Below are 115,078 nucleotides of genomic sequence, written 5' to 3' on the forward strand. Positions count from 1 at the left end.
CCATCACCTTGACGGCGACGGTCTTGTGCAGCCGGAGGTCCGTGGCGGCGTAGACGGTGGACATGCCGCCGCGGGCGAGCCGCTCCTCGAGGCGGTAGCGCCCCTCGAGAACGAGCCCGACCACGGGGTCGCTCACGGCAGTGTCCACACCGACCGAGTGTAGGAGGGGCGGTGCCCGGCGGCCCCCTCCGACGCGGCGCGGGGGACCGCCGTGACCTGTGGTGCGGATGAACCCTCGGCGGCGCCCACCGCTCAGCCCAGGTCGAGGCCCGGGTAGAGCGGGGAGGCGGCCAGCAGCTCCGCCGCCGCCGAGCGGGTCCGGTCCGCCACGCCGTCGGCGATCGTGTACTTCGCCTGCGACGGCGCGCCCGCGGAGGTGGTCGTCGGGGTGGTGGCGCCGAGGACGTCGGCGATCAGCCCGGCCACCCGGTCGAACTCGTCGGCACCGAAGCCGCGGGTCGTCAGCGCCGGGGTGCCGATCCGGACGCCGGAGGTGTACCAGGCGCCGTTCGGGTCGGCCGGCACGGCGTTGCGGTTGGTCACGATGCCGGCGTCGAGCAGGGCGGACTCCGCCTGGCGGCCGGTGAGGCCGAAGCCGCTGACGTCCATGAGCACCAGGTGGTTGTCGGTGCCGCCGGTGACCAGGTCCACGCCCCGCCGGGCCAGCCCCTCGGCGAGGGAGGTGGCGTTGTCGGCCACGGCCTGCGCGTAGTCGGCGAACGCCGGCTGCCGGGCCTCGGCGAAGGCCACGGCCTTGGCCGCCATGACCTGGGGGAGCGGGCCGCCCAGCACCATCGGGCAGCCGCGGTCGACGGCGTCGGCGAACTCGGGCTGGGCCAGCACGAAGCCACCGCGCGGCCCGCGCAGCGACTTGTGGCTGGTGCTGGTGACGACGTGGGCGTGCGGCACCGGGTCGAAGTCGCCGGTGAACACCTTGCCCGCGACCAGGCCCGCGAAGTGCGCCATGTCCACGACCAGCGTGGCGCCCACCTCGTCGGCGATCTCCCGCATCGTCGCGAAGTCCACCCGGCGCGGGTAGGCCGAGTAGCCGGCCATGAGGATCAGCGGCCTGAACTCCCGGGCCCGGGCCCGGACGGCGTCGTAGTCGAGCAGGCCGGTCGCGGGGTCGGTGCCGTAGGAGGACTGCTCGAACATCTTCCCGCTGATGTTCGGGCGGAAGCCGTGGGTGAGGTGACCGCCGGCGTCCAGCGACATGCCGAGCATCCGCTGGTCGCCCAGCGCGCGGCGCAGGGTCGCCCAGTCGGCGTCGGTCAGGTCGTTGACGTGCCGCACGCCGGCCTTCTCCAGCGCCGGCAGCTCGACACGCTGCGCCAGCACGGCCCAGAAGGCGACGAGGTTGGCGTCGATGCCCGAGTGCGGCTGGACGTAGGCGTAGGGCGCACCGAACAGCTCGCGGGCGTGCTCGGCGGCCAGCGCCTCGACGGTGTCGACGTTCTGGCAGCCGGCGTAGAAGCGGTGCCCGACCGTGCCCTCGGCGTACTTGTCGCTGAACCAGTTGCCCATCGTGAGCAGCACCGCGGGGCTGGCGTAGTTCTCGCTGGCGATGAGCTTCAGCGATGCCCGCTGGTCGGCCAGCTCCGCGCTGATGGCGTCGGCCACCCGCGGCTCGACGGCCCCGATCACCTGCAGGGCGTTGCGGTAGGCGGCCGAGGCGGCAGTGGCGTCGAAGGGCCGGGCGTCGAAGGGCCGGGCGTCGAAGGGTCTGGTCATGAGGGCTCCTGCGCGAGACGAACGGTAGGTGCCCAGGCGCACGGCGACGGTGGTGCGGGCCGCTCCCCGGTGGTGGCCCACCTCGACGCGCCAGTCACGGCCTGGGGTGAGGCTATCGCGGCGTGGTGACCGAGTCGCGGGGCACCGACCGGACGTCGTCCAGGCCGCACAGCGCCATGGTGTGCGCGAGTTCCTCGCCGAGCGCGGTCAGCACCCGTGCCACCCCCTCGGCGCCGGCGTCCGCGAGTCCCCAGATGGTGGGCCGGCCCAGGAAGACCGCGGTCGCGCCCAGCGCCAGGGCGGTCAGCGCGTCCGACCCGGTGCGGATGCCGCCGTCGGCGTAGACCTCGACGTCCCGCCCCACGGCGTCGACCACCTCCGGCAGGGCGTGGGCGCTGGCCACGGCCGGGTCGACCTGACGCCCGCCGTGCGTCGACACCCAGACGGCCGCCGCGCCGGCGTCCACGCACCGCACGGCGTCGTCGCCGCGGAGCACCCCCTTGACGACCACCGGGAGACCGGAGAGGGCGCCGAAGCGGGGGATGTCGTCGAAGGTCCAGGTGGCGGTCGCCAGGTCGTCGAGCGTGGGACGGTCGTCGCCGGGGTGGTTGGCCATGCGCAGTCCGGCCGGCAGGGCGAAGTCGTGGCGCAGGTCGCGGTGCCGGCGTGCCAGCAGGGGGAGGTCGACGGTGAGGACGAGGGCCCGGTAGCCGGCCTGGCCGGCGCGCCGGGCCAGGTCGTCGGTGTGCGCCGCGGAGTGCAGCCGGTAGAGCTGGAACCACGCCGGTGACCCGTCGGTGGCGGCGGCGACCTCCTCCAGGGACCGCGTCGCGCTGGTCGAGGCGGTCATCAGTGCCCCGGCGGCCGCCGCGCCACGGGCGGTCGCCAGCTCGCCGTCGGGGTGGGCCATGCCCTGGTAGGCCCAGGGCGCCACGCCGATCGGGGTGGCGACCGGGCTGCCGAGGAGCTCGGTGCCCAGCCGCACCGTCGAGACCCCGCGCAGGACGCGGGGGCGCAGCCGCCACGACCGCCAGGCGTCCGGTGCCTCCCGCAGCGTCGTCTCGGTCTCGGCGCCGCCGGCGTAGTAGTCGTAGACGTCGGCGGGCAGCCGGTCGCGGGCGCGGGCCTCGAGGCGGTCGAGGTCGAGGAACGGCGGCTCCCTGCCCGGCTCCTCGGGGGACGCGGTCGCCGACGTGGTCTCCCCGGGGGCGCGCCGTCGCTGGCCGGGCAACCGGCTGTCGGTTCCTCGATCGCTCGCCATAGGCTGGCACCCTATGGACACGCTCACCCCTGCGGAGGTCGCCCAGCTCCTGGGTACCTCGCCGAACCGGGTCCGCCAGCTCCTGCGCGACCGCAAGCTCATGGCCGTCCCGGGCAGCGGCAACGGCAAGATCCCGGCCGACTTCGTCCAGGACGGCGTGGTCCTCAAGCACCTCCCCGGTCTGCTCACCGTCCTGCACGACGGCGGGTTCAGCGACGAGGAGGCCTTCGACTGGCTGTTCCGGGAGGACGACTCGCTCCCCGGCACCCCGGTGCAGGCGTTGCGCGACAACCGGCACACCGAGGTCACCCGCCGCGCGCAGGCCCTGGCCCTCTAGGCCCGGGGCGGCGCGATGGAGCGGTTCACCTACCTCGGGCTGCTCGTCGGCTGCCTGGTGGTGACCGCGCCGCTGGAACTGCTCCTGCGGGTGCGCGTGTACGCCCGGTGGCGGCGGCTGCTGCTGGCGGTCCTGCCGGAGTTCGTCGTCTTCGTCGCCTGGGTGCTGTACGCGATCGCGCAGGGGCACTGGGACTACTCGGCCACCCGGACCCTCGGCCTCCGGCTGCCCGGCGGCATCCCGGTCGAGGAGGTGCTGTTCTTCCTCGTCGTCCCGCTGTGCTCGGTGCTCGCCCTGGAGGCGGTGCGCCGGGTGACCGGGTGGGACGCGGGATACCCGGCGGACGAGCCGTGAGCTACTCGACCCTGGCCGTGGTGGCCGTCGTCGCCGTCCTGGGAGTGGACCTGGCCGTCTACCGGACGCGGATGGTGACCCGGAAGGCCTTCTGGACGGCGTACGCGATCGTGGTGACCTTCCAGCTGCTGATGAACGGCGTGCTCACCGGCCTGGACGTCGTCGTCTACGACGAGCGGACCATCTGGGGGCCGCGGATCGCCTACGCGCCGGTGGAGGACCTGCTCTTCGGGTTCGCGATGGTCACCCTGACCCTGGCCAGCTGGGCGGCGGTCAACCGGCGGGCGAACACCGCCAGGCGGCGCGGCTTGGACACCGACACCCGCCGGTCGAGCACCCGGTAGTCGGCCTTCTCGATCTCGGTGAGGATGCCGCCGTACAGGTCGGTGGCCGCCCGGACGCAGTCCCGCGACTCCGGGGCGAGCATCGGGGTGCCGGGGGCGGCGTCGTCGTAACGGCGGCGGACGATCGCGACCATCTCCCGCATCAGCGCCGCGAACCGGGCGTCGTGCCGCTTCTCCGCCAGCTGCTCGCGGGGAACCCCGTGCGCGGCCATGAGGTCGGCCGGCAGGTACACCCGGCCGCGGTCGACGTCCTCGCCGACGTCGCGGAGGAAGTTGGTCAGCTGGAACGCCTCGCCCAGGGCGATCGCGTGCGGTGCGGCCTCCTCGCGGGCGACCCCGGGCGCGGTGCCCAGCACCGGCAGCACCTGCAGCCCGATGACCGAGGCCGAGCCCCACATGTACCGGTCGAGGGCGTCCATCGTGGGATAGCCGTCGACCGTCAGGTCGCTGGTCATGGCGGCCAGGAAGTCGACGAGGTGCTCCAGCGGGATGTCGTACCGCCGGTAGGTGTGCACCAGCGCCAGCCGCACCGGGTCCTCGGACCAGCCTTCCTCGAGCTCGGCCAGCAGCGCGCGCGACCAGGTGGCGAGATCGCCGGCCGGGTCCGCGCCGGGGTGGTCGACGAGGTCGTCGGCGACCCGGGCGGCGGCGTAGAGGGCGTGCACCGCGGGCCGGCGGTCGGCGGTGAGCAGCCGGGTGGCGAGGTGGTAGCTCTTCCCGTGCTCGGCCGCGATCGCCGCGCAGTGGCGGTAGGCGGCGGTGAGCCGGGCCTGCCGGTCCTCGACGGCGGTCATCCGGTGATCCTCTCGGCGGCGAGCCGGCCGCTGATCAGCACCATGGGCACGCCGACGCCGGGCTGCACCGAGGAGCCGGCCAGGACGACGTTCTCCGGGCCGCCGCGGGGCAGGGTCGACGGCCGGAAGGGGCCGGTCTGGCCGAACGTGTGCGCCAGGGCGAACGGGGTGCCGGCGGCCATGCCCTGGGCGGCCCAGGTGCGGGGCGTGTCCATGTGCTCGACCTGGATGCTGCCGCTGACACCGGTGAAGCCCCTCGCCTCCAGGGTGGCCAGCAGCTCCTCCCGGTAGCGGGGCGCCAGCTCGTCCCAGTCGAGGTCGGGGTTCCCGCCGCTGCGCCGATCGAGGTTCGGGGTGGGCGCGACGACGCTGACCACCTGCCCGCCCTCGGGAGCCAGCGACCGGTCGGTGACCGACGGCATGCTGATCAGCAGGCTCGGGTCGCTCATGGGACGGCCGTCCCTCGTCAGCTCGTCGAACACCCCGCGCCAGGAGTGACCGAAGCTGATGGTGTGGTGCGCCTGCCCGGGCAGCTCGTTCCGCACGCCGACGTGCAGGGCCACGCAGGAGGGGGAGTAGACGGGCCGGCGCGGGCCTCGCAGCCCAGGCACCAGCCGGTGCGGTGCGTCGGTGGTGACGACGACGGCGTCCGCGGGCAGTCGCTCGCCGCCGTCCAGCGCGACCTCGGTGACCCGGTCACCGGAGCTGTGGAGCCCGGCGACGCCCGTGTCGTAGCGGAACTCCACCCCGGCGTCGGCCGCCGCGGCGGCCAGCGCCTGCGGCACGGCCCCGATACCGCCGACCGGGTGCCAGACGCCGGCGCCGATGTCGAGCTGGGCGATCACGGCGTAGGCGGCGAGGGCGCGGAAGGGGGAGACGCCCGCATACAGCGCCTGGAAGCTGAACAGCCGGCGCAGCCGGTCGTCGGCGAACGCGCGGTCGACGTGCGAGGACAGCCGGCGGAACCCGCCGCGGCGGGCCAGCTGCACGAGCGGGGCGCCCAGCAGGTCCAGCGGGGAGTCCAGGTTGCGGTCGATGAAGGTGTCCAGCTGCAGCCGGTACAGGTCGGCGAGGTCGGCCAGGTAGGCGCGCAGGGCAGCCGCCTCCACGGGCCCGCACAGCGCGGCGACCTCGTCGGCGAAGGCCGAGGGGTCGGCGTGCACGTCCAGGTGCGTGCCGTCGGCGAACTGGGCCCGGTAGGAGGTCTCCAGCGGGCGCAGCTCCAGCCGGTCCTCCAGCTTCTCGCCGACCGCGGCGAGGGTGTCGGCCACGATCTCCGGGGCGGTGAACACCGACGGGCCGGTGTCCAGCGCGAAGCCGTCCCGCTCGATCCGCCCGGCACGGCCTCCCGGGCCGGCGGCGCGCTCGACGACGGTGACCTCGCGGCCGGCACCGCGCAGCCGCAGCGCGGTGGCCAGACCGGCCAGCCCCGCGCCGACGACGACGACGCGGTCGGTGCGACCGGGAACGGTGCGGACCATCAGGCGGCGCGCGTGGTGGCGGCGACGGCGAGGGCGTCGAGGGCGGCTTTGGCGTCGTCGGCGATCGGCGCCTCGGCGATGGCCGCGCGCGCCTCCGCGGTGCGGCGGGTGATCCGCTCCTCGACCCGGTCCCGCGCGCCGGTGTCGACCAGCAGCGCGCGGAGGGCGTCGAACTCCTCCGCGCCGGCGTCGGGGTTGCCGAGCAGGGTGCCGAGCAGCCGACGGCCGGCGTCGTCCGTGGCCTCCTCCGCGAGGGCGATGAGCAGGGTCTGCTTGCCCTCCCGCAGGTCCTCGTCGGCGGACTTGCCGGTCACCGAGGGGTTGCCGAAGACGCCGAGGACGTCGTCGCGCAGCTGGAACGCCTCGCCCAGGGGCAGGCCGATGGCGCTGCACGCCTCGACGACCGCCGGGCCGCCGCCGGCGATGGCGACCCCGAGCTGGAGCGGGCGCTGCACGGTGTAGCCGGCGCTCTTGTAGCGGGCCACGGTCAGCGCGCCGTCCGGGCCGGGGAACCCACCGGCGGCACGCAGCAGGTCCAGGTACTGGCCGGCGGTGACCTCGGTGCGCATGGTGTCCCACACCGGGCGGGCCCGGCCGAGCGCGGCCTCGGAGATGCCCGAGCAGCGCAGCAGCTCGTCGGACCAGACGAGGGCGAGGTCGCCGACGAGGATCGCCGCGCCGGTGCCGAACAGCTCGCGGTCACCGTCGAGCCCCTCGGCGGCGTGCTTGTCGGCGAAGCCCACGTGGGTGGTGCGCCGACCGCGCCGGGTTCCCGCCGCGTCCATCACGTCGTCGTGGACCAGCGCGCTGGCGTGCACGAACTCCAGTGCCGCGACCGCGCGCAGCACCGCGTCGTCGTCCTCGCCGCTGCCCTGGCCCTGGGTGCGGGCGCCGCGCCAGCCCCAGTAGGCGAAGGAGGGACGGAGCTTCTTGCCGCCCTCGGCGAGCGCGCACACCTCGTCGGCCACGGGGGCCAGCCGCGGGTCCATCCCGGAGAGGGTGGCGCGCTGCTGGTCGAGGAAGCCGGTGAGCGCCTCGGCGACCGCGGCGCGGACCCGATCGAGATCGGCAGCGGCCAGGGAGGGGGCGGGGCGGGAGGACTTGCGCTGCTGCGCCCCGGCGATCATGCGGTCAGTATCGCCCAACCCGGTGGTGAACGACCCCACCTGCGGGGAGAGCGCTGTGCTCCGGTCCATCGCCGTCCTCCTGTGCCTGCTCGAGGTGCTCCGTCCAGGTCCCTTCCGCCGGAGCGGGCCGTCCGGATGCACCGGTGCCGGAGGGGGCGCCCAGCCGCCGCCCGTACCCTTCGATGCCGTGACCCCGACCGTGCGCGAGCTGCTGGCCACCGAGCGGCCGACGTGGTCCTTCGAGTTCTTCCCGGCCAAGACGCCGGAGGGCGAGGTCCAGCTGTGGCAGGCGCTGCGCGAGCTGGAGCGGCTGCAGCCGTCGTTCGTCTCGGTCACCTACGGGGCCGGCGGATCCACCCGCGAGGGGACGCTGGCGGTCACGGAGCGGATCGCCACCGAGACGACGATGACGCCGTTGGCGCACCTGACAGCGGTCGATCACAGCGTCGCCGAGCTGCGGCACATCGTGAGCCGGCTGGCGGCGGCCGGCGTGCGCAACGTGCTGGCCCTGCGCGGCGACCCACCCGGCGCCGATCCGCAGGCCGAGTGGATCGCCCATCCCGAGGGCTTGCAGTACGCCGCGGAGCTGGTGGAGCTCATCCGGTCCATCGGCGACTTCTCCGTCGGCGTGGCGGCCTTCCCCGAGCAGCACCCGCGCTCGCCGGACCCGGACTCCGACGTCGAGCAGTTCGTGGCGAAGTGCCGGGCCGGGGCGGACTTCGCGATCACCCAGATGTTCTTCCGGGCCGAGGACTACCTGCGGTTGCGCGACCGGGTCGCCGCGCGCGGGTGCGAGGTGCCGATCCTGGCCGGCGTGATGCCGGTGACCAACGTCCGGCAGATCACCCGCATCGTGGAGCTGTCCGGTCAGGCGTTCCCCGCCGATCTGGTGGAGCGGTTCGCGGCCCTGGACGGCGACCGCTCGGAGGACAAGGCGGCGGTGCGCGACCTCGGCGTCGAGGTGGCCACGGACCTGTGCCGGACGCTGCTGGACGAGGGCGTGCCGGGGATCCACTTCATCACCATGAACCGCTCGACGGCGACCCGTGAGGTGTTCACCAACCTCGTCGGTGGGGGGCCCTCGGTCACGCCGTGACGGTGTCGCCGAGCAGGTCGGCGGTGCGTGCCGCGGCGCGGCGCAGGCCCTCGCGCTCGGCCAGGTAGCCGCCTGCGACGCCGACGACCGGCAGGTTCGACAGCGCGCGAGCAGCCAGGCGGCCCTTGGGACGCACGTCGAGGGCGTCGTCGATGCGGTTGAGCAGCCGGGCGGCGCGCCACAGCGTGCGGGCGGCGCCGGACACGCCGCTGCGCTCCTCGCGCGGGCCGAGGGTTCCCTCGAGGTAGGCGCCCTTGGTGCGGGTGAGCAGTGGTGCCACGCGATCGGCCGGCAGGTCGCGGTCGAGCAGCACCCGGGCCAGCAGGGAGACCCGCTCCGCGGGCGCCTCCACCCCGTGCTCACCGGCGACGCCGAGGACGACGAGGGATTGGACCGCCGTGCCCACGGTGTTCTGCAGCGGCAGGAGGTCGGCCAGCTTGCCGGCGAAGCGGGGCGCGGCGGAGACGCCGGCGGCGATTCGCGAGACCTCGTCGGCCCACCAGCGGTCGCGCTCCTCCCGCGGCAGGGCCGGCGGGCGGCCGAGGCGGGTCGCCAGCGGGGTGAGCAGCCGGTCGACCCGGCGGAGGACGTCGACGACCACGGCATCGGAGAGCGGAGCAGCCATGCCGCCTCCTTGCCCCGATCGCGACGATCCGACGCACGGTCGACCCGGCCGGGTCAGTAGGGCGGAGGTGCCGAGGTGGCGACGAGCCCGCTCGGCGTGGTGACGGTCAGCGTGCCGTCGGCCGAGAGGTCGTGCCGCCAGCCCAGCGCCTGGTGCTTGCCCCGGTGGTGGCCGGTGCAGTAGCCGGCGAGGTTGGCGGCGCTCGTCGGTCCGTCCGGGTAGGGGCGGTGGTGGTCCAGCTCGCCGCCGCGGGGCACGCGGCGGCGGCATCCGGGGAACCGGCAGCGGCGGTCACGGGCGCGGACCCAGCGGTCCAGCTCCCGGCCGGGGCGGTACCCGGCGGAGGGACCGGGTGGCCCGAGGGTGGGGCGCTCGGACAGGTCGTGGGAGCACGAGGAAGGGTGGCGCCGGCAGGCCCGACGGCCGCAGGTGCCCGCGCGGCGGAGACCGGGGAGATCGGTCAGGGCGAGCAACGAACCGGAGAGGGCATCGGTGAGGGCGATCCGCGGCCGCTCCACGAGTCCGCCACCGGCCGTGGCCGAGAGCAGGTCGGCCAGCCACTCGCGTTGCTCGTCGCTCGCTTCCCGGAGTGCGGAGAGCGCGTCCTCGGCCTCGGAGACCCGTCCGGGTGGACCCCCTCTCCAGGCGGCCTCGTCGGCGGCGTCGGCCCGGATCGCCGCCCGCACGAGACGGCGGGCGCGCGTCAGCTCTCCTCCGGCCCGGAAGAGGGCGAGCCCCGCGGCCTCCACCGCGTCGTCGGCGTCCGACCACCACCGATCGGGCACCCGTGCGTCAGGCGGAGCGACTGGGTCCGTGCGGCCGGTCGTGCCCACCGGGGCGTCACCGCCGAGGGCCTGGGGGTGTTCGAGGTCGTCGAGGCCGGCGAGGTCCTCCACGAGGTCGCCCCAGCCGTCCGGGTCGGGGTCGACCAGTTCGCCGCTGAGCAGCCGGCGCTCGGTCTCGGCCCACCAGGCCTCCAGCTCGGCCTGCTCAGCCGCCTGCCAGCAGAGCTGCCCGGGTGGCTCCGGATCCGTCCGTGCGTCGGCCGCCTGCCGAGGTGCTGCGGTCGAGGCGTCGGGCGCCGGGTGCTCGGGCGCCGGGTGTTCGGGTGCCGGGCGTTCGGGTGCCGGGTGCATGCCGGCGAGCGAGGCCAGCAGGTGGCGGACCATCTCCGCGGGCACGAGCTGCCCGTCGACCTCTCCGGGCTCGTCGCCACCGGCGAGCGTGGCGAGCGAGGCGACGACCGTGAGCAGCACCTGCACCGGCGGCACGTCGGTCTCGCCCGGCCGGAGCACCAGGTCGAGCAGGCAGTCGACCATCTTCTGCCCACGCGTCCGGGTGTCGGTCTCGTCCTCGGCGAGGGCCTCCGCACAGCCGCTCAGCGCCCGGTACAGCGCCTGGGCCTCGGGCATGGTCGCGACCACGGTCACCGAGGCCATGCCGTCGACCACGTCGGGGCGGAGGTGGACGCCGCGCCGCGCCATGGCCCGCGTGAGGTCGCGGGCCGCGGAACGGACATCGCGCCGGGCGACCTCCCGCCGGACCTTGGCGTTGAGCTGCGCCGGCGTCACCACCCGCCCGGCGGCCCAGCGGAGGATCTCCGCCTCGACCTCGGCCCGGACCCGGTCGTCGGTGATGGGCGCGACGCGCTCGAGCATCGACCACAGGTGCCCCGGATGCAGGGCCCCGGCCTCCAGTGCCGCCAACGTTCCGGGGAGCCGCTGGACGAGCGTGATCGACCTGGTCAGCAGCGCCTCGGCGGCTTGGGTGGAGATCGACAGCGCAACGGTGAGCTCGTGCGCCGCCCACTCGCTGACCCCGCGCAGGACCTCGGGACGAGCTGCCCATCGCTCGGCGCTCATCGCGCCGGGCTCGCCCTGCGCACGGTCTGCGGAGGCCGGGCGGTCCGTGGCGAAGGCGGCGACGGCGCGAGCTCGACGCGCGGTCTGCCGGGCGATCTCGCGGTCGGCGGCCTGCACGGCACCGAGGGGGCCCGAGGCCAGTCCGACCGGAGGAGCGAGTTCCGGCCACGCGGTGGACGCCTCGGCCGAACGCCGGCGACGGCCGGCCGCCACCGCCCGGGAGCGGGCAGCGACGTACCACCCGTCCACCACACCGGCCTGCTGCATACATCGAACATACGTTCGAACACGCGGTTTCGCAAGTCGTACTCGTGTCGCACCCGGGATCGACCGCCACCCGGTGCGTAGTGCGTCCGGGGGGCAGGGTGGCCGGCGCCGGCGGCGGAGCCGGCCCGGTCCCTTCCGCGGACGTCCAGGCGGGGCGGTCCGATGAAGCGGTCGTACCGTGGGCTGCCGTGACGGCCGGATCGCGGGCAGCGGTGCTGCGCTGGGCCGCGGTGGCCGCGCTGGTGCTCGTGCTCGCCACCCTGCCGGCGGCCCTGGCCACCCGGTCCGCCGACGACTCACCCGTCTCCGCCGCCGACCTCCGGCAGGCCGTCCTGGCCAGCGGGTCGGTGCCGTTCTCCGGCGTCGCCCAGTCCGCCGGCGGTCTCGCCCTCCCGGTGAGCGACCAGCTGACCTCGGTCGCCGACCTCTTCAGCGACCGGACCACGATGCGGGTCTGGTGGCGGGGCCCGCAGGAGTCGAGGGTCGACGTCGTCACGCCGGCGGGCGAGACCGGCACCTACCTGGACGCGACCGGCACGTGGACCTGGGAGTTCGAGTCCGCGACCGCGACCCGCGCGGCCCGGACGCCCTTCGCCCTGCCCGCCCCGCCGGACCTGCTGCCCGGGCCACTGGCCCGGCGACTGCTCTCCGAGGCGGCCGACGAGGAGCTGAGCCGCTCCGGAGCGCGGCGCGTCGCCGGCCGGGACGCGCTGGGACTGCGGCTCACCCCCTCCTCGGCGGCGGCCTCCGTGGAGCACGTGGACGTGTGGGTCGACGCCGACACCGGACTGCCCCTCGAGGTCCAGGTGGTGGGCCCCGACGGGCCACCGGCGCTCGACAGCCGCATGCTCGAGGTCGACCTCACCGCACCCTCCGCCGACGTCGTCGCCTTCACGCCACCCGTCGGTGCCACCGTGCGCGAGGGGAGGGAGGCCGAGGCCGTGCTGCAGGAGGGGAGCCGGATCCGTCCCGTCCCGCTGCCCGTCGTCCTGGCCGACCTGCCGCGCCGGTCGCTGGACGGGGCGCCGTCGGGCATCGGCCTGTACGGCAGCGGCGTCACGCTGCTCGCCGTCGCGCCCGTTCCCGAGCGGCTGGCCGGCGCGTTGCGCGACCTCCTCCGGGCCAGCCCGGGTGCCGTCGTCGACGAGGCCGGGGTGCGGACGGCCGCCGGTCCCGTCGGCCTCATGCTGGTGGAGCTGCCCGGCCGCCGGCCCTACGTGCTGACCGGCACGGTCACGGTGGACGCCCTCGCGCGGGCCGCCGCCCAGCTGCCCGGTGCGGGGGAGGGCCGGTGAGCGCCGTCATCGCCACCCGGGCCCTGGTCAAGCGGTTCGGGAGGCTGCGTGCCGTCGACGGCATCGACCTCGACGTCCGCGCGGGCGACGTCTACGGCTTCCTCGGTGCCAACGGCTCGGGCAAGACGACGACCGTGCGGATGCTGCTCGGGCTCGTGCTGCCCACCAGCGGCGAGGTGGAGCTGCTGGGGGAGCGGATGCCGCGGGCCGGCCGGCGGGTGCTGCCGCGGGTCGGCGCGCTGATCGAGTCCCCGGCGCACTACGGGCACCTCTCGGGCGCCGAGAACCTGAAACTGCTCGATGCCGCGGGGCCGGGTGGGTCCTGGCGCACCCGCGGACGGCGGGTCGCCGAGGTGCTCGAGCAGGTGGGTCTGGGTGGCGTCGGCCGCCGTCCGGTCACGGCCTACTCGCTGGGCATGCGCCAGCGACTCGGCCTGGCCGGCGCCCTGCTCCGCCGGCCCGACCTGCTCGTGCTCGACGAGCCGACCAACGGTCTGGACCCGCAGGGCATCGCCGAGATCCGGGAGCTGCTGCTGGAGCTGCACCGGGGAGGGACGACGGTGTTCCTCTCCAGCCACCTGCTGGCCGAGGTCGAGCAGCTCTGCTCCCGGGTGGGCGTCCTCGACCGCGGGCGGCTGGTCCTCCAGGACGACCTGGCGACCCTGACCGCACCCACCGGCGCCACCGTCGTCCGCACCCCCGAACCGGACCGGGTGCGCGCGCTCCTCGACGCCCGGGTGATCGCGGTCGACGGCGACCGGCTGGTCGTGCGCGGTCCGGACCCGGCCGCGGTGAACGCCCTGCTGGTCGGCGCCGGCATCCCGGTCACCGCGCTGGCGCTGGACCGCCCCTCCCTCGAGGAGGTCGTGCTGGCCGCCGCGGCGACCAGCGCCGACCGGGTGGAGGCCGTGCGGTGATCCTGGTCGAGCTGCGCAAGCTGTTCCGCCGGCCCCGGACCTGGGCGACCGTCGCCGTGCTCAACGCCCTCCCGGTCCTGGTCGCCGTCCTGCTGGTGCTCACCGACCTCGCGCCCCGGCCCGGGGAGGGGCCGCCGTTCCTCTCCGCCGTGCTGTCCAACGGGGCGCTGTACCCCCTCGCGGCGCTGGCCATCGTGCTGCCCCTGTTCCTGCCGATCGCCGTCGCGGTCGTGGCGGGCGACGCCGTGGCCGGCGAGGCCCAGGCCGGCACGCTCCGCTACCTGCTGGCGCGGCCGGCCGGTCGAACACGGCTGCTGGTGGCCAAGCTGGTCGCGGTCCTCGCGTTCGTCCTGCTCGCGGTGGTGGTCGTCGCGGCGGTCGGCTACGTCGTGGGGATCAGCCTCTTCGACGCCCAGCCGGTCGCCGGCACCACCTCGGTGTCGGGCACCTCGCTCAGCTCGGGGGAGATCGCGGGCCGCACGGCGATGGCGATCGGCTACGTCGGGGTCTCCATGCTCGGGGTGGCGGCCTTCGCGCTCTTCTTCTCCACGCTCACCGACTCCCCGCTCGGGGCGACCATGGGTGCCCTCGCCGTCCTGGTGGCCTCCTCGCTGCTGTTCACCCTCGACGCGGCGTCGCCGATCGCGCCCTACCTGCCGACCCGGTACTGGCTGGCCTTCGTCGACCTCTTCCGCGACCCGATCCTCTGGCGCGACCTGACCCGGGGACTGGCGCTGCAGGGTGTCTACGTGGGCGTGCTGCTCGCGGCCGCATGGGCGAACTTCACCACCAAGGACATCACCAGCTAGCCGCCCAGCCGGGCGCAGTCCTCCGGGCCGAGATCGACGAGCGGGGCGTCGCCGAGCTCCTCGGCCGCCATCGCCACCACCAGCGGGCTGTGCGGCAGCTGCGCGTGGGTGAGCTGCGCCCCCGGGCACACGGACTGGACCGGGATGTTCAGCGCGCCGTCGAGCCGCGCGGACTCCGGCGGGGTCACCGTCTGGTCCTGGGTCGTCCAGATGGAGACCCAGTCCGTGCCCTCGGGTGTCTCGTCGCCGTCGTTCAGCTCCGCGAGCAGGGAGCTGCCGGGGTCCATCTGCTGGCAGCCGACGGGGCACCGCGACGGCAGGAACCCGCCGGCGAGCGCGGCGAGGTCGGTCCCGTGGTGCGGCGAGCCGAGCGTGACCACCCGCCGGGCCAGCTCCGCGCCGTCGCCGTCGACCCAGATGCGGGCGACCAGCCCACCCGCGGAGTACCCGACCACGTCCACGCTCTCGGCGTCGGTGCGGTCGAGCGCTTCGCGGGCGGCGACGTCGAGCTGCTCGGCCACGTCCCGGAGGTCGCCGGTACCCGGGCCCGGCCACTCCACGACGGTGGCGTCCCGCCCGTCGGCGCGGAAGCGCGCCGCCAGCTCCCGCATGCCCGCCGGGTCGCCGCCGTAGCCGGGCACCAGCAGGACCGGCCCGGGACGACGCTCGGCCGCCGGAGGCCCCGCGGTGGGAGCGGCACCGCCGCTGCGCACCACCACGACGGTGAGGACGGCGGCGGCGACGACGACGAGTGCGAGGAGCAGGAGGACGACGCGACGGCGGGCGGGGGCGAGTCCGGCGAGCACGCCCCTACTGTCCCTGGTGGCGCGTCGTTCCGGCGCACCGCGTCGCACGGGGGAGGAGCCGCAGTGCTCGACCGGGACGAGTACCTCGCCGCGTGGTCCCGCTGGCACGGGGGCGCCGACACCAGCGCACCCCTGGTCCGGGGATGGCTGACCCTCGCCCACACCCTGGCGCGGCCGCTGGCCGTGCTCCCTCCGCTGGCGGCGACCGTCGCCGGGGTGGTCGTGGCGGCGGGCGCCGTGCCGCCGTCGGCGTCCGGCGGTGCGTGGCTGGTGGCGGCCGGGATCCTGATCGGGCTCTCGGGACTGCTGGACAGCCTCGACGGCGCGCTCGCCATCGGCACCGGACGGGCGTCGCGGCGCGGCTACGTCCTGGACTCCGTCGTCGACCGGCTGACCGAGGTCGCCTACTCCGCCGCGCTGTGGGTCGCCGGCGCCCCGGGCTGGCTGGCGGTCGGCTTCGGTGCGCTGTGCTGGCTGCCCGACTACCTGCGTGCCCGCGCCGGGCAGGCAGGGGTCCGCCGGACCGGGCCCATCTCGCTGTGGGAGCGCCCCACCCGGGTGGCGATGACCGGTTTCACGCTCGGCGGCGCCGGCGTCGTCTCCGGCGTGGACGTCGCGGGCCTGGACCCCGTCCGGCTCGTGGTCACCGCCGGTACGGCGGCCGGGGTGCTGCTGGGCGTCGTCGGCACCGTGCAGCTCGGACGGTGGCTGCGCACGGAGCTCTCCGGTCCGGACGACGACGCGGCGCCGCCGCCCTGATCGCCCACCTCGGACCAGCGACCCGGGACGGCGGCTCCTAAGGTGTGCCTTGCCCCGACCCGCTTCCAGGCCCTCGCAGCCGGCCCGTGTGCCGCCGACGCCGGCCCACCCCCCAGGAGTGCCTCCCGTGCCCGTCGTCGTCACCGGATCCATCGCCACCGACCACCTGATGACCTTCCCGGGACTGTTCACCGAGCAGTTCGTGGAGGGTCAGATGGAGAACGTGTCGCTCTCCTTCCTGGTCGACGACCTGGTGCAGCACCGCGGGGGCGCCGGCGCGAACATGGCCTACGGCCTGGGCCTGCTCGGTCTGCGGCCGGTGCTGGTCGGCGCGGTGGGCAGCGACTTCGCCGACTACGAGGCATGGCTGAGCCGGCACGGCGTCGACACCGGCAGCGTGCACCGGTCCGAGCTCAAGCACACGGCCCGGTTCGTCTGCACCACCGACGAGGCGAACAACCAGATCGCGTCGTTCTACTCGGGTGCCATGGCCGAGGCGTCCCAGATCGAGCTGGCGCCGGTCGTGGACCGGGTGGGCAGCGCCGACCTCGTCGTCGTCGGCCCGAACGACCCGACCGCGATGGTGCGGCACACGCAGGAGTGCCGGGGCCGCGGCTACCCCTTCGCCGCCGACCCCAGCCAGCAGCTCGCCTGGGCCGACGGCGAGATGATCCGCGAGCTGGTGCACGGTGCCGAGGTGCTGTTCAGCAACGAGTACGAGGCGGCGCTGCTGCTGCAGAAGACGGGCTGGAGCGCCGAGGAGGTGCTCGACCGCGTCGGCTGCTGGGTCACCACGCGGGCGGCCGACGGCGTGCTCGTCCGCCGGGCCGGCGAGCAGCCGATCGAGGTCATCGCCGTACCGGAGACCAAGCCGGTCGAGCCCACCGGCGGCGGCGACGCGCTGCGCGCCGGCTTCATCGCCGGCCGGGCGTGGGGGCTGTCCCTGGAGCGGGCGACCCAGCTGGGTTCGGCCGTCGCCACCGCCGCGGTCGAGGTGATCGGCACGCAGGAGTACGACCTGCCGCGGCAGAGCTTCCTCGCCCGCTTCGCCGAGGCCTTCGGCGCCGAGGCGGCCGACGAGGTGGCCCAGCACCTGCCGGGCTAGTCGCCCCGGAGGCGCTCGCCGATCGAGGGATCGGCGGCCCAGGTGCGGTACGGGATGCGCGGGATCTCGCGCACCTCGCCGATGGTCGACCACTCGTTGCCGCCGAGCCGGGCCAGCGGGCGGAGGTGCTCGATCCGCGGCCGCCCGTCGCGCACCGCCTCGGCCCACGCGCTCACGTGGACGACCCGCCCGAACACCACGGTGCTGTCGCCGAGCCGGAGCGCCGAGTGCAGGGCGCACTCCAGCGTCACGGGGGAGTCGGCGACCCGCATCGCGCCCACCTTCTCCGCGGGCTCCAGCCGGACGCCGGCGGCCTCGGCCTCGCTCTGGTCGGCCGGGAAGTCGGTTCCGGTGGCGTTGATCTGCTCGAACAGCGCCTCCGGCGTGAGGCTCACGGTGAACTCCCCGGTCGCCTCCACGTTGCGCAGCGAGTCCTTCCGGCCCACCGACGTGAACTGCACGATCGGCGGGTCGACGCAGGCCACCGTGTAGAAGGAGTGCGGGGCCAGGTTGTGCACGCCTTCGGCGGAGCGGCTGCACACCCAGGCGATCGGCCGGGGGACGACGACGGAGTTCAGCACGCGGTAGAAGGCGCCGACCTCCATCGCGGCGGGGTCGAACGAGGTGCGCGGCCGGGACGCGTCGGGGGAGGTCACCGGCCCATCGTCGCCGAGGGGTCGGCGCCCGGCGCGGGCAGGGCCGCCGGCCGGGTGAGCCACCAGGCCGCGACCGCGAACCCCACGGCGACCGCCAGCTGCCACTGCCACGGTGCGGCGCCCGGCGAGGTGACCTGGCACCAGTCGTCGAGGGCGTGCAGCAGCACCAGGGGCCAGACGGAGACGACGTGCAGCCGCAGCGCCGCGAACCCGGCGCCGAACGCCGTCGTCGACACCACCTGGGCGACGGTGTCGTCCAGCGGCCGCCCGAACACCGCCGCCGACAGCGCGTGTCCGAGGCCGAAGAGGACGCCGACCCAGAGCACCCGGGTGCGCGGTCGGATCGGGTGGAGCACCTGCTGGACGACGCCGCGGCTGAGCAGCTCCTCGCTGAGCCCGACGGCGAGGAACAGCGCGGCGGCCGAGAGCAGGGAGGTCGTCGACCCCTGGATCCCCGGCAGCGCGTAGCTCAGCGCGACCAGGCCGACCGGCACGAGCAGCAGGGGCCGCCGGGGGCGCAGCGAGCGCAGCCAGGGGCGCCGCCACCAGCCCGACCGGGCGACGACCGCGAGCGGGACCAGCAGCGCCGCGAGGTTCACGACGGTCGCGCCCAGGTCGGGGAACCAGCCCGGCGCCAGCGGGGGCAGGCCGAAGGCCGCCGCGAACAGGACGGCGTGCCAGGCCAGGGTGAGCAGCGCGGCCTGCACCAGTGCCTGCCTCCGCCGCGCCACCGACCCGGACTACAGGGTGCGGCCGCGCCAGCGCAAGGTGCCGGCCCGCCGGCCGCGGACCGAGCGCAGCACCAGCACGTCGAGCACCGCGATCGAGACCGGATGCGCCAGCGCGTCCGGCCAGGCGCGGCTGCCGCTGGCCCGGGCACTGAGCAGCCGTCCGAGCACCCCCGACAGATAGCCGGCCAGTCCGGCGCGGGAGCCGCCCAGCGCCGCCACCGGGGGGACCACGTAGACGAGGGTGAGCGCCGCGGCGGCCAGCACGGCGGCCTCCGGGTGGCCGCCGACCGTGGCCCACAGCGATTTCGCGTAGCCGTCCCGCACCTGCGGCCAGCCCGCGTACATCCGGCAGGCGGCCAGCCGCGAGCCGTCGACCGGCCCGCCGCGGCCGCCGGCGCGCTTGACCGCGCGCAGCAGGGCGATGTCCTCCAGCACCTCGCCCCGCACCGTGCCGTGGCCGCCGGCCCGCTCGTAGGCTGCGCGCGCGACGACGAGGAACTGGCCGTTGGCGGCGGCGAGCGAGGGGCGCGGCGAGCGTTCGGCCACGCGCAGCGGCAGCGTCGTCGTCCAGAGCCACGGAGCCAGCGGCTGCACCAGCCGCTCCGCCGCGCCGTCGGCCAGCGGCCGCGGCCACGGGGAGACCAGGTCCAGACCGCTGCTCTCCAGCAGCGCGACGGCGGCGGCGAGCGCGTCGGGGAAGAGCCGGACGTCGGCGTCGACGAAGGCCAGCACCTCGCCCTCGCGCGGCTCGGTGGCGGCGACGCCGGTCGCGCACGCGTGCGGCTTGCCGAGCCAACCGGCCGGCAGCGGGGGAGCGGTGACCAACCGAACCCGGTGGTCGTGGACCCCGCGCACGACGTCGGCGGTGCCGTCGGTCGATCCGTCGTCGACGACGACGATCCGCACCCGTTCGACCCCGCGCTGGTCCAGCAGGGCGGCCAGGCAGTCGGCCACCTGGTGCGCCTCGTCGCGCACCGGCAGCACGACGGTGACCGGCCGGGCGGTGCTCGGCGGGTCGGCGGGCGGGCGGCGCAGGAGCGCGGTGTTCACCGCGGCGTGCGCGGCGCCCAGGCCGGCGAGCGCGGCCAGTCCGCGGACGAGCCGGCTCATCGGCGGTGCCGGGCGGCGAGGGTGACCAGCACCGCGGCACCCAGCGCCGCGCCCCAGGCGGCGGAGCCGGGGAGGTCCAGCCAGCCGGCGTGGGCCAGCGCGCCGCCGAGGGTCATCCAGGCCAGGGCGAGCAGCGGTGCGGCCGGGCCGATCCGGGGCGGTTCCTCCCCGGTGCGCCGCACCAGCAGCTCGAGCAGCGTCATGAGCACCGTGCCCGCGAGCAGCCAGCCGGCGAGGTTGGTGAGGGGCACGGAGTCGATCCCCGGCAGCCCCGGTGCCGGGTGCGCCCACGTCCAGTAGCCGGCCTGGACCATCTGCGGGTCCAGCACCACGTCCCAGGCCGCGAAGACCGCCGCCGCCCAGGCGATCCGCGCCGGCCGCCGGTCCGCCAGGTACCCGGCGAGCAGCCAGCTCGGCCAGGCCATCATCAGCCAGGCCAGCGGGACGAGGAACGGGACGCCGAGCAGCGTCGGGCCCAGGGCGTCGCTGTAGGTGTAGCTGCCGTACGGGTAGCCGGTGGCCAGGCCGACGGACTCGAACGCCACGGCGACGGCTGCGACGAGCCCGAGGACCCCTGCGCCGGTGCGCGGGCCCCGGCTGATCGCGGCGTGCGCGACCGAGAGGGTGGCGCCCAGCAGCACGACCGTCCAGGAGACGGCGTCGCGCGCCGCCCCGTCGGTCAGCGGGTAGGCGATCGCGGTGAGCACCAGCGCGGCGGCCAGCACCACCGGCACGACCCGGCCGGCGGTCGACGCCCGGTGGACCGTGGTCGTCATCCGCGTGCGGCCCGCAGCCGGCGCAGCGCGCCGCCGGTGACGCGGCGCAGCCCCTTCCGGTCGGCGAGCAGCACGCGGGCCGCTGACCGGCCCGAGTTGCCCGAGACACCGCCGCCGGGGTGGGTGGAGGCGCCGGCCAGGTAGAGCCCCGGCAACCCCGGGACCCGGTAACCGGACAGGCCCGGAGCCGGCCGGAACATGAACATGCTGGCCAGACCCATCTCCACGTGCATGACGTTGCCACGGGGCAGGGACAGCTCGCGCTCCAGCGCCAGCGGCGTCTGCACGTAGGTCTCCCGGACCGATGCCGCGAAGCCCGGCGCGTAGCGGTCGACGGCGTCGATCAGCCGACGGGCCTCGGCGTCGGCGATCGCGTCCCAGTCGCCGCCGTCGGCCAGCGCGTAGGGGTACCACTGCCCCCAGATCGTGACGACGTGCCGCCCGGGCGGCGCCAGCGTCGGATCGCTCGCGGAGAACGACATCGCCAGCGGCACCGGCTCGCGCGGCACCCGCCCCGCCCCCCAGTCGCCGTGCGCGGCGGCCAGCTGCCCGCGGTCGGTGCAGAGCAGCTGGAGCCCCTGCAGCGCCAGCTCCGGGTCGACGCCGGGGTAGGCCGGCAGGGCGTCGGTGAGCGCCCGCACGACCAGGCCGAAGCCGTTGCCGATCGGGGGTGCGGCGCCGGCGAGCACCGGCGGGGCGTCGTCCCCGGCGAGCCGGCGGGTGACGTCGATGTGGCAGGCGGCGACCACCGCCCCGGCGCGCACCGTGCGCCCGGACCGGGTGCGGACGCCGACCACCCGCCCGTCCTCGACCAGCAGCCGCTCCGCACCGTCGCCGAGGACGACCCGCCCGCCGTCGGACTCCAGCCGGCGGCGCAGGGCGCGGGTCAGCCCGCCCGAGCCGCCGACCGGGTGCCCGGGCGGCACGTCGTGCAGCAGCGCCACCCAGGCGACCATCGCCGCGGTCCCGGGCTCGGACATCGGTGGCCCGGACTGCGCGCCGAACCAGGCGAGGGCCGCCTTGAGCCGCTCGCTGGTGAACCACCGGTCCAGCAGCGCGTCGCCGGAGCCGAGGAAGTCGACCGCCAGCTCGCCACCGGGGGTGCGCCGGCGGCCTTCGGCGGGTGCGCCGAGCGGCCAGAACGACCCGAGGAGCCCCCGGGCGTCCGGGGTGCGGCCGAAGGAGGCGACGACGGCGCGGCTGCGCGGTCCCCAGACCTGCACGAAGCGGCGGTAGGCGGCGGCGTCGCCGGCGCCGCAGGCCGCCTCGATCGAGGCGCACGTGGCGTCCAGGTCGACGGAGAACACCAGCGGTCGTCCGTCGGGGCCCGGGGCGCCGGGGGAGGGGGCGGGTGCGAAGCCCCACGGGTCGCAGTCGATGTACTCCAGGCCGTGCGCGGCCAGGTCGAGCTCCTCGACGATGCCGCTGTGCCGCACGATGACGTGCGCGCTGGAACCGCGGTCCACCTGCACGCCGGGCCAGCGCTCCACCGTGGAGACCGCGCCCCCGAGCACGTGGTCGGACTCCACGACCTCGACGGTCAGGCCCTCCCGGGCCAGGTAGCAGGCGGCCACCATCCCGTTGTGGCCGGAGCCGATGACGACGACGTCGGCCGTGTCCGTTGCGGTGCTCACGCCCTGGGGTTCGCCGGGGAGCCGTCGCGCGGATGCAGCGGCAGGCGGGCGCCGAGGATCGCGAAGGGCCGGCTGTCGCCCGGGAAGTGGTAGTTGCGGGCCAGGTCGACGAAGCCGTCGGCCTGGTACAGCCGGAAGGCCTTGGTGTCGGTGTCGGGTGTGGAGAGCAGCGCGACCGGGTGCGGCACCTCGACGAGGGCGTGCAGCAGCTGCCGGCCCAGACCCTGGCTCTGGTGGTCGGGGAGCACGTGCAGCTCGCAGACCTCGAAGGCGCCGGGCAGCCACTTCTTCGCCGTCCGCCGGTCCAGGGCGGCGCGCACCTGGTCGTGCCACCACTGGCCCGGAGCGACGAGGTAGCCGTAGCCGAAGCCGACCAGCCGCTCGCCGGCGGTGGTCTGCGCGAAGGCGCCGACGGCGCGGAAGCCGGGCCGCTCGGTGTGCTGGATGGCGTAGCCGTAGCGGCCGGCGACGATGCCGGAGTCGTAGCCCATTGCCAGCCCGTAGATGGCCAGGACCTCGTGCATGTGCTCGCGCATCCACGGCGGGGGGAGCTCGACGATCCGGGTGGCCGGGCGGGTGCCCGTCACGGGGCGACCACCTCCGGGAGCTGGGCGGACACCTCGACGGCGGTTCCCGCGGTGAGGCGGAGCAGCTCGTCGTAGCTGGTGGGGAACACGGCGGCGGGGTGCCCGGCGGCGGCCCACACCCGGTCGTAGCGGGCGAGCTCGACGTCGACCAGGGTGCCCAGCGGCGCGGGGTGGCCCACGGGCGCGACGCCGCCGATCACCTGGCCGGTGTGCCGGCGGACCTCCGCCGCGGGCGCGGGGACCAGCTCGCGCACGCCGAGGAGGTGGGCGACCTGCGCGACGTCGACCCGGTGCGCGCCGCTGGTGAGGATCAGGAGGGGGGAGCCGTCGGCCAGGAACACCAGGCTGTTGACGATCGCGCCCACCGGCACGTCGAGCGCCGCGGCGGCCGCAGCGGCGGTGCGGACCTCGGCCGGCAGGACGCGCACCTCACCCCCGGCACCGGCCTCGGCGAGGAGGTGGGCGACGGCGGCCACCCGGGGGTGCGGTGGTCGGGTCATGCGTCGATCCTGCCACCGGCCCCCGCGCGGCGCGCCCGGCCGTGCCACGGCTTGACGGCGACGGGGCGCTCCGGTCTACTGGACTTCGTTCGAACACGCGTTCGAACGAGGTCCGGCCCGATCCACCCGGCTCTTCCCCGCCGGCGGGGGCCGGGCCGGCGTACGCGCGGGGCGAGGCGTGGGGAGGCAGTCATGAGCCGGGTGCTCGGTGAGGTCGTCGGTCGGACCGGCGAGGAGGTGCAGGTCGAGCGCGGGCCGCTCGGTCCGGTCCAGTTCTGGCGCGGGCAGTCCCGCTACGTCGTGGGCGAGCTGCTCGACTCCTGGGTCGAGACGGCCCCGTGGTGGCTGCGGGGTGACGAGGCCGCAGGCGGTGCATCGGCCGAGCTGGTGGCGCCCCGCGAGGTCTGGCGGGTCGAGGCGGTCCGGGCCGGGCGGTCGCGGATGAGCTTCGCCGGGGTCTTCGACCTGTCGTGGGACGCGTCGGGCAACCGCTGGTGGCTCGTCCGGGTGCACGACTGATGGGCGCCGCACGAGCCGTGCCGGCCGACCAGCTGCCGCTGCCCCCCGCGCTGCCCGCCGCGGCGACCACGCTGCTCGGCCAGGCGCACCGCGGCCTGGCAGAGGCCGGCGCCGCCACCGACCCCCGGGAGCGGTACGCCACCGCGCACCTGGCCGCCCTGCGTGCCGCCGCAGCGGTGCTGGCCGCCCGCACCCGGCCCGAGGGCGGTCGTCGCCGGCCACGCAGCGCCTGGGTCCTGCTCGGGCAGGTGGCCCCGGAGCTGGGGGAGTGGGCAACCTTCTTCGCCGCGGGCGCCGGCAAGCGCGCTGCTGCCGAGGCGGGGCTGTCCCGGGCGGTCACCGAGCGCGAGGCCGACGACCTGGTCCGCGACGTGCACACCTTCCTCACCGTCGTCGAGAACGGTCTCGGCGCCCTGCCGGAGCCGCCGCGCTACCCGCGGCCCTACGTGGTCTCCCCCCGGCGGTGAGCGACCCCTTCGTCCACCTGCACGTCGCATCCGGCTACTCCATGCGGTACGGGGCCAACCACCCCGCCGATCTGGTCGCCCGTGCCGCCGAGCACGGCATGTCGGCGCTGGCCCTCACCGACCGGGACGGGCTCTACGGTGCGGTGAAGTTCGCGCTGGCCTGCCGGTCGGCCGGGATCCGGCCGATCTTCGGCGTGGACCTGGCGGTGGCACCCACGGTCGAGACCACCGTCCCGCCGTCGCGGGCCCGCGCGCTGGACGGCTCGGTGCAGACGCCGCGGTCCCGGGCCACCGGACCGGCTCCCCGCCGGGCTCCCGTCCGGGGCGGTGCCAGCGTCGACCCCCGGCTGCCGCGGGTCACCTTCCTGGCCCGGAACGGCGCCGGGTGGCGGTCGCTGTGCCGGCTCACCAGTGCCACCCACCTGCGGGGGGCCCGCGGCGAGCCGGTGAGCTCGCTGGCCCTCGCCGCCGAGCACGCCGAGGGGCTGACCCCGCTGCTGGGCCCCGGGTCACCGGTGGGCCGGGCGCTGGCCGCCGGGCGGGCCGACCTCGCCGCCGGGGTGCTCGACGCGTGGCGAGCCGTCTTCGGACCGGGGCTGGCGATGGAGGTGGTGCACCACCGCGGCCGGGGCGACCGGCAGCGCGCGCAGGCGGTGCTGCGGTTCGCCGCCGAGCACCAGGTGCCGGTGGTCCTCAGCAACGCGGTCCGCTACGTCGACGCCCTCGACGCACCGACCGCCGACGTGCTGGACGCGGCTCGCCGGCTGGTCCCGCTCGGGCCGCGGAACGTCGACCGCACGACGGCCGAGGGGTACCTGAAGTCGGGCAAGGAGATGACCGAGGTCGCCGAGGACCTGATGGGTCCCGACCGGGGGGCCGCCCTGCGGCTGCTCGAGCGCACGGCCCGGCTGGCCGAGCAGTGCGCGGTCGACGTCGCCGGGGACCTCGGCGTCGGCAGCGTCCGCTACCCCGAGCTCGACGTCGTCACCACCCCCGCCGAGCGGGGGATGAGCTCTGCCCAGGTGCTGCGGGCGCGGTGCGAGGCGGGCCTGGGCCGCCGGGGGATGGCGCCCACCGCGCGGGTGCGGCAGCGGCTGGACGAGGAGCTCGGGGTGATCGAGAGCCTCGGCTACCCCTCGTACTTCCTCACCGTGGCCGACGTGGTCGACCTCATCGCGAGCTTGAGGGTCCGGGCCGCGGCGCGCGGTTCGGGCGCCGGCAGCCTGGTCACCTACCTGCTGGGCATCTCCGACGTCGACCCGCTGCGCTACGGGCTGCTCATGGAGCGCTTCCTCTCCCCGCTGCGCCACCAGCTGCCCGACATCGACATCGACGTGGAGTCCGCGCGGCGGATGGAGGTCTACGACGCGGTCATCGACCGCTTCGGCGCCGACCGGGTCAGCTGCATCTCGATGATGGACACCTACCGGGTGCGGCACGCCATCCGCGACGTCGGGGCCGCCCTGGGGCTGCCGCCGGCGGAGATCGACGCCGTCGCCAAGGCCTTCCCGCACATCCGCGCCAACCAGGTGCACGCCGCCCTCAAGGACCTGCCCGAGCTGCGGGCCGGCCGGTACGGGTCCCGCCGGGCGGGCGGCACGGGGGATCTCGACCTGCTGTTCGACCTGGTCTCCCGGCTCGACGGGCTGCCCCGGCACATCGCGCTGCACCCGTGCGGCGTGCTGCTGTCCGACGCCACGCTGCTCGACCGCACGCCGGTGGAGAGCAGCTACCTGGGCTACCCGATGAGCCAGTTCGACAAGGACGACGTCGAGGAGCTGGGGCTGCTCAAGCTCGACCTGCTAGGCATCCGGATGCAGTCGGCGATCGCCCACGCCCTCGACGAGGTGGCCCGGGTGGACCACGAGCAGGTCGACATCGACGCGGTCCCGCGCGACGACCCGACGACCTTCGAGCTGATCCGCTCGACCCGCACGCTCGGGATGTTCCAGATCGAGTCCCCGGGGCAGCGCGAGCTGGTCGGCAAGTTCGGGCCGCAGACCTTCGAGGACATCATCATCGACATCTCGCTGTTCCGGCCCGGACCGGTGAAGAGCGACATGGTCACCCCGTTCCTCATGGCGCGGAACGGCTGGAAGGACGCCGAGTACCCGCACCCCGACCTCGAGTTCGCGCTCGCCGAGACCGCCGGGGTGGTGGTCTTCCACGAGCAGGTGCTGCAGGTGGTGGCCCGGATGGCCGGCTGCACGCTGGCCGAGGCCGACGAGGTGCGCCGCGCGCTGGGGGAGAAGGACGCCCACCCGGAGGTGCGGGCCTGGTTCGTGCCGCGGGCGCTGGCCGCCGGTTACCCGGTCGAGGTGGCCGAGCGGGTGTGGGAGGTGCTGGCGTCCTTCGGGTCGTTCGGCTTCTGCAAGGCGCACGCAGCGGCGTTCGCACTGCCCACCTACCAGTCGGCATGGCTGAAGACCCACCACCCGGCGGCATTCCTGGCCGGGGTGCTCACCCACGATCCCGGCATGTACCCGAAGCGGCTGATCCTCGACGACGCCCGCAACTTCGGGATCCGCGTGCTCGGGCTGGACGTCAACGCCTCGGCGGCGACCTACCGGGTGGAGCGTCTCGCGAGCGACCTCGAGGCTGAGTCTGAGTCTGGGGCTGAAGCTGAGGGTGGGGGTTGGCGCCGTCCGGAGTGGATGCCGGCGGCGATGCCCGACCCGTCGCGGTACGGCATCCGGCTGTCGCTGGCCGACGTCAAGGGCATCTCCGACGAGGAGGTGGCCCGGGTCGTGTCCGGGCAGCCCTACCGGTCGCTGACCGATTTCTGGTCGCGGGCGTCGGTGTCCCGGCCGGTGGTGGAGCGTCTCGTGCTGGCCGGGGGGTTCGACTCGCTGTACGGCTTCGGGATGCGTGACCGCGAGGCCGGCCGGCCGACGCGTCGGCGCCACCAGGTGACCCGTCGGGACCTCCTGCTGCAGATCAGCGAGCTGGAGCGGCTGCGCCGCAGCGGCGCGCGGGCGGCCTCGGACGGGCAGCTCTCGCTCGACCTGATGGGCCTGGAGGAGGCCGCGCCGGATCCCGAGGGGCCCGGCCCTGACCGGGCCGCGGGCAGCGGGCTGCCCGAGTTCACCGACGCGGAGCTGGTGCGCGCGGAGCTGGAGGTGCTGGGGCTGGACGCCAGCCGGCACGTCATCGACTTCTACCGGCCGTTCCTCTCCGCGCTGGGGGCGGTGCCGGCCGGTGAGCTGCTGAACTGCCGCAGCGGCTCGGAGGTGCTGGTCGCGGGGGTGAAGGTGGCCACCCAGACCCCACCGATCCGGTCGGGGCGGCGGGTGGTGTTCGTGACCCTCGACGACGGCAGCGGCTGCACCGACTCGACCTTCTTCGAGGACGCGCAGGGGCCCTACGCCGCGACGGTCTTCCACTCGTGGCTGCTGGTGATCCGCGGGGTGCTGCGCCGGACCGGGCCGCGCGGGGTGTCGCTGCGGGCGACCGGTGCCTGGGAGCTGCCGGCGCTGCACGAGGCGTGGGAGACCGGTGGGCCCGCCTCGGTGGTCGAGCTGATGGCGGCGCCGGGGGAGTACACCGAGGAGGCGATCGCGGGAGCGGCGGCCTCGCGGAACTCCCGGCCGGTGATGGTGCGGCCGGTGCTGGTGCACCCGACCGGTTTCCGGATGTCGCCGTACGCCGACATCAAGCCGGCCGGGGACGACGCGGCGACGGCGGCCCGCCGGGCGGCCTCCGGTCCGCCGCGGAAGCTCTGGCACTCCAGCCCGGGCAGCTCGGGGCACTGACGGCGGACCCGGCTGCTGGTGGTCCGACGACGGGGCTCCCCCGGGAGCAGCCGGCTACCCGGCGCTTCGTCGACCTCGTGTGGTCGGCGTGACAGCGCGGGCCCGACCACCGATGAGTTCTCGGGCCCGCCGTGGTCTCACCCTCGACGCCCCATCTGATCCGCACCCCCGCGAAGGAGCTCCCACGATGCCCAAGCAGATCCCCTGCATCTGGATGGACGGCACGGCCGAGGAGGCCGCCGCGCACTACACCTCGATCTTCCCGAACTCCTCCGTCGGCGAGGTGACCCGCTACGGGCCCGGCCAGCCGATGCCCGAGGGGACCGCCATGACCGTGAGCTTCACGCTGGACGGCCAGGAGTACGTGGCGCTCAACGGCGGGCCGCAGTTCCCGCACAGCGAGGCGATCAGCTTCCAGATCATGTGCGCCGACCAGGAGGAGGCCGACCACTACTGGGACCGGCTCACCGACGGCGGCGAGGAGAGCATGTGCGGCTGGCTCAAGGACCGCTTCGGCGTCTCCTGGCAGGTCATCCCGACCGAGCTCATGAGCCTGCTCGGTGACCCCGACCCGGGCCGGGCGCAGCGGGCCGCCCAGGCGATGTTCCAGATGCGCCGCATCGACATCGCCGGGATCAGGCGGGCCGCGGACAGCGTCCCCGCCTGAGGGCGGCGGCCGCGCACCCGCCGCTAGGCTCCGGTGGGTGCCGACCGTTCCCTCCTCGCCGACCGCGGCGCAGCTGCCCGCCCGCACCGCCGCCGTGTGGGCCGCGCTCGACCCGCTCGTGGGCGCCGGCACCCCGCTGCGCGTCCTCGACGTCGGCGGTGGCAGCGGGATGTTCGCCGTTCCCCTGGCCCGGTTGGGGCACACCGTCACCGTCGTCGACCCCAGCGCCGACGCCCTCGCCACCCTCTCCCGCCGCGCGCGTACCGACGGCGTGGGGGAGCGGGTGGTGGGCGTGCAGGGCGACGGCGACCTGCTGCACGAGGTCCTCGCCGGCGACGGCGGCTACGACCTGGCCCTGTGCCACTCCGTCCTCGAGGTCGTCGACGACCCGGCCGGAACGCTGCGCGAGGTCGCGGGTGCGCTGCGCCCTGGCGGCACGGTGAGCCTCGCCGTCGCCAACCGGGCCGGGGCCGTCCTCGCCCGTGCCGTGGCCGGCCACCCGGTGGAGGCGCTCGGCGTGCTCCGCGACCAGGAGGTCGTGCCCGGGCGCGCCGGCCGCCGGCGCTTCACCCACGGCGATCTGCTCGTCCTCGTCGACGGAGCCGGGCTCACCGCCGGGGACTGGCGCGGGGTCTCCGTCGTCGCCGACCTGCTCGAGGCGGCCTCCGGCGCCGACCCGGCCGCCGTCCGCGACCTGGAGCTGGCGCTGTCCGGCAGCTCGCCCTACCGGGAGGTCGCTGCCGGCCTGCACCTGCTGGCCACCCGCCCGTGACCCTCCCGGCCGACCTGCAGCGGCCGGCCTACGGCTCCGCCGGCCTCGGCGACGTCCTGCCCGGGGTCTCCGCCGCACTCGGCGCGCCGGTGCCGCGGGGGGAGCTGCCCGCCGATCCGCTCGGCCTCACCGGTGCGCTGCAGGGAGCGCGCCGGGTCGCGGTGCTGCTGGTCGACGGCCTCGGGGCGGACCTGGTGCGCGACCACGCCGACCTCGCGCCCACCCTGGCCGCGCTGAGCAGCCCCGCCGGCGACCTCGCCGCCCCGTGCCCCAGCACCACCCCGGTCAGCCTCACCACCCTGGCCACCGGCCTCCCGCCCGGCAGCCACGGCGTCCTCGGCTTCGTGACCGACGTGCCGGGGGAGGATCGCACGCTCAACCACACCCAGTGGGCCGACGACCCCGACCCGGCCGAGTGGATGGCGCAGCCGACCGTCTTCCAGCGCGCCGCCGCCGAGGGTGTCGCCGTCACCGCGGTCGGACCGTGGGCCTACGCCGGGTCCGGGCTCACCGAGGCGGCCTACCGCGGCGGCGGCTACACCGGCAGCGTGGGCCCCGGCGACCTCACCGCCCTGATGCGCACCGCCCTGGACGCCGGACCGAGAGCGCTGGTCTACGGATACCTGGCCGAGCTCGACCTCGCCGGGCACGTCCGCGGCGTGGACTCGCCGAGCTGGCGCGCGCAGCTCCGTCAGGTCGATGCCCTGGTCGCGCAGCTCGTCGACGGCCTGCCCCACGACGGAGCGCTGCTCGTCACCGCCGACCACGGGATGCTCGACGTCCCGGCGCACACCCGGCTGGACCTCGACGAGGAGCCCGACCTCGCCGACGGCGTCCGGCTGCTGGCCGGCGAGCCCCGCGCCCGCTACGTGCACGCCGAGCCGGGCGCCGAGGCCGACCTGCTCGACCGGTGGCGCGGCGTCCTCGGCGACCGCGCCTGGGTGGTGGGCCGCGACGAGGCGATCGCCAGCGGGGTCTTCGGTCCGGTGGACGACCGGCTGGCCGCCCGCATCGGCGACGTCGTCGCGCTGGCCCGGGGCACGTGGGCGCTGGTGAGCCCGCGGCTGGAGCCCGGCCCGAGCCGGCTGGCCGCCTACCACGGGTCGCTGACCGCCACCGAGCTGGCGATCCCGCTGCTGCTCGCCCGCGGGCGCGGACTGGCCTGAGTCAGCCCGCAGGCGTCAGGGGGCGGGTGGCCAGCGACAGGTGGTGCCAGGTGCGCATCCGTCCGGGCCGTGCCGCCTGGCAGGTGAGGCGCACGGTCTCCGGCGACGGCCGGCTCTCCACCGTGACGACCACGGCATCGGCGGGGCCGGCGAGCGTGACCTCCCAGCGCTCGACCTCGGCCGCGGGGGAGTCCAGGGCGGTGACCGCGAGCGGCGCGAGGTCGTCGACGCCGAGCAGCCCGAGCTCCTCGCGTGCGTAGTGCTGGGCGGCCTGGGCCGGTGCGGCGACGCCCGCGCGGCCGCGCAGCCAGGGCAGCGCCACCTGGCCCGCGCCGTGCGCCGCCACGACCAGCGACCCGTCGCCGGGCACCTGGCCGTAGTAGAAGCCGTGCGGGAGGACCACGAGGTTGGCCGCGAACCGGTCGCCCCCGAGGTGGCTGCACTCCCACACCTGGTCCGTGCCCGACGCCGGCAGGGTCCGGGCCAGCGGCCGCCCGCGCAGCGCGCAGCAGGCGTCGTGGCCGCCGTGCGTGCACACCAGCCAGGTCCTGCCGGATGCGGGCTCACCCACCGAGCCGTCCCAGGGAGCTGTGAGCAGGTCGGAGTCCGAGGCGCGCACCGACCACCACAGACCTTCACGCCCGGGGCGGCTGTCGGCGTACGCCCAGCGGCGCCCCGAGTCGGCCAGCCGGTCGCCGGGCCGGCGCACCAGCAGCACGCGCACACCCTCGCGGGCGGCGCGCTCGGCCAGCAGCGGGGCGACCCGGGCGTCGAACCGGGACTGCAGCAGCGCCTGCCGCCCCCAGGGCCCGGGCTGCTCGATCAGCAGCCAGCGGTCCACGGGCGCGGCGGTGGCGATCCCGGAGTCGCCGCGGGCCAGTGCCTGCACCGAGCAGCGGCCCTCGTCCAGGCGGCCGATCGGCCCGGCCGGCAGATCGGTGCGGCAGAAGTCGTCGGCCGCCGAGCCGGTGGTCACGGCTCGGGCTGCAGGCCGGGCAGCTGCGCGTCGGGCACCGTCGCGATCGACTCGGTGACCAGCCGGCGGGCGAGCGCGAGCCGGCCGGCGGGCTCCAGGCCCGGCAGGTCACCGACCTTCAGCTCGCCGACGGTGAGCAGCTCGTGCAGCGCCTGCAGCTCGCCCTCCGGGAAGGAGAGCGAGCGCCGTCCGGCGATGAGCGTGACCGCGCCGTCGCCGGTGTTCCGCAGCGAGCAGCGCAGCCGGGACCGCAACCGCAGCACGGTGTCCTCGTTCAACGCCGCCGCGGCCATCGACTGGGCCAGCGGGGCCACCGGCTCGGGGCGCACCTGCGCCCACGTGCGGGCCCGCAGCCGGTCGGCCACCGCGGTCGGGTCGACCTTCGCCAGCCACTCCTGCAGGCCGGCGATCACCCCGGCGACGTCGGCGCGGATCGAGTCGGGGCGGGTGAGGTCCAGACCGAGCGGCAGGGAGCCGCGCAGCTCCGGGTCCTCGGCGGCCAGCGTGCGCACCAGGTCCAGCGCCGACTCCGCGGCAGCCCAGCGGGTGACCGGGTGGATGCCGATGGTCAGGTGCGCGCTGATCTCGCCGAGCGCCCGGGCCGAGTGGAGGTAGCCGCGGGGCAGGTAGAGGGCGTCGCCGGGACGCAGCACGGCGTCGATGACCGGCTCGCGCTCCGCGGCGGCAGCCACCTCGTCGGCCCGGTCGTTCCACGGCTGGGTGCGCAACGGGTCGGGCAGCACCGGCTCGTGGATCGTCCAGTGCTTCTCACCGGCCACCTGCAGCACGAACACGTCGTGCACGTCGTAGTGGGGGCTGAAGCCGCGCGAGGACGGCGGCGTGACGTAGGCGTTCACCTGCGTCGGGTGGCCCAGGTCCGCGGCGAGGGAGTCGGCGAACTCGATCAGCGGCGGCCACAGCCGGTGCAGGCCCTGCAGCACGACGGTGCTCCCGTCGGCGAACAGGCGCAGCACGGCGTCGGAGCTCACCTGGTCGGCGATCTCGGCGCCGGCGCCACCGGAGGTGGTGAAGCGCTTCGCGTCGACGACGGCGCCGTCCTTGGCGATCCGCAGGAACGGCGTGCGCAGACCGCGACGGGAGAGCAGCTCGTCGATCGCCGGCAGGTCGAGCAGATCGGTGAAGGAGTCACCGGTCTCCTGGGCCCGGGTCAGCAGCGGCCGCTGCGCCCAGTACTTCGCGCCGAACTCCTCCGGCGTCATGTTGGTGCACCGCCGCAGGGCGGGGCGGAGCGGCTGCTCCGCCCCGCCCTGCGGGGTCGGGCTCTCGCTCAGGCCGAACCGTCCGCGCCGCCGTCCGCGCCGCCGTCCGCGCCGCCGTCCGCGCCGCCGTCCGCGCCGCCGTCCGCGCCACCGTCGGCACCGCCGTCGGCACCGCCGTCCGCGCCGCCGTCCGCGCCACCGTCGGCACCGCCGTCCGCGCCGCCGTCGGCCGGGCCGTGCGCGCCGCCGTCCGCGCCGCCGTCGGCGCCACCGTCGTGGACGCCGGGCGTGCCCGCCGCCCCGGCGTCGGCCGGGCCCTCAGTGGTCATGTCGTCGTCCAGAGCCATGGCTCCTCCGTCACATCGGTGCGGGCCGCCGGTCGGCGACCCCTGCGGGCTGCTTACCTCGGTGATCATGGCCTCACACCTGCCGGGCGACCAGCGCGGGGAGGGTGTCCGACACGGTCGCCGCGGCGGAGCCGGGCGGGAGCCCCCCGGGTCGCTATCCTGTCGAACACGTGTTCGACGGAAGAGGTGGGCGGTGGCGGGGGACCGAGCGGGCGGGTGCACCGTCCTGCACGTCGACATGGACGCCTTCTTCGCCAGCGTCGAGGTGCGGCGACGGCCGGAGCTGGCCGGCACGCCGGTGATCGTGGGCGGAGCGGGCAACCGCGGCGTGGTCACCTCGGCCACCTACGAGGCCCGCCGGTACGGCGTGCACGCGGCGATGCCCACCGCCCGGGCGTTGCGGCTGTGCCCGACGGCGACCGTCCTGCCGGGAGACATGGCGCTCTACACCGAGGTGTCCCGCTCGGTCATGGCGCTGTTCCGGTCGATCACCCCGCTGGTCGAGCCGCTCTCCCTGGACGAGGCGTTCCTCGACGTCTCCGGAGCCGGGCGCCGGTTGGGCGACGCCGCGGAGATCGGCGAGTACATCCGCGCCCGGGTCTTCGACGAGCAGGGCATCACCTGCTCGGTCGGGGTCGCCGGCACCAAGTTCGTGGCGAAGCTGGCCTCCACCCGGGCCAAGCCCGACGGGATGCTCGTCGTCCGCCCGGCCGAGGTCATGGGCTTCCTGCACCCGCTGCCGGTGGGCTCGCTGTGGGGGGTGGGCCCGAAGACCGAGGAGACGCTGCTGCGGCTGGGTCTGCGCACCGTCGGCGACCTGGCCCACGTCCCCGCGCGCACTCTCCAGCGGGCGCTCGGCCACGCGGCCGGCGGCCACCTGCACGAGCTGGCATGGGGGCGCGACCCGCGACGGGTGGTGCCCGACGAACCGGAGCGGTCCACCGGCGCGGAGGAGACCTTCTCCACCGACGTCGACGACCCCGCCGTCATCCACCGGGAGCTGCTGCACCTCGCCGAGCGCACCGCCGGCCGCCTCCGCTCGATCGGCTGCCTGGCCCGCACGGTCAGCATCAAGGTGCGGTTCGCCGACTTCGCCACGATCACCCGGAGCCGGACCCTCGGCGCGCCCACCGACGTCGGCAAGGACCTCTACGACACGGCCCGGGCACTCTTCGACGCCCTGGCGCTCGACCGGGCGCGGATCCGGCTGGTCGGGGTGCGGGCCGAGCGCCTCGTCGACGCCGCCGAGGCGCCCCAGCAGCTCGAGCTCGGCGCCCGCGAGCACGGTCGCCGGGAGGCCGAGCTCGCCGCCGACCGCGCCGCCCGCCGGTTCGGGGCCGGGGCGGTCCGGCCGGCCACCCTGCTGCACCGTTCGGGGCGCCCCGGATCCCCAGGGCGCTGACCAGCACGGACGCCACCCGGGCGGGTGACCGGTGGCAGCGCGCGACAGGTCAGCGGACCGTCGCCTTTCGCACCCCGCAATCGGCTCGTATCCTCGGGGACACCGTCGGAGGGAGCCTTCGACGGAACTGGCATTGGGAGGTCGACGTGCCGCTCTCCGAGCACGAGCAGCGTCTGCTGGAGCAGATCGAGCGCGCCCTCGTCGATGACGATCCCAAGTTCGCTTCCTCGGTCCGCACCGGTGACCGCCGCCTGAAGGCCCGCCGCAAGCTGCAGCTCGGCGCCCTGCTGGTCGTCATCGGCCTCGCGGTCCTCGTGGCCGGTCCCGCCACCGGGTCGGTCCCCCTGGGCGTGCTGGGCTTCCTCGTCGCCTTCGGCGGCGTGACGCTCGGGGTGCTGAACTACCGCGCCGCGACCGGCGCCGTCGAGGCCGGGCCGGCCGGCCCCCGGGGCTCCGGCGCAGCCGGCCGCGGTGGCCGCACCCGCGGTCGCCAGCCGATGAAGAACCGCCTCGAAGAGCGCTTCCGCCGCCGCTACGACCAGTAGCCCGCAGCCCCTCCGTTCCCGGCCGTCGTCCTCACCGGACGGCGGCCGGTGACGTTCCCGGCCGGCGGAGCCCGCCGCGGAGGGCATCGACCAGCGAGGCCGGCCAGATCACTGCGGCCGCTCGGCGGTGCCACGGCCGCGATGCAGCCAGCCCCCGTCGGGCGGTCCGCAGCAGACCGGCCAGCGCCGGGTCCGGCGAGCGGTCCCCGGGGCGGCCGTAGGTCGCCGCCTCCTCGGCCATCGCCAGGGCGGTGAGCGCCTCGGCGAACCCGGCCTGCGGGCCGGCGGCCGCGGCGAGGGCCTCGGCCGTGCGGCGCGGGGTCCGTGCGGCGTCCAGCGGGATCCCCAGGTCGGTCGCGCTCGCCAGCAGCTCGTCCCACAGCCCGGACGCGGTGCCTCGGGCCAGTCGGCGCCGCCGCTGGACGGCCCGCAGGCCGGCCGGCAGGGCCACCAGCAGGCCCAGGCCGAGCACCGCCCCGGCGGTGAGCGCGACGGGGCGCACCCACGACGTGTCCTCCTGCGCCGTCCGGGCCTGCGGAACGGCGTCGGGCACCCGGTCCTCGCGAGGCGCCTCGGTCGCCGGCGCCCCGGTCGGCGCGGCCGTGGTCGGCGTCTCCGCGACCTCCTCCTGCCGGTCGGAGGCGCGCGGCGACCAGGGGAGGGCCACCCGGCGGTCGACGGCGATCGGCGTCGGGTCGAACGGCACCCAGCCGTAGCCCTGGAAGAACACCTCCACCCAGGCGTGGGCGTCCTTGCTGGTGACCAGCCGGCTGCCGTCGCGCTGCACCGAACCCGGGGTGTAGCCGAGCGCCACCCGGGACGGCAGGCCGGCCTGGCGGACCAGCACGGCCATGGCCCCCGCGTACTGCTCGCAGTAGCCGCGCTTGAGCCGGAGGAAGTCGACCAGGTCGTCGCCGGTGGTGCCCGGGCTCGTCGACAGGCTGTACGCGAAGCCGTTGCCCCGGTCGGTGAGGTACTCCTGGATCCGCCGGACCCGCTGGTAGGGGCTGGTGGCGCCCGCGGTGAGCTCTGCGGTCAGCCGGCCGATCTCGGGGTCCAGCTCGGGCAGCGCACCGAAGCGCTGCTGCAGCCCGTCGCCGGCGGGCAGCGGCGCGGCGCGGTCCAGCAGATCGGGGGAGGGCCGGGGCTCGGCGGCCGTCACCCGGTAGCGGCTGCCCGCGCTGGTCACGTCGCGGCCGAACACCGTGCCGGTCGCGGCATCGAAGCGCCAGCCGCCCTCGTCGCCGTCCACCCGGACCGTCAGGGGCGAGGAGGGCACCGGAAGGAACCGGTCGTCGTGCTCCAGCACCTCGACGTCGACGCCCACCTGGCGGCTGGGCTGGCGGGGCGGGAGAGGGGCCAGCCGGTCCTCGTCGGCCACCGCCGTCTCGCCGTCGAGGTTGCTGAGGGTCCAGCCGTCCTCGGCGTCGTAGTCGTCCAGGGTCACCGCGCGCAGGTAGCCGAGGTCCTCGACGGAGGAGTCCACGCGGAGCAGTTCGATCGGCTGCGGCCGGCTCAGCTGGCCGCGCATCTCCGCCACCGGGTCCAGTGCCGTGCCGGTCGCGCCCACGACGCCGCCGCCGAGGCCCGTGCCGAAGGATCCCTCGGCCGCGGTCGGCACGAACGGGGCCAGCCCGATCCCGGCCGCGAGGGCGAGCACACCGATGCGCAGTGCGCCGGCGCCCCCACCGGCCCAGCCGTGCAGCCCGGTGAGCACGCGTTGCTGGTCGGCCCACAGCAGCAGCGCGAAGCCGGCGGCCGGGGCCACGAGGGCGGGCAGCCCCACCGATCCGGTGACCGTGCCGACCGGCACGCAGAAGAGCACCAGGAGCGCGAGCCCGGCCACCGCAGCCCGCTGCGCCGCCACCGCGAGCAGGTCGACCACCACGGCGACGAGCCCGACGAAGAGCGCGGTGAGCGCGAGCAGCCCGGTCAGCGCCAGCGCCGGTGTGGCCTGCTCGCGCACCTCGGCGGCGCCGTCGGCCAGCACGTCGCCCAGCCGGCCCAGGCTGGTGGGCGTGGGGACCAGGCCGAGCAGCGCGCGGTCCGGGGCGTAGAGGGCGGTGAGGACGACGACGAGCAGCGCCAGCTGGGCGATCGGGACCAGGAGCGCCGGGGCCCCGGCCCTCCGCGTCAGCAGGCCGCCGGCCAGGACGGCGAGGACGGCCCCGAGGACCGGGGGGAACCAGCCGGCCGAGCTGAAGACCGGCGCGAGCGCCACCGAGCCCAGGAGCGTGGCCAGGGTGGCGGCACCGGCGGTGCGGGGGTCGGGGTCGATCACGCGGGCACCCCGGTGGCGCTGCCGGCCACCGCGGCCCATGCGTCGGCCACCCCCTGGTCGGCGCGGGCGACCGTGACCTGCCAGCCGGCGGCCACGAGCAGGGCCGCGGCGTCCTCGCGCTGGGCGGCCAGCGCGTCCCGGGCGGGAGCGGCACGGCGGCCGCGACCCGGGAGGACGGCCCAGCCGGTCACGTCCAGCAGGACGGCGACGTCCGTGCCCGCGCCCGGTCGCAGCGTGGCGAGGGCCGCCACGTCGTCGGGGCCGACCGCACCGAGCAGGCAGATGAGCGGACCGTCCGCCGCCGCCCGGCAGGCGGCCTCGATCCCGCCCTCGAGGTCCGGCAGGCGGGACGGCCGCACCGCGGCCAGCCGGTCGAGGAGCTCCGCGGTGCCCAGCCCGGAGCGTCCGGCGGCGGGCGAGAGCTCCCCGGCCTCGGTGAGCACGCGGACCGCCGACCCGCGGCCGGTGAGCGCCGCCCCGATGCTCGCGGCCGCCTCGACCAGCCACTCCAGGCTGTCCGGGGGCGGGCAGTCGTCGCCGGCCGGTCCGGGGACCGCGGCCTGGCCGTGGGCGGGGGCCACGAGGTGCGCCCTCGCGCGGGTGTCCAGGAACAGGGTGCCCTGGGGCCGCCAGGGGCGTTCCTCCGTGCGCACCATCAGCTCGCCGGTGCGGGCGGTCGCCCGCCAGTGCACCTTGCGCAGGTCGTCGCCGCGCCGGTACTCCCGCACGCTCACGTCGTCCTCGCCGTGCGCGGCGACGGACCGGCGTGCGCCCTCGCCGCCCCGGCCGAGCGCCGCACCCGGGCCGCCCGGGCCCAGCGGCCGCACCCGGGGGACGACGACGAGCGGCGCCGTGCCCGTGCCGGCGGCCGTCCGCTCCACCAGCCCGAACGGATCCACCATGCGCAGCTGCAGCGGTCCGAGTTCGTGGCGGCCCCGGTGCCGGCCGACGACGGCGTAGCGCAGCGCCGTGGTCGCACCGGGGAGGAGGCCGGAGACGGTGTACCGGGGTGAGGAGCCGAGCGCCGCGGGGAGCTGCTCGGTGAGCAGCCACAGGCCGCCACGGCGGGTGTCGGTGCTGCGCAGCTCGAGGAGCACCTCGGCCGGGGTGCCCCGGGGGACCCGTGCGGGGCTCGTCGTCCGCCGGGTGGTCACGCGGAACCGTCCCCGGGCGACGGACAGCGCCGCGAGCACCGGGAGCGCCAGGACGACCAGGCCCAGCTGCACGAGCGACCGTTCGCCGAGGACGACGCCGGCCAGCGCGAGGGCGAGCCCGCCGCCGATCAGGCAGCGGCCACGCCCGGTGAGCGCGGACAGCGCCCGCCCGGGGACCCTCCGCACGGCGGTCAGCGCCCGCGCGGGACGGGCACCGTCGCGAGGAGGTGGGCCACCACCTGCTCGGGCGTGCGCCGACCGGCAGCCGCCTCGCTGCTCAGCAGCAGCCGGTGGGCCAGCACCGGGACGGCGAGGGTCTGCACGTCGTCGGGCAGGACGTGGTCCCGCCCCTCGAGTGCGGCCGACGCCCGGGCGGCCCGCAGCAGCTGCAGGCCGGCCCGCGGCGAGGCGCCCAGGCGCAGCTCGGGGGAGCGGCGGGTGGCCTCCACCAGGGCCACGACGTACCGGCGCACCGCGTCCGAGACGTGCAACCGTGCGACCGCGGCCACCAGCGAGCGCACGAGCGCGGCGTCGGCCACCGGTCGCACCTGGGCGAGCGGATCGGTGGTCGCGCGGTCGTCGAGCATGGCGAGCTCGGCGGCCGGGTCGGGGTAGCCCATCGAGACGCGCGCGGTGAAGCGGTCGCGCTGGGCCTCGGGGAGGGGATAGGTGCCCTCCATCTCCAGCGGGTTCTGGGTGGCCATCACCAGGAACGGGCGGGCCAGCTCGTAGCTGACGCCGTCGACGGTGACCTGGCGCTCCTCCATGCACTCCAGCAGCGCCGACTGGGTCTTGGGCGAGGCGCGGTTGATCTCGTCGGCGACGACGACGTTGGCGAAGACCGCGCCCGGCTTGAACTCGAACTCGCGGGTCTCCTGGTCGTAGACCGCGACCCCGGTGACGTCGCTGGGCAGCAGGTCCGGGGTGAACTGGATGCGCCGCACGCTCGCGTCGACGGAGGCGGCCAGTGCCTTGGCCAGGGTCGTCTTGCCCACGCCGGGCACGTCCTCGATGAGCAGGTGGCCCTCGGCCAGCAGGACGACGAGGGCCAGCCGCACCACCGCGTCCTTGCCCTGGACGACGCGGCCGATGTTCGCCGCGATCCGTGCTCCCTCGGCGGCGACGTCGACCGACGGATCGGCCGTCCCGTCCGCGGCCCGTGTCGCCTCCGTCACGCCGTCCACCGTACGTCGCGGGAGCGGCCGGGGGAGCCGTTGCTGATCTCCCCGGTCCGCCGGTCGCGGCGGGGGACGGGCCGGAGTGGGGCCGGTGGGTCACGACACGGCCTCGGGTGGTGTCCAGTGGGGGCTAGTGGGTTACTGTGTCGGCCGGTGGGGAGGCAGGGTCCGTCCGGGGACCCGGCAGGGCCCATGGGAGGACAGATGCAGGGGGTGATCCGGTGTTCGTCGGCAGCTACCCGTTGCGCCTCGACGAGAAGGGCCGGCTCGCCCTCCCCGTCCGCTTCCGCGACCAGGTGGCCGACGGCATGGTGATCAAGAAGGGCCAGGAGCGCTGCATCTACGGCCTCACCATGGCCCGGGTCGCCGAGCAGAGCGCCGCCATGGCCGCCATGGCGCCGTCGGACACCGCCCGGGCGCGCATGGCCGCCCGCATGAGCTTCGGGTCGATGGTGGAGCTGGAGCCGGACAAGACCGGCCGCATCACCATCCCGGCGAGCCTGCGCGAGTACGCCGGGCTGGACCGCGACGTCGTCGTGGTCGGCGTCGACACCCGCTTCGAGATCTGGGACGCCGGCAACTGGGAGGCCTACGTGGCCGAGCTGGAAGCCGCCTACGCCGACATGGAGAGCGAGGGGATGCCGACGCTGTCGTGATCCCGGGAACGCCCCACCCGCCCCCACCGGCCCCCGCGCAGACCCGAACGAGCCGCCTTCCCCGCGGCTCGACCGGACCCGGGCCCCAGCCGCCTTCCCCGCGGCTCGGTCCCACCGCACGGAGCGCCGCCAGGACGACGGGTACCGCCGGCCCCGACCGGCGTGGGTGACCCACCGGCCCCGCGGGGCGCCACCTGACGCTCTTCCCCGACGCCAGGCGGACCCCCGCGGGGCCGGATCCCGTCTCGGACCGACCTCCCGCGCCCCACTCCGCTCCACCGTCCCCACCCGGCCCCACGGCCCCCCTGCGCCCCACCCGCCCGATCCCGCACAGCGCGCCCCGGTGGTTCCCCCTGCTCCACCACCGCGAGCGGCACCATCGCGGGAACCGCCCGGACCACGAGAGGCAGCAGACGATGACCAGCACCGGCCCCGCCGCGGCGGGCTCGCCGCCGCCGGTGCACGTGTCGGTCCTCCTCGACCGCGTGGTCGAGCTGCTGGGCCCCGCCTGCTCGGCCGACGGCGCCGTCCTGGTCGACGCGACCCTCGGCCTGGCCGGCCACACCCTGGCCATGCTCGACGCCCACCCGGGCCTCCGGGTGATCGGCCTGGACCGCGATCCCGATGCCCGGGCCGAGGCCGCCCGCCGCATCGAGGCCGCCGGCCACGCCGACCGCGCCACCCTCGTCCCCGCCGTCTTCGACGAGCTGCCCGACGTCCTCGACCGCCTGGGCGTCGACGAGGTCCACGGGGTGCTGTTCGACCTCGGCGTCTCCTCGCTGCAGCTGGACCGCCCCGACCGCGGCTTCAGCTACTCCACGGACGCGCCGCTGGACATGCGCATGGACCCCACCGTCGGCCGCACGGCCGCCGAGGTGGTCAACACCTATCCGGCCAAGGACCTCGCCCGCGTGCTGCGCGTGTACGGCGAGGAGCGCTTCGCCTCCCGGATCGCCTCGGCCATCGAGCGCGAGCGCGCCCGCGAGCCGTTCGCCGGGACCGCGCGGCTGGCCGAGCTGGTCCGGGAGTCCATCCCCGCCGCCACGCGCCGCACCGGTGGGCACCCCGCCAAGCGCACGTTCCAGGCCCTGCGCATCGAGGTCAACGACGAGCTCGGCGCGCTGGAGCGCGCCCTCCCCGCGGCGATCGACGCCCTGGCCGTGGGTGGCCGGATCGCCGTCATCACCTTCCACTCCTTGGAGGACCGGATCGTGAAGCAGACCCTCGCCGCCGGAGCCCTGGACCGGACGCCGCCGGACCTGCCCGTGCCCCTGCCCGAGTACGGGCCGACCCTGAAGCTGCTGACCCGCGGGGGAGAGGCGCCCGGCGAGGACGAGGTCGCCGCGAACTCGCGGGCCGCCTCCGCGCGGGTCCGGGCCGCCGAGCGCATCCGGCGGACGGCATGAGCCGCACCGCCGCCGTCCGCGCCACGCCGCTGCGCGCGCCGGCTCCCCGCACGGGCCCGACCGGCTCCGCCCGCGCCGGCTCCGCGCGTGCTGCCCGGCCCACCGCCCGACCGGAGCTGCGGCTGGTGCCCACCGGCACCTCCTCCCGGACCCGACGGCGGACCGGGCGCGCCCTGCTGTCGCGCAAGGCCTCCTTCGTCCTGCTCGTCGTGGCCCTCCTCAGCCTGACCACCGTCGGGCTGCTGGTGCTCAACACGGCCATCGCCGTCGACTCGCTGGAAGCCAGCTCGCGCCGCCAGGACAACGCGGCCAGGGCCCAGGAGATCCAGCGGCTCGAGCAGCAGGTCGTCTCGGGCCGGACGCCGGCAGAGGTGGCCCGCGCCGCGCAGGAGATCGGGCTGGTCCCCGCGGGGGCGGCCGGCTACCTGGTGCTGGGCCCGGGATCGACCGCGATGCGCGGCACCCCCGAACCGGCGCCCGCCCCTGCCACCGCACCCGCCCCTGCTCCCGCGCCGAGCCCCGCGGCCGAGCCGGAACCTGCCCCGGCGGCCGTCCCGAACGGGGACTGAGCCGTGCCGAACAGCGTCCGCGGACCCGGAGCGGGGCCCTTCCAGAGCCGCCGCGCACCGGGCACCCGCCGCACCCGGGGCGCCGGTCTCACCGTCGACCAGCGGGGCCGCCGCAACCGGTTCGGCCTGGTGTTCCTCATCGCGCTGCTGGTCCTGGTGGTCGGCCGGCTCGTGGTGCTCCAGGGCATCGACGGCGCCGCCTACGCCAACGCCGCCGAGCAGGACCGGCTGCGCAGCTACCCGATCGCGGCGCTGCGCGGGCAGGTCCTGGACCGGAACGGCAACCCGCTGGCCTACACCGTCGACGCCTCCCGCGTGGTCGCCGACCCGACCGTCGTCAAGGACCCCCGCCGCACCGCCCTGGCGCTCACCACGCTGCTCGGCGTCCCGGTCCCCGAGCTCACCGAGAAGCTCTCCGGGACCAGCCGGTACGTCGTCCTGGCCACCGAGGTGCCGACCGAGGTGAGCGACGCCGTCGACGACCTGGAGCTGCCGGGCATCGTCCTGGAGGACGACCCCGTGCGGCTGTACCCCGCGGGCGTGGTCGGTGGGCAGGTCGTCGGCTTCGTGGGCCGTGACGGGACCGGCCTGGCCGGTATCGAGCAGACCTTCGAGGACGAGCTCTCGGGTACCGACGGCGAGCGCACCGTCGAGGTGGGCAGCGGCGGCCACCCGATCCCGTCCGGGATCGACGAGTCCACGCCGGCCACCGACGGCGACGACGTCACCCTCACCCTCGACCAGGACCTGCAGTACGTCACCGACCAGCGCCTCGGCCAGGCCTGCGCCGACGGTGCCACCACCCGGGCCTCCGCCGTCGTCCTGGACGTGCGGACGGCGCAGGTCGTGGCGATGGGCTCCTGCCCGGGCTACGACCCCGGCGCCTACTCGAGGACCGACCCGGACCTGCTGGGCAACCCCGTCGTCTCCGACGTGTTCGAGCCCGGCTCGGTGATGAAGGCGGTCACGCTGGCCGCCGCCGTCGAGGAGGGCAAGGCGACCCCCGACCGGGTGCTGTCGGTCAACGGGCACATCCAGGCCGGTGACCGCGTCGTGACCGACGCCCACGACCACGCCCCGGTCGACTGGACCGTCACCGGCATCCTCGCCAAGTCCAGCAACGTCGGCACGATCATGCTGGCCCGCGAGGTGGGCGACGCGACCCTGGAGAAGTACCTGCGCGCGTTCGGCCTGGGCTCCACCACCGGCATCGAACTGCCCGGCGAGAGCCGGGGCATCCTCCAGGACTCCGACGAGTGGACCGCCAGCCGCGCCGCCAACGTGCCCATCGGCCAGGGCGTCTCGGTCACCACGCTGCAGATGGCCTCCATCTACCAGGCCATCGCCAACGGCGGGGTGCGGGTCGAGCCGCGGATCGTGCGCTCGGTGACCACGCCCGGCGGCAAGGTCCTCCCCTCGCCGGAGCCGGAGAGCACCCGGGTCGTCAGCGAGTCCACCGCCGACCAGCTCGCCTACATGCTCGAGGCCGTCGTCGGCCCGGGGGGGACCGCGCCGCTAGCCCAGATCGAGGGCTTCCGCGTCGCTGGCAAGACCGGTACCGCGCAGCGGGCCAACCCCGAGACCGGCAGCTACGCCGGCGGCGGGTACGTGACGACCTTCGTCGGCTTCGCCCCGGCCGACGACCCGCAGTACGTCGTCGCCGTCGACCTGGAGCGCCCGACCAGCTCCGCCGAGGGCGGGCAGGTCGCCGCCCCGGTGTTCGCCGACATCATGAAGGCGGCCCTCACCGGCAGCGGCGTCGTCCCCTCCGGCACGCCGCGACCCGAGTTCCGTCTCACCGGCGCCCCCTGACCAGCACGTCCGGCCCGCCGCGGGACGCGCGGGCCGGACGCACGCATGCCGGTCGGGCGAGCCACCGCCGGTAGATTGGAGTCCCGTGACCCCGACCGACGACGGGGCGACCCCGCCGCGCGCGGGGAACCGCCCCCTGCAGCTCTCCGCCCTGGCCGATCTGGTCGGCGACCCGGTCGGTCCGGCCGGCGCCGGCGACCCGGCGATCACCGGGGTCACGCTGGCCTCGTCCGAGGTGCGCCCCGGTGACCTGTACGCCGCCCTGCCCGGCGCGCGCACCCACGGGGCCCGGTACGCCGCGGACGCGGCGACCCGCGGTGCGCTCGCCCTCCTGACCGACCCGACCGGCCGGGAGGAGGCGCTCGCGACGGGGCTGCCCGTCTGCGTGGTCGAGGACCCGCGCGCCGTCCTGGGCGCCGTGGCCGACCGGGTCTCGGGGGCGCCGAGCAGCCGGCTCACGGTCCTCGGGATCACCGGGACCAACGGCAAGACCACCACGAGCTACCTCGTGGAGGCCGGGCTGGCCGCAGCCGGCCGCACCACCGGGCTCATCGGCACGGTGCAGACCCGCACCCGCGGCGCCGACGGCTCGGTGACCGCGCTGCCCAGCGTGCGCACCACCCCGGAGGCGCCCGCGCTGCACGCGCTGCTCGCCGGCATGGCCGACGCCGGGGTGTCGTCGGTCGTCATGGAGGTCTCCAGCCACGCCCTCGTGCAGGGCCGGGTCGGCGGGGTGCGCTTCGCCGCGGCCGGCTTCACGAACCTGGGCCGCGACCACCTGGACTTCCACGCCGACATGGAGGACTACTTCCGGGCCAAGGCGCTGCTGTTCGACGGGCGGGCCGCCGTCGAGGTGGTCGATGTCGACGACGCGTACGGCCGCCGGCTGGCCGAGCGGCCCGGGCGGCGCCCGGTGACCGTCGCCTCCACCGAGGGAGCCACCGCGGACTGGACGGCGACCGACGTGGCCCCCGCGCCGGCCGGCGGGTCGACCTTCACGCTGCACGGCCCCGGCGGGCGCAGCTGGCCGGCGCGGGTGCGGCTGCCCGGGCGGTTCAACGTCGCCAACGCCGTCCTCGCCGTCGCGCTGCTCGACGCCGTCGGGGTGGCGGTCGAGGACGCGCTGACCGGCGTCGCCGGGACCGTGGTGCCCGGCCGCATGGAGCCGGTGGACGCCGGCCAGCCGTTCGTCGCCGTCGTCGACTACGCGCACACCCCGGACGCCGTCGCCACCGCGCTCGGCGCGCTCCGCCCGGCCACCGCCGGCCGGCTGGTCACGGTGCTCGGCTGCGGCGGCGACCGGGACGCGGGCAAACGCGCCGCGATGGGCGCCGCGGCCGCCGAGGGCGGCGACGTCCTCGTGGTCACCGACGACAACCCGCGGTCGGAGGACCCCGCCGCGATCCGCGCAGCGATGCTCGCCGGGGCCGCCGAGGTGCCGGCGGAGCGCCGGGCGGAGATCATCGAGGTCGCCGGACGCCGGGAGGCCCTCGCCGCGGCCGTGCGCCTGGCCCGGGCCGGGGACACCCTGCTGGTGGCCGGCAAGGGGCACGAGACCGGTCAGGAGGTCGCGGGCACGGTGCATCCGTTCGACGACCGCGTCATCCTGCGCGAGCTGCTCTCGGAGGCCGCGTCGTGATCGCGCTGACCCTCGCCGAGGTCGCCGACGCCACCGGCGGGCGCCTGCAGGGCGATCCGGGCACCGTCGTGACCGGGCAGGTCACCCTCGACTCCCGCGCCGTCGGCGCCGGCGACCTGTTCGTCGCGGTGCGCGGCGAGCGCGTGGACGGGCACGACTTCCTCCCGGCGGCCGCGACGGCCGGTGCAGCGGGCGCCCTGGTCACCCGTGCCGACGCAGCCCTGCCGTGCGTCGTCGTCGAGGACACCGTGGTCGCCCTCGGCCGCCTCGCCTCGGTCGTGCACGCCCGGCTCACCGCCGCCGGGCTCCGGACCCTGGCGATCACCGGGTCGTCGGGCAAGACCTCCACCAAGGACCTGCTCGGTCAGGTGCTGGCGGCGGCGGGGCAGACCGTGAGCCCGCCCGGTTCCTACAACAACGACATCGGCCTGCCGCTGACCGTGCTCTCCGCCGACGAGGACACCGCCTACCTGGTGCTCGAGATGGGCGCGCGCGGCGTGGGCCACATCGCCCGGCTGTGCCGGGTCGCCCGCCCGCAGATCGGCGTCGTCCTCAACGTCGGGTCCGCCCACCTCGGCGAGTTCGGCTCCGCCGACGGCATCGCCCTGGCCAAGGGCGAGCTGGTCGAGGCACTGCCGGAGGACGGCACCGCGGTGCTCAACGTCGACGACGCCCGGGTCATCGGGATGGCGCCGCGCACCCGCGCGCGGGTGCTCGGCACCGGCCGCGGCGCCGACGCCGACGTGCGCGCCACCGGCGTCGCGCTCGACGACAGCGCCCGGCCCCGGTTCACGCTCGTCGCCGGGGGAGAGGAGCACCCGGTGGCGCTGCAGGTGGTGGGCGAGCACCAGGTGGCCAACGCCCTGTCCGCCGCCGGTGCGGCGCTGGCCGCGGGCATGACCCCGGCCGACGTCGCCGCCGCCCTGTCCACCGCCGGTCCGCGCAGCCGCTGGCGGATGGAGGTCAGCCGCCGGGACGACGGCGTGACCGTCGTCAACGACGCGTACAACGCCAACCCCGAGTCGATGCGGGCCGCCCTGGCCGCGCTCGCCGGCCTGCCCGGCGAGCGCCGGATCGCCGTGCTCGGCGGCATGGCCGAGCTCGGTCCCGACGCCGCCGAGGAGCACGAGCGGCTCGGGCGGGACGCCGTCGGGGCCGGGGTCGACGTGGTCATCGCGGTCGGCGCCGATGCGGTAGGCATAGCCGGAGGTGCGACCGCCGCGGGGCGGCGCGCAGGAGAGGAGTCGGTGCACGTGCCGGACCGGGCCGCTGCCCTCGCGCTGCTGGAGGAGGTGCTGCGCCCCGGCGACGTCGTGCTCGTCAAGGCCAGCCGCTCCTACGGCCTGGAGCTGCTCGCGGCCGACCTGCTGGGCGGTGCCGCCTCGTGAGGAGCGTCCTCATCGCCGCGGCGGTCGGGCTGATCGTCTCGATCCTGCTCACGCCGCTGGCCATCCGCGCCTTCCGCCGCCAGGGGCTGGGGCAGGAGATCCGTGACGACGGTCCCGAGAGCCACCTGTCGAAGAAGGGCACGCCCACGATGGGCGGCACCGTCATCGTCGGGGCCACGGTGCTCGGCTACGTCGTCGCGCACCTGGTCTTCGTGGGCCAGTCGGGCTGGGGCTTCACCGCCACCGGGCTGCTGCTGCTCTTCCTCATGGTCGGCATGGGGACCGTCGGGTTCCTCGACGACTACCTCAAGATCCGGCACCGGCGCAGCCTCGGCCTGAACAAGACCGCCAAGCTCGTCGGCCAGCTGCTCGTCGGCGTCACCTTCGCGGTGCTGGCCATCAACTTCCCGCACGACGGGGTCACGCCGGCGTCGACCGTCGTCTCCTACGTGCGCGACATCGCGCCCCTGGCGCTGGGGCCGATCGCGTTCGTGATCCTCGCGTACCTCTTCATCGCCGGGTTCTCCAACGCGGTCAACCTGACCGACGGGCTCGACGGCCTCGCCGCGGGCTCCTCGGCGATGGTGCTGGCGTCCTACGTGGTCATCTCCTTCTGGCAGTTCACCCACGACTGCGCCAACGAGCTCATCGAGGGCTGCTACACCGTGCGCGACCCGCTCGACATCACGCTCATCGCCGCCTCCGGCATGGGGGCGTGCCTGGGCTTCCTGTGGTGGAACACCAGCCCGGCCCGGATCTTCATGGGCGACACCGGTTCGCTGGCCCTCGGCGGGCTGCTCTCCGGCCTGGCCATCGTCACCCGCACCGAGCTGCTGCTCGTCGTCCTCGGCGGGCTGTTCGTGGCCGTGACGCTCTCGGTGATCATCCAGGTGGCGTTCTTCCGGGCCACCCGGCGCCGGGTCTTCCGCATGGCACCGCTGCACCACCACTTCGAGCTGGCCGGGTGGACGGAGAGCACGGTCATCGTCCGGTTCTGGCTGGTCACGGGCATGGCGGTCGCCTTCGGGCTGGGGCTGTTCTACGCCGACTGGCTCGGCTTCGTGGGCCTGTGAGCGGACAGGCGCGTGAGCATCGCAGCGAGGAACGAGCGAGGAGCGGAGCGCGACGCGGGAGCGAACCAGAGGGCGCTGTGAGCGGGCAGCTGCACTCCTTCGCCGGCCGCACCGTCCTCGTCGCGGGGCTCGGCGTGTCCGGGGTGGCCTCGGCCCGCGTGCTGCTCGACCTGGGCGCCCGCGTGCTGCTCACCGACGCCGCCCAGGTGCCCGCGGTCGCCGAGCTGACCGCAGCGGGCGCCACCTGGCTGGGCGCGCTCGACACGGTTCCCGCCGCAGCGGACCTCGTGGTCACGTCGCCGGGCTGGCGGCCGGACAACCCCCTCCTGGCCGACGCCGCGGCGCGCGGCATCGAGGTCGTGGGCGAGCCGGAGCTCGCCTGGCGGCTGCGCGTCTCGGGCCCCGACGGCACCCCTGCGCCGTGGCTCGCCGTCACCGGCACGAACGGCAAGACGACGACCGTGACGATGCTGGAGGCGATCCTCCTGGCGGCCGGTCGGCGTGCGGTCGCGGCCGGGAACGTCGGCCGCCCGCTGGTCGAGGTGGTCACCGCCCGCGCCGAGGACGGGACGCCCGCCTACGACGCGGTGGCCGTGGAGCTCTCCAGCTTCCAGCTGCACTGGTCCTCGACGCTGGCCCCGGCCGCCGCGGCGGTGCTGAACGTCGCCGACGACCACACCGACTGGCACGGCTCCTTCGCCGCCTACCGCGACGCCAAGGCCCGCATCATCGAGCGGTCGCCCGTGGCGGTGGCCGACGCGGGGGACCCCGTGGCCGCGCGCCTGGTCCAGGGGCATCCCCGTCCGGTGACGGTGACCCTCGGCGAGCCCGCTCCCGGTCAGCTCGGCGTCCGCGCCGGCGTCCTGGTGGACCGGGCGTTCGCCGAGGACCCGGCCGGCGAGGTCCTGCTGGAGCGATCGGAGCTACCGGTCCCCGGGCCGCACAACACCGTCAACGCCCTCGCCGCGGCGGCCCTCGCCCGCGCGGTCGGGGTGCCGGCGGAGGCGGTGGCCCGCGGCCTGGCCGGGTTCCGCGGCGGAGCACACCGGAACGTCCTCGTCGCCACCGTCGACGGCGTGGACTACGTCGACGACAGCAAGGCCACCAACCCGCACGCGGCCGGCGCCTCGCTGGCCGCCTACCCGCGGGTGGTCTGGATCGCCGGTGGCCTGCTCAAGGGTGCCGACGTCGACCCGCTCGTCGCCGCCGTGGGGCCGCGCCTGGCCGGTGTGGTGCTGCTCGGCCGCGACCGCGCCGAGATCGCCCGCTCGCTGGCGCGACACGCCCCCTCGGTGCCGGTGGTCGAGATCCCCAGCGGCGACGATGGGTGGATGGATCCGAGCCGGCCGGACGCCGCGGCGACGATGACCCGCGTCGTCACCGCGGCCGCCGGGCTGGCCCGGCCCGGTGACACGGTGCTGCTCGCGCCGGCCGCGGCGTCCATGGACGTGTTCCGCGACTACGGCCACCGCGGCCAGGCGTTCGCCGACGCGGTGCGGGCCCTGGTGACCGACCGATGACGAGCACCCAGACCCGGCCGCGTCCGCAGCGCACCGACCGCGCCCGCCGGACCGAGCGGCCGAGCCGGCCCGCGCGCCGGTTCACCCCGCCCGCCTGGCTGGACGGCCCGATGACCAGCCTCCACCTGGTGCTCGGCTCGGCCGGCCTGCTGCTGCTCATCGGCCTGGTCATGGTCTTCTCCGCCTCCTCCATCGAGGCGGCGCTCGACGACCAGCCCGCATGGGCGCCCGGCGTGAAGCAGCTGGTGCTGGCGTGTGTCGGCCTGGCGGCGATGGTGGTGGCGATGCGGCTGCCCGTCGGGCTGGTCCGCCGGCACGCGCCGAAGGCCCTGGTCGTGGTCTTCGCCCTGCTGCTGCTCGTGCTGATCCCCGGCCTCGGGATCGAGCGCAACGGTGCCCGGCAGTGGATCCCGCTCGGGTTCACCGACTTCCAGCCCTCGGAGCTCGGCAAGCTGGTGTTCGCGCTCTGGGGCGCGCACATGCTGGCCCTGCGCGAGCGCTACCTGACCACCCGGTCGCTGCTGGTGCCGGTGCTCCCGGTCTTCGGCGTCCTCTCCCTGCTGCTCATCGTCGAGCCGGACTTCGGTGGCGTGGTCAGCCTGGCCCTGGTGCTGGTCGGCCTGCTCTGGGCCGGGGGCCTGCCGCTGCGCTGGTTCGGCGCCTTCGCCGGTGCGGGGGCGGTGCTGCTCGGCGTCATGGTCCTGGTCGCGCCCTACCGGATGGAGCGCGTCACGGCCTTCATGGACCCGTTCGCCGACCCGACCAACACCGGCTTCCAGGCCATCCGCGGCATGTACGCGCTGGCCACCGGCGGGCTGTGGGGCGTGGGCCTGGGCAACAGCGCGATGAAGTGGAACATCCTCCCGGAGGCGGAGTCGGACTACATCTTCGCGATCATCGGCGAGGAGCTCGGTTTCCTCGGCTGCCTGGTGGTCGTCACCCTGTACGGCGTGCTCGCCTACGCCGGCTTCCGGATCGCCCGCCGCTCCGCCGACCGGTTCGTCCAGCTGGCCAGCGTCGCCATCACCGTGTGGCTGATCGGTCAGGCCACGATGAACATGGGGTACGTGGTGGGCATGCTCCCGGTGACCGGTGTGACGCTCCCGCTGATCTCGGCGGGCGGCACGTCGCTGATCCTCACGCTGTTCATCGTCGGTCTGCTCGCCCGCTTCGCCTGCTCCGAGCCGGCCGCCGTCGAGCACCTGCGCACCGCCGACCGCAGCCGGCTCGCCCGGTTGCTCCTGCCGGCGCCGGCGCACGCGGTCGACCCGGTGCGCCTGCACCGGTTCCCGGACGAGCCGGTGGAGGGCAGGCCGGCGGTCGCCGGGACCCGCACCCTGCTGCACCCGCGGGGGACGGCGGCGCGGCGCACCCCAGCGCCCCGCGGTGCCGACCTGCGCCGACGCGAGCCCGCCGTCCGGCGCCGGCCCGGGGGCGACCGATGAGCGCCCCGCGCTCGGTGGTCCTCGCCGGCGGCGGGACCGGCGGCCACATCGAGCCGATGCTCTCCCTGGCCGACGCCCTGCGCCGGCGCGGCGGCCCCGACCTGCGCATCACCTGCCTGGGCACCGCGCGCGGCATGGAGACCCGGCTCGTCCCCGCCCGCGGCTACGACCTGCGGCTCATCCCGCCGGTGCCGCTCCCGCGCAAGCCGACGCCGGACCTGCTCCGCGTGCCGGGGCGGGTCCGGCGTTCGGTCGCCGAGACCCGGGCCGTCCTGGACGAGGTCGCCGCCGACGTGGTCGTCGGGTTCGGCGGCTACGTGGCGCTGCCGGCCTACCTGGCCGCCCGCCGGGCGAAGGTGCCGGTGGTGGTGCACGAGCAGAACGCGCTGCCGGGGCTGGCGAACCGGGTCGGCGCCCGCATCGCCGCGCGGGTGGCGGTGACCGTGCCGGGCACCCCGCTGCGCGGCGGGGAGCACGTCGGCATGCCGCTGCGGCGCAGCATCTCCACCCTCGACCGGGCGGCGTTGCGGGCCGAGGCGCGCGAGACCTTCGGTCTGGACGCCGACCGCCCCACGCTGCTGGTCTTCGGCGGCTCGCAGGGCGCCCAGTCGCTCAACCGGGCCGCGGTGGCCGCCGCGGCCGCCCTGACCGACGCCGGCGTGCAGGTGCTGCACGCCCGGGGGCCGAAGAACACCGGGGTGGTGGTGCCCGAGCGGCCCGCCGGCCGGGCGCCCTACGTGCTGGTCGACTACCTCGACCGGATGGACCTCGCCTACGCCGCGGCCGATCTGGCGCTGTGCCGCTCGGGCGCGGTGACGGTCGCCGAGCTGTCGGCGGTGGGCCTGCCCGCGGCCTTCGTGCCGCTGCCGATCGGTAACGGCGAGCAGCGTCGCAACGCCCTCCCGGTCATCGACGCCGGCGGCGGCCTCCTCGTGGAGGATGCCGCACTGACCCCCGAGTGGATCACCGGCACCCTGCTGCCGCTGCTCACGAACCCGGCCGCGCTGGCGGACCTCGCCCGGAACGCGGCCGCCGCGGGCGTGCCCGACGCCGACGAGCGGCTGGCCGACATCGTCTGCGAGGTGGCTGCGCGATGAGCGCGTCCGACGTCGCCGCCTGGACCGGACCGGTGCCCTCCGTGCCGGAGCTCGGCGCGGTGCACTTCATCGGCATCGGTGGTGCGGGCATGAGCGGGATCGCCCGCATCCTGCTGGCCCGCGGCGTGCGCGTCTCGGGCACCGACCGCCGCGACAGCCCCACGCTCCTGGCGCTGCGGGCGCTCGGCGCCCGGGTGGAGCTCGGTCACGCCGGCGAGCACGTCGGGGACGCCGACACCGTCGTCGTCTCGACCGCGATCCGCGCCGACAACCCGGAGCTCGTCGCCGCCCGGGAACGGGGTCTGCGCGTCCTGCCGCGTGCGGTGGCGCTCGCCGCGGTGATGGCCGGCCGGCGCAGCATCGCCGTCGCCGGCACCCACGGGAAGACCTCGACGACCTCGATGCTCACGGTCGCGGTGCAGGCGTGCGGCGTGGACCCGTCCTTCGCGATCGGCGGCACGCTCAACGAGTCGGGCAGCAACGCGCACGCCGGTGAGGGCGACGTGTTCGTGGCCGAGGCCGACGAGAGCGACCGTTCGTTCCTGCTGCTCTCGCCCTTCGGCGCGATCGTCACCAACGTCGAGGCCGACCACCTGGACAACTACGGCGACCTGGCCGCGGTCGAGGCGGCGTTCGACCGGTTCCTGCAGACCGTCGACCCCGCGGGTTTCGTGGTCGTCTGCGCCGACGACCCGGGAGCGGCCCGGTTGAGCGGCGTGCCCACGCCGGCACGGCTGCGCACCTACGGCACGGCGGAGGACGCCGACCTGCGGCTGACCGACCTGACCGTCGCGGCCGAGGGCACCAGCTACACCGCCGTGCTCGACGGTGCCGAGCTCGGCCGCGTGCGCATCCAGGTGCCCGGCGAGCACATGGCGCGCAACAGCGCGGCCGCGCTGCTGGCCGGGCTGGAGCTCGGGCTGCCCGCCGACGCGCTCGTCGAGGGGCTCGGTCGCTTCGGCGGCGTGCACCGGCGGTTCGAGCTCAAGGGTGTCGCCGGCGGCGTCCGCGTGTACGACGACTACGCCCACCACCCGACCGAGGTCGCCGCGCAGCTGCGGGCCGCGCGCGCGGTCGCGGGGGAGGGGCGCCTGGTGGTGGCGTTCCAGCCGCACCTCTACAGCCGCACGCAGGAGTTCGCCGAAGGGTTCGGTGCCGCCCTGGGGCTGGCCGACGAGGTCGTCGTGATGGACGTCTACGGCGCGCGGGAGGACCCGGTGCCCGGCGTGACCGGGGCGATGGTCGCCGACGCCGTGCCGCTGCCGGCCGAGCGCGTGGTCTTCGAGCCCTCGTGGTCGGCCGCCGGTCCGGCGCTCGCCGCCCGCGCCCGGCCCGGCGACCTGGTCATGACCATGGGCGCCGGCGACGTCTCGATGGTCGGGCCGGAGGTGCTCGACGCGCTCCGTGCCGCCGCACCGGCAGGGGAGGACGACGCGCCGGACGCCGGCCGGTGACCCGGTCGGGGAGCACCACGCGGGACCGCACCGGGCGGACGCGCCGCCCCGCCGGCCGGCGGGGCGGGGGTGCCACGCCGCTGCCGAACCGCCGTCGCCCGCTGCGGCCGCGCCAGCGCCGGGCGCTGCAGGGCGCGACCCTCGTCACCGTGCTGGCGGTGCTCGGCTGGCTGCTGTGGCTGGGGCCGGTGCTGGCGGTGCGCACGGTGCAGGTCGACGGGCTGGACGCCCTGGCCGCCGACGAGGTGCGCGCGGCCGCCCAGGTCCCCGACGGCGTGCCGCTGCTGCGGGTCGACATCGGCGCGGTCGAGGACCGGGTCGCGAGGATGCCGCAGGTCCGGTCGGTCCAGGCGGCACGCGGCTGGCCCGACCGGATCGTCATCACCGTCGCGGAGCGCATCCCGGTCGCCGTGGTGGGGGAACGGGGCCGGCGCTCGCTGGTCGATGCCGACGGCGTGCTCTTCGACACCCTGACCGGTGACGCGCCGCGCGGGGTGGTGCCGCTCGAGGTCGCCGACCCGGGCACCGACGACCCGGCCACGCGGGCCGGCATCGCGGCCATCCGCGCGCTGCCGGCGTCCTTCCGGGACGACGTCGAGCGCGTCGCCGTGCCCGACCCGGAGGCGATCGAGCTGACGATGCGCGACGGCACCGCGGTCCGGTGGGGGAGCGCGGAGCAGTCGGCGGCCAAGAGCCAGATCGTGGTCGCCCTGCTGGGCCGGATCGGTGACGGCGAGCTCGACCCGGCCGCGGTGATCGACGTCAGCGCGCCCGACGCGGTCGTCCTGCGCTGACCTCGGGCAGGGCTGAGCCGAGCGCCGTGGCAGAGCGTTGCCGGACGCCTCCGCTGGGGTCCTGACCAGCGCGTCCGCCGACACGCCGGACCGCGCGACACGCCCGACACGCGGCGGCCTGCCCGATGTTTCTCGTCTCGCGCGTGCGCCGTCCCTGAAGGCTCGCATGAGACGGTTCCGGGGCGAGTCGTCACACCTCGTGATGCACATGTGACCACTGGGTCGCCAGCGTTTGGTGCGATCCGTGCCCACCGACACGCCGACCCCGACGGGGTGCTTGTGAGGCCTCTCCGGACCCACCTAACTTCATCCACGTCGACCGAGTTGACATAACTGTAAGGCTGAACTTGAGGATGAGGGTCCAGTTGGGGAGCGCCGCATGACACCTCCGCACAACTATCTAGCGGTCATCAAGGTCGTCGGCATCGGCGGCGGCGGGGTGAACGCGGTCAACCGCATGATCGAAGTCGGCCTCAAGGGGGTCGAGTTCATCGCGATCAACACCGACGCCCAGGCGCTGCTCATGAGCGACGCCGACGTGAAGCTCGATGTCGGCCGCGAGCTGACCCGTGGGCTGGGCGCCGGCGCACAGCCCGACGTGGGCCGCCAGGCCGCCGAGGACCACCGCGAGGAGATCGAGGAGGTCCTCAAGGGGGCCGACATGGTCTTCGTGACCGCGGGCGAGGGCGGTGGCACCGGTACCGGTGGTGCCCCCGTGGTGGCCTCGATCGCGCGCAAGCTCGGTGCGCTGACCATCGGCGTCGTCACCCGCCCGTTCGCCTTCGAGGGCAAGCGGCGCGCGGTGCAGGCCGAGTCGGGCATCGACGAGCTGCGCAACGAGTGCGACACGCTGATCGTGATCCCGAACGACCGGCTGCTGCAGCTGGGCGACCGGAACGTGAGCGTCATGGACGCCTTCCGCACCGCCGACCAGGTGCTGCTGTCCGGTGTCCAGGGCATCACCGACCTGATCACCACGCCGGGCCTGATCAACCTGGACTTCGCCGACGTCAAGTCGGTCATGTCCGGGGCGGGGTCGGCCCTGATGGGCATCGGCAGCGCGCGCGGCGACAACCGCGCGCTGCTGGCCGCCGAGCAGGCGATCGCCAGCCCGCTCCTGGAGGCCTCGATGGAGGGCGCTCACGGCGTCCTGCTGTCGATCTCCGGTGGCTCGGACCTGGGGCTGTTCGAGATCAACGAGGCCGCCTCGCTGGTCTCCGACGCCGCGCACCCGGACGCCAACATCATCTTCGGTGCCGTCATCGACGACGCCCTGGGTGACGAGGTCCGGGTGACCGTCATCGCCGCCGGCTTCGACGGCGGTCGGCCCAACGTCCGCAAGGACGGGCTGGCCACCACCGGGGCGCCCGGTGGCGCGTCCGCGGGCTCGGCGTCGCCGTTCGCGACGCACCGTCGTTCGGTGGCCGCCCCGCCGGTGGCGACCACCCCGCCGCCCGCGCCGGCCCCCGCCGCCGCGCCGTCGGCGGCCCAGCCCGCCCCGGCGACCGGCGAGCGTCTGGCGCCGGCACCGCAGGGTGGGGCCACGCCGCCGCGCCCGGCGGCCGGGGGCGGCATCACGGTGCCGCCGCTGCCGCCGATCCAGGGTGCCAACGCCAACGGCCGCCGGCCGCTGTCGAACGAGGACTTCGAGGAGGAGCTCGACATCCCGGAGTTCCTGAAGGGGTAAGGACCCCCTCGCCCCCCACGCCTCGCTGTCGCTCGGCGTGGGCCCCTGCGAGAGGGCCGTTCCATCCCCGTACCTCGTAGGCTTCGCCTACATGAGCACCAACACGGCCGCCTCGTCGGCGGTGCGACCCCGCAGGGTCGTCACCGACCGGCGGGGCGGCCGCTCGCGTTCCCCGTACGACTCCTTCAACCTGGGCGACCACGTCGGCGACGACCCGGCCGACGTCGCCGCCAACCGGGCCCGCGTCGCGCGCGAGCTCGGGGTGGGGGAGGACCGCCTGGTCTGGATGTCGCAGGTCCACGGTGCCGGTGTGGCCGTGGTCGACGGTCCGCAGGACGGGCCCGTGCCCGGGACCGACGCGCTGGTGACCGCCACCCGTGGCCTCGTCCTCGGGGTGCTGGCGGCCGACTGCGTGCCGGTGCTGCTCGCCGACCACGAGACCGGCGTGGTGGCCGCCGTGCACGCCGGCCGGGAAGGCGTGCGGAAGGGCGTGGTCCCGGCGACCCTGTCGGCGATGGCGAGCCTCGGGGCCCGCGCGCGGCACGTGACCGCGCTGCTGGGGCCCGCGGTCTGCGGCGAGTGCTACGAGGTGCCGGCGGAGATGCAGGCCGAGGTGGCCGCCGTCGCACCGGCCGCCGCGGTGCGGACCCGCACCGGTACGCCCGGGCTGGACCTGCGGGCGGGTGTGGCGGAGATCCTGCGCCGCGCCGGCATCCCCGAGGTCGTCCAGGACCCGCGCTGCACCGTGGAGGACCCCATGCTCTTCTCCCACCGCCGGGAGGGCGTCACCGGCCGCCAGGCAGGGCTCGTCTGGCTCTCCTAGGGCCCGTGCCGCGGTTGGCAGGATGGGCGCCATGACCCTCGAGCAGAACCTGCGCGCGGTCCGGTCCCGGATCGACGCCGCGGCGAGCGCGGCCGGTCGCGACCCGGCCGACGTGGGGCTGCTCGCGGTCAGCAAGACCTGGCCCGCCGCCGACGTCCGGGCGCTGGCCGCGGCGGGCCAGCACGACTTCGGCGAGAACCGGGTCCAGGAGCTGCTCGGCAAGGCGGCGCAGCTGGACGGCGTCCCGCTGCGCTGGCACTTCGTGGGCCAGCTGCAGCGGAACAAGGCCGCGGCCGTCGCCCGCACCGGCGCCGTCGTCCACTCGGTGGACCGCCCGGCGCTCGCGGCCACCCTCGACCGCGCCGGCGAGGCGATGGGCCGCCCCGTGGAGGTGTTCGTCCAGGTCGACCTCGGCGGCCCGGAGGGCGAGGCGGCCGCGCGTGGCGGCGCGGCGCCCGCCGACGTGCCGGCCCTGTGCGACGCCGTCGCCGGGGCCGCCGGTCTCCGGTTGCGCGGGCTGATGGCGGTCGCGCCCCGGAACGCAGACCCGGGGCCCGCCTTCGCCCGCCTGGCGGCCCTGGCGGAGCGGGTGCGTGCCGACCATCCCGACGCGGCCGAGCTCTCCGCCGGCATGAGCGGCGACCTCGAGGCGGCCGTCGCAGCGGGCGCCACGCTGGTGCGTGTCGGTACCGCGTTGTTCGGCGCGCGCCCCCTACCCTGCGGAGAGTTCGAGGAACACCAGCCACGCGAGTCACACGAGTAACACCGGCCGCAGCAGGCGCGAACCGGTGGGGCCGGTGTGACGACGACCGTGCAGATGCTGAGGACGCCAGCAGCAGAGGGGGAGGTCCGATGGCTGGAGCCATGCGGAGGATGGGGATCTACCTGGGTCTCGTCGAGGACGAGGACACCCGGGGCTACGGCCGGTACGACTCCCGGACGTCCGACGACCTGGACCACGACCGCCGGTACGCCCGGTACGGCGAGGATCGCTACGACGACGACTACGCCGACCCGGGCTACGCCGACGACGGCTACGCACGTGCCGGCTACGACGAGGAGCCGGCCCTGGCCGAGCCCCCCGTGCGCGACCCCGAGCCGCTGTCGGTCCGCCGGGTGGCCCCGCGGACCCTGGGTCTCGCGCCCACCGCGTCGGGCTCCTCGGCCGCCCGCCTGGGTGGCGTCTCGCACGGCTCCGGTCCGGTGCACAGCTCCGGCCCGGTGAGCGCGGCCGCCGCCCTGGTGCGCGAGCCGGTCGTCGTCCCCGAGCCCGAGCCGGCCCCGGCTCCCGCGCCCGCGGCGAAGTCCTACCGGATCACCACGCTGCACCCGCAGACCTACAACGAGGCGCGCACCATCGGTGAGCGCTTCCGCGACGGCATGCCGGTCATCATGAACCTCACGGAGATGGACGACGCCGACGCGAAGCGGCTCGTCGACTTCGCCGCGGGTCTCAGCTTCGGTCTGCGCGGTAGTATCGAGCGCGTCACGGCGAAGGTGTTCCTGCTCAGCCCGCAGGACGTCTCCGTCACCGCCGAGGACAAGGCGAAGATCCGCGAGGGCGGGTTCTCCGACAAGTCCTGAGCGGTGGCTCAGCGGTGACACCGGTGGAGGCGGCACCCGAGGTGCCCTGAACGAACGAGGACCGTGTCTCTCTTCTGGCAGATCGTCTCCTCGGTGCTGCTCGTCTTCCTCGTGCTGCTCTTCGCGCGGTTCGTCGTGGACTGGGTGATGGTGCTGGCGCGCAGCTGGCGCCCCACCGGCCTGGTCGCGGCCGGGCTGGAGGTCGTCTACTCCACCACCGACCCGCCGCTCAAGGCGGTGCGCAAGGTCATCCCCCCGCTGAACCTCGGGTCCATCCGACTGGACCTCGGGTTTATGGTGCTGCTGATCGCCGTGGTGATCCTGCGGAGCATCGCGGGATCGCTGGCCTACTCGTGATCGCTGAATCCCCCGGGACCAGGACCGGGCGCAGAACGGGGTACGTCCCCACCTGTCCGCTGTCCTTGCTCCCGCCGTCCGACCCGAGGTGACCCCGATGCCACTCACGCCTGCCGACGTGCACAACGTCGTCTTCAAGAAGCCGCCCATCGGCAAGCGGGGCTACGACGAGGACGAGGTCGACGCCTTCCTCGACGTCGTGGAGACCGAACTGGCCCGCTTGATCGAGGAGAACAACGAGCTGCGCGCCGGTGCCGGTCGCGCTGCTGCTCCCCGCGTCGAGGAGCGGCCCGAGCCGGTCGCCGCACCGGCTCCGGTCCCTGCGCCCCAGCCGGTCCAGCAGAGCCGCGAGGACGACAGCGCTCGCGCCTCGCGGATGCTGGCCCTGGCCACCGAGACGGCCGACCGGTACGTCAACGAGGCCAAGGCGCAGGCCGAGCAGATGCTGGGCAGCGCCAAGACCAACAGCGACCGCATGGTGACCGAGGCCCGCGCGAAGAGCGAGCAGATGGTCGCCGAGGCCAAGCACCGGGCCGACTCGATGATCGGCGACGCCCGCACCCGCGCCGAGACGATGGAGCGCGAGGCCCGCGCCAAGGCCGCCGCCCTGGAGCAGGACGCGGAGCGCCGGCACGTCGAGGCCATGGGGTCGCTGGAGGAGAAGCGCGCCAGCCTGGAGCGCAAGATCGAGGAGCTGCGCACCATGGAGCGGGAGTACCGCACCCGGCTGCGGTCCTTCCTCGAGTCGCACCTCCGCGACCTGGACAGCCGCAGCTCGGCCGAGCCGGCGTCCGTGGGGCGGCAGAACCAGCACGCCCCCGCCTGAGCACCACCCGATGAGGGCCCCCGGAGACGTCTCCGGGGGCCCTCTCGCGTGCTGAGCACGAGCGGCGACGGTCCGCGCGAGGTGTGCACCCCGGCCGGTCCTTCTAAGGTGCAGGCGTGATCCTCGGTGCCGCGCTGCTCGTGCTCCTCGGCCTCGGGCTGTTCGTGGCCGGGCTCTCCACGGGCATCGACGTCCTCTACTGGCTGTGCGTGGCGGCCTGCGTTGCTGCCGCGGTGCTGCTCGTGCTGGCCCGGCGCACCATCGCCGCGCGGGAGTCGGCGCAGAAGAAGGCCCTGGCGTCGGCACAGGTGCCGGTGGCAGCCGGTGCTCCCACGGCCACCCCCGCGGCGGCTGCCGAGCCCGTCGCCGCCGCGCCGGAGGTCCCGCTGGAGCAGGCGGACCCGCCGGTCGAGGAGGTCGAGGTCACCGACCTGCTGCTGGTCGTCGACCTCACCGACGAGGTGCTCGTCGTCGACGAGCACCCCCGCTACCACGTGGCCGGCTGCTCCTGGGTGGGCAGCCGCGACACGATCCCGCTGCCGCTGAACGAGGCCCGCACCGACGGTTTCACGCCGTGCGGCACGTGCCGGCCCGACCGGACGCTGGCCGGCCGGGCCCGCGCCGCACGCAACGGGGCCTGAGGCTCAGGCCTTCGTCACCCAGAACCGGGAGCCCTCGGGACCCTCGACGCCGTCGCCCTCGCCCGCCGCACCGGCGTGGACGGTGACCGCGAGCACCTCCCCGGCCAGCTGCTCGGCGTGCTCCTCGAGCGCCTGCGCCAGCACGCCGTCGGCCGTCCACCGCAGCTCGATGCGGTCGCTCACCTCCAGGCCGGAGGCCTTGCGGGCCTCCTGCACCAGGCGGACCACCTCGCGGACCAGACCGGCCCGCTCCAGCTCCGGGGTGAGCTCGAGGTCGAGGGCGACGGTGAGCCCGCCGGCGCTGGCCACCGTCCAGCCCTCGCGCGGGGTCTCGGTGACGATCAGGTCCCCGTCCTCCAACGGAACCGGTGCGCCCTCGACCTCGACGGTCGCCGTCCCGGCCCGGTAGGCCGCCACCAGAGCGGCGGCGTCGGTCGCGGCGACGGCCTTCGCCACCGCCTGCACCTGCTTGCCCATCCGGCGGCCGACCGCACGGAAGTCGATCTTCACGCTGACGTCGACCAGGTCCCCGCCGACCGCGGCGAGCTCGAGGACCTCGGCCACGTTGAGCTCGTCGGCCACCTCGGCCACCAGGTCGCGGGGGAGGGAGGCCCAGCCCGGTGCGGCGACGACGGCGCGCGCCAGCGGCTGCCGGGTGCGCACCTTGGCCGAGGTGCGGGCGGAGCGGCCCAGCTCGACGAGGCGGCGGACCAGGTCCATCTGCGCGACGAGGGTGTCGTCGAGGGCATCGGCGTCCACCTCCGGCCAGGAGGCCAGGTGCACGGAGTCGACCGCGTCCGCCTTGCCCGGGACCACGGCGCGCACCCACACCTCGTCGGTGACGAACGGCGTGAACGGGGCCATGAGGCGGGTCAGACCGTCGAGCACCTCGTGCAGCGTGGCCAGCGCCGAGGCGTCGCCGTCCCAGAAGCGGCGGCGCGAGCGCCGGACGTACCAGTTGGACAGGTCGTCGACGAACTGCGCGAGCAGCCGGCCGGCGCCCTGGGTGTCGAAGGCCTCCAGCGCGGCGGTGACGTCACGGGTGACGGCGGCCAGCTCGGCCAGCGCCCAGCGGTCCAGCAGCGGCCGCTCCGCCCGGGCCGGAGCGGGGGAGGCTCCGTCGCCACCCGGCCCACCCCAGCCGTTGGTCTCGGCGTACAGCGTGAAGAAGCTCGCGGCGTTCCAGTAGGTGAGCAGGACCTTGCGGACCACCTCGGACAGCGTCTCGTGGCCCACCCGGCGGGCCGACCACGGCGAACCGCCGGCCAGCATGAACCAGCGGACGGCGTCGGCGCCGTGCCGGTCCATCAGCGGGATCGGCTCGAGGATGTTGCCGAGGTGCTTGCTCATCTTCCGGCCGTCCTCGGCCAGGATGTGGCCCAGGCACAGCACGTTCTCGTAGGAGCTCTTCTCGAAGACGAGGGTGCCGACCGCCATCAGCGAGTAGAACCAGCCGCGGGTCTGGTCGATCGCCTCGGCGATGAAGTGCGCCGGGTAGGCGGCCTCGAACTGCTCCTGGTTGCGGTAGGGAGCGCCCCACTGGGCGAAGGGCATCGAGCCCGAGTCGTACCAGGCGTCGATGACCTGCGGCACCCGCCGGTAGGTGCCCTCCTCGCCGTCGACGGTGAAGGTCACCTCGTCGATGAACGGGCGGTGCGGGTCGAGGTCGGAGAGGTCGCGGCCGGTCAGCTCCGACAGCTCGGCGAGCGAGCCGACGACGACCATGCGGGCGGGGTCGGCGTCGTTGCGCCAGACCGGCAGCGGCGTGCCCCAGTACCGGTCGCGGGAGAGCGCCCAGTCGACGTTGTTGTCCAGCCAGTCGCCGTAGCGGCCGGTCTTGATGTTCTCCGGGAACCAGTTCGTCTTCTCGTTCTCGGCGAGCAGCTCGCTCTTGATGGCGCTGGTCCGGATGTACCAGGACGGCTGCGCGTAGTACATGAGCGGCGTGTGGCAGCGCCAGCAGTGCGGATAGCTGTGCTCGTACCGGATCTCGCGGAACAGCACACCGCGCGCCTTCAGGTCCTCGACCAGGCCTGCGTCGGCAGCCTTGAAGAAGTGCCCGCCCACGAGCGGCATGTCGGCAAGGAAGTGGCCGGTCGCGTCGATCGGGTTCACCACGGGCAGGCCGTAGCCGCGGCAGACGGCGAGGTCGTCGGCGCCGAAGGCGGGGGACTGGTGGACCAGCCCGGTGCCGTCGTCGGTGGTGACGTACTCGGCGAGGACGACGAAGTGGGCATCCCCCTCGGGGAACTCCACCAGCTCGAAGGGCCGCCGGTAGTGCGTGCGCTCCCACTCGCGACCCGGCGCCCGGCCCAGCACCTCGGCGTCCTCGCCCAGGACGGCGGCCAGCAGCGGCTCGGCCACGACCACGGGCACGTCGTCGGTGCCGGCGGCACGGGCCACCACGTAGGTCACCTCGGGGTGCACGGCGACCGCGGTGTTGCTCGGCAGCGTCCACGGCGTCGTCGTCCAGACCAGCAGGTCGGCCTTGCCGGCCCACTCGCCGTCGAGGACCGGCATGCGGACGTACACCGAGGGGTCGGTGATCGTCTCGTACCCCTGGGCGACCTCGTGGTCGGACAGCCCCGTCCCGCAGCGCGGGCAGTAGGGGGCGACGCGGTGGTCCTCGACCAGCAGACCCTTGCCGTGGATCTGCTTGAGCGACCACCACACGCTCTCGATGTAGCTGGGGTTCATCGTCCAGTAGGCCTGGGAGAAGTCGACCCAGTAGCCCATGCGGCGGGTGAGGTCGGCGAAGTCCGCGACGTGCTTCTCCACCGACTCGCGGCAGCGGGCGTTGAACTCGGCGATGCCGTAGCGCTCGATGTCGGGCTTGCCGGCGAAACCCAGCTGCTGCTCGACCGCGATCTCCACGGGCAGGCCGTGGCAGTCCCAGCCGGCGCGGCGGGGCACGTGCCAGCCCTGCATCGTCTTGAACCGGGGGAAGACGTCCTTGAAGGCGCGGGCCTCGATGTGGTGGGTGCCGGGGCGGCCGTTGGCGGTCGGCGGACCCTCGTAGACGTTCCACTGCGGGCGACCCCGCGAGGCCTCCAGCGACCGGTCGAAGACCTTCTCGCTCTCCCAGCGCTCGAGGATGGCGTGCTCGAGGGCGGGCAGGTCGACCTGCGGGGGCAGCGCGGCGAAGGGACCGGTGGGAGCGCTCACGTCTCCATTCTCCCCGAACCGGCAAACGGGTTCGCCGGTGCGTCCCGGCGCGCCCGCGAGCCGGTACGGGAGACTGCCCCCATGAGGGGGGCTCGGTGAACACCACGGTCACGGTCGCCCTCGCCGTCGGCGCGGTCGTGGTGCTGCTGGCCGCCGTCGCGCTGCGCCTGGCCGACCGGCTGGGCCTGCCCAGCCTGCTGCTCTACCTGGCCATCGGCGTGGCCCTGGGGGAGAGCGGGCTCGGGGTCCAGTTCGAGGACTACTCGCTCACCCAGACCCTCGGCGTCGCCGCGCTGCTGGTGATCCTCGCCGAGGGCGGGCTGACCACCCGGTGGGCCGACGTCCGGCGGGCGCTCGGGCCGGGGCTCAGCCTGGCCACGGTCGGCGTGATGGTCAGCATCGGCGTCACCGGTGCGGTGAGCGTGTGGCTGCTCGGGTGGTCGTGGGGCTTCGCGCTCCTGGTCGCGGCGGTGATCAGCTCGACCGACGCCGCCGCCGTGTTCGCCACCCTGCGCCGCCTGCCGCTGCCGAGGCGGCTGGCGGCGTCGCTGGAGACCGAGAGCGGCCTCAACGACGCCCCGGTGATCCTGCTGGTCGTCGTCCTCTCCGACGTGCTGACCGAGGGCACCTCCGGTCCGTGGTGGCAGGTGCCGGTGGTCGTCGTCGCCGAACTGGCCGGGGGAGCGGCGCTGGGGCTGCTCGTCGGGTTCGGCGGGGCGGAGCTGCTGCGCCGGGTCGCCTTGCCGCTGTCGGGCTTCTACCCGCTGGCCACCCTCGCGCTGTGCGTGCTGGCCTTCGCCGGCGCCTCGCTGCTGCACACCTCGGGCTTCGTCGCCGTCTACCTGTGCGGGCTGGTGCTGGGCAACGCCACGCTGCCGCACCGCTCGGCGAGCATCGGCTTCGCGGAGGGCATGGCGTCCCTGGCGCAGATCGGGCTGTTCGTGATGCTGGGGCTGCTGGTCTCGCCGGCGCGGTTGCCCGACGCGGTGGGCCCGGCGCTGGTGGTCGGTGGTGCGCTGCTGCTGCTCGCCCGGCCGCTGTCGGTGCTGGCCAGCCTGGTCTGGTTCCGCTTCCCGCCCCGGCAGCAGGCGTTCATCGCGTGGGCCGGGCTGCGCGGGGCGGTGCCGATCGTCGTCGCCACCTTCCCGCTCACCGCGCAGGTACCGGGGGCGACGACGGTCTTCGACACCGTGTTCGTGCTCGTCGTCGTCTTCACCCTGGTGCAGGGCTGGTCGCTGCCCTGGGTCGCGCGGCGGCTGGGCATCGGTGCGCCGCTGACGCCGCGGGAGATCCAGGTGGAGGCCGCGCCCCTGGAGGAGCTGGACGCCGAGCTGATGCAGATGACCGTGCCCAGCGGCTCGCGGTTGCACGGCGTCTACCTGCCGGAGCTCCGGCTGCCCGAGGACGCCGCGGTGGTGCTGATCGTCCGGCAGGGGCGGTCGTTCGTGCCCGACGAGACGACGCGGCTGATGCGCGGGGACCAGGCGCTGCTGGTGTCGGCGCGGCGGTCGCGGGCCGAGGCGGAGCGCCGGCTGCGAGCGGTCAGCCGGGCCGGCCGGCTGGCCATGTGGCGCGGCGAGTCCGGCCGCCCCGACGAGACCGACTGAGCGCTCCCCGCCGCAGGCCATGGCCCCCTGCCGGACGTTCCGTCGGCCGAGATGTCCTGCCGTGGGGCAACGCCTGGCGGGCCGTCCGGACACGGTGGGCTAGAAATCTCTCGTGCCTGCGTCGTCGGACCGATCCCTGTTCGTCTGGCTCGCGCTGGCCGGCTGTCTCGCCGGGCTGGGCGCCGCCACCGTGTCAGCTCTCGATGAGTCGTCCGCATCCGTTGCGGTCTCGAACGAGGACGGGGAGTGGGAGATCACCTCGCTGGTCTGCGACGAGGCGATCAGCCGCGTGGAGGTGCAGCAGGTCGACGCGCCCTCGGGCGGCGGGACCGGCCCGGTCCTGTGGCGGGTCGAGTCGGATTCGTCCTCGACGGAGACGTCGGTCCGGGTCGGTGAGGCCCCCCGCGGCTTCGAGGTCGTCGTCCCGCTGGAAGAGCCCCTGCCCCGCGACCGGACGCTGCGCGTCGCCGTCTCCGCCGGGGAGGACGAGTCCGTCGTCGACTGCGACTGGCGGACGTGCCGTCGGGCACTGTGTGGGTCGACGGCGAGGCGGTCACTCGCGCCGACTTCCAGACCGACCACGCGGGCTGACGGCTGCCGGAAGCCGAAGGTGAGCATCGATCAACCGCTGGCGATGTGGCGCGGGGAGTCCGGCCGCCCCGACGAGACCGACCGGAGGCGCGGAACGCTCCGGGCTCGTTAGTAACGATCTGGACACGCGTTGTAACAATGCCCGTCGCCTGCGTCGTTGACCTGCGATCTTTCGCGGCAGTCGCTTGCGTGCACCGCGCAAGCATCGGGTTGGGGGACGTCGCGTGCAGGTTCGTCATGGGTTTCGGCGGGTTCCGCGTTGGCATGCGCGTGCCGCTGTCGGGGTGATCCTCGCGGCCGCGCTGAGCGTCAGCGTGCTGGAGGTGGTTCCCGCTCAGGCTGCTCCGGAGAGCACCACCCTCCCGGACGCTGCGTTCGAGGGAGTGCCCGAGGCGGCCGTGCCGGTACCGGCGGCCGATGCAGCCGTGTCCCCGGCTCCCGGACTGCCGACCGAGTTGCTGTCGAACCCGGCGTTCATGGCTGAAGGGCGGCTCGCGGACGAGCCCGCTGACACCGGCCCCGTACCCAAGCCTGGAGGGCTTCTCGACACGACGGATCTTCCGGATTCGGCGTTCGACAAGGCGTTCACCAAGGCAAAGGCCAGCGGTCGACCGGTCGAACTGGCGGCCGAGACCACCGAGACGACGATCGCTTTCGTCCAGCCTGATGGCTCCGTCCGCGTTCAGGCGGCAGCCGGGCCGGTGCGTACCGATGTCGACGGCAAGTGGGTCGACGTCGACACGACGCTGAAAGTGACCACGAAGGGCGTGCGGCCGGCCGCCGTGACCGGGGACATCACGTTCTCCGCAGGTGGCGACACGTCGATGGTGTCGTTGGGTGACGGCGACGGAACTCGGATCTCTCTCGACTGGCAAGGAAAGCTGCCGAAGCCTCGGCTGTCCGGGGATACGGCGACGTACCGCGACGTGCTGCCGGGCGTGGACCTGATCCTCGTCGCGACGAGGCAGGGCTTCCAGCAACACCTGGTGGTGAAGAAGCGTCCGACCCCCACGACTCTCGACGAGCTCACGCGTCTCGAGTTCCCGATGACCACGGACGGCGCAACCGTCGACGAGGCTGCCGGCGATCAGCTGCGCGTGACCAAGTCCGGTGCCGTCGTGGGCAGCGCTGCTCCGCCTGTCATGTGGGACGCGCGGACCGATCCGGTGACCGGTGGGCCGGCTGTCGTGACGGCCATCGGCCTGGACCTGGCTGACCCGACCAGGACCGGCACCGATGCGACGCTCGTCCTGCACCCGCCGAGCCGCGTCCTGACCGACCCAGCCACCGTGTACCCCGTCACCATCGACCCGGGCCCGACCCTGGGGTGGCTGGGCAGTGCCTTCGTGCAGTCCAACATCGCCAACACCCCCCAGGGCGGTTCCACGGAGTTGCGCATCGGGAGCTACGACGGCGGGACGACGCGCGCGCTGTCGCTGTTGCGCTTCGACGTCTCGACTGCGGTCAACCGACAGGTGCAGTCGGCCACGTTGCGGTTGTTCGAGACCTGGGCGCCCTCGTGCTCGCCCAGGTGGATGGACATTCGAAAGGCGGCAGACTTCGACCCGTACGGGGTCACCTGGAACAGCCGCCCGTGGGTCGACTGGTCCACCTCGGGAATCCTCGCCAACGCCAACGTCGCCTACGGGTACGGCGGATGCCCCGCGAACTGGGTCAACTTCTCGATGACTGACTGGCTCCGCCGTTACGCCAACCTGGACAACGACATGGGCGACGTCATGCCGCTTGCTGTGACTGCGGGCAGCGACACCGACTCCATGGCATGGAAGAAGTTCAACTCCGGGAACGCCTCGAGCAACGTACCGACTCTGGAGTTCACCTACGACGGGTCCTGCGACCAGTACTACGGCAACGTCATCTGCGGTGAGATCCGCCAGAAGTGGCAATCGCAGGGTGGCGCAAACGGCTGGCTGGGATTACCGGTGACCACAAATGCGCTCACTCCCAACGGGCGGGGCTACTACAACGAGTTCGAGCACGGCTCCATCTACTGGACCCCGGCGACCGGTGCCCGCTTCATCAGGGGCGAGATCCGGGACAAGTGGGTCGAGCTCGGCGCCGAGAACGGTCGACTTGGTTTTCCGATCTCCGACGAGTCGTGCACCCTGCGGGACGGGGGCTGCTACATCTCCATGGAGGGAGGCTCGATCCACTGGTCACCCACGACCGGCGCCCATGTGACGTGGGGAGAGATCCGGTCCAAGTGGGCCCAGCTGGGCTGGGAGACCTCGCATCTCGGCTACCCCACCAGCGATGAGATCTGCGCCGACAATGGCTGCCACAACGACTTCGAACGGGGCGCCATCTACTGGAGTGCGGGGACTGGAGCGCACAACGTCCAGGGTGAGATCTACAAGAGGTGGGCTTCGATCGGGCTGAGCAAGTCCTATCTCGGCTTCCCGCAGGCGGACGAGAGTTGTGGCCAGAGCAGTTGCTCCGTCGTCTTTCAGAACGGGGCGATCCACTGGTCCCAGGCGTCAGGCGCGTTCGACATCACCGGCGCGATCCGGAGTCGCTGGACGGAGCTTGGTGGTGAACCGAGCTGGCTGGGCATGCCGACGAGCGGACCCATCCCGGTCGCCGGAGGGGCGCGTCAGGAGTTCCAGGGCGGGAACATCGTCTTCGATCAGCGCACCGGCACGACTGTCGTGGGCGCTGGCTCGCTGAAGTACCCCACCCAGTTCCAGCGGGTGACGCAGGCACGTACGCAGCTGCAGGCCTCGGCCAAGGTTCGGCCTGGCGGCGACTCCTACGACGCCGTTCGCTTCGAGTGGCGCCCGTACAGCCTGTCGCCGACCGAGAACTGGGCTCGTGTCGAGCCGTCGAAGCTCGCGCTCCAGGACGGCGGCGCCGTGGCGGACGAGTGGTTGCCGGTTACCGACCAGGAGGGCGGAAGCAAGACCTCCACTCTGTACACGTGGAATGCCACGTCCTCGATCACGACGGACGGACTCGCCCAGGTCCGCGCCTGCTTCCGCCTGGCCGGCAAGACCGACGAGCGGTGCACCGGCGTCACCCAGATCACCGTCGACCGCGCGGGTCTCACCGGCGCGAACGCGACGTCGAACCTCGGGCCTGGCACGGTCGGGCTGCTGACCGGTGCGTATGCGGTCGTCGGCAGGGACGCCGAGTTTACCGCGCCGCACGGGGGTCTGGCTGCGACCCGGAGCTTCGCTAGCAACGATCCGGGTCGGGTCGGCCCGCTCGGTCCCGGGTGGCGTATGTCGCTGGCCGTGGACGAGGCGGGTGCCGACTACCTGTCGCTCGCCGACCGCGGCGAGACCGCGCTCATCACTCGCGGAGACGGCACGCAGATGACGTTCGTACGCAAGTCGTCTGCTGCTGCCGACGTGGACAACTACGTCGCGGAGGGTGAGTCCGGCACCGAAGGCGCCACGCTGACCTTCGCCGCGGGAACGTCTCCGGTGGCCAGCTCCTACGTGCTGACCGACCTGGACGGCGACAAGGTCACCTTCCGGCGGGCTGACGGGGGAAACGGTCACACCGACGGCGCCGTGTTCCGCGTGGAAAAGGTCGAGGCCATCCGCGGCAAGGCGGGCACGTCCGAGCTCAGTCCTGCCGTCACGAACGTCAGTTACACGGCTGCGGGTAACCCGAGGCTCCTCCTTGCGCCGACCGACGCGGGGGTGGCCTGCCCCGATCCCGTGACGACAGCGCAGCCCGTCGGGTGCCGGGCACTCGAGTTCGTCTACGCCGGGACCGGTGCAGGGGAGAAGCTCACGGAGGTGCGGCTGTGGGCGCACGGAGCCGCGGCCACAGCCGGCGGGCTGGTCACCGGGGACACCCCCGTCCAGGCTCGGACCATCGTGGTGGCGACGTACGCCTACGACGCGGACGGCCGACTGGCGTCGGTCACCGACCCTCGGACGTCGATGACGGTGCGCTACACGTATCGCGCCGACGGGCGGTTGGCTTCCATCACGCCCGTGGGCGGCAAGGCCACCTGGAACCTGGGATACGACGACCGGCAGCCTCCCCGCCTGGTTCAGGCGACGCTGGACGACGGGCCCGACGGACTGGCTCCACAGCGCACGAGCGTCCGGTACGACGTGCCTCTCGACGGCAGCAACGCGGCGCTGCCCACCCTGACGTCGTCGGAGATCGGCCGCTGGGGGCAGACCTCGCGCCCGACGGACATGACCGCGGTCTTCGGTCCGGACGTCGTGCCGGATGGTGAGCCCTCGTCCGCCCAGTGGCGAGCCGCCCAGCTGCTCGCGCTGGACGTCAACGGGCGCGTGGTGAACACCGCCGGGTTCGGCGGCACGATCGACCAGGACACCGGCAGGACTCAGGACCCTGCCTGGCGGATCAGCACGACCGAGTACGACGCCGAGGGCCGCGGCAACGTCGTCCGCCAGCTGACCGCGGGCAACCGTGACCGCGCGTTGGCGGTCGACGGTGATGCCGCCGCTGAGGCCGCTCAGGCAAAGCTGCTCGACACCGTCAACGTCTACTCGACCGACGGCGTGGACCTGCTCCGTAGCTACCAGCCGGCTCGACCGGTGGTCACTGCCGATGGCACCCGCACGGTGTCCGCGCGGAGCAGGACCGTCACCGACTACGACAAGGGCACCGAGGCGGGGCACCCGACACCCGGTGCCACCCGCCACCTCCCCGTCCGCACAACGGTCGACGCGGTGGAGATCAGCACCTCCCTGCCGGCGGGTTCGACGGGTACCGAGCCCGCGCTTCTCTCGCTCGAGGGGCGTTCGCGAGTGACGACCCTGGAGTACGACTCGCCGAATGCCTGGAAGTTCGGCACGGCCACCGTCACGCGCACCGATCCCGGTGGCGGCGCCGCACAGGTCGTCACCCGCCAGGAGATCGACGAGCAGGGGCGGACGGTCGCCAGCACCCTCCCCTCCGGCGGCAGCAGCACGTCGACCGCCGCGACGACGGTCAAGGTGTACTACTCGGCCACCAACGCCGATTCGGGCTGTGTCAGCGCGGCGTGGGCCGGCTGGCTGTGCAAGAGCCGTCCTGGCGGCACGCCGAGCGCCGGCGCGGCCCTCCCGACCACGCACGTCACCGGTTACGACGTGTACGGCAACGTCACCCGCACCGTGGAGACCGGCCAGGGAGTCGCGCGAACGACGTCCTCCTCGCTGGATGCCGCGGGTCGAGTGCGCACCTCTGGCAGCACGGGTACGGGGGCGGAGGTCGGACAGCAGCGCTCGCGGGTGGAGACCGTCTACGACGAGACCGGTCTGGTGAAGGCCACCCGACTCGTAACGGACGCGGGTGCGGCGGCCGGTGACCCGGCCGCAGGCACCGGACCGATCAGTCGCGACTACGACCCCTACGGCCGGATGACCAGCTACACCGACGGCAGCGGGCTGGTCACGACGCAGTCCTACGACGCGGTGGGGCGCCTCTCGAAGGTCGAGAACGAGCACGGCACCCGCACGATCGGCTATGACGGCGGTGGGGAGAAGGGAAGCCTGCCGACCAGTCTCGAGGTCTCCGGCGTGGGCACGTTCACTGCCCAGTACGGGGCCGACGGCAGCATCGTGCGGGAGGAGCTGCCCGGTGGGCTGTCGGCGACCACCGTGCGCGACGCCGCCGGAAGCGCGGTGAGCCTGACGTACCGGAAGAAGGCCGCCGATGGCAGCGTGGACGAGTGGTTGCGGTCGACGGCGACGATGTCACCGTTCGGCCAGGTGGACGCCTATCAGACGGTGACGGTGAACGGTCTGAAGCGGACGAACCGGTACGGGTACGACAACGTGGGGCGGCTGGTGTCGGCCACCGACTGGGCTGCCATGGATGCGGGTGGCCAGCCCTCGGGTGCCTCCTGCACCCGCCGGTACAGCTTCGACGTGAACAGCAACCGGACGGCGCTGGCCCAGGCTGCCTCGGCCGGGGCGACGGGGGACGTCTGCCCGACGAGCGTTCCGGCGGCGGACTCCTATGCCTACGACAGCGCGGATCGTCTGCTGCCGGGGAGCGGCGCCCGGGGGGCGTTGCGTTACGACGCAATCGGTCGTACCCGCGTGCTGCCCTCGGTGGACACCGTCGACGGGGGCGGGGACGTGGCGCTGGACTACTACGTCGATGACCTGGTGGCGAGCATGAGCCAGGGCGGTCGGACGACGACGTTCGCCCTCGATGCCGCCAGTCGTCGGGTGGTTCGCACCGACACGGACGTCGCGGTCCCCGGTGCGCGCCGGACGGTCAGCTTCTACAGCGGGGACGACGACAACCCGGACGTGGTGAAGGAGCCGGACAACAGCTACACGCGCAACATCGCGTCGTTCGGCGGTCTCGCGGCAGTGCAGACGCTGAGCGGTACGAGCGGGGCGAAGCTGACCCTGCAACTGGCCAACCTGCACGGCGACGTGATCGCCACCGTGCCCGCCGAGTCGGCGAACCCCGGCGACATGACGGTCACCGAGACCACCGAGTACGGCCTCCCGCGCGTCAAGCCGGCTACCGGCAGCACCCAGGCCCGCTACGGCTGGCTGGGCACCCACCAACGAGACGCCAGCACCATCGGCGGCCTCACCCTCATGGGCGTCCGGCTATACGCACCCACCCTCGGCCGCTTTCTCAGCCTGGACCCGATTCCGGGTGGCAATGCCAATCCCTATGTCTACCCTAGCGATCCCAACGGGGTCTTCGACCTCGACGGCAAAATGGCGGTTGCGGCCCTAGCTGGATTAGCAGGCCTTCCCCTCTCGGCCGCCATTGCAGTCCTTGGAATCGCGGTTTTGGGGACGCTTGCGGTATACGCTTTCTGGCACGGCGCCCGTGCGGCGGCAAATCTGCTCAAGCAGATGTTTGCAAAGGAGAGCAAAAAGTCGGACGCGGCGAAGAAGAATGATAAGCCTAGCTGGGTAAAGATTAAAGGGCAGGGTGAAACGCTCGATCAGGCTACCGCTGACACCTTCGTCAAGAACGGTAAGCCAGTTCCTCCTCCAAAGGATAAGGCTTCCCGGGGTGCAAGATCCGAGTGGAGTCAGATTAAGAAGTGGCTGTCTGCGACCGGAGGGTGGAAGATCTGATCGAGTCCAGGGCCAGATCGAGGGGCGGTTCGGAGCAGTGCGCGTTTATCTTCTATGGCATATGAGGCCCGTCGAGAACGTGGAAGGGGTAGACCGAGATATGGTCTATATCGAGACTGAAGATAAGCTCTGTGGCGTCTTTAGCACTAAGGAGGTCGCAGAGTCAGCTCGTGCGAACTTGATTCGTCAGCCCGGTTTTAGAGACTATCCGGACGATTTTGAAATTAACGCTTATGAGCTGGACAAAATCCACTGGGAGGACGGATTCGTGACAGAGGAATGGTAATCCGGGGTTGGTAGAGCAGGCGGCGGCCTCGGTGACGCGATCAGTGGTCGCTTTCGGGCGGCCACTGATCTCCGACCACACGTCGGCGCGCTGTGCTCGGGGTTCGGCGGTGGCATCGTGCGCCCACCGGCGGCGGTTGCCCGCGCCGGGCTGCCTCAGCGCACGCGACGCGGCGCCTCTCTTGGCCACCGGCTAGCCATCGAACAGGTCGAAGGTGGCAACTCGCGCGCGTACGTCTACCCAGCAGACCCTGTAGGACTGCTGGATCTTGATGGACGTATGGCCGCAATAGTATTGGTCGGACTAGCGTTCGGCGGCACAGTGTCATTGCCAGCAGTCATCCTCGCCATTGGTGTGGCGGCGGTGGGATCACTCCTCGTATACGGACTCTGGCATGGCACACGAGCCGCAATTAACAAGCTGCAGCAAGTGGGCTAAGGCAACAAGGAAGTCCGGCAAGGAGAAGGCAAATGATGTTCCGACTTATGTCAAGGGTGAACGCAATTGCGCAGGAGAGACCCGTGAGCGGGCCTTCGACAGGAGTGGTGCAACGGAATGTTCGGGAGATCTTGCACTACGTAGATCCGCGTGTGCGCGTCCATTGAAGCGAGGCGCGTAGGCGATCGAGGCGGGCGTGCAGGCTCCGCGCCCTGTCGGCGGGCGACGCCTACGCAACTTTGGGCAGGCCGCTGAAGCCTGCGGACGGCGTCGGCGCGTGGCATCGTGAGCGCACCGGCACCGGGCGGCGGTCGCCGCGCCGGGACCCCACGGAGTACGCGATGCGGTACCTCTTCCGGCCACCGGCCACGGACGCGACGGGTCTGCTGACCCTGCCGTGGCACCAGCCGCTGGAGGAGTGGGACTCCGAGCTGCTGCTCGACGTCCCGTCCCGCGGCATCAGCCGGCACGTGGTCCGCTTCGTGGCCATCGAGGGCCGGGTCTACGCGCTCAAGGAGATCGACGAGCGCCTCGCCCGGCACGAGTACGCGCTGCTGGCCCAGTTCGAGGGGGAGGGCCTGCCCTCGGTCTCCGTGCTCGGCATCTGCGTCGACCGCCCCGACGAGCAGCCGGCGGTGCTGGTCACCCGCTACCTCGAGTACTCGATGTCCTACCGCTGGCTGTTCTCCCGCCCGCGCGGGCACCAGTCGCCCGACCAGCTGCTCGACACGATGGTCGTGCTGCTCGTCCGCCTGCACCTGGCCGGTGTCTTCTGGGGCGACTGCTCGCTGTCCAACACCCTGTTCCGGCTCGACGCCGGCACCTTCGCCGCCTACCTCGTCGACGCCGAGACCGCCGAGCGCTACCCGTCGCTTTCACCGGGGCAGCGCAACTACGACGTGGACCTGGCCCGCGAGCGGGTGGGCGCGGAGCTGATGGACCTGCAGTTCGGTGGCCTGCTGCCCGACGACATCGACCCCATCGAGATCGCCGACAGCCTGCCGCCGCGGTACGAGTCGCTGTGGGACGAGGTGACGCGCGAGGAGGTCTTCCGCACCGATGAGCAGCGCTACCGGGTGGCCGAGCGGCTCCAGCGGCTGAACGAGCTCGGCTTCGACGTCGGCGAGGTGGAGCTGAGGACCACCGACGGCGGCACCCGGCTGCGGGTGGAGACACGGGTCGCCGAGCCGGGGCACAACCGCCGCGAGCTGTTCCGGCTCACCGGCCTCGAGGTCCAGGAACGCCAGGCCCAGCGGCTGCTCAACGACGTCCGTGCCTTCCGCGCCTACCTCGAGCAGAAGTCGGGCTACCCGGTGCCCGACACGATCGCCGGTCACCGCTGGCTGGCCGAGGTCTACCAGCCCGTCGTCGACGCCGTTCCCGAGCACCTGCGCGGCCGGCTGGAACCGGCGGAGGTCTTCCACGAGGTCCTCGAGCACCGCTGGTTCCTGTCCGAGAAGGCCGGCCGGGACGTCGGGACGACGAAGGCGGCGCGCTCCTACTTCGACACCGTCCTCCCGCGGACGCCGGAGGAGCTCACCACCCCGTCGGTCATCGCCGGACGCAGCTGAGCGGTTGCGGACCCGCGGGGTCCGCGCAGGTCGGCGCTCCGGTGACGACGGGGTCACGGCCGGGTTGCGTTCCGTTTGACAGTCCCTGTGAGCGGTACCACGCTCCGAGAACGCCGAGATCATCGCGGCTCACCGGACGCCAACGGAGGCGATGCGTGTGACTGAGGTCCCCGGCCACCACCCGCCGCACCGGCGGGCGACGGCCTCTCGAACCGCACGGGCCCGGGTGCCTCGGCGACTGGCCGGCGCCGCCGCCGGCGTCGTCCTGGCCTCGTCCCTGGCCGCCTGCGGGAGCGGTGACGGCGGGGGAACGCCCACCCTCACCTGGTACACCAACCCCGACGCCGGCGGGCAGGCGGAGATCGCCTCCCGATGCACCGACGCCGCGGGCGGGAAGTACCGCATCACCCCGGCCGTGCTGCCCCGCGACGCCGCCGGCCAGCGCGAGCAGCTGATCCGACGGCTCGCGGCCGAGGACTCCTCGATCGACATCATGAGCCTGGACCCGATCTTCGTCCCCGAGTTCGCCCAGGCCGGCTTCCTCGCGCCGGTCCCCGAGGACCTGGCCGACCAGGTCACCGAGGGCGTGGTGCCCCCGTCGGTGGAGAGCTCGACGTGGAACGACGAGCTGGTCGCCGTCCCCTTCTGGGCCAACACCCAGGTGCTCTGGTACCGGAAGTCGGTCGCCGAGGCCGCCGGGCTGGACATGTCGCAGCCCGTGACCTGGGACCAGCTCATCCAGGCCGCCCAGGACCAGGACGTGCTGATCGGCGCCCAGGGCGCCCGCGCGGAGTCCCTCACCGTCTGGGTCAACGCGCTCATCGAGTCCGCCGGCGGGCACATCATCGAGGAGAACGCCGACGACCCCGAGGACATCACCCTCGGCCTGGACTCCGAGGCCGGCCGCCGCGCCGTCGAGGTCATGCGCGCGGTCGCCGACTCCGGCCAGGTCAGCGCCGCCTTCTCCACGGAGAACGAGGACGCCTCGGCGACCGGCTTCGAGAGCGACCGCGGCGGATTCCAGGTCAACTACCCGTTCGTCTACGCCCGCGGACTGGGTGCCGTCGAGGCGGGCAGCCTGGACCAGTCGGTGGTCGACGACTACGCCGCCGCGGTCTACCCGCGGGTCGACGAGGACACCCCGGCGGCGCCGCCGTTCGGCGGGATCAACCTCGGGATCGGCGCCTACAGCGAGCACACCGACCTCGCCTACGACGCCGCCGCATGCATCGTCAGCGAGGAGAACCAGGCGTACTACTTCGTGCACGACGGCAACCCGGCGTCGAAGGCGTCGGTCTTCGACGACCCGGAGGTGCTGGAGGAGTTCCCGCAGGCACCGGTGATCCGGGAGTCGCTCGAGCTGGCCGCGCCACGGCCCCAGACGCCGTACTACAGCGAGGTCTCCGGCGGCATCCAGCGCGAGTACCACCCGCCCGCGTCGGTGGACCCGGAGACGACCCCGAAGTCGGCGACCGAGTTCATCACCGCCGTCCTGGCAGGAGACCAGCTGCTATGACCCAGACGACGCTCCCACCGGTGGAGAAGACCCAACCGGTCTCGGCCCCGCACGGCACGATCAGCGACCGGTCCAAGGCCGAGCGCAAGCTCGGCTGGCTGCTGGCCGGCCCGGCGTTCTTCGTGATGCTGGCGGTCACCGCCTACCCGATCCTGCAGGCGGCCTACGAGTCGCTGTTCTCCTACCGGCTCACCGACCCGGACAACCGGTCGTTCACCGGGCTGACGAACTACTGGGTGATCCTCACCGACTCGCTGTGGTGGAAGTCCCTCGGCGTCACGATGCTGATCACCGTCGTCACCGTGCTGGTGGAGCTGGTCCTCGGCTTCGCCCTGGCGATGGTCATGGCCAAGGCGCTGCGATCTCTTCGGCCCATCATCCGCGCGGCGATCCTGATCCCGTACGCCGTCATCACCGTCGTCTCGGCGTTCGCCTGGCAGTTCGCCTTCGACATCAACACCGGCTTCGTGAACACGTGGTTCGACTGGATCCCGGGGATCTCCGCCGACACAGACTGGTTCGGCGGGACCGGCACCTCGCTGCTGGTGATCTGCCTGGCCGAGATCTGGAAGACGACGCCGTTCATCTCGCTGCTCCTGCTCGCCGGTCTGGCGCAGGTGCCCGAGGTGCTGCAGGAGGCGGCGAAGGTCGACGGCGCGACGTGGTGGCAGCGGCTCTGGCGGGTGACCCTGCCGAACATGAAGGCGGCGATCATGGTCGCGCTGCTGTTCCGCACCCTCGACGCCTTCCGGGTCTTCGACACGATCTTCGTGATGACCAACGGCGCGAACAACACCGAGACGGTGTCCTTCCTGGCCTACCGGCAGACCATCTCGCGGCTGGAGATCGGCCTGGGGTCGGCCGTCTCGGTGCTCTTGTTCCTCTGCGTCGTGCTGCTCGCGGCGCTGTTCATCAAGGGCTTCAAGGTCGACCTGGCCCAGGCGAGGGGTGAGTGATGTCCCGCAAGGAGAAGATCTGGTGGTGGATCGGTGGGGCCGCGATCCTCGTCTACTGCCTGTTCCCGATCGCATGGATCATCTCGGTCTCCTTCAAGAAGCCGTCGGACCTGGCGAACAAGCAGTTCCTGCCGGACGGCCCCACCTGGGAGAACTACAAGGGCATCTTCACCGGCAGCGGCGGTGACCTGTTCCTGCCGGCCCTGCGCAACAGCTTCGGCATCTGCCTGATCGCGACGGCGATCTCGTGCCTGCTGTCGATGTTCGCCGCCTACGCGATCGCCCGGCTGGACTTCCCGGGCAAGAAGCTGATCCTCTCGACGGCGCTGGTGGTGGCCATCTTCCCGGTCATCTCGATCGTGACGCCGCTGTTCAACGTGTGGCGGCAGATCGGCCTCTACGACACCTGGTTGGGGCTGATCATCCCGTACCTGTCGCTCACACTGCCGATCTCCATCTGGACCATGTCGGCCTTCTTCCGGGAGATCCCGTGGGAGATGGAGCAGGCGGCCCAGGTCGACGGCGCCACCACGTGGCAGGCGTTCCGCAAGGTGATCGTGCCGCTGGCCGCACCGGGCGTCTTCACCACGGCGATCATCGCGTTCTTCATCGCCTGGAACGACTTCGTCTACGGCATCTCGCTGACCTCGACGTCGGCGGCCCGACCGGTTCCCGCCGCGCTCGGCCTGTTCTCCGGCGCCTCGCAGTTCGAGGACCCGACCGGTGCGATCGCCGCCGCCGCGGTGATCGTCACGATCCCGGTCGTCGCCCTGGTCCTGCTCTTCCAGCGGCGCATCGTCGCCGGCCTCACCAACGGCGCGGTCAAGGGCTGACCTGCGATGAGCGCCGGCACCCGACTCAGCACCGCTCCGACCTCCCGAGGGGACGACTCCTGATGGCCTCCATCGAGATGAAGAACATCGTCAAGCAGTACGGCGACGGCTACCCGGCCGTCAACGACGTCAGCCTCGACATCGCCGACGGCGAGTTCATGATCCTGGTCGGCCCGTCCGGCTGCGGGAAGTCCACGCTGCTGCGGATGATCGTCGGGCTGGAGGACATCACCAGCGGTGACATGGTCATCGGCGGCACCCGGGTCAACGACAAGGCCCCCCGCGACCGCAACCTGTCGATGGTCTTCCAGAACTACGCGCTCTACCCGCACATGACGGTGTACGAGAACATCGCCTTCCCGCTGCGCCTGGCCAAGATGGACGACGAGGAGGTGCGCCGGCGGGTCACCGAGGCCTCCGACGTCCTCGAGCTCAAGGACCACCTCGACCGGAAGCCGGCCAACCTCTCCGGCGGTCAGCGGCAGCGCGTCGCCATGGGCCGGGCCATCGTCCGCCAGGCCGAGGCGTTCCTCTTCGACGAGCCGCTGTCCAACCTCGACGCCAAGCTCCGCGGCCAGATGCGCACCGAGATCTCCCGCCTGCAGCGCCGACTGGGCATCACCACCGTCTACGTCACCCACGACCAGACCGAGGCCATGACCCTCGGCGACCGGGTCTGCGTGCTGCGCAAGGGTCGGATCCAGCAGGTCGCCTCGCCGCGCGAGCTCTACGAGCAGCCGGTCAACCTCTTCGTCGCCGGCTTCATCGGCTCGCCGCCCATGAACTTCCTCCCGGCGACCGTCGAGGGCAACCGCCTGGTGACGCCGTTCGGCCCGATCGAGCTGGACGAGAAGCGGGCGGCCAAGGTCGCCGGCCACGAGCTGCTGCTGGTCGGCATCCGGCCGGAGTACTTCGAGGACGCGTCGCTGGTGGACGAGGCGAAGCGGCCGGTCGGCACCGTGTTCCGCGCGAAGGTCGACGTGACCGAGTGGCTGGGCGACTCGCAGTACGCCTACATCCCCTACGACGCGCCGGACACCATCCGCACCCAGCTGCGCGAGCTCTCCCGCGAGCTGGACTCCGAGGAGCTGCGCACCCAGGCGATCGTGTCGATCGACTCCACGAGCCGGATCCGGGAGGGGCGTGAGGCGGAGTTCTGGCTGGACACCCGCAAGATCCACGTGTTCGACCCGCATTCGGGGGAGAACCTGACCCGCGACGCCGAGGCCGGAGCGGAGCTGACCCGGCTGGCCACGGAGGACCGGCTCGAGCACGCCGAGGCCACGCGCGGTGGGGAGTCCGACGCGCGGGGTGGCGCGACCGCCGTGGGCGTCGGCTGACCGGGGGCGCAGCTATCGTCGTCGGCACCGGCGGCCAGCCGCCGCCGGTGCACCGACGTCCGAGGAGCCCCACCTGACCGAGCACGCCGAGCCGGGCGCCGGCTCTCCCGGCGCGTCCGCAGTCGCCGCCGCGCCGCGCCGTCCGCGCACGCGGCTGCTGCTGGCGCTGGCCGTCGGGATCCTGCTGGCCGACCTGGTCACCAAGCTCGTCGTCGTCGCGACCATCGAGCCGGGTGAGGACATCCGCACGCTCGGCGGGGCGCTGTACCTGACCCACCTGCGCAACACCGGCGCCGCGTTCTCCCTCGCCGAGGGCTTCACGATCCTGTTCACGCTGATCGCGGTGGCTGTCGCCGTCGTGATCGTCCGCAGCGCGCGCCGGCTGTTCTCCACCGGGTGGGCGGTCTCCCTGGGGCTGGTCCTCGGCGGAGCGGTCGGCAACCTGATCGACCGGATCTTCCGCGACCCCGGCTTCCTGCGTGGAGGCGTCGTCGACTTCCTGTCGGTGTTCGGGCCCGACGGCCAGGTGTGGCCGGTGTTCAACGTGGCCGACTCCGCCATCGTCTGCGGCGGGGTCCTGGGCGCGTGGCTGGCCCTCCGCGGTGTCGAGTTCGACGGCACGCGGGCGACCAGGGACGACGCCCCGTAACGACGGCTGCGACGTCCCGCCGGAGCGGACCCGCACAATGGGTCCCGTGATCAGCACTCCCGGCCAGCACCGGGCCCTTCCGGTGCCCGACGGGCTGGAGGGGCAGCGGGTGGACCAGGCGCTGTGCCGTCTCTTCGGGCTGTCGCGCAGCACGGCGGCCGAGGTGGCCGACGCAGGCCACGTGGTCGTCGACGGCCGGGTCCGCGGCAAGGGTGACCGGCTCACCGGCGGCAGCTGGCTGGAGGTCGAGCTGCCTCCTCCGCCCGGCGAGCCGGCGGCGCCGAAGCCGGTCGAGGGCATGACGATCCTCCACGACGACGACGACCTGGTCGTGGTGGACAAGCCCGTCGGCGTCGCCGCCCACCCGAGCCCGGGCTGGGACGGCCCCACCGTGATCGGTGGGCTCGCCGCGGCCGGGTACCGCATCTCCACCTCCGGCGCGGCCGAGCGCCAGGGTGTCGTGCACCGGCTCGACGCGGCCACCACCGGCGTCATGGTGGTGGCGAAGAGCGAGCGCGCCTACACCGCGCTCAAGGCCGCCTTCAAGGAGCGCACGGTCGAGAAGGGCTACAACGCCCTCGTGCAGGGCCATCCCGACCCTTCCCGCGGCACCATCGACGCGCCGATCGACCGGCACCCCAGGCACGACTGGCGCTTCGCCGTCGTCCAGGGCGGCCGGCCCTCGGTCACGCACTACGAGGTCATCGAGGCCTTCGCCGCCGCCAGTCTGGTCGACATCAAGCTCGAGACCGGCCGCACCCACCAGATCCGCGTGCACTTCTCCGCGCTGCGCCACCCCTGCGTCGGCGACATGACCTACGGCGCCGACCCCACGCTCGCCGCCCGGCTCGGGGTGTCGCGCCAGTGGCTGCACGCCGTCCGGCTGGGCTTCTCCCACCCGGCCGACGGGCGGTGGGTCGAGTTCACCAGCGAGTACCCGCCCGACCTCGCCGGCGCGCTGGCCGTCCTGCGCGCCGAGACCTGACCCACCTGCGGTGACCGGTCTGCCGGCCTCCCTCGCCGACTTCGGCCCCGCCGCCCTGTCGGCGGTCGTGGTCGCGGCCTACCTGGTCGTGGGGGAGCCGGTGGCCGGGCACGTGCTGCACCGGCGGTTCGAGGGACGGCTGCGCACCGATGCGGACGCGCGCCGGTCGTTCTACCGCCGGCTGCTGCTGCTCGAGTGGGGCCTCGCGGTGCTCGCGTTCGTCATCTGGCTGTTCGCGACCGACGTCCCCGCCGGTGCCGTCGGGCTGCGTTGGCCGCAGGAGCTGCCCGGCCCGCTGACGGCGGTCGTCGTCGTGGTGGTGCTGCTGCTCGTGGTCGCCTCCACCCGGCAGCTGCGGGCCGGGGCGCTGCTGGAGATGGCGCGCCCGGCCCGCCGCCCGGGAGAGGGCCGGCACGCGGAACCGCCGGGCCTCTCGACGCTGGCCCTGCTCCCGCGCACCGAGGGCGAGCGCCGGCTGTTCACCGTCGTCGGTGTCACCGCGGGCGTGTGCGAGGAGTGGCTCTACCGCGGCTTCTTCCTCGCCGTGGTGACGGCGGTCGTCGGGGGAGTGCCGGCGTTCGTGCTGGTGCTGGTCGCAGCGGTCGCCTTCGGGCTGGCGCACGCCTACCAGGGGCGCGCCGGGATCGTGACCACCGGCGTCCTGGGCGGGGTGATGGCCGCGCTCTACCTGGACACCGGCTCGCTGCTGCTCCCGGTGCTGCTGCACGCCCTCATCGACCTCCGCTTCCTGCTGGTCCCGGCCAGCGCCCTGCCCACCGAGGAGACCGCGTGACCCACCCGACCGCCGCCGTCGCCACCGCCGAGGAGTGGCTCGAGGTGGCTGCGCTGCGCACCCGGGTCTTCGTCGAGGAGCAGGGAGTGCCGGCCGAGATCGAGCAGGACGACGCCGACGCCACCGCCGTGCACGTGCTGAGCCGGGACTCCTCGGGGCAGGTCGTCGCCACCGGGCGGCTGCTGCTGGACGGGCCGGTCGCCCGGATCGGGCGGATGGCCGCCGACGCCGGGGTGCGCGGCCGCGGCCACGGCGCGGCGGTGCTCGCCGAGCTCCACCGCCAGGCGGCGGCCCACGGTGCCCGGGAGGTCGAGCTGCACGCCCAGCTGCCGGCCCGCCGCTTCTACGAGCGCGAGGGGTACGCGGCCGTGGGCGAGGTGTACGAGGAGGCGGGCATCGCGCACGTGACGATGCGGCGCGCGCTGCCCTGAGCAGCACGCAGGCGGCTCTGGTGCCAGGGGCGGCGGATGTGAGAAGACACGTTCTGTCAGACCCTCGAACTAGACAGGTGCCAGTGCGAGGATCGACCCACCGGCCCGCCGGTGCGCGCCGTCGCCGCACGCACTGCCGGTCTTCCCCGCCGGTCGCCCGCCGCACGACGCCGGCCGGGCACGCACGACCCGTGAGGAGCACAGAACCACTGTGAGCAGCCCGTCCGATTCGTTCGTGCACCTGCACGTGCACACCGAGTACTCGATGCTCGACGGCGCCGCCAAGCTTCCCGAGGTCACCAAGGCCGCCGCCGAGCAGGGGATGCCGGCACTGGCGATGACCGACCACGGCAACGTGTTCGGCGCCTACGACTTCTACAAGCAGGCCAACAACGCCGGCGTGAAGCCGATCATCGGCATGGAGGGCTACTACACCCCGGGCTCGCGCTTCGACCGGGCGCCGTTCGACTTCGGCGACAACCTCATCGACGAGGAGGGCGACGGCGGCTCCAACCGGGGCAAGGCGGCCTACACCCACATGACGCTGCTGGCCCGCACCACGGAGGGGATGCACAACCTCTTCCGCATCTCCTCGCTGGCCAGCCTCGAGGGCCAGTACCGCAAGCCGCGCTTCGACCGCGACCTGCTGGAGCGCTACGGCGCGGGCCTGATCGCCACCACCGGCTGCCCCTCGGGCGAGGTGAACATGTGGCTGCGCGCCGGCAAGGAGGACAAGGCACGCCAGGCCGCGGCGGACTTCCAGGACATCTTCGGGCGGGAGAACTTCTACGCCGAGCTGATGGACCACGGGCTGTCCATCGAGAAGAAGACCCGCCCGGCGCTCATGGCGATCGCCAAGGACCTCGGCATCCCGCTGCTGGCCACGAACGACCTCCACTACACGCACAAGGAGGACGCCGAGGCCCACGACGCGCTGCTGTGCATCCAGACCGGCTCGCGGCTGAACGAGCCCAACCGCTTCAAGTTCAACGGGAACGGCTACTACCTGAAGTCCGCCGCCGAGATGCGCGCCCTGTTCACCGGTGACCTGGCCTCGGCCTGCGACAACACGCTGCTCGTCGCCGAGCAGTGCGAGGTCTCCTTCACCGAGGGCGCCGACCTCATGCCGCGGTTCCCGCTGCCGCCCGGCGAGGACGAGACCTCCTGGTTCATCAAGGAGGTCGAGCGCGGCCTGCACAAGCGGTACCCGAACGGGATCCCCGACCACGTGCGCAAGCAGGCCGACTACGAGACCGGGATCATCTGCCAGATGGGCTTCCCGGGGTACTTCCTCGTGGTCGCCGACTTCATCAACTGGGCCAAGGACAACGGCATCCGCGTCGGCCCGGGCCGTGGTTCGGCCGCCGGCTCGCTCGCCGCCTACGCGATGGGCATCACCGACCTCGACCCGCTGCAGCACGGGCTGATCTTCGAGCGGTTCCTCAACCCCGAGCGCGTCTCGATGCCCGACGTCGACATCGACTTCGACGACCGCCGCCGCGGCGAGGTCATCCAGTACGTCTCGCAGAAGTACGGCGAGGAGCGGGTCAGCCAGATCGTCACCTACGGCACGATCAAGGCGAAGGCCGCGATCAAGGACGCCGCACGCGTGCTCGACCGGCCCTACTCGGTGGGTGACGAGCTGACCAAGCTCATGCCGCCGGACGTCATGGGCAAGGGCATCCCGCTGTCGGGCGTCTTCGACCCGGCGCACCCGCGCTACAAGGAGGCCGCGGAGTTCCGCGCCCGCTACGAGTCCGACCCCGGCGCGGCCGAGGTGGTCGACCAGGCGAAGAAGCTCGAGGGCCTGAAGCGTCAGTGGGGCGTGCACGCCGCCGGCGTCATCATCGGCCGCTACCCGCTGATCGACTCGATCCCGATCATGCGGCGCGAGGCCGACGGCGCCATCATCACGCAGTTCGACTACCCGACCTGCGAGACGCTCGGCTTGCTGAAGATGGACTTCCTGGGCCTGCGCAACCTCACGGTCATCGACGACGCGCTGCGCAACATCGTGATCAACGGCAAGCCGCCGGTGGATCTCGACGAGATCAGCAAGGACCTCACCGACCCGAACACCTACGCCCTCCTCTCCCGGGGCGACACCCTCGGGGTCTTCCAGTTCGACGGCGGCCCGATGCGGTCGCTGCTGCGGCTGATGCGTCCTGACAACTTCGAGGACATCTCCGCCGTCGGCGCGCTCTACCGGCCGGGTCCGATGGGTGCGAACTCGCACACGAACTACGCGCTGCGCAAGAACGGCCAGCAGGAGATCACGCCGATCCACCCCGAGCTGGCCGAGCCGCTCGAGGAGATCCTGGGCGGCACCTACGGCCTGATCGTGTACCAGGAGCAGGTCATGGCGATCGCGCAGAAGGTCGCCGGGTACTCCCTCGGCAAGGCCGACCTGCTGCGCCGCGCGATGGGCAAGAAGAAGAAGTCGGTCCTCGACGCCGAGTTCGTCGGCTTCGAGGCCGGCATGAAGGCCAACGGCTTCTCCAGCGCCGCGATCAAGACGCTGTGGGACATCCTCGTCCCGTTCGCCGACTACGCGTTCAACAAGGCGCACTCCGCCGCCTACGGCCTGGTCTCCTACTGGACGGCGTACCTCAAGGCGAACTACCCGGCCGAGTACATGGCCGGGCTGCTCACCAGCGTCCAGGACGACAAGGACCGCCGGCCGATCTACCTCGCCGAGTGCCGCCGGATGGGCATCAAGGTGCTCCCGCCGGACGTGAACGAGTCCTCCTGGGACTTCACCGCCGTCGGCGGCGACATCCGGTTCGGCCTGGCGTCGGTGCGCAACGTGGGCACCAACGTCGTGGAGTCGATCGTGAAGGCGCGCGAGGAGAAGGGCGCGTTCAAGGACTTCGCCGACTTCATGCGCAAGATCGACACCGTGGCCTGCAACAAGAAGGTCATCGAGTCCCTCGCCAAGGCCGGCGCCTTCGACTCCCTCGGGCACTCCCGGCAGGGCATCGTGGCGATCCACGCGCAGGCGGTGGAGTCGGCCATGGGGCTCAAGCGCAAGGAGGCCGAGGGCCAGTTCGACCTGTTCGGCAGCTTCGGCGCCGACGGTGGCGACGACGACCCGTTTGGCGGCGCCCTGGAGATCACCATCCCCACGGCCGACTGGTCCAAGAGCGAGCGGCTGATGTTCGAGCGCGACATGCTCGGCCTCTACGTCTCCGACCACCCGCTGCACGGCGTCGAGCACGTGCTCACCTCCCACGCCGACACCCCGATCGCCGAGATCAACGCCGGGGGAGTGGAGGACGGCGCCAACGTCACCATCGCCGGCATCCTCACCTCGGTCTCCCCGCGGACCAACAAGCAGGGCGCGCCGTGGGCGATCGCGACGGTGGAGGACCTCGAGTCCGGCATCGAGGTGCTGTTCTTCCCCAAGACCTGGGTCGAGGTGTCGGAGAAGGTCGTCCGCGACCAGATCGTCGTCGTCAAGGGCCGGATCAGCCGTCGCGACGACCAGCCCTCGCTGTTCGGCTCCGAGGTCACCATCCCCGAGCTCACCGAGGGCCCGCGCGGTCCGGTGCTGGTCTCGATGGCGGCCGCCCGCTGCACCCCGCCGGTCGTCGAGCGGCTCCGCGAGGTGCTCGGCAGCCACCCGGGCACCACCGAGGTCCAGCTCAAGCTGGTCAACGGCAGCCGCGAGACCGTGCTGCGTCTCGACCAGGGCCTCCGCGTCCGCCCCAGCACCGCGCTCATGGGTGACATCAAGGCGCTGCTCGGCCCGACCAGCGTGGCCCTGCTCTGACCGGCGGCGCACCGTCGTCAGAGACGGGGTTCACTGGTCCGGTGAGCATCCCGCCGACGCCGGCCCCGCCGCTGCCCGCCCCGCCGGCCCCTGCGGCCCGCCCGCAGGCCTTCTGGCAGGGCTGGCCGGAGGTCCGGCAGGACCTCCGCCGTGGGCTGGGCCTGCTGCTGGGCTTCGCCGTGGCCGGCGCGCCGGCCGGGCTGCTCTGGTGGCTGCTCGCGCCCAAGGCGGAGTACCGCATCACCGACGCCGGCCCGGTGGCCGTCGGCCCGCCCGCGGCAGAGCTCCAGGTCGGTGACGACGCCGTCCTGCTGCTGGTGCTGCTCGGGCTCGGGCTGGGCGTCGGGTTCGCCGCGTGGTTGCGACGTCGCGGACGGGGGGTGGGCACCCTGCTGGTGCTGGCCGTCGGCGGATCGCTGGCCTCGGGCGTGGCCTGGCAGCTGGGGGAGCTGCTCCGCCGTCCGCCCACCGAGGCGCAGATCGCCGACGTCGGGGCGTCGGTCACCACCGGGCTGACCCTCGGGTCGCTGCCCGTGCTGGCCGCGACGCCGTTCGCCGCGCTGCTCGCCTACCTGTGCTGCGCGATGGTGGCGCCGCACGACGGCCTCGGCCGCACCTGACCCCGCCGGCTCGGCGTCAGTTCACCGTCATCGGGGTGGTGAACTGCTGCAGCGGGGCCGGGACGGCGCCCAGCTCCTGCAGCAGCGTCAGCTCCCGGCGCAGCAGGCGTGACTCGGCGGCCAGTCGGCGCCGCGTCGCCGACTCCGCCAGCAGCGCCTGCCGGTCCTCGGTGGTCAGCAGCGCCGAGGAGGCCACCAGCCAGGACAGCGCGGTCGGGTCGTCGGCCGCGGCGGCCAGCCGGATCGCGGCCTCCACGGCGTCGCCCTGCGCACCCGCGCCGAGGGCCGCCACCTCGGCCACGTACTGGGTGAACAGCTCACCGACGCCGCGCGCCAGCAGCTCCATCGATCCCTGGGCGACCGACGCGGCCACCTCGTCCGTGCCGACGAGCGGCCCGCCGTCGGCGACCGACTCGGCGTCGCCCGCCGCCTCCTCGGCGGCCTCCTCGTCGGCGAGCCACTCCACCTCGGCCTGCAGGTAGGGCGGGTCCTCACCGACGATCACGTCGAGCAGGCGGAACCGCTCCCCGCCCACCGTGACGATGCGGAAGCCGCCGTCCGGCTGCGGCTGCACCCGCCGCAGGCGCGCGGTGCACCCGATGTCGTAGAGCGCCGCGGCCGGCGCGACCCGCTCGACCTCCCAGCCCTGCCGGATGGCGACGACGCCGAAGAACCGGTGGTCGTCGTGCTCGGGGAGGGCCAGCAGATCGTGCATGAGCCGCCGGTAGCGGGGCTCGAAGATCTGCAGCGGCAGCACCACCCCGGGGAACAGTGGCCGTCCCAGGGGGAACAGCGGGATCAGCTCACCCATCCGGGCAAGCGTACGGGTCCCCGGCTGCCCGGCCGGTCCGGCGCCCGGAGCGCCCGGGGCCGCTGGCTACCCTGAGGGCCCCGGCATCCCCTGCCCAGACCACGGAGGCACCCCGTGCTCGCACGCATCGACCTGCGCGGAAACGCCCTGCCCGGCGTCCGGGAGCTCGCCGGGCTGCTGCCCCGCGCGACCACCGACATCGACTCGGTGCTGGCGACCGTCCGCCCGCTGTGCGAGGACGTCCGCGTGCGCGGCGCCCAGGCCGTCCGCGAGATCACCGCGCGCATCGACGGCGTCGACGCCGAGGACTTCGCCGTTCCGCAGGAGGCGCTCGACCGCGCCCTGGCCGAGTGCGACCCGACGCTGCGGGCGGCGCTCGAGGAGGCCATCTCCCGGGTCCGCCGTGTCCACACCGACCAGCGGCGCACCGACGTCACCACCCAGGTCGTCCCCGGCGGCACCGTCATGGAGCGCTGGCTCCCGGTCCGCCGGGTCGGCCTCTACGTGCCCGGCGGTCTGGCCCCGCTGCTGTCCAGCGTGGTGATGAACGTGGTGCCCGCGCAGATCGCCGGCGTGGAGTCGATCGCCGTCGCCTCGCCCCCGCAGCGGGACAACGGCGGCCTGCCCGACCCCGGGGTGCTGGCCGCCTGCGCGCTGCTGGGCGTGACGGAGGTGTACGCCGTCGGCGGGGCGCAGGCCGTCGCCGTGTTCGGCTACGGCGCCGGCTCCTGCGAGCCGGTCGACATGGTCACCGGCCCCGGCAACATCTACGTGACCGCGGCCAAGCGCCTGCTGCGTGGCCTCATCGGCATCGACTCCGAGGCCGGACCGACCGAGGTGGCGATCCTGGCCGACGACACCGCCGACCCGGCGCACGTGGCCGCCGACCTGATCAGCCAGGCCGAGCACGACCCGCTGGCCGGCGCGGTGCTGGTCACGACGAGCGAGGAGCTCGCCGACGCCGTCCTGGCGCTCGTCCCGGGCCAGGTCGCCGCGACCAAGCACTCCGACCGGATCACCACGGCGCTCGACGGCACCCAGTCCGGGATCGTCCTGGTCGACGACCTGGCGGCCGGGCTGCGCGTCGTCGACGCCTACGCCGCCGAGCACCTGGAGATCCAGACGCGGGACGCCCGCGAGGTGGCGATGCGGGTGCGCAACGCCGGCGCCATCTTCGTGGGGGCCTGGTCGCCGGTGTCGCTGGGCGACTACGCGGCCGGCTCCAACCACGTGCTGCCCACCGGCGGCTGCGCGCGGCACCAGAGCGGGCTGTCGGTGCAGTCGTTCCTGCGCGGCATCCACGTCGTCGAGTACGACGAGCAGGCCCTCGCCGAGGTGGCGCCGCACATCGACGCCCTCGCCGGTGCCGAGGACCTGCCCGCGCACGCGGCCGCCGTCCGGATCCGGCAGCGGTCGTGACCTCGCTGGACGAGCTCCCGCTGCGGCCGGAGCTGCGGGGACGCACGCCCTACGGCGCCCCGCAGGTGCCGGCCCGGTACCGGCTCAACACCAACGAGAACCCGCACCCGCTGCCCGACGAGCTGCTCGCCGACCTCGGTGCCGCGCTCGGCTCCGCGGCGCTGGAGCTCAACCGGTACCCCGACCGGGACGCCGTCGCGCTGCGGGCGGACCTCGCCGCCTACCTGACCCGGACCGGCGGGACGGCGATCGAGCCGGCGCAGGTGTGGGCGGCCAACGGGTCCAACGAGGTGCTGCAGCAGATCCTGCAGGCCTTCGGTGGCTCCGGGCGCACGGCGCTGGGCTTCACGCCGTCCTACTCGATGCACCCGATCATCTCCGCGGGCACCGGCACCGGCTGGGTCGACGGCCACCGGGCCGCGGACTTCACGATCGACACCGAGGCCGCGGTGGCGCAGGTGCGGGAGGTGGCTCCCGACGTCGTCTTCGTGACGAGCCCGAACAACCCGACCGGCACCGCGGTGGACCTGGACACGATCACCGCGCTGTACGACGCCACCTCGGGCGTGGTCGTGGTCGACGAGGCGTACGCGGAGTTCGCCCGCACCGGGACGCCCTCGGCGCTGACCCTGCTGGCGGGACGGCCGCGGCTGATCGTGAGCCGCACGATGAGCAAGGCGTTCGGCATGGCGGGTCTGCGGCTGGGCTACCTGGCCGCCGACCCCGCGGTGGTGGACGCGATCCAGCTCGTGCGACTGCCCTACCACCTGAGCTCGCTGACCCAGGCCGCCGCGCGGGCGGCACTGGCGCACACCGACGAGCTGCTCGCCACCGTCGACGCGGTCAAGGAGCAGCGGGACCGGGTCGTCGCCGCCCTGACCGCTCTCGGGCTGACCAGCGTGCCCAGCGACGCCAACTTCGTGCTCTTCGGCCGGTTCGCCGACGCTCCGAAGGCCTGGCAGGCGCTGCTGGACCGTGGCGTCCTGGTGCGCGACGTCGGGCTGCCCGGCTGGCTGCGGGTGACCGCCGGCACCGCCGAGGAGACCGACGCCTTCCTCACCGCGCTGGGTGAGATCGCGCCGGACCACCGCACGACTCTGGGAGACTGACGCACATGACCCGCACCGCACGCGTCGAGCGACAGACCAGCGAGACCAAGCTCGTCGTCGAACTCGACCTCGACGGCACCGGCACCAGCTCGATCAGCACCGGCGTGGGCTTCTACGACCACATGCTCACCGCGCTGTCCAAGCACAGCGGGATCGACCTGACCGTGCAGGCCGACGGTGACCTGCACATCGACGCGCACCACACCGTCGAGGACGTCGCGATCGCGCTGGGCCAGGCCTTCGCCGAGGCGCTGGGCGACAAGCGCGGCATCACCCGGTACGGCGACGCGACGATCCCGATGGACGAGGTGCTGGCGCAGGCTGCCGTGGACCTCTCCGGCCGGCCGTACTTCGTGCACTCCGAGCCGGAGAACATGACGCCGATGATCGGGCCGGACTACCCGACGTCGCTGACCAAGCACGTGCTCGAGTCGTTCGCGTTCAACGCGCGGATCAGCCTGCACGTGCGGGTGCTCTACGCCGGCCGGGACGCCCACCACATCGTCGAGGGGCAGTTCAAGGCCCTGGCCCGGGCGCTGCGCGCCGCGGTCGCGATCGACCCCCGCGTCACCGACGTCCCCTCGACCAAGGGTGCGCTGTAACCGGTGAACTTCGGTCTGGCCCTGCTCCTGCTGGGCGGGTTCCTGCTGGGTGGCGCGTGGAGCATCTGGCGCGCGGACTCCGACACCGATGGCCGTACCGGCCCGCAGATCGTGTTCGCCGTGATCCTGCTGGCCGCGGCCCTGCTGGCCAGCGCGTCGGGCATCCTGCGGCTGGTCTGATCCAGGCGTGCGCACGGCCGACGAGGAGCGCTTCCTCGCGATCGTGACCGCGGACCCGACGGTGCGCGCGGTGCTGGACCGAGCCCCGGCGCTGGGCCTGCACGACTGGTGGCTCACCGCCGGAGTGCTGTTCCAGACGGCGTGGAACTCCCTCACCGGTCGGCCGGCGGGGACCGGCATCCGGGACGCGGACTTCTTCTACTTCGACGCCGACGACACGTCGTGGGAGGCGGAGGACGCCGCCATCCGGGCCGGCGCCGAGCTCTTCGGTGATCTGCCGATCCCGGTGGAGATCCGCAACGAGGCGCGGGTGCACCTCTGGTACGAGCAGAAGTTCGGGGTGCCGGCCGAGCCGTTCCGCGACTGCGCGGACGCCATCGACCACTTCGCCGCCGTGTGCTGCTGCTACGGGATCAGGGTCGACGCGGCCGGGGAGGTCCAGGTGTACGCCCCGCACGGCTTCGGCGACCTCTTCGGGCTGGTGGTCCGCCCGAACCTCCGGCTCGCACCCCGGCACGTCTACGAGGCCAAGACCGCGCGCTGGCAGCAGCAGTGGCCGGAGCTCACCGTCGTTCCTTGGGACGACGCGTCCGCTTCCTGAGTGCAGGCAGGTCTCAGCCCGCGCACCGGCCTTGACGGCGGGTTGGTCAGGCCTCGGATCGGTCGCTGCGCTGCGCCTTCGAGGCGCGGCGGCTGCTCACCGCCAGGCGACCGACGCGCCGGCCCCGACGAGCGGCAGGAACCCGCGGCCGGACCATCCGGCCGTGCAAGCGATCACGGCGACCACGAGGCAGACGACCGCCCACGCGGTCCAGGCGATCCAGTGCGGGACTCGGGCTGCGGGGCGGGGGACCGGGTCACGCTGCGGAGACCAGGCCCGGACGGGAACACCGGGTGGCCCTCCTGCGCTGGTCGGTAGCGTGGCAGGCGTGAAGAAGGTGGCGGTCCTCGACTACGGCTCGGGCAACCTGCGCTCCGCGGAGCGTGCGCTCCAGCGGGTGGGCGCCGACGTCACGGTGACCTCCGACATGGGCACCGCGCTCGAGGCCGACGGTCTCGTCGTGCCCGGGGTCGGTGCCTTCGCCGCCTGCATGACCGGCCTGGACGCCGTCCAGGGGCGCCGGATCATCGGCCGTCGCCTGGCCGGGGGCCGGCCCGTGCTCGGGATCTGCGTCGGCATGCAGATCCTCTTCGAGCGCGGCGTGGAGCACGGCGTCGATGCCGAGGGCTGCGGCGAGTGGCCCGGCGTCGTCGAGGAGCTCCAGGCACCGGTGCTCCCGCACATGGGCTGGAACACGGTGCAGGCAGCCCCGGGCAGCACCTTGTTCGCCGGGCTCGAGGACGAGCGCTTCTACTTCGTGCACTCCTACGGTGTCCGCGAGTTCCCCCTGGCCGAGGACGGCGCCACGGGCCCGCTCGCCCCGCCGAAGGTGACCTGGGCGGAGCACGGCGATCGCTTCGTCGCCGGCGTGGAGAACGGGGCCCTCTCGGCCACCCAGTTCCACCCGGAGAAGAGTGGCGACGCCGGTGCCCAGCTGCTCACCAACTGGCTGGACACGCTCGACTGACGCCGAGCGTCCGCCCCGGGGACAGCTCGGGGCCGCAGGCCGTCTGCCCCTGCGTCACAACACCCGGGCCCACGCGCTGACCGAGCGCGGGCTCGCCCTGCGCGAGGCGATCGTCGCGCTCGGGCGCTGGGATGCGGAGGAGCCGTGATCATCACGGCCATGCCTCCCCGCACCGATCGCCTCCCTCACCTAGGGTTCCGGCGTCCTGTCCCGGTGTGATCTCGGAGGTCGGCGTGCCCGCTTCTCGTCGTGCGACGGGCGAGGGCCGCCCCGGGCGCCTCGCCGGCCTGCTCACCGCTCTGGCCCTCGTCGCCCTGACCGTCTGGACGGTCCTCGCCCTGCAGCCGCCGGACCCGCGGCCGGCCGGCGCACCGGCCACGGAGTTCAGCGCCGAGCGCGCCTTCGCCCAGGTCGAGCGGATCGCCGCCGAGGTGCACGTCGCCGGCAGCGCCGAGGACGCCGAGGTGGTCGACGACCTAGTCGCGACGCTCACCGACCTCGGGCTGGACGCCGAGGTGCAGAACGCCGTCGGTACGCGCCCCGGCCGCGCGGGGGAGACCTCCATGGCGCGGGTGCGCAACGTCGTCGCCGTCCTGCCCGGGACCGACCCCACCGGACGCCTGTACCTGATGGCCCACCACGACTCGGTCGAGGGCGGGCCCGGCGCGGCCGACGACGCCACCGGCGTCGCCGCCCTCCTGGAGTCGCTCCGGGCACTGACCGCCGGGCCGGCCCCGCGCAACGACGTCGTCGTCGTGTTCACCGACGCCGAGGAGGCCTGCCTGTGCGGGGCCGAGGCGTTCGCCGCGTCGCACCCGCTGGCCGGTGGCGGCGTGGTGCTCAACTTCGAGGCCCGCGGGACCAGCGGCCCGCCGATCATGTTCGAGACGTCGCTGGGCAACGCCGGGCTGGCCGACGCCTTCGCCCAGGCCGCCCCGCACCCGGTGGCGTCGAGCTTCGCCGTCGAGGTCTACCGGGCGCTGCCCAACGACACCGACTTCAGCGTCCTCCTCGACGACGGGGACTTCACCGGCATGAACACGGCGTTCATCGACGGCGCCGCCGGCTACCACTCGCCGCAGGACGTGCCCGAGCGCCTCGACCGCGGCACCCTGCAGGCGATGGGCGACAACGCCCTGGCCCTCACCCGCGACCTGGCCGACCGCGACCTCACCGACCTCGCGGAGCCCGCCGCGGAGGACGCCACCTACTTCCCGGTGCCGGGCCGGCTGGTCAGCTACCCGGGATCCGTCGTCTGGCCACTGGCCGGGACTGCGCTCGCCGCCGTCGCCGGGCTCGCCCTGGCCCTGCGGGTGCGCGGTACCAGCTCCCTGCGCCGCACCGCCGGGGCCACGCTGCTCGCGCTGCTGCCGCTCGCGCTCGCCCCGCTGGCGGCGCAGGGGCTGTGGTGGCTGCTCGTCGCCGTGCGCCCCGGCTACGCCTCGATGCTCGACCCGTGGCGGCCCGGCTGGTTCCGGGTCGCCGTCGTGGGCGTCGTCCTGTTCGTGGTGCTGCTCTGGTACGCCCTGCTGCGCCGCCGGGTGGGCGCCGCCCCGCTGGCCGCGGGCGCCCTGGTCTGGCTCGCCGCCGTCGCCGCGGTGCTCGCGTCGGTGGCGCCGGGTGGCTCGTACCTGGCGGCGTGGCCGGCCGTGGTCGGTGGGGTCACCGGCATCGTCGCCGCGCTCAGCGCCTCCCGCGTCGTGCGGGTGCTCGCGGCGCTGCTCACCGGGGCGGCGGCGCTGCTCGTGCTCGCGCCCACCGCGGCGCTGTTCCTCCCCGCGCTCGGGCTCTCGCAGGCAGGTGCGCCCTCGGTCGTCGTCGTCCTCGCCGCGTTCGCCCTGCTGCCGGCGCTGGAGCTGCTCTTCCCCGACCCGGAGACGGCCGACCGGCCCGCCCGGCTCGCCGCGGCCGTCGTTCCGGCCGGGGCGCTGGTGCTCGCCGTCTTCTGCGCCGGCACGGGGCTGTCGGTGGACCGGTTCGACGCCGCCCACCCGGTGCCCAGCAGGCTGGGCTACCTGCTCGACAGCGACTCGGGCGAGGCCCGGTGGGTGACCACCGAGACCGCGCCGGGGGAGTGGACCGGGCGGTTCGTCGACGGTTCCGGCACCCTCGACGCGGACTACCCGTACCTGGCCGGCCGCGACGTGCAGACCGGCCCGGCAGAGGCCGCGGACCTGCCGGCGCCCGAGGTCGCCCTCGTCTCCGACGAGGTCGTCGGCGCGCGGCGGGAGATCTCCGTGCGGGTCACGCCCCGGCGGGACGACGTCCGCCTGATCGACCTCGCGCTCGAGGTCGACGGCGGCACCGTCGCCCGGGCGCGGGCCGGCGGTCGTGCGGTGCCCGAGGACGCCCTGGGGAAGGACTCCCTGCGGATCACCTTCCACGCGCCGCCGGCCGGCGGGCTGCAGGCCTCGTTCTCCGTCGCCGGCGACGGTCCGGTGCGGCTGCGCGCCACCGACGCGAGCGAGGGGCTCGAGGACCTGCCCGGCTACCAGCCGCGGCCGGACGGCGTGGACGTCGCCGGCACCCACGGCGCGGACCTGGTGCTGGTCACGGCGGTCACCGAGCTCGGCTGAGTGCTCACCACCGCCCGCGGTGGACGACCTCCTCGACACCCCTGCGGCCCCGCTTCAGCGAGGGCGATCGACGGTCCTCCGCCCCCGGGTAGCCGATCGAGACGCAGCCCACCGGCCGGTACTCCGCCGGGATGCCGAACGCCGCGCGGAACCCGTCGACCTTGTCGGCCGGGACACCGAAGAAGCAGGCGCCCAGCCCCTCGTCGACGGCGGTGAGCAGCATCAGCAGCGAGGCCATCCCGGCGTCGACGTCCCAGTACGGCACCGGCCAGCGGTTCTCGTCGCGGTCGGTCCAGCCCTTGTCCGGCTCGGCGTACCGGTCCAGGTAGGCGGACTTGTTGGCCAGCGGCACCACCAGCAGGGGAGCGCGCCTCATCCGGATCAGCCAGCCGTCCGGGGCGCCGTCACCGGTCGTCGCGGCCCAGAACCGGTCCCGCTCCGCCGCCGTCTCCAGCACCAGGAACGCCCAGCCCTGGCTGAACCCCGCGGACGGTGCGCGGATGGCGTGCTCGAGCAGGCGCTCGCGCACCTCGGCAGGGACCGGGCGGTCGGGGTCGTAGTCGCGCACCATGCGGCGACGGCGGACGACGTCGGCGAACTCCACGCCGCCCACCCTGTCATCCGCGTGCCGGTCAGACCGCCCGGCCGAGGCGGGCCAGCGCGCGTGTGGCGCGGTCCGCGCCGGGCGGGACCTCCACCGGGGGCCGGCAGATCCCGTCCATGTACAGGGTGTCGCCGAAGCTGTCGGCGCCGGCCTCCATCCGGTCGAGCTCCTCGTCGGTCAGCCCGGGGTCGGCGCCGACGGCCCGGGCGACGTCCCAGCGGTGCACCTGCATGTCCCACACGTAGAACTGCTCGAAGGTCTCGCCGATCGTCGTCGGCCCGAAGAAGCCGTCGAACGCCAGCGCGGGCACCGCGTCGTCGGCGAGCACCTCGGCGACCCGCCGGGCGTGCGCGCGCCAGGCGGCGGCCGGGTCCCCGGCGACGTCGAGGGCGGGGCCGACGTCCACGCCGTGCCTGCCGAAGAAGTCCCGCTGGGTGTCGATCAGGTGGCCGACGACGTCGGCCGCGGTCCAGCCCTCGCAGGGCGACGGGCTCGACCAGGCCGCCGAGGGCACGGCGTCCAGGAGCTCGGTGAGCGGACGGTCGGCGGCGGCGAACTGCATGGCGGTGTCGTTCATGCGTGGCAACCTAGGAACGTGCAGCAGGCTGGGTCTTGATGAAACCCGACAGCGCCGAGGCGATGGACGTCGTCGAGCGGGCCCACCTCAAGGAGCCGGACGACGCCTCGCACGTCATGTACCGGTACGCCGCTCCGGCCGAGCTCGCCGGCCTCCTGCAGCGCTTCTGGATCCCGGTGTGGTCGGTGCCGCCCGGCCGGGAGGCACCGCAGCGCGTGCTGCAGTACCCGGTGGCCCTGGTCGTCGTGGCGCAGGACTACGCCCGCTTCCACGGGGTCGTCTCCGGGCTGTCGACGACGACGCTGACCGGGAGCGGCTGGGCGTTCGGCGTCCTGTGCGCGCCGGCGGCCGGGGCCCTGATCGCGGGCCGGTCGATGAGTGCCTTCACCGACCGGCACGAGGACCTGACCGAGGTCCTGGGCGATCGGGGCGAGCAGCTGACCGCCCGGGTGCGCGCAGCGATGACGCGCGACCCGCACGCCCCGGAGGCGCACGCCGCGGCGATGGCGGCCTTCGGCGACGCGGTGCGGCGGCACCTGCCGGTCGACGACGACGGTCGGCTGATCAACGAGATCGTCGCCTTCGTGGAGGGTGAACGCGAGGTCACGCGGGTGGCCCAGGTCTGCCAGCGGTTCGGTCTCTCCGAACGGGCGCTGCAGCGGCTGGTCCACCGCCGGGTGGGTCTGACGCCCAAGTGGCTGATCCAGCGGCGGCGGCTGCAGGAGGCCGCCGAGCGGCTGCGCCGCACCTCGGACGGGCTGGGCGAGGTGGCGGCGGTGCTGGGCTACGCCGACCAGGCGCACTTCACCCGCGACTTCTCGCGGGTCACGGCGATGACGCCAGGGGAGTTCGCCGCACGTCAGCGGCGGTACACGTAGGGCTTCAGCGGCGGCTCCGCCGGGACGTCCGGCGCGTTGCCGGCGGGGTTGCCGGCGTAGGCGACCATGGCCGCGAAGTCGCTCGCCGCCGTCGCCGGGTCGACCCCGGGCTGGAACGGCTGGAGGCAGACCGTCCGGGAGATGCGGGAGAGGTCGGCCGGGCCGTCGTGGTCCAGCGCGTCGACGACGAGCGCGTAGCCGACGGCGTCGGAGCTGCCGATCGCGAAGTGGTCGGCCACGTGGCCGGGGCAGACCTCCTGCAGGGCGATGTTCGCGACCGTGCCCGCCCCCGTGCGCAGCGCGGAGCTCGGCGCCGGCCCGGTGTTGGGCGCCACGACCTCGTCGGTGAACGTGTAGGCCACCGTGTAGTCGATCCCGGCGAAGGTCTCCGCGCCGCTGTTGAGCGCCCGCAGGAACTGCGACTGCGAGGCCTGCTGGTGGAAGGAGGGGTTGCACGGTCGCCGGCAGGTGACGTCGGAGACCACCGTGCCGTGGTTGGAGGGGCTCAGGCCGATGACGTCGTCGACCAGGTCGCGGGTGTCGGGCCAGAAGCGCAGCGCCCAGCGCGGCACCATCCCGCCCTGGCTGTACCCGACGACGTCGACGTCGCGGTGCGCGGCCCTGCTCATCGTCCGCAGCGCGTGCACGACGTACTCACCGGCGACCTGGATGTCACCGGTGGCGTCCAGCGGCAGCGTGACGGTGCACCACCGGCGGCCGTCCCGGTCGAAGGCCCGCAGGTAGTTCCAGCCGAAGTTCACCTCCGGCGTCAGGGTCGTGCCCGGCACGAGCAGCACCGGGTCGTGCGAGAGCCTGGTCAGCGGGCCGTTGCAGTGCAGCGAGGCCTGCAGGTCCCTCGCCGGCACGGACAGGCGCGGCCCGCGCTGGTCGACGGGCGCGAACTCACCGGTGTCGGGCCCGCGGGGCGGTGCCGCAGCGGCGGTGCCGACGCCGACGGCGAGCAGGGCCGCGACCAGCAGGACGAGCAGACGGAACCGGGTGAGCCGCACGAGGGTCCTCCTCCGGGGCGCGCGCCGTCGCGGCCCCGCCCGGACAACGAGACGGCGGCGGTCTGGTTGCGGCGCAGCCGGTCCACCTCGGGGCGCCGGGGGAGCGGTCCCTAGGCTGGACGCCGTGCCGAAGCTGCAGCTGCTCCCCGCCGTCGACGTCGCCGACGGTCAGGCCGTCCGTCTGGTCCAGGGGGAGGCCGGGAGCGAAACCTCCTACGGCGACCCGTTGGAGGCCGCGATGCAGTGGCAGCGCGACGGCGCCGAGTGGGTGCACCTGGTCGACCTCGACGCCGCCTTCGGTCGTGGCTCCAACCGCGAGCTGCTCGCCCGGGTCGTCGGCGAGCTGGACGTCGACGTCGAGCTCTCCGGCGGCATCCGCGACGACGCCTCGCTCGAGGCGGCGCTGGCGACCGGCTGCCGCCGGGTGAACCTCGGCACGGCCGCCCTGGAGTCGCCGGAGTGGTGCGCCCGGGCCATCGCCGAGCACGGCGACCGGATCGCCGTCGGCCTGGACGTCCGCGGCACCCGGCTGGCCGCCCGCGGCTGGACCAAGGAGGGGGGCGAGCTGTACGAGACCCTCGCCCGTCTCGACGCCGAGGGATGCGCCCGTTACGTCGTCACCGACATCACCAAGGACGGCACCTTGCGCGGCCCCAACCTGGAGCTGCTGCGCGAGGTCTGCGCCGCCACCCCGCGCCCGGTCATCGCCTCCGGCGGGGTCAGCTCGCTCGACGACATCCGCGCGCTGGCCGGGCTGACCGCGATCGGCGTCGAGGGCTCCATCGTGGGCAAGGCGCTCTACGCCGGGGCCTTCACCCTGCCCGAGGCGCTGAGGGTCACCGAGGAACTGGCGTGACCGTCCTCAACCTGGGCTCGGCCAACCCCTGGGAGCCGGTCGTCGGCTACAGCCGGATCGTCGTCCGCGGCGACACGGCCTGGATCAGCGGGACGACGGCGATGGTCGACGGGGTGGTCGCGCACCCCGGCGACGCCGCGGCGCAGACCCGCGAGGTCCTGGCGATGATCGAGCGTTCGCTGGAGCGCGCCGGCTTCTCCCTGCACGACGTCGTCCGCACCCGGATGTACGTCACCGACATCGGGCGCTGGGAGGAGGTCGGGCGGGCGCACGGCGAGGTGTTCGGCGACATCCGGCCGGCGTCCACCATGGTCGAGGTCTCGGCGCTCATCGACCCCGGGCTGCTCGTGGAGATCGAGGCTGACGCGGTGCGGGACGGCGCGGCGTGAGCCTCTCCGTCCGCGTGATCCCGTGCCTGGACGTCGACGGCGGGCGCGTGGTCAAGGGCGTGAACTTCGTCGACCTGCGCGACGCCGGTGACCCGGTCGAGATGGCGCGGGTCTACGACGCCGAGGGCGCCGACGAGCTCACCTTCCTCGACATCACGGCCAGCTCCGGGGACCGCGAGACGACCTACGACGTCGTCCGCCGCACCGCGGAGAGCGTCTTCATCCCGCTCACCGTCGGCGGTGGGGTGCGCAGCGTCGAGGACGTCGACCGGCTGCTGCGGGCCGGTGCCGACAAGGTCGCCGTGAACACCGCCGCGGTCGCCCGTCCGGAGCTGATCAGCGAGATCGCGCACCGGTTCGGCAACCAGGTGCTCGTGCTCTCCCTGGACGCGCGACGCACCCGCGACGGTGCCGTCACCGATTCCGGCTTCGAGATCACCACCCACGGCGGCCGGCGCGGCACGGGCCGGGACGCCGTCGAGTGGTGCGTGCGGGCCGCGGAGCTGGGGGTGGGGGAGATCCTGCTCAACTCGATGGACGCCGACGGCACCCGCGCCGGCTTCGACACCGAGCTGATCCGCCTGGCGCGCCGCGAGGTCGCGGTGCCGCTGATCGCCAGCGGGGGCGCGGGCGCGGTCGAGCACTTCCCGCCCGCCGTCGAGGCCGGGGCCGACGCCGTGCTCGCGGCGAGCGTCTTCCACTTCGGTCAGCTCCGCGTCGGCGACGTCAAGGCCGAGCTGGCCCGGGCCGGGGTGCCCGTCCGCAGGGGAGCGGACACCCCGCTGGCCTGACCGTCAGCGGGGACCGGGCGCCGGCGGGCGGGCGTGGAGCCCGACGCCGCCGGCGAGGACGAAGAGGGACAGACCGGACTGCACCCACGTCCACCAGCCCACCGGCGTGTGCCCGGCCAGCACGCAGACGACCGTCTCCACCGCCATGAGGACGCCGGCGGTGACGGAGAGCCAGGCGGCGTGCCGGTTCCCCCGCCAGAGCGCCACACCGGCGGCGACGATCGAGACGACCGCTGCGATGTCGATCGGTGCCTGCCACAGCGGGTAGGCCATGTCGTCGGCCGGCATCGGCTCGATGACCGGGCAGGTCAGCCACGCGAGCCCGAACAGGACGGCCAGGACCTTCTCGGTGACCGTGCCGGTGGGCCGTACCGGCGGCGGGGTCCAGTGCGCCGGTGGCGGCGCCCACTGCTGCGGCTGCTGCCACTGCGGTGTCGAGCTCCACTGCTGGGGAGGCACCGCCGGGCGGGCGAGCCCCCAGTGCGGTGGCGGAGCGCCCCACTGCTGCGGCGGCTGCTGCCAGGTCGGCGCGGTCGGCGAGGACGGCGGCGGACCCGGCATCGGCGGCGCGGCCGGAGCCGACTCCTCGGCGAGGACGGGGCCCTGGTCGGCGTCGGACATGGGCGCACGCTAGCGCCGCTGCGGCCACGGGACGAGCAGGTTCTGCTGCGCGTCCACCCGGAGGGAGAGGTCAGCCGACCTGCACCCGGGCGATGTCGCCGCGGCCGGAGGCCCAGAGCAGCAGCTCCAGCGGGTCCCCGGTGACCGTCCGCCCGCCGGCGCCCAGGCGCTTCTCGACGGCCGGGAAGTCGGCACGCCGCAGCACCACGCCCCGGCGGCCGGCCACCCGGCGCGCCATCACGGTCGCCGCACGCCACAGCTGGTCCCGGTCGGCGGGGGAGAGGTCGCGCGGCTCCCAGCCCGGTCGGGCACGCCGCACGTCCTCGTGGTGGATGGCGTACTCGGCCACGTTCAACGTGCGCGCCAGGGCCGGCCACGCCATCGGGGCCCAGGAGGGCGGGCCGGAGCGGACCTGGTCCACCACCTGGTCGTACGGCGTGGAGGTGCGCAGCCGGTCCTCGACCTTGTGCGACCACCAGCCCAGCCGCTCACCGCCCGGGATCATCTCCAGCCCGTACCCGGGCAGCGCGTCGGGCCGCCGGTCGCGGACGGCGAGGTGGGCCGCGAGGTGCGCCGTGCTCCACCCCTCGCAGCAGGTGGGCGCGTCGGGGCCCACGTCGTCGAGCAGGTCGGCGAGCGCAGCACGCTCGCGTTCGGGCAGGGACCGCGGAGAGGCGCTCACCCCGGCGAAGCTACCGAGGACGGGCGCGCGGCGACAGCCGGCCGCCCGTCACCGCCCAGCCTTGCCCGGGCGCACCGTGTAGGTGTGGCTTCCCGCGGCCACCGGCAGGGTCACCCCGGCACGGTCGACGGAGGCCGGTACCAGCCGCCCGTCCTGCCGCACCGTGACGCCCTGCGGGAACGCCCCGGCGAGGTGGATCGACCCTGCGCGGTCAGCGGTCGTGACGACGGTGAGCTCCCGACGGGTGTCCAGGCGCGCCCGCCCCGCGTCGAGGGAGGCGGTGCCGACGTTGGTCAGCCGCAGGTCCAGCCGGTTCGCCGCCGGGATCCGCGGGAAGTCGCCCCACGAGCGGTTGACCTCGGTGTAGGGCAGCGGGGTCGTCCCCGCCGACGACCCCGGCGTGCTGCTGGCGTCACCGAGACCGAACCCGTGGCTGAAGGCGTCGACCACGGCCTTGGCCGGCTGCCCCGGCCCCGAGCCCGACCCCGCGGCGGGGTCGGCCGGGGTGACCCGCGAGACCCAGTAGGCGTGGTCGTGCACCAGCCCGAGCCGCGCGTCGTCGGCGGCCGGCACCCGGGCGAAGGTCACGTGGTGCGGGTTCCGGTCGACCCGTGACTCACCCAGGAACGCGGTGGCCATCGGGACGTCGTAGCCCAGCAGGGCCAGGGTGAAGTGCTCTGCTGCCGGATACAGCACCCAGCGGTAGCGGTAGCCCAGCTGCTCGAAGCCGCGGATGCCCTGCTCCGGGGCGCCGAGGTTCTGCGCCCGCGGGCCGGCGACCGGCACCAGCTCGTCGGCCCCGGCCGAGACGTTGAGGTACGGCAGGTTGCGGGCGTTCTCCAGCCACAGGTTGGACAGCGTCTCGATCCCGCCGGTGGGCGGCGCCGGCGGCACCCAGATGCCGTCGCCGGGGGGCCCGACCGTCGAGAAGGCGCGGCCGAACAGGTCCGGGTACAGCGTGCCGAGCCGGTAGGTCGCGTAGCCGCCCATCGAGTAGCCGGTGATCGCCGTCCGGTCCGGGTCGAGGGAGAACCGCCGCGCGACGTCGTTCCACATCTCGAAGACGTCGAACTCGGCCTCGTGCTGGTACCAGCCGTCCGGTCCGCGGGAGAGCGAGGTGGCCACGATGTTCCCGCGCGCCTCGCCGATCTGCTGGATGCCCGTCGAGCCGTTGTACTGCCAGTGCTGCTGGCCGAGCGAGTGCAGCGCCAGCGTGAAGCCGGTGGGGGTGCCCGGCCGGTACCCGCTGGGCACGTAGACGCTGTAGGGCTGCAGCTGGCCGCGGTACTGCGGGAAGTCGGCGTCGAGGTCGCGTCCCTCGCCGAGGGACGAGCGGCTGGGGAAGATGCGAACCGTCGTTCCGTGCGCGGGCACGGTGGTCCGGTCGCTCCGCGCGGCCAGCGCGGCGAAATCGATGTCCCGGGCATACCGGGTGGGCTGGTCGGCGGCGAGCACCGGCGCCTGGGCGGTGTCCGGCGGGGTGTTCTGCGTGGTCACCGGTTCGTCGAAGCGGAAGGCCACGTTGAAGATGCCGTTCGGTGCGGGGTCGAGCGGACCGGCGCCGCCGGGGCTGTCGACGTCGGCCACGGGCTGGGGCCGCAGCCAGCCTCCCGAGGACCGGTCGTACAGGCCGGCGACGAGTGTGGCCCGCCACGTGCCACCGGGGTCGCTCACCCTCCGGGGGACGGTCACGGTCAGCTGGTTGGCCTCCAGGTCCGTGCGGACGTCGACCTTCGTGGTGCCGACCACCGCGCCGCGGGCGTCGAAGGCCACGTGCTCGGCCCCGGTGCCCCACACGGTGAGCAGCTGGTCGGTGCCGGGGAAGGGGGCGCCCGGGTCACGGGGCAGCGTGGCCGTGCCGGTCGCGGCGTTGCGGTCGGTGTCGAAGGCCAGAGCGAGGATCGTGGAGTCCGCCTGCCGCAGCGTGTTCAGCGTGAACCGGTAGCTGACGCGGTCCCGCTCGGGCGCCACCCGGAACTCGACGAGGTCCGCCGCGTTCCCGGCGTAGCGCGCGGCATCGGTGGGATAGGTGATGTCGCCGGTGCGTTCGGACAGCGAGCCCGCGCCCTGCCCGTCGGTGTCGGCCCCGTAGTCGTCGAACAGGTGGTCCTGGTAGAGGTACTCGCCCCCGACGTAGGCCTCCTGCCCGGAGACGAGCAGGGGCTGGGCGCGGAAGCGGGGATCGCGGTTCTCCAGCTGGGGTGCCGCGGGGGTGGCGCGTACAGCACGTCGGGACCCGGACGCGCGCCGCTGGGCACCGCCGGCAGCGAGGTCGGCGCGCCATCCGTGCCGGAGGCCGGGCGGCCATCTCCACCCGCTGCCGCGCTCCCGGGCAGCGCCACGGTCAGGGCGAGGACCGTGGCGCAGCCGACGGCGAAGGACCCTCTGCTCATGCCACCCCAACGAGCCGGACCCGGCCAGGTTGCGACGTGGGTCACACATCGCCTGGGCGGGCGGGAAGGATGGCGACGCCCGGGCTGTTGGTCGCGGTTAGCACGCCTAAGGAACCTGGCATGCTGGTCGCACCACCGAGCCCGAGGAGTCCCGTGTCCCGCCGCAGAGACGCCGTCGTGCGGCGCGGGCTCCGCCACATCGGTCGGGCCGTCGCCGAGCAGCCGGGCATGTTCACCCTCGCCCTGCTCGCCAGCAGCCTCTACGGCGCGATGACCGTCGCGAGCGCCTGGGTGATCGGCGAGGTCACCGACCGGGTGCTGCTCCCGTCCTTCGACGACGGCGTCACCACCGCCTCGGCGCTGGCGCTCGCGGCGCTGGCGATCCTCGGCGTCGCCGTCCTCAAGATCGTCGGCATCCTGGGCCGGCGGCTGTTCGCCGGCGTCATGAGCTACCGGCTGCAGGCCGAGTACCGCCGCCGGGTCACCGGCCAGTACCTGCGGCTGCCGCTGTCCTGGCACCAACGCCACCCGACCGGCCAGCTGCTGTCGAACGCCAACTCCGACGTCGAGTCCGCCTGGTTCTTCGTCGCGCCGCTGCCCTTCGCCTGCGGCGCCCTGGTGATGATCGCGATCACCAGCGTCGCCCTCGTCCTCACCGACCCGCTGCTGGCCCTGGTCGGCCTGGTCGTGTTCCCGCTGGTGTTCGTCGCCAACGTCGTCTACTCGCAGGTGATGAGCCCCCGCATGCAGCGGGCGCAGCAGCTGCGCGCCGAGGTCAGCGAGATCGCGCACGAGAGCTTCGACGCCGGCCTCGTGGTCAAGACCCTCGGCCGGGAGGAGAGCGAGACCGCGCGCTTCGGGGCCAGGGCCGAGGAGCTGCGCGACGGTCTGATCGCCGTCGGCCGCGTGCGCGGGCTGTTCGACCCGATGATGGAGGCGCTGCCGAACCTGGGCACGCTCGCGGTGCTGCTCATCGGCGCCGGGCGGGTCGCCGACGGCGCCACCGACGCCGGTGAGCTGGTGTCGATCGCCTACCTGTTCACCCTGCTCGCGCTGCCGATCCGCGCCATCGGCTGGGTGCTGGCCGACCTGCCGCGCGCACTGGCCGGGTTCGACCGCGTGACCCCGGTGCTCGAGGCGACCGGGGAGACCCCGTACGGGGCCGAGTCGGCGACCGCCGCCGGCGGTGGGGCCGGGGTGGCGGTGGACGGCGTCGGCTTCGCCTTCGACGGCGCGGAGCGGCCCACGCTCCACGGGGTCGCCTTCGAGGTGCCGGCCGGTCGCACGGTCGCCGTCGTCGGGCCCACGGGCTCGGGCAAGTCCACGCTCGCCGGACTGCTGGTGCGCCTGGTCGACCCGACCGACGGCGCGGTGCTGCTCGACGGCATCGACCTGCGCCGGCTCCGCGAGGGGGAGGTCAGCGGCCAGGCGGCGTTCGTCGCGCAGAGCGCGTTCCTCTTCGACGACACGGTGCGGGACAACGTCACCCTCGGCGGGCCGTTTCCCGATGACGACGTGTGGGCCGCGCTGCGGGTCGCCGCCGCCGACGGCTTCGTCTCGGCGCTGCCCGAGGGCCTGGACACCCGGGTGGGGGAGCGCGGCGCCTCGCTCTCGGGCGGGCAGCGCCAGCGGCTCGCGCTGGCCCGCGCCGTCGTCCGCCGGCCCCGGCTGCTCGTCCTCGACGACGCCACCAGCGCCGTCGACCCCGCCGTGGAGGCCCGCATCCTGGACGCGCTGCGCGGGAGCGACACCCCGACGACCGTGGTGGTCGTCGCCTACCGGCAGGCCACCATCGCGCTCGCCGACGAGGTGGTGTGGCTGGAGGACGGGCGGGCCGTGGCCCGCGGCAGCCACGAGCAGCTCCTCGCCGAGGTCCCCGGCTACGCCGCCCTCGTCCGCGCCTACCAGCAGGCCGAGGTGCCGGCGTGACCGGCGGCGTGAGCGCCACCGCCGCGCGGACCGAGGGCAGCCTCGCCACGCTCCGCCGGGGCCTGAGGATGATGCCGGAGTTCCGGCGCGGGCTGCCGGTCACCTTCGCCCTCGCGCTGCTGGCCACCACCGGGCGGGTCGTCGTCCCCATCGCCGTCCAGCAGGTCATCGACCGCGGGCTGAACGGTCCCGGCGGCGCGGACCTGGACCTGGTGCGCGACCTCGTGCTGCTCTGCGCTCTGGTCGTGGTGGTCACCGCGGTGGCGGTCTACCGGATGAACGTGCGGCTGTTCCGCACCACGGAGACCGCGCTGGCCAACCTCCGGGTGCGCGCGTTCCGGCACGTGCACGACCTGTCGGTGCTGCACCAGCAGGGCGAGCGCCGCGGCTCCCTGGTCTCCCGCGTCACCAGCGACGTCGACCAGCTGTCGGTGTTCATGCAGTGGGGTGGCGTGCTCGGCCTGGTCAGCGTCGGCCAGCTGCTCGTGGCCACCGTCGTCATGGGCGTCTACTCCTGGCAGCTGACCCTGCTGGTGCTCGTCTGCTTCGTCCCGCTGGTGGTCGCGATCAGGGCCTTCGCCCGCCGGCTGGTCGTCGTCTACGGCGTCGTGCGGGCCCGCGTCGGTGACGTGCTCGCGGCGGTGGCCGAGTCGGTCGTGGGTGCCCCGACCGTGCGCGCCTACGGCGTCCGGGCCCGCACCGCCGCCCGCCTCGACGCCGCCATCGCCCGGCACTACCGGGCGCAGGTCGACGCGCAGAAGGTGACCGCCGCGGTGTTCGTCAGCGGCGAGTTCGTCGCCGCCCTCGCCAACGCCGCCGTCGTGGTCGTCGGGGTGCTGCTCGGCCTGGCCGGCGACATCACGGCCGGCACCCTGGTCGCCTTCCTCTTCCTCGTGACCCTGTTCGTCGCCCCGGTGCAGACGGCCAGCGAGGTGCTCAACGAGGCGCAGAACGCCGTCGCCGGGTTCCGCCGGGTGCTCGACGTGCTCGACACCGAGCCGGACGTCCGCGACCCCGCCGTCGCCACCCCCGACCGTGCCCGCGAGCTGCCCGACGGACCGCTCGGCGTGCGCTTCGAGCACGTCACCTTCCGGTACGACCCCGGGGCGCGTCCGGCGCTCGACGACGTGGACCTCACCATCGAGCCCCGCCGCCGGGTGGCCGTCGTCGGCGAGACCGGTTCGGGGAAGACGACCTTCGCCAAGCTGGTCACCCGGCTCATGGACCCCACCGGTGGGCGTGTGCTGCTCGGCTCCGACGCCGAGGGCTGGCTACCGCTGACCGACGTCGCCTTCGCGTCGCTGCGCTCCCGGGTGGTCATGGTCCCGCAGGACGGGTTCCTCTTCGACGCCTCGGTCGCCGAGAACGTGCGGTACGGCCGGCCCGGGATGGGCGACGACGAGGTGCGCGCCTCCTTCGACGAACTGGGCCTGGGCTCGTGGGTCGACGGGCTGGCCGACGGCGTGGCGACGCCGGTGGGGCAGCGCGGCGAGTCGCTGTCGGCGGGGGAGCGGCAGCTGGTCGCGGTCGCCCGTGCCTACGTCGCCGACCCGCACCTGCTCGTGCTGGACGAGGCCACCAGCGCGGTCGACCCGGCCACCGAGCAGCGGCTGACCCGCGCGCTGGACACCCTCACGGCCGGGCGGACCACGCTCACCATCGCGCACCGGCTCTCCACGGCGGAGCGGGCCGACGAGGTGCTCGTCGTCGACGCCGGGCACGTCGTCCAGCGCGGGACGCACGCCGAGCTCGTGGCGGCGGAGGGGCCGTACGCGCGGCTGCACGCCTCGTGGCGCCGGTCGTCGGCCGGGGAGCCCGAGCCGGTCGGCTGACCGCCGCCGGTGTGTCCGTCGTCCGGGGGAACCCCGCAGGACCGGATCACCCCTAGCCTGCGGGCATGTCCGCACCCGTCTCGCCGTCGGTCACATCCGCTGCGCCGGTTCGACGGCCCCTGACGGTGCTCGTCGCGGGCGTGCTCACCATCGTCGGGGCGGTCGCCGGCCTCCTGCTGCCGATCGGTCTGGCCGACCTCGTCACCCGCGTCCTCTACCCGCTGCTCGGGGAGTTCCCGCCCGCCTGGGTCGGTCAGCTGGCCTTCGCCGCCGTGTGGGGGATCGCGTTCGGCGTCCCCGCGTTGCAGCTCGCCGGAGCCGTGCGGTTGCTGTCCGGCCGGGGGCGCCGGCTGCTGCTGCTCACCGGTCCGCTGTCGCTGTTCGGGGTCGGTCGCGTGGTGCAGGCGCTGGCCGAGCGGCCGGACGACGCCGGCTGGCGGGTGCTGCTGGTGCTGTCGGCGCTACCCGTCCTCGGCGCGCTCCTGGCGGCGCTCCCGCCCACGCGCCCTGCCGCCCGAGCGGCCGCTGCATCCATGCCCGGGGCGGCGGGTGTCGCCGCCGTGCTGGGTCTGCTGGGGTGCGCCTTCCCTCTGTTCCAGGCGGTGCTGGCCCTGGTCGACCGGCTGGTCGTCGGTGACCGGACGGGAAGCGGCCAGCCGGTCGCACTCCTGGTGCTGGAGGTCGGGCTCCTGGTCGCGACGTTCGTCGGGGCCCTGCTGTTGCTCGGCCGCCGGTCCTGGCTCGGTCTCGCCGTGCCGGCCGCTGCCTACTGCCTGGTGGCCGGGACGGCGAACTCCTCCTCCTCCTCCGTCATCCTGGCCGCGCCCCTGCCCGCCGGCGCAGCGGTCCTGGCGGTGCTGCCCTCCGTCCGACGGTGGATCGGTACCCGGAGCGACTCACCCGGGGAGGGGGAGGCGCGGGCCTGAGCACGCCCGCTAGCGTCCGGGGTGTGAGCACGAACACCGGCTTCGAGGCCGACGTCGTCGTCGTAGGAGCGGGGCTGGCCGGACTGGTCGCCACCGCCGAGCTCGCCGATGCCGGCAAGCGCGTGATCCTGGTCGACCAGGAGCCCGAGCAGTCCCTCGGCGGGCAGGCGTGGTGGTCCTTCGGTGGCCTGTTCCTCGTCGACTCGCCCGAGCAGCGCCGCCTCCGGGTGCGCGACTCCCTGGAGCTGGCCCGCCAGGACTGGTTCGGCACCGCCGGCTTCGACCGCGACACCGACCACTGGCCGCGCCAGTGGGCAGAGGCCTACCTGCAGTTCGCGGCGGGGGAGAAGCGCTCCTGGCTGAAGTCCCAGGGCATCGGCTTCTTCCCGATCGTCGGGTGGGCCGAGCGCGGTGGCTACACGGCGACCGGGCACGGCAACTCGGTGCCGCGCTTCCACATCGTGTGGGGCACCGGGCCGGGCATCGTCGCGCCGTTCGAGCGCCGGGTGCGCGCTGCCGCGGAGCGCGGTCTGGTGCAGCTGCGGTTCCGGCACCGGGTCTCGGAGCTCGTCGTGAGCGGCGGCGCCGTGACCGGCGTGCGCGGCACCGTCCTGGAGCCCAGCGACGTCGCCCGCGGCGAGGCCAGCTCGCGCACCGAGGTGGGAGAGTTCGAGTTCGGCGCGCAGGCCGTCGTCGTCACCTCCGGCGGTATCGGCGGCAACCACGAGCTGGTGCGGCAGAACTGGCCCGCGCGGCTCGGGCCGGCGCCGCAGCGGATGCTGTCGGGCGTCCCGGCGCACGTCGACGGCCGCATGCAGCAGGCCGCCGTCGCGGCCGGTGCCAGCATGGTCAACAGCGACCGCATGTGGCACTACACCGAGGGCATCGCCAACCATTCCCCGGTGTGGGCGCAGCACGGCATCCGCATCCTGCCGGGGCCGTCCTCGCTCTGGCTGGACGCGACCGGGCAGCGGCTGCCCGTCCCGCTCTTCCCCGGTTTCGACACCCTCGGCACGTTGGCGCACATCGGGCAGACCGGCCACGAGCACACCTGGTTCGTCGCCACGAAGAAGATCGTGGAGAAGGAGTTCGCGCTCTCGGGCTCCGAGCAGAACCCCGACCTCACCGGCAAGGACGTCAAGCTCCTGATCAACCGGGCGCGGGCCGGTGTCGCCGCGCCGGTGCAGGCGTTCCTCGACCGCGGCGAGGACTTCGTCGTCGCCCCCACGCTGCCCGAGCTGGTGGCGGGCATGAACCGGATCACCGGCGGTGCCCCGGCGCTGGACCTGGCGCAGGTGGAGCGGGAGATCGTGGCGCGCGACCGCGAGGTCGGCAACGCGTTCACCAAGGACCTGCAGCTCACCGCCATCCGCGGCGCCCGGAACTACCTCGGCGACAAGCTCATCCGCGTGGCCCCGCCGCACCGGCTGCTCGACCCCGAGGCCGGGCCGCTGATCGCGGTGCGCCTGAACATCATCACGCGCAAGACCCTCGGCGGGCTGGAGACCGACCTGTCGGGGCGGGTCCTGCGCCCCGGCGGCGAGGTGTTCCCCGGGCTGTACGCCGCCGGCGAGGTGGCGGGCTTCGGCGGTGGCGGCGTGCACGGCTACCGCTCGCTGGAGGGCACCTTCCTCGGGGGCTGCCTGTTCAGCGGTCGGACCGCCGGTCGCGCCCTGGCGGCCGCCCTGTGAGCGGGAGCGAACGGACGTCCCGGTGAGCGACCCCTGGGCCGGCTCCTCCCCGGACGGGGAGCCGGCCTACACCGGACCGCCGCCCACGACGCCGCCGCCTGCGTACGGACCGCCTGCGTACGGGCCGCCTGGGTACGGGCCGCCCGGCTACTGGCCCGCGCCGTACGCGCCGGCGCCGTACGCGCCCATGCCCTACGGTCCCGGCCCCTACGGCGTCCCGCGGCCACCCGCGCGGCCGGGCACCGTCGTGGGCGCGGCCGTCATGACCTTCGTCCAGGCCGCAGTGGTGCTGGTCGCCTCCCTGTACGTGTGGTTCTCCGCTGCCGTGCTGCAGAGCGCCGTCGACGAGGACCCGACGGGTGCGCCCACGGCCGCCTACGAGCTCTCCGACCTCGGCACCACGCTCGCCGTGGTCCAGCTCGTCTCGGTCGTGCTGCTCGTCGTCGGCGGCGTCCTGGCGCTGACCCGGCGCACGCGGGTGTCCTGGCTGGTGCTGGTCGGCGCGCTCGCCGTGCAGGTCGTCATCGCCGTGTACTGGGCGGTGCGGCTGGACTCGATCCTCGGCCAGGTCGTCGAGGTGGAGAGCGTCCTCGCCGTCATCTCGCTGTTCTTCGCCACCCTCCCGCTCGTCTCGCTGGGGTTGCTCCTCATCGGTTCGGGACGCCGCTGGTTCACCGGGCCGCAGGTCTGAGCGGGGAGCACGGCAGACTGGCGGCATGTCCGACCCGCGCCCCGAACCGGTCCTCGTCCCCGAGGTCGCCGCGCTGCTGAGCCACGACCCGAACGGCCTGGTCGCCGCCGTCGTCCAGCAGCACGACACCCGCGAGGTGCTGATGGTCGCCTGGATGGACGACGAGGCGCTGCGCCGGACGCTCACCACGGGCCGGGCCACGTACTGGTCGCGCAGCCGCGGCGAGTACTGGGTGAAGGGGGAGACCTCGGGCAACCGGCAGTGGGTCCGCGAGGTCCGCGTCGACTGCGACGGCGACGCGTTGCTGGTCCTCGTCGACCAGGAGGGCGCGGCGTGCCACACCGGCGAGCGCAGCTGCTTCTACCGCACGCTGCCGGCCGTCGAGGGGGTGCGCCCGTGAGGTTCGGCGTCACCACCCCGAGCCGCGAGGAGTTCGCGGCGACCGGCGGGACGGGCGGGCAGGTCATGGTCCCGGTGACCCGCCGGCTGCTCGCCGACGGGCAGACGGCGGTCGGCATCTACCGGGCGCTCGTCGGCGACCGCCCGGGCACCGTGCTCCTGGAGTCCGCCGAGCAGGGCAAGCGCTGGGCCCGGTACAGCTTCGTCGGCGTCCGCAGCGCGGGCGTGCTGACCGAGCGCGACGGCCGCACGCAGTGGCTGGGGGAGGACCTGCCCGGCCTCACCGACGACCTGCCGACCGATCCGCTGGAGGCGGTGCGGGTGGTGGCCCGGCGCCTGCGCTCCCCGCGCACGCCGGGTCTCCCGCCGCTGACCGGCGGGCTGGTCGGCTACCTGGGCTACGACGTCGTCCGGCGGCTGGAGCGGCTGCCCTCGACCAGCACCGACGACCTCGGCATGCCGGAGCTGGCCATGATGCTGGTGACCGACCTGGCCGTGCTCGACCACAGCGACGGCTCGGTCCTGCTGATCGCCAACGCGGTCGCCGGGGCGGCCGGCGGTTACGACGACGCCGTCGCCCGGCTGGACGCGATGGCGTCGGCGCTGACCGGTGCCGTGGCGCCGACCGTCTCCGTCTTCGAGCGCGCCGACGCGCCACCCGTGCGCAGCAACCTCGAACCCGGTGCGTTCGAGACCGGGGTCGAGCGGGTCCGCGAGCACATCCGCGCCGGCGACGCCTTCCAGGTGGTGCTCTCCCAGCGGTTCGAGCTGGCGACCGAGGTGGAGGCGCTGGACCTCTACCGGGTGCTGCGCGCGACCAACCCCTCGCCGTACATGTACCTGCTGCGCTTCGCCGGCCGCGAGTCGCCGTTCGACGTCGTCGGCTCCTCGCCGGAGGCGCTGGTCACCGTGACCGGGACCTCCGCCGTCGTGCACCCGCCGGCCGGGACCCGCCCGCGCGGGGCCACGCCCGAGGAGGACCTGCGGCTGGCCGAGGGGCTGCTCGCCGACCCCAAGGAGCGCGCGGAGCACGTGATGCTGGTCGACCTGGCGCGCAACGACCTGGGGCGGGTCTGCGTGCCGGGCAGCGTCGAGGTGCCGGACTTCATGCGGGTCGAGCACTACAGCCACGTCATGCACCTGGTCTCGACCGTCGCCGGCGAGGTGAGCCCCGGCTGCGACGCCCTCGACGTCTTCGACGCGACGTTCCCGGCCGGCACGGTCTCCGGGGCACCGAAGCCCAGCGCGATGACGATCATCGAGACCCTCGAGCCGACCCGCCGGGCGCTCTACGCCGGCACGGTCGGCTACTTCGACGCGAGCGGCGACATGGACATGGCGATCGCCATCCGCACCGCGGTGCTGCACGACGGTCGCGCCTACGTCCAGGCCGGCGCCGGCATCGTGGCCGACAGCGACGCGGCCACCGAGGAGGCCGAGACCCGGCACAAGGCGCGGGCGGTGCTGTCGGCGATCGCGACCGCGGAGAGCCTGCGGGACCTCGCGTGAGCGGGCCGGGGCGGCGCCGAGAGCTCACCGCGGCGGTCGCGGGCTCTGCCGTGGCCGGGGCGCTGGCGCTGTCGGCGGCCGGTCAGCGCTGGGCCGGGGTCACCGTCGAGCGCCGGTCACCGCTGCCGCCCGTCGTCGGCACGCTCTCCGGTGGCGACGCCGCGCCGCTGGTCACGGCCGCCGGGCTGGTGCTGCTGGCCGCGGCGGTGGCGCTGCTGGCCGTGCGGGGCGTCGGGCGGGTGGTGATCGGCCTGCTGACCGCCCTGGCCGGTGGCGCGCTGCTGTGGTCCGGCGTGCGCGTCCTGGCCGGGGGCGTGTCGGAGGCCGCGGCCGGGCTCCCGGGTGCCGGGGGCAGCAGCGTCACCTCCGTCGTCGTCGACCTCTCGCCCGCCTGGCCGGTGGTCGCGGTGGTGGCCGGCGTGCTCGGGGTGGCGGTCGGGTTGCTGGCCGCGCTGCGTGGTCGGGGCTGGCCGGGCATGGGCCGTCGCTACGAGCGCACGCCGGCGGTGGCGCCGGCCCGTACCGACGAGGACCGCGCGCAGGAGGCATGGAAGGCCCTGGACCGCGGGGAGGACCCGACCGACCCGCCGTCGGCCGGGAGCCGGTCCGACGTATAGCGGAACCGGCTGGGCCCGGGGCACCGGCCCCCGGGCCGGGTGGCCGAGTGCGTCCTTCTACAGTGGGTCGTCCGTCCGCCGGGGAGGGATCGACGTGGGAGAGGCAGGGGCGCCGTGAACGTTCTCGACGAGATCGTCGCCGGCGTCCGGGAGGACCTCGCCGCGCGCGAGGCGGTCACCCCGTTCGAGCAGGTGAAGGCTGCCGCGCAGGCCGCCCGGCCCGCTCTGGACGCCCTGGCCGCGCTGCGCGCCCCCGGGGTCGGCGTGATCGCCGAGGTCAAGCGGCGCAGCCCCTCCAAGGGCGACCTGGCCACGATCCCCGATCCCGCCGAGCTGGCCCAGCAGTACGCCGCCGGGGGAGCGCGGGTCATCTCCGTGCTCACCGAGCGCCGCCGTTTCGGTGGTTCGCACGCCGACCTGGCCGCGGTGCGCGCGGTCGTCGACGTCCCCGTGCTGTGCAAGGACTTCATCGTCAGCAGCTACCAGGTGCACGAGGCCCGGGCCCACGGCGCCGACGTCGTCCTGCTGATCGTGGCCGCGCTGGAGCAGAACGTGCTCACCGGCCTGCTCGAGCGGGTCGAGTCCCTGGGCATGACGGCGCTCGTCGAGGTGCACACCGAGGCCGAGGCCGATCGGGCGCTCGACGCCGGTGCGTCGGTGATCGGCGTGAACGCCCGCGACCTCACCACGCTGCAGGTGGACCGGTCGACGTTCGAGAAGATCGCGCCCGGGCTGCCCTCGGAGGTGGTGAAGGTCGCCGAGTCCGGCGTCCGCGGACCGCACGACCTCATCAGCTACGCCGCGGCCGGTGCCGACGCCGTGCTCGTCGGCGAGGGCCTGGTCACCGCCGGCGACGCCCGCCAGGCGGTGGCCGACCTGGTGACGGCGGGATCGCACCCCGCCACCCCGCGCACCACCCGCTGAGGTCCCCGGCCCAGCCGCACGCGCACGTCGTCAGGCAGCTCGTCGACGACGAGGGAGACACCGAGGAACTCCGCTCCCGAGCGCTGCACGAGGGCCGCGGCCGTCTCCGCCTGGCTGCCGCGCTCGGCCCAGTCGTCGATCCGCAGCACGCGTGCCCCCGGGCCGAGGACCTCCTGCATGCGGAGGTCGTGCGCAATCCCCCGGTAGTCCTCGGTCGACGTCGTGGCGAGGGTCGGGCCGGGAAGTCTCCCGGACGCGCTCTTGCGGACGGCGACGAAGCCCGCCCGCAGTGCCACAGCAGCGGGGGAGCCGACCACGAAGCCGCGAGCCTCGATCCCCACCACGTGCGTCACCCCGGCGTCCCCTCACGGTGCGACGAGCCCGCTGATCACTTCCTGGAGGGCAGGACCGTCGACGAGCACCCCGTCAGATGTCGGCGTGCTCGCCGGCCCGCGTCGCTCACGGCGCGACCGAAGCGAGAGAGCCGCCGGAAACTGTCGTACCCCCGGCCTAGCCTGCGGGTATGTCGTCGGGTGTGGGGTTCGCGGTCGGGGTGACCGTGGTGCCGGTCGACGCGGCGCCCTCGTCGTGGGAGCTGGTCGACCCGGACCCTGCTCCGGGGTTGGGCGAGCCGTTGAGCGGGTGGTTGCCGGCCCACCGCGGCGCCGGGGTGGCGGCGGTGTTGCTGCAGCAGGTCGTGGCCGCGGAGGCTCA

At 74.3% G+C, this 115,078-nt stretch carries 100 protein-coding genes, 1 pseudogene and 1 riboswitch (1 of these 102 running past the window's edge); of the genes and pseudogenes, 71 read left to right on the forward strand and 30 right to left on the reverse strand.

The genetic code is table 11. From position 1 onward, the window contains the following. The 3 genes from pknB to DQ237_RS13735 all read right to left on the reverse strand — a co-directional run. Window positions 1-148: the start of a Stk1 family PASTA domain-containing Ser/Thr kinase gene (gene pknB, locus DQ237_RS13725; protein WP_113800694.1), read on the reverse strand. It extends 1,841 nt beyond the left edge of the window; only the first 148 of its 1,989 coding nucleotides appear in the window; its start codon is at window positions 146-148; its stop codon lies beyond the left edge, outside the window. A 104-nt stretch (window positions 149-252) separates the two neighbouring features. Further along, window positions 253-1,731, reverse strand: a complete 1,479-nt coding sequence (locus DQ237_RS13730) for a glycine hydroxymethyltransferase (RefSeq protein WP_113800695.1) — start codon at window positions 1,729-1,731, stop codon at window positions 253-255. Window positions 1,732-1,754: 23 nt separating this feature from the next. Further along, window positions 1,755-1,839: riboswitch (ZMP/ZTP riboswitch) on the reverse strand. A 4-nt stretch (window positions 1,840-1,843) separates the two neighbouring features. After that, window positions 1,844-2,992 carry an alpha-hydroxy acid oxidase gene (locus tag DQ237_RS13735; RefSeq protein ID WP_113800696.1) on the reverse strand — a complete coding sequence of 383 codons (1,149 nt, stop codon included), beginning with the start codon at window positions 2,990-2,992 and terminating at the stop codon, window positions 1,844-1,846. A 13-nt stretch (window positions 2,993-3,005) separates the two neighbouring features. Between DQ237_RS13735 and DQ237_RS13740 the strand changes: the two genes are divergently transcribed. The 3 genes and pseudogenes from DQ237_RS13740 to DQ237_RS20250 all read left to right on the forward strand — a co-directional run. Beyond that, the gene (locus DQ237_RS13740) at window positions 3,006-3,329 is read left to right on the forward strand and encodes an Rv2175c family DNA-binding protein (RefSeq protein ID WP_113800697.1); all 324 of its coding nucleotides are present in this window, start codon (window positions 3,006-3,008) and stop codon (window positions 3,327-3,329) included. Window positions 3,330-3,344: 15 nt separating this feature from the next. Continuing rightward, window positions 3,345-3,683 (forward strand): lycopene cyclase domain-containing protein, encoded by a 339-nt coding sequence (locus tag DQ237_RS13745; protein ID WP_113800698.1) that lies wholly within the window; start codon window positions 3,345-3,347, stop codon window positions 3,681-3,683. A 44-nt stretch (window positions 3,684-3,727) separates the two neighbouring features. Next, a pseudogene (locus tag DQ237_RS20250) lies at window positions 3,728-3,889 on the forward strand (lycopene cyclase domain-containing protein); the annotation flags it as partial. Here DQ237_RS20250 and DQ237_RS13755 read toward each other — a convergent pair. Genes DQ237_RS13755 through DQ237_RS13765 form a run of 3 tightly spaced genes read right to left on the reverse strand, consistent with a single transcriptional unit; the run spans window position 3,886 to window position 7,498 of the window. Further along, entirely contained in the window at window positions 3,886-4,821 is a 936-nt protein-coding gene (locus DQ237_RS13755; protein WP_205730216.1) for a phytoene/squalene synthase family protein, read from the reverse strand. The pseudogene DQ237_RS20250 and the gene DQ237_RS13755 sit on opposite strands and share 4 nt — an antisense overlap. Further along, on the reverse strand, window positions 4,818-6,302 hold the full coding sequence (gene crtI / locus DQ237_RS13760; protein ID WP_113800700.1) for a phytoene desaturase family protein: 1,485 nt from the start codon (window positions 6,300-6,302) through the stop codon (window positions 4,818-4,820). Before crtI ends, DQ237_RS13755 begins: the two co-directional genes overlap by 4 nt. Further along, window positions 6,302-7,498: a polyprenyl synthetase family protein gene (locus DQ237_RS13765; RefSeq protein WP_240619623.1), complete on the reverse strand. Its 1,197-nt coding sequence runs from the start codon at window positions 7,496-7,498 to the stop codon at window positions 6,302-6,304. Before DQ237_RS13765 ends, crtI begins: the two co-directional genes overlap by 1 nt. 118 nt (window positions 7,499-7,616) lie before the next feature. Between DQ237_RS13765 and metF the strand changes: the two genes are divergently transcribed. Continuing rightward, the gene (metF, locus tag DQ237_RS13770; RefSeq protein ID WP_113800807.1) at window positions 7,617-8,525 is read left to right on the forward strand and encodes a methylenetetrahydrofolate reductase [NAD(P)H]; all 909 of its coding nucleotides are present in this window, start codon (window positions 7,617-7,619) and stop codon (window positions 8,523-8,525) included. Here metF and DQ237_RS13775 read toward each other — a convergent pair. Then, on the reverse strand, window positions 8,515-9,150 hold the full coding sequence (locus DQ237_RS13775) for a hypothetical protein (protein ID WP_113800701.1): 636 nt from the start codon (window positions 9,148-9,150) through the stop codon (window positions 8,515-8,517). The genes metF and DQ237_RS13775 overlap by 11 nt on opposite strands. A gap of 53 nt (window positions 9,151-9,203) precedes the next feature. Beyond that, complete coding sequence (locus DQ237_RS13780) at window positions 9,204-11,279, reverse strand: HNH endonuclease (RefSeq protein ID WP_113800702.1); 2,076 nt, start codon at window positions 11,277-11,279, stop codon at window positions 9,204-9,206. Between the two features lie 188 nt (window positions 11,280-11,467). Between DQ237_RS13780 and DQ237_RS13785 the strand changes: the two genes are divergently transcribed. From DQ237_RS13785 to DQ237_RS13795, 3 genes are read left to right on the forward strand one after another with little or no spacing between them, the layout of a single operon-like run. After that, on the forward strand, window positions 11,468-12,574 hold the full coding sequence (locus DQ237_RS13785; protein ID WP_147251814.1) for a transcriptional regulator: 1,107 nt from the start codon (window positions 11,468-11,470) through the stop codon (window positions 12,572-12,574). Beyond that, a complete protein-coding gene (locus tag DQ237_RS13790) occupies window positions 12,571-13,491 on the forward strand; it encodes an ABC transporter ATP-binding protein (RefSeq protein ID WP_113800704.1) in 921 nt (306 codons plus the stop codon). Before DQ237_RS13785 ends, DQ237_RS13790 begins: the two co-directional genes overlap by 4 nt. Next, window positions 13,488-14,300, forward strand: coding sequence for an ABC transporter permease (locus DQ237_RS13795; protein WP_113800705.1), 813 nt, complete (start codon window positions 13,488-13,490; stop codon window positions 14,298-14,300). Before DQ237_RS13790 ends, DQ237_RS13795 begins: the two co-directional genes overlap by 4 nt. On the opposite strand, the gene DQ237_RS13800 is transcribed toward DQ237_RS13795, so the two are convergent. Further along, complete coding sequence (locus DQ237_RS13800; RefSeq protein ID WP_113800706.1) at window positions 14,297-15,106, reverse strand: alpha/beta fold hydrolase; 810 nt, start codon at window positions 15,104-15,106, stop codon at window positions 14,297-14,299. The genes DQ237_RS13795 and DQ237_RS13800 overlap by 4 nt on opposite strands. Window positions 15,107-15,169: 63 nt before the next feature. Here DQ237_RS13800 and DQ237_RS13805 point away from each other — a divergent pair, with 63 nt between their 5' ends. Continuing rightward, window positions 15,170-15,865 (forward strand): CDP-alcohol phosphatidyltransferase family protein, encoded by a 696-nt coding sequence (locus DQ237_RS13805; protein ID WP_113800707.1) that lies wholly within the window; start codon window positions 15,170-15,172, stop codon window positions 15,863-15,865. Between the two features lie 127 nt (window positions 15,866-15,992). Further along, entirely contained in the window at window positions 15,993-16,970 is a 978-nt protein-coding gene (locus tag DQ237_RS13810; RefSeq protein ID WP_113800708.1) for a carbohydrate kinase family protein, read from the forward strand. On the opposite strand, the gene DQ237_RS13815 is transcribed toward DQ237_RS13810, so the two are convergent. Genes DQ237_RS13815 through DQ237_RS13845 form a run of 7 tightly spaced genes read right to left on the reverse strand, consistent with a single transcriptional unit; the run spans window position 16,967 to window position 22,964 of the window. Beyond that, window positions 16,967-17,626: a flavin reductase family protein gene (locus DQ237_RS13815; protein ID WP_205730217.1), complete on the reverse strand. Its 660-nt coding sequence runs from the start codon at window positions 17,624-17,626 to the stop codon at window positions 16,967-16,969. The genes DQ237_RS13810 and DQ237_RS13815 overlap by 4 nt on opposite strands. Further along, the gene (locus tag DQ237_RS13820; protein WP_113800709.1) at window positions 17,623-18,357 is read right to left on the reverse strand and encodes a CPBP family intramembrane glutamic endopeptidase; all 735 of its coding nucleotides are present in this window, start codon (window positions 18,355-18,357) and stop codon (window positions 17,623-17,625) included. Before DQ237_RS13820 ends, DQ237_RS13815 begins: the two co-directional genes overlap by 4 nt. Window positions 18,358-18,366: 9 nt before the next feature. Then, a complete protein-coding gene (locus DQ237_RS13825) occupies window positions 18,367-19,467 on the reverse strand; it encodes a glycosyltransferase family 2 protein (RefSeq protein WP_113800710.1) in 1,101 nt (366 codons plus the stop codon). Next, complete coding sequence (locus DQ237_RS13830) at window positions 19,464-20,243, reverse strand: carotenoid biosynthesis protein (RefSeq protein ID WP_113800711.1); 780 nt, start codon at window positions 20,241-20,243, stop codon at window positions 19,464-19,466. The genes DQ237_RS13825 and DQ237_RS13830 overlap by 4 nt, the downstream gene beginning before the upstream one ends. After that, entirely contained in the window at window positions 20,240-21,877 is a 1,638-nt protein-coding gene (locus tag DQ237_RS13835; protein WP_113800712.1) for an NAD(P)/FAD-dependent oxidoreductase, read from the reverse strand. The genes DQ237_RS13830 and DQ237_RS13835 overlap by 4 nt, the downstream gene beginning before the upstream one ends. Then, window positions 21,874-22,464: an N-acetyltransferase gene (locus DQ237_RS13840; RefSeq protein ID WP_113800713.1), complete on the reverse strand. Its 591-nt coding sequence runs from the start codon at window positions 22,462-22,464 to the stop codon at window positions 21,874-21,876. The genes DQ237_RS13835 and DQ237_RS13840 overlap by 4 nt, the downstream gene beginning before the upstream one ends. Next, complete coding sequence (locus DQ237_RS13845) at window positions 22,461-22,964, reverse strand: YbaK/EbsC family protein (RefSeq protein ID WP_113800714.1); 504 nt, start codon at window positions 22,962-22,964, stop codon at window positions 22,461-22,463. Before DQ237_RS13845 ends, DQ237_RS13840 begins: the two co-directional genes overlap by 4 nt. Before the next feature lie 192 nt (window positions 22,965-23,156). Between DQ237_RS13845 and DQ237_RS13850 the strand changes: the two genes are divergently transcribed. The 6 genes from DQ237_RS13850 (at window position 23,157) to DQ237_RS13875 (ending at window position 30,307) form a co-directional block, all read left to right on the forward strand. Next, window positions 23,157-23,483: a DUF6504 family protein gene (locus DQ237_RS13850; RefSeq protein ID WP_113800715.1), complete on the forward strand. Its 327-nt coding sequence runs from the start codon at window positions 23,157-23,159 to the stop codon at window positions 23,481-23,483. Continuing rightward, window positions 23,483-23,950 (forward strand): SAV_6107 family HEPN domain-containing protein, encoded by a 468-nt coding sequence (locus tag DQ237_RS13855; protein WP_113800716.1) that lies wholly within the window; start codon window positions 23,483-23,485, stop codon window positions 23,948-23,950. The genes DQ237_RS13850 and DQ237_RS13855 overlap by 1 nt, the downstream gene beginning before the upstream one ends. After that, a complete protein-coding gene (locus DQ237_RS13860; protein WP_113800717.1) occupies window positions 23,947-27,702 on the forward strand; it encodes a DNA polymerase III subunit alpha in 3,756 nt (1,251 codons plus the stop codon). The genes DQ237_RS13855 and DQ237_RS13860 overlap by 4 nt, the downstream gene beginning before the upstream one ends. A 187-nt stretch (window positions 27,703-27,889) precedes the next feature. Further along, window positions 27,890-28,369: a VOC family protein gene (locus DQ237_RS13865; protein ID WP_113800718.1), complete on the forward strand. Its 480-nt coding sequence runs from the start codon at window positions 27,890-27,892 to the stop codon at window positions 28,367-28,369. Window positions 28,370-28,406: 37 nt separating this feature from the next. Further along, window positions 28,407-29,141, forward strand: coding sequence for a bifunctional 2-polyprenyl-6-hydroxyphenol methylase/3-demethylubiquinol 3-O-methyltransferase UbiG (locus DQ237_RS13870; protein ID WP_113800719.1), 735 nt, complete (start codon window positions 28,407-28,409; stop codon window positions 29,139-29,141). After that, window positions 29,138-30,307, forward strand: a complete 1,170-nt coding sequence (locus DQ237_RS13875; protein WP_113800720.1) for an alkaline phosphatase family protein — start codon at window positions 29,138-29,140, stop codon at window positions 30,305-30,307. Before DQ237_RS13870 ends, DQ237_RS13875 begins: the two co-directional genes overlap by 4 nt. Before the next feature lies 1 nt (window position 30,308). Here DQ237_RS13875 and DQ237_RS13880 read toward each other — a convergent pair whose 3' ends face one another. The 3 genes from DQ237_RS13880 to DQ237_RS13890 form a co-directional block, all read right to left on the reverse strand. After that, complete coding sequence (locus DQ237_RS13880; RefSeq protein ID WP_113800721.1) at window positions 30,309-31,283, reverse strand: sucrase ferredoxin; 975 nt, start codon at window positions 31,281-31,283, stop codon at window positions 30,309-30,311. Beyond that, entirely contained in the window at window positions 31,280-32,503 is a 1,224-nt protein-coding gene (locus DQ237_RS13885; protein WP_113800722.1) for a cupin domain-containing protein, read from the reverse strand. The genes DQ237_RS13880 and DQ237_RS13885 overlap by 4 nt, the downstream gene beginning before the upstream one ends. A gap of 68 nt (window positions 32,504-32,571) precedes the next feature. Next, window positions 32,572-32,850 carry a BatC protein gene (locus DQ237_RS13890; protein WP_113800723.1) on the reverse strand — a complete coding sequence of 93 codons (279 nt, stop codon included), beginning with the start codon at window positions 32,848-32,850 and terminating at the stop codon, window positions 32,572-32,574. Between the two features lie 193 nt (window positions 32,851-33,043). On the opposite strand from DQ237_RS13890, the gene dinB reads away from it, so the two are divergent. Together dinB and DQ237_RS13900 are read left to right on the forward strand one after the other, a co-directional pair. Further along, a complete protein-coding gene (dinB, locus tag DQ237_RS13895; protein WP_113800724.1) occupies window positions 33,044-34,252 on the forward strand; it encodes a DNA polymerase IV in 1,209 nt (402 codons plus the stop codon). A 146-nt stretch (window positions 34,253-34,398) separates the two neighbouring features. Beyond that, window positions 34,399-34,797, forward strand: a complete 399-nt coding sequence (locus DQ237_RS13900; protein WP_113800725.1) for a DUF3040 domain-containing protein — start codon at window positions 34,399-34,401, stop codon at window positions 34,795-34,797. A 31-nt stretch (window positions 34,798-34,828) separates the two neighbouring features. Here DQ237_RS13900 and DQ237_RS13905 read toward each other — a convergent pair whose 3' ends face one another. From DQ237_RS13905 to DQ237_RS13915, 3 genes are read right to left on the reverse strand one after another with little or no spacing between them, the layout of a single operon-like run. Continuing rightward, window positions 34,829-37,078: a DUF3488 and transglutaminase-like domain-containing protein gene (locus DQ237_RS13905; RefSeq protein WP_113800809.1), complete on the reverse strand. Its 2,250-nt coding sequence runs from the start codon at window positions 37,076-37,078 to the stop codon at window positions 34,829-34,831. After that, on the reverse strand, window positions 37,075-38,418 hold the full coding sequence (locus DQ237_RS13910) for a DUF58 domain-containing protein (RefSeq protein ID WP_113800726.1): 1,344 nt from the start codon (window positions 38,416-38,418) through the stop codon (window positions 37,075-37,077). The genes DQ237_RS13905 and DQ237_RS13910 overlap by 4 nt, the downstream gene beginning before the upstream one ends. 5 nt (window positions 38,419-38,423) lie before the next feature. Then, entirely contained in the window at window positions 38,424-39,407 is a 984-nt protein-coding gene (locus DQ237_RS13915) for a MoxR family ATPase (protein ID WP_113800810.1), read from the reverse strand. A 224-nt stretch (window positions 39,408-39,631) separates the two neighbouring features. Here DQ237_RS13915 and mraZ point away from each other — a divergent pair, with 224 nt between their 5' ends. The 19 genes from mraZ (at window position 39,632) to DQ237_RS14010 (ending at window position 60,181) form a co-directional block, all read left to right on the forward strand. Further along, window positions 39,632-40,066 (forward strand): division/cell wall cluster transcriptional repressor MraZ, encoded by a 435-nt coding sequence (gene mraZ / locus DQ237_RS13920; RefSeq protein WP_113800727.1) that lies wholly within the window; start codon window positions 39,632-39,634, stop codon window positions 40,064-40,066. 416 nt (window positions 40,067-40,482) lie between these two features. Next, complete coding sequence (gene rsmH / locus DQ237_RS13925; RefSeq protein WP_113800728.1) at window positions 40,483-41,472, forward strand: 16S rRNA (cytosine(1402)-N(4))-methyltransferase RsmH; 990 nt, start codon at window positions 40,483-40,485, stop codon at window positions 41,470-41,472. Further along, window positions 41,469-42,041, forward strand: coding sequence for a hypothetical protein (locus DQ237_RS19760; RefSeq protein WP_113800729.1), 573 nt, complete (start codon window positions 41,469-41,471; stop codon window positions 42,039-42,041). The genes rsmH and DQ237_RS19760 overlap by 4 nt, the downstream gene beginning before the upstream one ends. Before the next feature lie 3 nt (window positions 42,042-42,044). Continuing rightward, window positions 42,045-43,853, forward strand: coding sequence for a penicillin-binding protein 2 (locus tag DQ237_RS13935; protein WP_113800730.1), 1,809 nt, complete (start codon window positions 42,045-42,047; stop codon window positions 43,851-43,853). Window positions 43,854-43,938: 85 nt separating this feature from the next. Continuing rightward, entirely contained in the window at window positions 43,939-45,492 is a 1,554-nt protein-coding gene (locus DQ237_RS13940; protein ID WP_113800731.1) for a UDP-N-acetylmuramoyl-L-alanyl-D-glutamate--2,6-diaminopimelate ligase, read from the forward strand. Beyond that, window positions 45,489-46,880 (forward strand): UDP-N-acetylmuramoyl-tripeptide--D-alanyl-D-alanine ligase, encoded by a 1,392-nt coding sequence (gene murF / locus DQ237_RS13945; protein ID WP_113800732.1) that lies wholly within the window; start codon window positions 45,489-45,491, stop codon window positions 46,878-46,880. Before DQ237_RS13940 ends, murF begins: the two co-directional genes overlap by 4 nt. Further along, a complete protein-coding gene (gene mraY / locus DQ237_RS13950) occupies window positions 46,877-47,953 on the forward strand; it encodes a phospho-N-acetylmuramoyl-pentapeptide-transferase (RefSeq protein ID WP_113800733.1) in 1,077 nt (358 codons plus the stop codon). Before murF ends, mraY begins: the two co-directional genes overlap by 4 nt. A gap of 77 nt (window positions 47,954-48,030) precedes the next feature. Next, window positions 48,031-49,473, forward strand: a complete 1,443-nt coding sequence (gene murD, locus DQ237_RS13955; protein WP_113800734.1) for a UDP-N-acetylmuramoyl-L-alanine--D-glutamate ligase — start codon at window positions 48,031-48,033, stop codon at window positions 49,471-49,473. Next, the gene (ftsW, locus tag DQ237_RS13960) at window positions 49,470-50,918 is read left to right on the forward strand and encodes a putative lipid II flippase FtsW (RefSeq protein ID WP_304557949.1); all 1,449 of its coding nucleotides are present in this window, start codon (window positions 49,470-49,472) and stop codon (window positions 50,916-50,918) included. Before murD ends, ftsW begins: the two co-directional genes overlap by 4 nt. Beyond that, entirely contained in the window at window positions 50,915-52,015 is a 1,101-nt protein-coding gene (gene murG / locus DQ237_RS13965) for an undecaprenyldiphospho-muramoylpentapeptide beta-N-acetylglucosaminyltransferase (protein WP_113800735.1), read from the forward strand. Before ftsW ends, murG begins: the two co-directional genes overlap by 4 nt. Beyond that, on the forward strand, window positions 52,012-53,469 hold the full coding sequence (gene murC, locus DQ237_RS13970) for a UDP-N-acetylmuramate--L-alanine ligase (protein ID WP_113800736.1): 1,458 nt from the start codon (window positions 52,012-52,014) through the stop codon (window positions 53,467-53,469). The genes murG and murC overlap by 4 nt, the downstream gene beginning before the upstream one ends. Further along, complete coding sequence (locus DQ237_RS13975) at window positions 53,466-54,263, forward strand: cell division protein FtsQ/DivIB (protein ID WP_113800737.1); 798 nt, start codon at window positions 53,466-53,468, stop codon at window positions 54,261-54,263. The genes murC and DQ237_RS13975 overlap by 4 nt, the downstream gene beginning before the upstream one ends. Window positions 54,264-54,642: 379 nt before the next feature. Next, window positions 54,643-55,950, forward strand: coding sequence for a cell division protein FtsZ (gene ftsZ, locus DQ237_RS13980; RefSeq protein ID WP_113800738.1), 1,308 nt, complete (start codon window positions 54,643-54,645; stop codon window positions 55,948-55,950). Between the two features lie 91 nt (window positions 55,951-56,041). Then, entirely contained in the window at window positions 56,042-56,773 is a 732-nt protein-coding gene (gene pgeF, locus DQ237_RS13985; protein ID WP_113800739.1) for a peptidoglycan editing factor PgeF, read from the forward strand. A 31-nt stretch (window positions 56,774-56,804) separates the two neighbouring features. Further along, the gene (locus DQ237_RS13990; protein WP_113800740.1) at window positions 56,805-57,536 is read left to right on the forward strand and encodes a YggS family pyridoxal phosphate-dependent enzyme; all 732 of its coding nucleotides are present in this window, start codon (window positions 56,805-56,807) and stop codon (window positions 57,534-57,536) included. Window positions 57,537-57,625: 89 nt separating this feature from the next. Continuing rightward, window positions 57,626-58,357: a cell division protein SepF gene (locus DQ237_RS20520; RefSeq protein ID WP_113800741.1), complete on the forward strand. Its 732-nt coding sequence runs from the start codon at window positions 57,626-57,628 to the stop codon at window positions 58,355-58,357. Window positions 58,358-58,420: 63 nt separating this feature from the next. Beyond that, window positions 58,421-58,714 carry a YggT family protein gene (locus DQ237_RS14000; RefSeq protein ID WP_113800742.1) on the forward strand — a complete coding sequence of 98 codons (294 nt, stop codon included), beginning with the start codon at window positions 58,421-58,423 and terminating at the stop codon, window positions 58,712-58,714. A gap of 97 nt (window positions 58,715-58,811) precedes the next feature. After that, window positions 58,812-59,540 (forward strand): DivIVA domain-containing protein, encoded by a 729-nt coding sequence (locus tag DQ237_RS14005; RefSeq protein WP_113800743.1) that lies wholly within the window; start codon window positions 58,812-58,814, stop codon window positions 59,538-59,540. A 116-nt stretch (window positions 59,541-59,656) separates the two neighbouring features. After that, window positions 59,657-60,181 (forward strand): hypothetical protein, encoded by a 525-nt coding sequence (locus DQ237_RS14010; RefSeq protein ID WP_113800744.1) that lies wholly within the window; start codon window positions 59,657-59,659, stop codon window positions 60,179-60,181. 3 nt (window positions 60,182-60,184) lie between these two features. On the opposite strand, the gene ileS is transcribed toward DQ237_RS14010, so the two are convergent. Next, window positions 60,185-63,346 (reverse strand): isoleucine--tRNA ligase, encoded by a 3,162-nt coding sequence (ileS, locus tag DQ237_RS14015; RefSeq protein ID WP_166509614.1) that lies wholly within the window; start codon window positions 63,344-63,346, stop codon window positions 60,185-60,187. 95 nt (window positions 63,347-63,441) lie between these two features. Here ileS and DQ237_RS14020 point away from each other — a divergent pair, with 95 nt between their 5' ends. From DQ237_RS14020 to DQ237_RS14090, 14 genes are all read left to right on the forward strand, one after another. Further along, complete coding sequence (locus DQ237_RS14020) at window positions 63,442-64,953, forward strand: potassium/proton antiporter (protein WP_113800745.1); 1,512 nt, start codon at window positions 63,442-63,444, stop codon at window positions 64,951-64,953. A 112-nt stretch (window positions 64,954-65,065) separates the two neighbouring features. Then, on the forward strand, window positions 65,066-65,656 hold the full coding sequence (locus DQ237_RS14025) for a hypothetical protein (protein WP_113800746.1): 591 nt from the start codon (window positions 65,066-65,068) through the stop codon (window positions 65,654-65,656). Window positions 65,657-65,828: 172 nt separating this feature from the next. Continuing rightward, window positions 65,829-72,590 carry a DNRLRE domain-containing protein gene (locus DQ237_RS14030; protein ID WP_113800747.1) on the forward strand — a complete coding sequence of 2,254 codons (6,762 nt, stop codon included), beginning with the start codon at window positions 65,829-65,831 and terminating at the stop codon, window positions 72,588-72,590. A 1,065-nt stretch (window positions 72,591-73,655) separates the two neighbouring features. Further along, entirely contained in the window at window positions 73,656-74,885 is a 1,230-nt protein-coding gene (locus DQ237_RS14040; RefSeq protein WP_113800749.1) for a DUF4032 domain-containing protein, read from the forward strand. Window positions 74,886-75,111: 226 nt separating this feature from the next. Beyond that, the gene (locus tag DQ237_RS14045; RefSeq protein ID WP_240619624.1) at window positions 75,112-76,401 is read left to right on the forward strand and encodes an extracellular solute-binding protein; all 1,290 of its coding nucleotides are present in this window, start codon (window positions 75,112-75,114) and stop codon (window positions 76,399-76,401) included. Beyond that, complete coding sequence (locus DQ237_RS14050) at window positions 76,398-77,357, forward strand: carbohydrate ABC transporter permease (RefSeq protein WP_113800751.1); 960 nt, start codon at window positions 76,398-76,400, stop codon at window positions 77,355-77,357. The genes DQ237_RS14045 and DQ237_RS14050 overlap by 4 nt, the downstream gene beginning before the upstream one ends. Next, a complete protein-coding gene (locus DQ237_RS14055; RefSeq protein WP_113800813.1) occupies window positions 77,357-78,190 on the forward strand; it encodes a carbohydrate ABC transporter permease in 834 nt (277 codons plus the stop codon). Before DQ237_RS14050 ends, DQ237_RS14055 begins: the two co-directional genes overlap by 1 nt. 62 nt (window positions 78,191-78,252) lie before the next feature. Next, entirely contained in the window at window positions 78,253-79,530 is a 1,278-nt protein-coding gene (locus tag DQ237_RS14060) for an ABC transporter ATP-binding protein (RefSeq protein WP_240619625.1), read from the forward strand. Next, window positions 79,502-80,179: a signal peptidase II gene (gene lspA, locus DQ237_RS14065; RefSeq protein ID WP_240619626.1), complete on the forward strand. Its 678-nt coding sequence runs from the start codon at window positions 79,502-79,504 to the stop codon at window positions 80,177-80,179. Before DQ237_RS14060 ends, lspA begins: the two co-directional genes overlap by 29 nt. 37 nt (window positions 80,180-80,216) lie before the next feature. Next, a complete protein-coding gene (locus DQ237_RS14070; RefSeq protein WP_113800752.1) occupies window positions 80,217-81,164 on the forward strand; it encodes an RluA family pseudouridine synthase in 948 nt (315 codons plus the stop codon). 10 nt (window positions 81,165-81,174) lie between these two features. Beyond that, window positions 81,175-81,957, forward strand: a complete 783-nt coding sequence (locus DQ237_RS14075) for a CPBP family intramembrane glutamic endopeptidase (RefSeq protein ID WP_113800753.1) — start codon at window positions 81,175-81,177, stop codon at window positions 81,955-81,957. After that, the gene (locus tag DQ237_RS14080) at window positions 81,954-82,388 is read left to right on the forward strand and encodes a GNAT family N-acetyltransferase (protein WP_113800754.1); all 435 of its coding nucleotides are present in this window, start codon (window positions 81,954-81,956) and stop codon (window positions 82,386-82,388) included. Before DQ237_RS14075 ends, DQ237_RS14080 begins: the two co-directional genes overlap by 4 nt. A gap of 211 nt (window positions 82,389-82,599) precedes the next feature. Further along, on the forward strand, window positions 82,600-86,160 hold the full coding sequence (dnaE, locus tag DQ237_RS14085; protein WP_205730218.1) for a DNA polymerase III subunit alpha: 3,561 nt from the start codon (window positions 82,600-82,602) through the stop codon (window positions 86,158-86,160). Window positions 86,161-86,201: 41 nt separating this feature from the next. Continuing rightward, window positions 86,202-86,780 (forward strand): hypothetical protein, encoded by a 579-nt coding sequence (locus tag DQ237_RS14090; protein WP_113800755.1) that lies wholly within the window; start codon window positions 86,202-86,204, stop codon window positions 86,778-86,780. A gap of 16 nt (window positions 86,781-86,796) precedes the next feature. Here DQ237_RS14090 and DQ237_RS14095 read toward each other — a convergent pair whose 3' ends face one another. Next, window positions 86,797-87,591: an LON peptidase substrate-binding domain-containing protein gene (locus tag DQ237_RS14095; protein ID WP_113800756.1), complete on the reverse strand. Its 795-nt coding sequence runs from the start codon at window positions 87,589-87,591 to the stop codon at window positions 86,797-86,799. A 114-nt stretch (window positions 87,592-87,705) separates the two neighbouring features. Between DQ237_RS14095 and hisD the strand changes: the two genes are divergently transcribed. The 7 genes from hisD (at window position 87,706) to DQ237_RS14130 (ending at window position 95,045) form a co-directional block, all read left to right on the forward strand. Further along, complete coding sequence (gene hisD, locus DQ237_RS14100; protein ID WP_113800757.1) at window positions 87,706-89,010, forward strand: histidinol dehydrogenase; 1,305 nt, start codon at window positions 87,706-87,708, stop codon at window positions 89,008-89,010. Beyond that, on the forward strand, window positions 89,007-90,119 hold the full coding sequence (locus DQ237_RS14105; protein ID WP_113800758.1) for a histidinol-phosphate transaminase: 1,113 nt from the start codon (window positions 89,007-89,009) through the stop codon (window positions 90,117-90,119). The genes hisD and DQ237_RS14105 overlap by 4 nt, the downstream gene beginning before the upstream one ends. 5 nt (window positions 90,120-90,124) lie before the next feature. Next, window positions 90,125-90,721 (forward strand): imidazoleglycerol-phosphate dehydratase HisB, encoded by a 597-nt coding sequence (gene hisB / locus DQ237_RS14110; RefSeq protein WP_113800759.1) that lies wholly within the window; start codon window positions 90,125-90,127, stop codon window positions 90,719-90,721. Window positions 90,722-90,724: 3 nt separating this feature from the next. Beyond that, window positions 90,725-90,901 carry a hypothetical protein gene (locus DQ237_RS19765; protein WP_166509615.1) on the forward strand — a complete coding sequence of 59 codons (177 nt, stop codon included), beginning with the start codon at window positions 90,725-90,727 and terminating at the stop codon, window positions 90,899-90,901. Between the two features lie 7 nt (window positions 90,902-90,908). Further along, window positions 90,909-91,502: a nucleotidyltransferase family protein gene (locus tag DQ237_RS14115; protein WP_113800760.1), complete on the forward strand. Its 594-nt coding sequence runs from the start codon at window positions 90,909-90,911 to the stop codon at window positions 91,500-91,502. A 328-nt stretch (window positions 91,503-91,830) separates the two neighbouring features. Continuing rightward, window positions 91,831-92,469, forward strand: a complete 639-nt coding sequence (hisH, locus tag DQ237_RS14120) for an imidazole glycerol phosphate synthase subunit HisH (protein ID WP_113800761.1) — start codon at window positions 91,831-91,833, stop codon at window positions 92,467-92,469. Between the two features lie 233 nt (window positions 92,470-92,702). Beyond that, window positions 92,703-95,045, forward strand: a complete 2,343-nt coding sequence (locus DQ237_RS14130; RefSeq protein WP_240619627.1) for a M20/M25/M40 family metallo-hydrolase — start codon at window positions 92,703-92,705, stop codon at window positions 95,043-95,045. A 4-nt stretch (window positions 95,046-95,049) separates the two neighbouring features. Here DQ237_RS14130 and DQ237_RS14135 read toward each other — a convergent pair whose 3' ends face one another. Together DQ237_RS14135 and DQ237_RS14140 are read right to left on the reverse strand one after the other, a co-directional pair. Beyond that, entirely contained in the window at window positions 95,050-95,649 is a 600-nt protein-coding gene (locus DQ237_RS14135; protein WP_113800816.1) for a nitroreductase family protein, read from the reverse strand. 28 nt (window positions 95,650-95,677) lie between these two features. After that, window positions 95,678-96,226, reverse strand: coding sequence for a TIGR03086 family metal-binding protein (locus DQ237_RS14140; protein WP_113800763.1), 549 nt, complete (start codon window positions 96,224-96,226; stop codon window positions 95,678-95,680). A 38-nt stretch (window positions 96,227-96,264) separates the two neighbouring features. Here DQ237_RS14140 and DQ237_RS14145 point away from each other — a divergent pair, with 38 nt between their 5' ends. Further along, a complete protein-coding gene (locus tag DQ237_RS14145) occupies window positions 96,265-97,104 on the forward strand; it encodes an AraC family transcriptional regulator (protein WP_113800764.1) in 840 nt (279 codons plus the stop codon). Here the strand turns inward: DQ237_RS14145 and DQ237_RS14150 are convergent. Next, window positions 97,086-98,114: a triacylglycerol lipase gene (locus DQ237_RS14150; RefSeq protein WP_113800765.1), complete on the reverse strand. Its 1,029-nt coding sequence runs from the start codon at window positions 98,112-98,114 to the stop codon at window positions 97,086-97,088. The two genes, DQ237_RS14145 and DQ237_RS14150, sit on opposite strands and share 19 nt — an antisense overlap. A gap of 124 nt (window positions 98,115-98,238) precedes the next feature. Here DQ237_RS14150 and priA point away from each other — a divergent pair, with 124 nt between their 5' ends. Genes priA through hisF form a run of 3 tightly spaced genes read left to right on the forward strand, consistent with a single transcriptional unit; the run spans window position 98,239 to window position 100,150 of the window. Beyond that, window positions 98,239-98,970: a bifunctional 1-(5-phosphoribosyl)-5-((5-phosphoribosylamino)methylideneamino)imidazole-4-carboxamide isomerase/phosphoribosylanthranilate isomerase PriA gene (gene priA / locus DQ237_RS14155; RefSeq protein WP_113800766.1), complete on the forward strand. Its 732-nt coding sequence runs from the start codon at window positions 98,239-98,241 to the stop codon at window positions 98,968-98,970. Further along, window positions 98,967-99,359 carry a RidA family protein gene (locus DQ237_RS14160; RefSeq protein ID WP_113800767.1) on the forward strand — a complete coding sequence of 131 codons (393 nt, stop codon included), beginning with the start codon at window positions 98,967-98,969 and terminating at the stop codon, window positions 99,357-99,359. Before priA ends, DQ237_RS14160 begins: the two co-directional genes overlap by 4 nt. Beyond that, window positions 99,356-100,150, forward strand: coding sequence for an imidazole glycerol phosphate synthase subunit HisF (gene hisF, locus DQ237_RS14165; protein ID WP_113800768.1), 795 nt, complete (start codon window positions 99,356-99,358; stop codon window positions 100,148-100,150). Before DQ237_RS14160 ends, hisF begins: the two co-directional genes overlap by 4 nt. Window positions 100,151-100,153: 3 nt before the next feature. On the opposite strand, the gene DQ237_RS14170 is transcribed toward hisF, so the two are convergent. The 3 genes from DQ237_RS14170 to DQ237_RS14180 form a co-directional block, all read right to left on the reverse strand. After that, complete coding sequence (locus tag DQ237_RS14170) at window positions 100,154-100,771, reverse strand: hypothetical protein (RefSeq protein ID WP_113800769.1); 618 nt, start codon at window positions 100,769-100,771, stop codon at window positions 100,154-100,156. 70 nt (window positions 100,772-100,841) lie between these two features. Continuing rightward, on the reverse strand, window positions 100,842-101,453 hold the full coding sequence (locus DQ237_RS14175) for a TIGR03085 family metal-binding protein (protein ID WP_113800770.1): 612 nt from the start codon (window positions 101,451-101,453) through the stop codon (window positions 100,842-100,844). 48 nt (window positions 101,454-101,501) lie between these two features. Further along, window positions 101,502-103,895, reverse strand: a complete 2,394-nt coding sequence (locus DQ237_RS14180) for an alpha/beta hydrolase-fold protein (RefSeq protein WP_147251816.1) — start codon at window positions 103,893-103,895, stop codon at window positions 101,502-101,504. A gap of 104 nt (window positions 103,896-103,999) precedes the next feature. Between DQ237_RS14180 and DQ237_RS14185 the strand changes: the two genes are divergently transcribed. The 10 genes from DQ237_RS14185 to DQ237_RS14230 all read left to right on the forward strand — a co-directional run. Further along, the gene (locus DQ237_RS14185; protein WP_240619628.1) at window positions 104,000-105,775 is read left to right on the forward strand and encodes an ABC transporter ATP-binding protein; all 1,776 of its coding nucleotides are present in this window, start codon (window positions 104,000-104,002) and stop codon (window positions 105,773-105,775) included. Then, on the forward strand, window positions 105,772-107,607 hold the full coding sequence (locus DQ237_RS14190; protein ID WP_240619629.1) for an ABC transporter ATP-binding protein: 1,836 nt from the start codon (window positions 105,772-105,774) through the stop codon (window positions 107,605-107,607). Before DQ237_RS14185 ends, DQ237_RS14190 begins: the two co-directional genes overlap by 4 nt. A gap of 65 nt (window positions 107,608-107,672) precedes the next feature. After that, window positions 107,673-108,533, forward strand: coding sequence for a hypothetical protein (locus tag DQ237_RS14195; protein ID WP_113800773.1), 861 nt, complete (start codon window positions 107,673-107,675; stop codon window positions 108,531-108,533). 23 nt (window positions 108,534-108,556) lie between these two features. Then, complete coding sequence (locus DQ237_RS14200; RefSeq protein ID WP_113800774.1) at window positions 108,557-110,224, forward strand: FAD-binding dehydrogenase; 1,668 nt, start codon at window positions 108,557-108,559, stop codon at window positions 110,222-110,224. A 22-nt stretch (window positions 110,225-110,246) separates the two neighbouring features. After that, window positions 110,247-110,915 (forward strand): hypothetical protein, encoded by a 669-nt coding sequence (locus DQ237_RS14205; RefSeq protein ID WP_147251817.1) that lies wholly within the window; start codon window positions 110,247-110,249, stop codon window positions 110,913-110,915. A 25-nt stretch (window positions 110,916-110,940) separates the two neighbouring features. Then, window positions 110,941-111,315 (forward strand): phosphoribosyl-AMP cyclohydrolase, encoded by a 375-nt coding sequence (gene hisI / locus DQ237_RS14210; protein WP_113800776.1) that lies wholly within the window; start codon window positions 110,941-110,943, stop codon window positions 111,313-111,315. Then, window positions 111,312-112,823, forward strand: coding sequence for an anthranilate synthase component I (locus DQ237_RS14215; protein WP_113800777.1), 1,512 nt, complete (start codon window positions 111,312-111,314; stop codon window positions 112,821-112,823). The genes hisI and DQ237_RS14215 overlap by 4 nt, the downstream gene beginning before the upstream one ends. Further along, entirely contained in the window at window positions 112,820-113,440 is a 621-nt protein-coding gene (locus DQ237_RS14220; protein ID WP_113800778.1) for a Trp biosynthesis-associated membrane protein, read from the forward strand. Before DQ237_RS14215 ends, DQ237_RS14220 begins: the two co-directional genes overlap by 4 nt. A 114-nt stretch (window positions 113,441-113,554) precedes the next feature. Continuing rightward, window positions 113,555-114,364, forward strand: a complete 810-nt coding sequence (trpC, locus tag DQ237_RS14225; RefSeq protein ID WP_113800779.1) for an indole-3-glycerol phosphate synthase TrpC — start codon at window positions 113,555-113,557, stop codon at window positions 114,362-114,364. A gap of 523 nt (window positions 114,365-114,887) precedes the next feature. Beyond that, the coding region (locus DQ237_RS14230; protein WP_147251818.1) for a hypothetical protein at window positions 114,888-115,078 on the forward strand (191 nt) is incomplete at its 3' end.

The organism is Blastococcus sp. TF02-8 (assembly GCF_003319175.1).
Taxonomy (GTDB): Bacteria; Actinomycetota; Actinomycetes; order Mycobacteriales; family Geodermatophilaceae; genus Blastococcus.

Coding starts and splice junctions, on each gene's coding strand:
- DQ237_RS13730 (WP_113800695.1), bottom strand. CDS start 1,731: ATGACCAGACCCTTCGACGCCCGGCCCTTCGACGCCCGGCCCTTCGAC.
- DQ237_RS13735 (WP_113800696.1), bottom strand. CDS start 2,992: ATGGCGAGCGATCGAGGAACCGACAGCCGGTTGCCCGGCCAGCGACGG.
- DQ237_RS13740 (WP_113800697.1), top strand. CDS start 3,006: ATGGACACGCTCACCCCTGCGGAGGTCGCCCAGCTCCTGGGTACCTCG.
- DQ237_RS13745 (WP_113800698.1), top strand. CDS start 3,345: ATGGAGCGGTTCACCTACCTCGGGCTGCTCGTCGGCTGCCTGGTGGTG.
- DQ237_RS13755 (WP_205730216.1), bottom strand. CDS start 4,821: ATGACCGCCGTCGAGGACCGGCAGGCCCGGCTCACCGCCGCCTACCGC.
- crtI (WP_113800700.1), bottom strand. CDS start 6,302: ATGGTCCGCACCGTTCCCGGTCGCACCGACCGCGTCGTCGTCGTCGGC.
- DQ237_RS13765 (WP_240619623.1), bottom strand. CDS start 7,498: ATGGACCGGAGCACAGCGCTCTCCCCGCAGGTGGGGTCGTTCACCACC.
- DQ237_RS13775 (WP_113800701.1), bottom strand. CDS start 9,150: ATGGCTGCTCCGCTCTCCGATGCCGTGGTCGTCGACGTCCTCCGCCGG.
- DQ237_RS13780 (WP_113800702.1), bottom strand. CDS start 11,279: ATGCAGCAGGCCGGTGTGGTGGACGGGTGGTACGTCGCTGCCCGCTCC.
- DQ237_RS13825 (WP_113800710.1), bottom strand. CDS start 19,467: ATGAGCCGGCTCGTCCGCGGACTGGCCGCGCTCGCCGGCCTGGGCGCC.
- DQ237_RS13830 (WP_113800711.1), bottom strand. CDS start 20,243: ATGACGACCACGGTCCACCGGGCGTCGACCGCCGGCCGGGTCGTGCCG.
- DQ237_RS13845 (WP_113800714.1), bottom strand. CDS start 22,964: ATGACCCGACCACCGCACCCCCGGGTGGCCGCCGTCGCCCACCTCCTC.
- DQ237_RS13850 (WP_113800715.1), top strand. CDS start 23,157: ATGAGCCGGGTGCTCGGTGAGGTCGTCGGTCGGACCGGCGAGGAGGTG.
- DQ237_RS13855 (WP_113800716.1), top strand. CDS start 23,483: ATGGGCGCCGCACGAGCCGTGCCGGCCGACCAGCTGCCGCTGCCCCCC.
- DQ237_RS13865 (WP_113800718.1), top strand. CDS start 27,890: ATGCCCAAGCAGATCCCCTGCATCTGGATGGACGGCACGGCCGAGGAG.
- DQ237_RS13885 (WP_113800722.1), bottom strand. CDS start 32,503: ATGACGCCGGAGGAGTTCGGCGCGAAGTACTGGGCGCAGCGGCCGCTG.
- DQ237_RS13890 (WP_113800723.1), bottom strand. CDS start 32,850: ATGGCTCTGGACGACGACATGACCACTGAGGGCCCGGCCGACGCCGGG.
- rsmH (WP_113800728.1), top strand. CDS start 40,483: ATGACCAGCACCGGCCCCGCCGCGGCGGGCTCGCCGCCGCCGGTGCAC.
- DQ237_RS19760 (WP_113800729.1), top strand. CDS start 41,469: ATGAGCCGCACCGCCGCCGTCCGCGCCACGCCGCTGCGCGCGCCGGCT.
- ftsW (WP_304557949.1), top strand. CDS start 49,470: ATGACGAGCACCCAGACCCGGCCGCGTCCGCAGCGCACCGACCGCGCC.
- murG (WP_113800735.1), top strand. CDS start 50,915: ATGAGCGCCCCGCGCTCGGTGGTCCTCGCCGGCGGCGGGACCGGCGGC.
- murC (WP_113800736.1), top strand. CDS start 52,012: ATGAGCGCGTCCGACGTCGCCGCCTGGACCGGACCGGTGCCCTCCGTG.
- ftsZ (WP_113800738.1), top strand. CDS start 54,643: ATGACACCTCCGCACAACTATCTAGCGGTCATCAAGGTCGTCGGCATC.
- pgeF (WP_113800739.1), top strand. CDS start 56,042: ATGAGCACCAACACGGCCGCCTCGTCGGCGGTGCGACCCCGCAGGGTC.
- DQ237_RS13990 (WP_113800740.1), top strand. CDS start 56,805: ATGACCCTCGAGCAGAACCTGCGCGCGGTCCGGTCCCGGATCGACGCC.
- DQ237_RS20520 (WP_113800741.1), top strand. CDS start 57,626: ATGGCTGGAGCCATGCGGAGGATGGGGATCTACCTGGGTCTCGTCGAG.
- DQ237_RS14005 (WP_113800743.1), top strand. CDS start 58,812: ATGCCACTCACGCCTGCCGACGTGCACAACGTCGTCTTCAAGAAGCCG.
- DQ237_RS14040 (WP_113800749.1), top strand. CDS start 73,656: ATGCGGTACCTCTTCCGGCCACCGGCCACGGACGCGACGGGTCTGCTG.
- DQ237_RS14050 (WP_113800751.1), top strand. CDS start 76,398: ATGACCCAGACGACGCTCCCACCGGTGGAGAAGACCCAACCGGTCTCG.
- DQ237_RS14055 (WP_113800813.1), top strand. CDS start 77,357: ATGTCCCGCAAGGAGAAGATCTGGTGGTGGATCGGTGGGGCCGCGATC.
- DQ237_RS14060 (WP_240619625.1), top strand. CDS start 78,253: ATGGCCTCCATCGAGATGAAGAACATCGTCAAGCAGTACGGCGACGGC.
- DQ237_RS14070 (WP_113800752.1), top strand. CDS start 80,217: ATGGGTCCCGTGATCAGCACTCCCGGCCAGCACCGGGCCCTTCCGGTG.
- DQ237_RS14095 (WP_113800756.1), bottom strand. CDS start 87,591: ATGGGTGAGCTGATCCCGCTGTTCCCCCTGGGACGGCCACTGTTCCCC.
- hisB (WP_113800759.1), top strand. CDS start 90,125: ATGACCCGCACCGCACGCGTCGAGCGACAGACCAGCGAGACCAAGCTC.
- DQ237_RS14140 (WP_113800763.1), bottom strand. CDS start 96,226: ATGAACGACACCGCCATGCAGTTCGCCGCCGCCGACCGTCCGCTCACC.
- DQ237_RS14145 (WP_113800764.1), top strand. CDS start 96,265: ATGAAACCCGACAGCGCCGAGGCGATGGACGTCGTCGAGCGGGCCCAC.
- DQ237_RS14170 (WP_113800769.1), bottom strand. CDS start 100,771: ATGTCCGACGCCGACCAGGGCCCCGTCCTCGCCGAGGAGTCGGCTCCG.
- DQ237_RS14180 (WP_147251816.1), bottom strand. CDS start 103,895: ATGTGTGACCCACGTCGCAACCTGGCCGGGTCCGGCTCGTTGGGGTGG.
- DQ237_RS14195 (WP_113800773.1), top strand. CDS start 107,673: ATGTCCGCACCCGTCTCGCCGTCGGTCACATCCGCTGCGCCGGTTCGA.
- hisI (WP_113800776.1), top strand. CDS start 110,941: ATGTCCGACCCGCGCCCCGAACCGGTCCTCGTCCCCGAGGTCGCCGCG.